Annotated in this window: 69 protein-coding genes (2 of these 69 running past the window's edge); 39 read left to right on the top strand and 30 right to left on the bottom strand. The window is 69.8% G+C overall.

Features of this window, described 5'->3' with window-relative positions; translation table 11 throughout:
- The 4 genes from FB600_RS01700 to FB600_RS01685 form a co-directional block, all read right to left on the bottom strand.
- Positions 1–296, bottom strand: partial view of an OmpA family protein gene (locus FB600_RS01700; RefSeq protein WP_145756138.1) — the beginning only. 391 nt of this gene lie to the left of the window's left edge; only the first 296 of its 687 coding nucleotides appear in the window; its start codon is at positions 294–296; its stop codon lies beyond the left edge, outside the window.
- Positions 293–3439, bottom strand: a complete 3147-nt coding sequence (locus FB600_RS01695; protein ID WP_145756137.1) for a DUF802 domain-containing protein — start codon at positions 3437–3439, stop codon at positions 293–295. The genes FB600_RS01700 and FB600_RS01695 overlap by 4 nt, the downstream gene beginning before the upstream one ends.
- 10 nt (positions 3440–3449) lie before the next feature.
- Entirely contained in the window at positions 3450–4403 is a 954-nt protein-coding gene (locus FB600_RS01690; RefSeq protein ID WP_145756136.1) for a DUF3348 domain-containing protein, read from the bottom strand.
- Between the two features lie 201 nt (positions 4404–4604).
- Positions 4605–5033 carry a GNAT family N-acetyltransferase gene (locus tag FB600_RS01685; RefSeq protein ID WP_013690499.1) on the bottom strand — a complete coding sequence of 143 codons (429 nt, stop codon included), beginning with the start codon at positions 5031–5033 and terminating at the stop codon, positions 4605–4607.
- A 341-nt stretch (positions 5034–5374) separates the two neighbouring features.
- Here FB600_RS01685 and FB600_RS01680 point away from each other — a divergent pair, with 341 nt between their 5' ends.
- Together FB600_RS01680 and FB600_RS01675 are read left to right on the top strand one after the other, a co-directional pair.
- Complete coding sequence (locus FB600_RS01680; protein ID WP_145756135.1) at positions 5375–5689, top strand: DUF4148 domain-containing protein; 315 nt, start codon at positions 5375–5377, stop codon at positions 5687–5689.
- Between the two features lie 197 nt (positions 5690–5886).
- On the top strand, positions 5887–6351 hold the full coding sequence (locus tag FB600_RS01675; RefSeq protein ID WP_096751296.1) for a MarR family winged helix-turn-helix transcriptional regulator: 465 nt from the start codon (positions 5887–5889) through the stop codon (positions 6349–6351).
- A gap of 297 nt (positions 6352–6648) precedes the next feature.
- Here FB600_RS01675 and FB600_RS01670 read toward each other — a convergent pair whose 3' ends face one another.
- The 3 genes from FB600_RS01670 to FB600_RS01660 all read right to left on the bottom strand — a co-directional run bounded on the left by FB600_RS01670 (position 6649) and on the right by FB600_RS01660 (position 8691).
- Positions 6649–7080: a DUF4148 domain-containing protein gene (locus FB600_RS01670; RefSeq protein WP_096751295.1), complete on the bottom strand. Its 432-nt coding sequence runs from the start codon at positions 7078–7080 to the stop codon at positions 6649–6651.
- A 121-nt stretch (positions 7081–7201) separates the two neighbouring features.
- Entirely contained in the window at positions 7202–7618 is a 417-nt protein-coding gene (locus FB600_RS01665) for an organic hydroperoxide resistance protein (protein WP_096752867.1), read from the bottom strand.
- 299 nt (positions 7619–7917) lie between these two features.
- Positions 7918–8691, bottom strand: a complete 774-nt coding sequence (locus FB600_RS01660) for an alpha/beta fold hydrolase (RefSeq protein WP_096751294.1) — start codon at positions 8689–8691, stop codon at positions 7918–7920.
- Positions 8692–8871: 180 nt separating this feature from the next.
- On the opposite strand from FB600_RS01660, the gene FB600_RS01655 reads away from it, so the two are divergent.
- Entirely contained in the window at positions 8872–10317 is a 1446-nt protein-coding gene (locus FB600_RS01655) for an HD domain-containing phosphohydrolase (RefSeq protein WP_098183037.1), read from the top strand.
- 123 nt (positions 10318–10440) lie between these two features.
- Here the strand turns inward: FB600_RS01655 and mctP are convergent, their stop codons facing one another.
- Both mctP and FB600_RS01645 read right to left on the bottom strand, forming a co-directional pair.
- Positions 10441–11928, bottom strand: coding sequence for a monocarboxylate uptake permease MctP (gene mctP / locus FB600_RS01650; protein WP_098183036.1), 1488 nt, complete (start codon positions 11926–11928; stop codon positions 10441–10443).
- Positions 11925–12137 (bottom strand): DUF3311 domain-containing protein, encoded by a 213-nt coding sequence (locus FB600_RS01645; RefSeq protein ID WP_013690491.1) that lies wholly within the window; start codon positions 12135–12137, stop codon positions 11925–11927. The genes mctP and FB600_RS01645 overlap by 4 nt, the downstream gene beginning before the upstream one ends.
- A gap of 485 nt (positions 12138–12622) precedes the next feature.
- On the opposite strand from FB600_RS01645, the gene FB600_RS01640 reads away from it, so the two are divergent.
- From FB600_RS01640 to FB600_RS01630, 3 genes are all read left to right on the top strand, one after another.
- Complete coding sequence (locus FB600_RS01640) at positions 12623–13666, top strand: alpha/beta fold hydrolase (RefSeq protein ID WP_036037767.1); 1044 nt, start codon at positions 12623–12625, stop codon at positions 13664–13666.
- Positions 13667–13683: 17 nt separating this feature from the next.
- On the top strand, positions 13684–14211 hold the full coding sequence (locus tag FB600_RS01635; RefSeq protein ID WP_017920613.1) for a cytochrome P460 family protein: 528 nt from the start codon (positions 13684–13686) through the stop codon (positions 14209–14211).
- Positions 14212–14440: 229 nt separating this feature from the next.
- Complete coding sequence (locus FB600_RS01630; RefSeq protein ID WP_017920612.1) at positions 14441–14671, top strand: glycine zipper 2TM domain protein; 231 nt, start codon at positions 14441–14443, stop codon at positions 14669–14671.
- A gap of 253 nt (positions 14672–14924) precedes the next feature.
- Here the strand turns inward: FB600_RS01630 and FB600_RS01625 are convergent, their stop codons facing one another.
- From FB600_RS01625 to FB600_RS37580, 4 genes are all read right to left on the bottom strand, one after another.
- Positions 14925–15512 carry a hypothetical protein gene (locus tag FB600_RS01625; RefSeq protein ID WP_145756134.1) on the bottom strand — a complete coding sequence of 196 codons (588 nt, stop codon included), beginning with the start codon at positions 15510–15512 and terminating at the stop codon, positions 14925–14927.
- Between the two features lie 57 nt (positions 15513–15569).
- On the bottom strand, positions 15570–16817 hold the full coding sequence (locus FB600_RS01620) for a hypothetical protein (protein WP_145756133.1): 1248 nt from the start codon (positions 16815–16817) through the stop codon (positions 15570–15572).
- A gap of 192 nt (positions 16818–17009) precedes the next feature.
- Complete coding sequence (locus FB600_RS01615) at positions 17010–17636, bottom strand: tyrosine-type recombinase/integrase (protein ID WP_145756132.1); 627 nt, start codon at positions 17634–17636, stop codon at positions 17010–17012.
- A gap of 275 nt (positions 17637–17911) precedes the next feature.
- Positions 17912–22273: a hypothetical protein gene (locus FB600_RS37580; protein WP_244123770.1), complete on the bottom strand. Its 4362-nt coding sequence runs from the start codon at positions 22271–22273 to the stop codon at positions 17912–17914.
- Positions 22274–22818: 545 nt separating this feature from the next.
- Here FB600_RS37580 and FB600_RS01605 point away from each other — a divergent pair.
- Positions 22819–23478, top strand: coding sequence for a hypothetical protein (locus FB600_RS01605; protein ID WP_145756131.1), 660 nt, complete (start codon positions 22819–22821; stop codon positions 23476–23478).
- A gap of 366 nt (positions 23479–23844) precedes the next feature.
- Here FB600_RS01605 and FB600_RS01600 read toward each other — a convergent pair whose 3' ends face one another.
- Entirely contained in the window at positions 23845–24420 is a 576-nt protein-coding gene (locus tag FB600_RS01600) for a hypothetical protein (RefSeq protein ID WP_127840933.1), read from the bottom strand.
- 143 nt (positions 24421–24563) lie between these two features.
- On the opposite strand from FB600_RS01600, the gene FB600_RS01595 reads away from it, so the two are divergent.
- Positions 24564–25226, top strand: a complete 663-nt coding sequence (locus FB600_RS01595) for a hypothetical protein (protein ID WP_025100254.1) — start codon at positions 24564–24566, stop codon at positions 25224–25226.
- A gap of 224 nt (positions 25227–25450) precedes the next feature.
- On the opposite strand, the gene FB600_RS01590 is transcribed toward FB600_RS01595, so the two are convergent.
- A complete protein-coding gene (locus tag FB600_RS01590; protein ID WP_145756130.1) occupies positions 25451–26830 on the bottom strand; it encodes a DEAD/DEAH box helicase in 1380 nt (459 codons plus the stop codon).
- A gap of 218 nt (positions 26831–27048) precedes the next feature.
- Positions 27049–27972, bottom strand: a complete 924-nt coding sequence (locus FB600_RS01580; RefSeq protein WP_013690481.1) for a LysR family transcriptional regulator — start codon at positions 27970–27972, stop codon at positions 27049–27051.
- A gap of 88 nt (positions 27973–28060) precedes the next feature.
- Here FB600_RS01580 and FB600_RS01575 point away from each other — a divergent pair, with 88 nt between their 5' ends.
- The 4 genes from FB600_RS01575 (at position 28061) to dctA (ending at position 32575) form a co-directional block, all read left to right on the top strand.
- Positions 28061–28939, top strand: a complete 879-nt coding sequence (locus FB600_RS01575) for an alpha/beta fold hydrolase (RefSeq protein ID WP_013690480.1) — start codon at positions 28061–28063, stop codon at positions 28937–28939.
- A 63-nt stretch (positions 28940–29002) separates the two neighbouring features.
- Positions 29003–30409 (top strand): 3-isopropylmalate dehydratase large subunit, encoded by a 1407-nt coding sequence (gene leuC / locus FB600_RS01570; protein ID WP_123037966.1) that lies wholly within the window; start codon positions 29003–29005, stop codon positions 30407–30409.
- Between the two features lies 1 nt (position 30410).
- On the top strand, positions 30411–31049 hold the full coding sequence (gene leuD, locus FB600_RS01565) for a 3-isopropylmalate dehydratase small subunit (protein ID WP_145756129.1): 639 nt from the start codon (positions 30411–30413) through the stop codon (positions 31047–31049).
- A gap of 146 nt (positions 31050–31195) precedes the next feature.
- Entirely contained in the window at positions 31196–32575 is a 1380-nt protein-coding gene (gene dctA / locus FB600_RS01560) for a C4-dicarboxylate transporter DctA (RefSeq protein WP_145756128.1), read from the top strand.
- Positions 32576–32692: 117 nt separating this feature from the next.
- Here dctA and FB600_RS01555 read toward each other — a convergent pair whose 3' ends face one another.
- Positions 32693–34093: a DHA2 family efflux MFS transporter permease subunit gene (locus FB600_RS01555; RefSeq protein ID WP_105820844.1), complete on the bottom strand. Its 1401-nt coding sequence runs from the start codon at positions 34091–34093 to the stop codon at positions 32693–32695.
- Positions 34094–34398: 305 nt separating this feature from the next.
- On the opposite strand from FB600_RS01555, the gene FB600_RS01550 reads away from it, so the two are divergent.
- Positions 34399–35373 carry a zinc-binding dehydrogenase gene (locus tag FB600_RS01550; protein ID WP_098152590.1) on the top strand — a complete coding sequence of 325 codons (975 nt, stop codon included), beginning with the start codon at positions 34399–34401 and terminating at the stop codon, positions 35371–35373.
- Between the two features lie 242 nt (positions 35374–35615).
- Complete coding sequence (locus FB600_RS01545) at positions 35616–36623, top strand: hypothetical protein (RefSeq protein ID WP_145756127.1); 1008 nt, start codon at positions 35616–35618, stop codon at positions 36621–36623.
- Between the two features lie 232 nt (positions 36624–36855).
- Here the strand turns inward: FB600_RS01545 and FB600_RS01540 are convergent, their stop codons facing one another.
- The gene (locus FB600_RS01540; protein WP_013690473.1) at positions 36856–37185 is read right to left on the bottom strand and encodes a DUF4148 domain-containing protein; all 330 of its coding nucleotides are present in this window, start codon (positions 37183–37185) and stop codon (positions 36856–36858) included.
- Positions 37186–37477: 292 nt separating this feature from the next.
- Between FB600_RS01540 and FB600_RS01535 the strand changes: the two genes are divergently transcribed.
- Positions 37478–38515, top strand: a complete 1038-nt coding sequence (locus FB600_RS01535; protein ID WP_145756126.1) for an aliphatic sulfonate ABC transporter substrate-binding protein — start codon at positions 37478–37480, stop codon at positions 38513–38515.
- A gap of 35 nt (positions 38516–38550) precedes the next feature.
- On the opposite strand, the gene cynS is transcribed toward FB600_RS01535, so the two are convergent.
- The gene (gene cynS, locus FB600_RS01530) at positions 38551–39021 is read right to left on the bottom strand and encodes a cyanase (RefSeq protein ID WP_025100266.1); all 471 of its coding nucleotides are present in this window, start codon (positions 39019–39021) and stop codon (positions 38551–38553) included.
- 65 nt (positions 39022–39086) lie between these two features.
- Complete coding sequence (locus tag FB600_RS01525; protein ID WP_036056045.1) at positions 39087–39746, bottom strand: carbonic anhydrase; 660 nt, start codon at positions 39744–39746, stop codon at positions 39087–39089.
- Positions 39747–39866: 120 nt separating this feature from the next.
- Between FB600_RS01525 and cynR the strand changes: the two genes are divergently transcribed.
- A complete protein-coding gene (gene cynR / locus FB600_RS01520) occupies positions 39867–40802 on the top strand; it encodes a transcriptional regulator CynR (RefSeq protein ID WP_145756125.1) in 936 nt (311 codons plus the stop codon).
- Between the two features lie 60 nt (positions 40803–40862).
- On the opposite strand, the gene FB600_RS01515 is transcribed toward cynR, so the two are convergent.
- Positions 40863–42449 (bottom strand): methyl-accepting chemotaxis protein, encoded by a 1587-nt coding sequence (locus FB600_RS01515; protein ID WP_098183024.1) that lies wholly within the window; start codon positions 42447–42449, stop codon positions 40863–40865.
- Positions 42450–42794: 345 nt separating this feature from the next.
- On the opposite strand from FB600_RS01515, the gene FB600_RS01510 reads away from it, so the two are divergent.
- Positions 42795–44951: a TonB-dependent receptor gene (locus tag FB600_RS01510; RefSeq protein WP_186068470.1), complete on the top strand. Its 2157-nt coding sequence runs from the start codon at positions 42795–42797 to the stop codon at positions 44949–44951.
- Positions 44952–45024: 73 nt separating this feature from the next.
- Here FB600_RS01510 and FB600_RS01505 read toward each other — a convergent pair whose 3' ends face one another.
- Both FB600_RS01505 and FB600_RS01500 read right to left on the bottom strand, forming a co-directional pair.
- Entirely contained in the window at positions 45025–45783 is a 759-nt protein-coding gene (locus tag FB600_RS01505; RefSeq protein ID WP_105820838.1) for a hypothetical protein, read from the bottom strand.
- A gap of 286 nt (positions 45784–46069) precedes the next feature.
- The gene (locus FB600_RS01500; protein WP_145756123.1) at positions 46070–46903 is read right to left on the bottom strand and encodes a 4'-phosphopantetheinyl transferase family protein; all 834 of its coding nucleotides are present in this window, start codon (positions 46901–46903) and stop codon (positions 46070–46072) included.
- Between the two features lie 531 nt (positions 46904–47434).
- Here FB600_RS01500 and FB600_RS01495 point away from each other — a divergent pair.
- The 14 genes from FB600_RS01495 (at position 47435) to FB600_RS01430 (ending at position 92753) form a co-directional block, all read left to right on the top strand.
- Positions 47435–47659, top strand: coding sequence for an MbtH family protein (locus FB600_RS01495; protein WP_013690465.1), 225 nt, complete (start codon positions 47435–47437; stop codon positions 47657–47659).
- A 12-nt stretch (positions 47660–47671) separates the two neighbouring features.
- The gene (locus FB600_RS01490) at positions 47672–48481 is read left to right on the top strand and encodes a thioesterase II family protein (protein WP_261383296.1); all 810 of its coding nucleotides are present in this window, start codon (positions 47672–47674) and stop codon (positions 48479–48481) included.
- Positions 48478–49467 carry a TauD/TfdA family dioxygenase gene (locus FB600_RS01485; RefSeq protein WP_244119413.1) on the top strand — a complete coding sequence of 330 codons (990 nt, stop codon included), beginning with the start codon at positions 48478–48480 and terminating at the stop codon, positions 49465–49467. Before FB600_RS01490 ends, FB600_RS01485 begins: the two co-directional genes overlap by 4 nt.
- Before the next feature lie 116 nt (positions 49468–49583).
- Positions 49584–60635, top strand: coding sequence for a non-ribosomal peptide synthetase (locus FB600_RS01480; RefSeq protein ID WP_145756120.1), 11052 nt, complete (start codon positions 49584–49586; stop codon positions 60633–60635).
- A gap of 128 nt (positions 60636–60763) precedes the next feature.
- Positions 60764–66364, top strand: a complete 5601-nt coding sequence (locus FB600_RS01475) for a non-ribosomal peptide synthetase (protein ID WP_261383293.1) — start codon at positions 60764–60766, stop codon at positions 66362–66364.
- Positions 66365–66428: 64 nt separating this feature from the next.
- On the top strand, positions 66429–67223 hold the full coding sequence (locus FB600_RS01470) for an ABC transporter ATP-binding protein (protein ID WP_017922115.1): 795 nt from the start codon (positions 66429–66431) through the stop codon (positions 67221–67223).
- Entirely contained in the window at positions 67220–68236 is a 1017-nt protein-coding gene (locus tag FB600_RS01465; RefSeq protein WP_145756119.1) for an ABC transporter substrate-binding protein, read from the top strand. The genes FB600_RS01470 and FB600_RS01465 overlap by 4 nt, the downstream gene beginning before the upstream one ends.
- On the top strand, positions 68226–70253 hold the full coding sequence (fhuB, locus tag FB600_RS01460) for a Fe(3+)-hydroxamate ABC transporter permease FhuB (RefSeq protein ID WP_244099412.1): 2028 nt from the start codon (positions 68226–68228) through the stop codon (positions 70251–70253). The genes FB600_RS01465 and fhuB overlap by 11 nt, the downstream gene beginning before the upstream one ends.
- Positions 70254–70859: 606 nt before the next feature.
- Entirely contained in the window at positions 70860–73028 is a 2169-nt protein-coding gene (locus FB600_RS01455; RefSeq protein WP_145756118.1) for a TonB-dependent siderophore receptor, read from the top strand.
- 306 nt (positions 73029–73334) lie between these two features.
- Positions 73335–73607: a hypothetical protein gene (locus FB600_RS01450; RefSeq protein ID WP_124076689.1), complete on the top strand. Its 273-nt coding sequence runs from the start codon at positions 73335–73337 to the stop codon at positions 73605–73607.
- Positions 73579–75021, top strand: coding sequence for a peptide synthetase (locus FB600_RS01445; protein ID WP_145756117.1), 1443 nt, complete (start codon positions 73579–73581; stop codon positions 75019–75021). Before FB600_RS01450 ends, FB600_RS01445 begins: the two co-directional genes overlap by 29 nt.
- A 93-nt stretch (positions 75022–75114) precedes the next feature.
- A complete protein-coding gene (locus FB600_RS01440; protein ID WP_145756116.1) occupies positions 75115–76185 on the top strand; it encodes a YqcI/YcgG family protein in 1071 nt (356 codons plus the stop codon).
- Between the two features lie 141 nt (positions 76186–76326).
- The gene (locus FB600_RS01435; protein WP_261383292.1) at positions 76327–84843 is read left to right on the top strand and encodes a non-ribosomal peptide synthetase; all 8517 of its coding nucleotides are present in this window, start codon (positions 76327–76329) and stop codon (positions 84841–84843) included.
- Positions 84844–84851: 8 nt separating this feature from the next.
- On the top strand, positions 84852–92753 hold the full coding sequence (locus FB600_RS01430) for a non-ribosomal peptide synthetase (RefSeq protein WP_145756114.1): 7902 nt from the start codon (positions 84852–84854) through the stop codon (positions 92751–92753).
- A 210-nt stretch (positions 92754–92963) separates the two neighbouring features.
- Here the strand turns inward: FB600_RS01430 and FB600_RS01425 are convergent, their stop codons facing one another.
- The 3 genes from FB600_RS01425 to cobA all read right to left on the bottom strand — a co-directional run bounded on the left by FB600_RS01425 (position 92964) and on the right by cobA (position 95503).
- Positions 92964–94019, bottom strand: a complete 1056-nt coding sequence (locus FB600_RS01425; RefSeq protein ID WP_105820599.1) for a CmpA/NrtA family ABC transporter substrate-binding protein — start codon at positions 94017–94019, stop codon at positions 92964–92966.
- The gene (locus tag FB600_RS01420) at positions 94016–94624 is read right to left on the bottom strand and encodes an ANTAR domain-containing response regulator (RefSeq protein WP_025099122.1); all 609 of its coding nucleotides are present in this window, start codon (positions 94622–94624) and stop codon (positions 94016–94018) included. The genes FB600_RS01425 and FB600_RS01420 overlap by 4 nt, the downstream gene beginning before the upstream one ends.
- A 96-nt stretch (positions 94625–94720) precedes the next feature.
- The gene (gene cobA / locus FB600_RS01415) at positions 94721–95503 is read right to left on the bottom strand and encodes a uroporphyrinogen-III C-methyltransferase (protein WP_145756113.1); all 783 of its coding nucleotides are present in this window, start codon (positions 95501–95503) and stop codon (positions 94721–94723) included.
- A 622-nt stretch (positions 95504–96125) separates the two neighbouring features.
- Here cobA and FB600_RS01410 point away from each other — a divergent pair.
- The 4 genes from FB600_RS01410 to FB600_RS01395 are packed head-to-tail and all read left to right on the top strand — an operon-like array spanning position 96126 to position 104679.
- The gene (locus FB600_RS01410) at positions 96126–97448 is read left to right on the top strand and encodes an MFS transporter (RefSeq protein WP_036029353.1); all 1323 of its coding nucleotides are present in this window, start codon (positions 96126–96128) and stop codon (positions 97446–97448) included.
- 25 nt (positions 97449–97473) lie between these two features.
- Positions 97474–100014, top strand: a complete 2541-nt coding sequence (gene nirB, locus FB600_RS01405) for a nitrite reductase large subunit NirB (RefSeq protein WP_145756112.1) — start codon at positions 97474–97476, stop codon at positions 100012–100014.
- Positions 100015–100050: 36 nt separating this feature from the next.
- A complete protein-coding gene (nirD, locus tag FB600_RS01400; RefSeq protein WP_145756111.1) occupies positions 100051–100425 on the top strand; it encodes a nitrite reductase small subunit NirD in 375 nt (124 codons plus the stop codon).
- Between the two features lie 60 nt (positions 100426–100485).
- A complete protein-coding gene (locus FB600_RS01395) occupies positions 100486–104679 on the top strand; it encodes a bifunctional nitrate reductase/sulfite reductase flavoprotein subunit alpha (RefSeq protein WP_145756110.1) in 4194 nt (1397 codons plus the stop codon).
- Between the two features lie 119 nt (positions 104680–104798).
- Here FB600_RS01395 and FB600_RS01390 read toward each other — a convergent pair whose 3' ends face one another.
- Entirely contained in the window at positions 104799–106793 is a 1995-nt protein-coding gene (locus FB600_RS01390; protein ID WP_145756109.1) for a gamma-glutamyltransferase family protein, read from the bottom strand.
- 426 nt (positions 106794–107219) lie between these two features.
- Between FB600_RS01390 and FB600_RS01385 the strand changes: the two genes are divergently transcribed.
- Entirely contained in the window at positions 107220–108734 is a 1515-nt protein-coding gene (locus tag FB600_RS01385) for an acetyl-CoA hydrolase/transferase family protein (protein WP_013690444.1), read from the top strand.
- Positions 108735–108884: 150 nt separating this feature from the next.
- On the opposite strand, the gene FB600_RS01380 is transcribed toward FB600_RS01385, so the two are convergent.
- Both FB600_RS01380 and FB600_RS01375 read right to left on the bottom strand, forming a co-directional pair.
- Positions 108885–109094 carry a hypothetical protein gene (locus FB600_RS01380; RefSeq protein ID WP_096751258.1) on the bottom strand — a complete coding sequence of 70 codons (210 nt, stop codon included), beginning with the start codon at positions 109092–109094 and terminating at the stop codon, positions 108885–108887.
- Entirely contained in the window at positions 109081–109350 is a 270-nt protein-coding gene (locus FB600_RS01375) for a hypothetical protein (RefSeq protein WP_036056077.1), read from the bottom strand. Before FB600_RS01375 ends, FB600_RS01380 begins: the two co-directional genes overlap by 14 nt.
- 457 nt (positions 109351–109807) lie before the next feature.
- Here FB600_RS01375 and FB600_RS01370 point away from each other — a divergent pair, with 457 nt between their 5' ends.
- Complete coding sequence (locus tag FB600_RS01370; protein ID WP_017919640.1) at positions 109808–111544, top strand: cyclic peptide export ABC transporter; 1737 nt, start codon at positions 109808–109810, stop codon at positions 111542–111544.
- A 57-nt stretch (positions 111545–111601) separates the two neighbouring features.
- Here FB600_RS01370 and FB600_RS01365 read toward each other — a convergent pair whose 3' ends face one another.
- Positions 111602–112222 carry a nitroreductase gene (locus FB600_RS01365; RefSeq protein WP_096751257.1) on the bottom strand — a complete coding sequence of 207 codons (621 nt, stop codon included), beginning with the start codon at positions 112220–112222 and terminating at the stop codon, positions 111602–111604.
- A gap of 247 nt (positions 112223–112469) precedes the next feature.
- Between FB600_RS01365 and FB600_RS01360 the strand changes: the two genes are divergently transcribed.
- A complete protein-coding gene (locus FB600_RS01360) occupies positions 112470–112961 on the top strand; it encodes a Fur family transcriptional regulator (protein WP_060002151.1) in 492 nt (163 codons plus the stop codon).
- A 308-nt stretch (positions 112962–113269) separates the two neighbouring features.
- Positions 113270–115343, top strand: partial view of a penicillin acylase family protein gene (locus FB600_RS01355; protein ID WP_145756108.1) — the 5' portion only. It continues 599 nt past the right edge of the window; only the first 2074 of its 2673 coding nucleotides appear in the window; its start codon is at positions 113270–113272; the stop codon falls past the right edge of the window.

Here is a 115343-nt window from a genome sequence, read left to right as displayed (position 1 = left end):
TGATCCGAGTTCACCGCGAACAGCACGTTGCCGGCGATGCCGATGCGCCCGTCCACCAGGGTCACGCGGCCGGCCGCGAGCGGGCCGGCCAGCGCCTGCTCGAGCGTCTTGCGCCGCTGGGTTTCGACTTGCCGCTGCCTGACCTCGTCGGCCAGGCGCGAGGAGGCCTCCAGCTGCATGCCGATCACGCCCACCAGGATCAGCACGAAGGCGCCGAGCAGGGCCGCCATCAGGTCGCTGAAGGCGGCCCAGACGGGCGCGGTCGGCTCCACGCCGCCGTCGATTTCCTCGTTCATGCCGGCTTCGCTCCGTCGAGGCGCTGCAGGTTCTCGACGATCTGCTTCTGCGACATCAGGCTCAGGTCGATCACGTCCTTGGCCTGCGCGACGTAGTAGGCGAGCTGTTCGTCACTGCGCGCGAGCGACTTGTCGAGCGAGGCCTCGATGCGCGCGAGCTGCGTCATCAGTTTCTGGTTCGAATCGCCGAAGTGCTGCACGGCCTGGCCGAACGCGTCGGCCAGGCTGGCCATTTCCACCGCGCTGCCGCCGACCTGCGCCGAGGCGCCTTCCAGCACCTGCGCGCCGACCTCGACCTGCTGGTCGAAGCGGGTGCCGACGCGCTCCAGCAGCTCGGCCGAGGTCGAGACCAGCGCGTCGATCGCCGTGCGCTGTTCGTTGCTGGCGTGGCTCACCGCGTCGAGCAGGGTGGCGACCGTCGACAGCAGGCGGCCGCGCTCCTCCAGCATCGCGGTGTCCTGCACCATGCTCTCGGAGAGCTTCTGGCGCAGTTCCGCGACCACGTCGGCGGCGGCGCGCGGCGCCGCCGAGGCCGCATCGACCAGGCGGCCGATCTCGGCGATGGTGCCGTTCGCGTGGTTTTCGGTTTGCGCGGCGATCGTGTCGGCGGTTTGGGCGAGCGCGTCGCAGATGCTTTGCTGGCGCTCGGCGGCTTGCCGAGCGGTATCGCGCCAGGCGGCGGCATTCGCTTCGGCGGCGCGTGCGATCTCGGCGATGGTGCCGCTGGCGTGGGCTTCGGTTTGCGCGGCGATCGTGTCGGCGGTTCGGGCGAGCGCGTCGCAGATGCTTTGCTGCCGCTCGGCGGCTTGCGTGCTGGCCGCCTGCCACGCGTCGGCGTGGGCCGCGGCCGCGCGCGCGATTTCCTCCAGCGTGCCCTTGGCCTGCGTTTCGCCGTGCGTGGCGATCTCGGCGGCGGTTTTTTCCAGGGCGTCGCAGATCCGCTGCTGGCGCTCGGCCGCTTGCGTCGCGGCGAGCTGCCATGCTGTTGCATTGGCTTCGGCGGCGCGGGCGATTTCGGCGATGGTGCCGCTGGCGTGAGCTTCGGTTTGCGCGGCCACGTCGTTGGCGGTCTTCGCGAGCGCGTCGCAGATCGCTTGCTGGCGCTCGGCCGCTTGCGTCGAGGCGAGCTGCCATGCCGTTGCGTTGGCTTCAGCAGCACGCGCGATTTCGGCGATGGTGCCGCTGGCGTGAGCTTCGGTTTGCGCGGCCACGTCGTTGGCGGTCTTCGCGAGCGCGTCGCAGATCGCCTGTTGACGCTCTGCCGCCTGCGTCGAAGCAAGCTGCCATGCTGTTGCATTGGCTTCAGCCGCTCGCGCGATCTCGGCGATCGTGCCGTTCGTGCGCAACTCGGTCTGCGCGGCCACGTCCTCGGCCATCCTGGCCAGCGCATCGCAGATCGCCTGCTGTCGTTCCGCCGCTTGCGTGCTGGCTGCCTGCCAGGCTTCCGACGACGTAGCGGCCAGGCGGGCCATCTCGGCCAGCGTCGTGTTCGCCTTGGTTTCGGCGCTCGCCGCCACCTCGCCGGCCGTCTTCGCCAGCGCCTCGACCACCGCCTGCTGGCGCTCGGCCGCCTGCGTGCTGGCGGCCTGCCAGGCCGAGGCAGCGGTTTCGGCCGCGCGCGTGATCTCGCCGAGCGCGCGATCGGCCTGCGTCCCGGCTTGCGCGGCGATCCTGCCGGCGGTCTGTTCGAGCGTCGCGCAGATGGCCTGCTGGTGCCGCGCGGCCTGCGCATTGGCCGACTGCCATTCCTCGCGCAGCGTCGTGCTCATCGCGGCCAGCGTGCCGGTCCAGGCTGCCAGGCGCGTCTCGTCGCGTTCGGCCAGGCCTGCCTGCAGCTCGCCTTGCGCGGCGCGCAATTCCCGCAGCAGCGCGCCGGCATGGGTCTCGAAGGTGGCGGCCGCGGCGCTGAGCGCCTGGCGGTTGTCGTCGGCGAGTTTCTCGCCGCTGGCCTCGTGACGCGCCAGCACGCTGTCCCAGGCCCGCGAGGCGCCTTCGGCGGCCAGCGCCTGGCGCTTCTCGACCTCGCGCAGCAACGCGGCCGAACGATTCTCGAAGCTGCTGTTGAAGCCTTCCAGCGCATCGCGCAGCTCGCCCGCGAGCGCTTCGCCCGAGCGGCGATGCTCGGCCAGCGCCTCGTTCCAGATGCCGGCCACGCGCGCGGTATTCGTCTCGAAGCCGGCCGTCAGGCCGTCGAGCTGCCGGTCGACGGCCTGCATCAGCGTGCCGTGCAGCTTGCCGCTTTCCTGCGCGAGGCCGGCCATCGCCGCCTCGACCACCGGCACGATGGCGGCGCCCGCGGCGCGCGCGCTGTCGGCCGCGCTGCGGGTCAGCGTCTCGCCGAGCATGGCGGCCAGGCGCGTGTGGCTGGCCTCGGCCTGCTCGATGAAGGCCTGCTGGCCGGCGAGCTGGCGTTCGCCGAGCGTGGCGCCCTGGCGCTCGATGGCGGCGATCATCGCCTCCAGCCGCTCGACCAGGGCCGGCATGGCCTCGGCCTGCCGCTGCATCAGCGCGAAACCCGCCTCGCGCTGATGCGCGTGCGAGAACGGCCGCAGCGTGGACGCCACCAGCGCGTCGAGCTTCTGCACCGTCTCGAGCCGTTCGCGACGGCACAGCGCGGAGAGCAGCCCGAGCATCGCCGAGCTCGCCACGCCGGCGATCGAGGTGCCGAACGCGAAGCCGAGCCCGCGGATCGGCGCGTAGAGCGCGGCGCGGATCGCGTCGAGCCCGGTGGCGCCGTCCAGCGCGGCGCTGGTGCCGCGCAGCGTGGCGACCATCCCGAGCAGGGTGCCGAGCATGCCCAGCAGCACCAGCAGGCCGACCAGGTAGGACGTGAGCGCTGGCGCGGGCAGGGCGGCGCGCTCGCCTTCGACGCGCGCGCGCACGGCGCTGCGCAGGCTCGGGTGCAGCGGCTGCAGCCAGGCATCGAGCGAGGCGGGCGCGGCGGCCGAGCCGAGCGCGCGCGCCAGGCTCGCGGTGGCCTGCCGGTAGCGATGCAGTTCGAGCGCGCCGCCCAGGTAGAAGGCGGCGATCAGCACGGTGACGGCCAGCGCGAGCGGATTGCCGCCGAGGTAGCCGGCGCCGATCCAGCCCACCACGGCAAGGCCGGCGAGGAAAACGAGGAGATCGATACGAAGTCGGGACATAGGCTTGGGATTAGCGGGCGCGGAGGGCCGCGAGCAGCCCTCCCACCGGTTGAAACCGAAGATCGAGTTCGGCGAGCAGGACGCTCTGCATGTCCTTGCGGAAGGTGTCGAGCCAACTGTCGGGCGCGCTGGCCTGGGCCAGGCGGGCACGCAGCGGCGGCGCGACTTCGGCGGCCCGGGGCAGCGGGGCAGCGGCCGGCGTCGCGGCAGGGCCGTTTGCATGGCCGCTTGCATGGCCGTTAGCCGGGCCGCTGCCACTGCCGCCATCGTTGCCACGGTGGTTGCCGTCGCCGCCCGCTTGCGCGGCTTCGCCGTTGCCATTGCCATCGGTGGCTTCGGCTTCGGCTTCGGCTTCGGCACGCGCTGCTTTCGCATCCGCGCGCAGTCGCTCGAAATAGGCGCCGAGCAGGCCCGGCACCGCGCCGAACAGGCTGCGCTCGCGCGCGGCGAGCGCGCGTTCCATGGTGGCGTCGAGCGCGGCCAGCTTGGCCAGCGCCGGCGATTGCGCGGCCAGTCGCGGCCGCAGGCGCGCGCGCAGGTCGCCGATCTCGCTCTCCATCTTCTGCTGCAGGCTGAGGCAGCACTGACGATAGAGCGCGAAATCGGCGTCCGTCTCCGCCGGTTCGGGCGGCCGCGCCAACTGGGCCGGCGCGAACGCGCCGCCGCGCCGGAGCTGGCGCGCGGGCGCGAGCAGCGCGTCGTTGGCGATCGCCTTCGACAGCGAGGAACGCAGGCTCAGGCCGCGCGCGGCCTCGTCCTCGCCGTTGCCGCGCAGGCCGGCCACCACCGGCGCCGGCGCGGCCAGCACCGAGGAGAGCGCGATCGCGTCGGTCCAGGCCACCCACTGGCTGAGCCGATCGGCGAGCGGCTGCGCCGTGCGTTGCACGTCGGTGCCGCCGAGGCGGGTCAGGATGCGGACGAGGGCCGGCGCGTGCAGGGAGCTGCGCTGCGGGAGTGACGACATGCTGCGAACGTGAAAAAAAGGCAGCAGTTTACACAAGGGCGCGGGCCGGGTTGCTTTTTTGGCGAGCGGGGGCCGGATCGCGCGCGGGCGCGCACGCGCCGGGGCGTGTGCCGCGATGGCCGGCCACTACGCCGAGGGCCCCGCCGGGCGGGGTTCCCGGCCCGGCGGCAGCCGGCCGTGGCGCCCGATTCGCGTGCCGGCTCAGAGCGGGCGCAGCGTCTTCTTCATGAACATTCGCGAGAAGCCCGGCGGATAGTCGGGCAGCTCGGCGAAGCATTGGTAGCCGAGCCGCTCGTAGAACGGCCGCGCCTGGAATTCGAAGGTATCGAGCCAGGCCGCGTGGCAGCCGCGCGCGAGTGCCTCCTGCTCCGCCATCCGCATCAGGCGCGTGCCGACGCCGCCGCCGCGCGCGCTTTCCGGCACCACCAGCAACTGGATGGCCAGCCAGCCGTAGGCGGTCGAGGCCCACAGGCCGCCCGTGACTTCGCCGGCCGCGTCGCGCAGGGCCACCACCAGCGGGCGATTGCCGCTCGGGCCGCCGTTGCGGTCGTTGTAGGCCACCAGCGGGGCGGCGATCTGCTTGCGGACGGTGTCGTCCGCGACATCGGTCAACGTGTAGGTATAGGTCATGGTGTGTCGTCCGAATGGAGAAAACGGCGGGCACGGCCCTCGGGCCCGCGTCGGCGAACCGGCATGTATAGCGAGGTTCCGCGATTCCCGCAATGGCGGCGCGGGTCGCTCGGGGTGGGGCATGGCGGCGGCGCCGTTCTCCCGGCACCCGGCAAGCACGGCGGCGCGGTTTTGTACCGCGACGTATCCAGCGCGCGTCGCGAAACATCGGCATGCAAAAGCGGCCGGGCGCGGAAACAGACGGGATACGTGGGCGCGGTCTACTGACGGTACGCGATCAGCATCCCTGCGTACCGAAACCCGCAACCGAATGCAGTCCCATCGAACCCAGGAGAAACACCATGAAGCTTGCCCACGTCCTCGCCCTTGCCGCCCTCGCCACCGCCCCGGTGCTGTCCTTCGCCCAGACCAGCCAGCAAGGTCTCACGCGCGCCCAGGTCCGCGCCGAGCTGGTCCAGCTCGAACAGGCCGGCTACAACCCGGCCAGCGACCACACGCAATACCCGGCCAACATCCAGGCGGCCCTGTCGCGCATCGACGGCGCGGCCGATGTCGAGGCCCGTGCCCGGACGAGCCCGGCCGCCGGCGATGTGATGCAGATGCCCTCGGCGCGGCGCGACCAGGCCGAGATCGACGCGATCTACGCGCATTCCTGATGCGGGGCGCGCGCCGCCGTGCCGCCCGGCACGCGCGGCACGGCCCGGCGCCATCGACCGGCGATGTCGACGCCGAGCCCGCCCGGCTCGGCTTTCGCCGTTCGCCGTCGTTCCGCTCGCCGAAAACTTCGTCACGCGACTATATCGCATCCGATATATAATTCGCGCTTCGACACCATGCATCGACAGGGGCGCCCATGACCCGCAAGGACAAGGCCGAGCCGGCCATTCCCAAGCTCGCCGATTTTCTCTGCTTCGCCGTCTACTCGGCGAACCTGGCGTTCGGCAAGGCCTACAAGCCGGTGCTGGACGAGCTGGGGCTCACCTACACGCAGTACATCACGCTGGTGGCGGCCTCCGAGCAGGACGAGCAGACCGTCAGCCAGCTCGGCGAGAAGCTGTTCCTCGAGTCGAACACGCTCACGCCGATCCTGAAGAAGCTCGAGGCGATGGGCTACCTGCAACGGCAGCGCGCCGCGCACGACGAGCGCCAGGTGCTGGTCAGCCTGACCCGCAAGGGCTGGCGGCTGCGCGAGGATCTCGCCAGCGTGAGCCTGGTGGATGCCTGCGGGCTCACGCCGGAGGCGTTCGACAAGACCCAGAAGGCGGTGGTCACGCTGCGCGACAACCTGGTGAAGTCGGTGCGCGAGGGCGCGCAGTGAGGGGAGGGGGCGGCGCGCGACGGCGCGGGCGCCGAGCCGGGCTCGATTGCCCGCCCGCGAGCCGGATCCTCGAATCGAATCCATGACGACGGCGCCGCGTGCGCCGTTTTTTCGTGATCCGCGCGTATCGCGCCGTTCCAGACGAAAGCGGCCCTGGCCTTGTGCCCACGACCCGGATCGGGAGCACAAGGCCAGGGCCGGCGAACATCGCGGGCACGAACGAGGTGGCGGCGCGACGGCGAGCCGGACAATCCAGCCCGGATGAACTCGCCGCCACGCGGCCGGCGCGCCACGCGCTCAATGCCCGTAGTACACCGAACGCTCCACCACGCGCGTGATCACCACGCGGCTGCCCGATTCGGCGATGGCCGGCATGTCGGCGCCGTAGCTGCTGGCGGCGGTGTCGTTCGAGGCCATCTTCATGTCCTGCACACGCTTGAGCGCGGCCTGCACGTTGTCCGGGTAGTAGGGATCGTTGGGGCGGCTCGGCGAATAACCGGCGGCGACGATCTGCGCGAGTTCGGCGCGCACCTGGGCGCGCGTGAGCGGGCCGGTGCTTGCCTGGCGGGTGGCGGCGGTGTCGCTGCCGGGGCTGGCGAGCGGGGCGGCGGAGGCGGTGGCGACGCTGTCGCCGAAGCTGCCGGTGACCTGGCCGGCGGCCATGGCGGGTGCCGCGAGCGCGGCGGCGAATGCGACGAACAAGGCGGAAGCGGCGATGCGCAGTTTCATGGTGGACCTCAAATGTCGGAGGTTTGGGTAGTCGAGTGATACGGGCAGGGCTGGGACTTGCCGGATTCACGCGCGGCGGCGGTGGGCGAGGGCGCCGTGCCCGCCGCCGCGCGTGAGTCGATCAGAGCAGGTTCAGCGTGACGTCGATGTTGTTGCGGGTGGCCTTCGAATACGGGCAGGCCTGGTGCGCCGCGTCGACCAGCGACTGCGCCACCTCGCGATCGAGGCCCGGCAGGCTGACGTTCAGGCGGGCCTGGATGAAGTACTGCTCGTCGCGGGTGCCGAGGTCGATCTCGGTATCGACCGACACGTCGGCCGGCACCTTGACGCCCTGGCTGCGCGCCACGGCCTGCATCGCGCCGATGAAGCAGGCCGACCAGCCGGCGGCCAGCAGTTGCTCCGGGTTGGTGCCGGCGCCGCTGCTGCCCGGGGGCGACAGGCGCACGTCCAGCCGGCCGTCATCGCTGCGCGAGGCACCGTCGCGGCCGCCGGTGGTGTGGGTCTTGCCGGTGTACAGAACCTTGTCGATCTTGCTCATGGTGTGCTCCTGGTGGTGTAGTTCAGTGGTGTCGCGCATCGCCGCCGATATCAATCGGATGCGATGCGATCGTGCGATCAGTAATTCATGCCTTGCTGGACTCGAATCGTGCGGCCTGGCTTTCCTGCCCTGTCGCGCGGCTTCCCGCGTCCCGTTCGGCATGACGAGATTGGAACATCGGCACTTGTCCGCTTTGTTTCGCGGCGGGCCCGAATTGCATGTGCATGTATCGTCGATCGAGCCGGATACAGTGCGATACAAGCCGGCTGCCGGCGCGGTGCGCTGTGCCTGGCGCGCGCTTACTCGACGGCGGCCACCGCCTGCTCGATCACGCGCGCCACGTCGGCCGGACGCGAGCGTTGCGGCACGTGGCTGGTCGGCAGCTCGGTGATCTTCGCGCCGATCGCCTTGGCCATCGAGCGTTCCAGCGAGGGCGGAATCATCCGGTCGTGCTGGCTGACGATGTAGTACGAGGGCTTGTCGTGCCAGGCGGCGCTCGAGACCGCCTCGCCGAACGCGCTGCCCTTGATCGGACCTTGGGTGGCGGCCATCACGCGCGCCTCGCGGGCCGGCACGTCCTGCGCGAAGTCCTCGGCCACCGCCTGCGCCGGCAGGCTCAGCCAGCCCTGGCTGTCGGCTTCCACGCGGGCGATGCCGGGCGACTTGGGCGCGTCCTTCGAGACGTCGGCCACCGATTGGCCCGCGTCGGGCGCGAAGGCCGCCACGTACACCAGGCTCGCCACCTTGTCGTCGCGGCCGGCCTCGGTGATTACCGTGCCGCCCCAGGAGTGGCCGACCAGCACCACCTTGCCCGGCTGCTTGTCGATCGCGCGCGTCGCGGCGGCCACGTCGCCGGCCAGCGAGTCGAGCGGGTTCTGCACCACGGTGACGTGGATGCCCTTGTCCTGCAGCAGCGGCACCACCTTGGCCCAGTCCGAGCCGTCGGCGAAGGCGCCGTGGACGATCACCACGGAGGCGGCGGGTTCGGCCGCGGCGGCGGCTGCCGAAAAGCCGGCCAGGCCAGTGGCAAGGCCGAAACCGGCGATCAGGGCTGCGATAGAATGGCGCTTCATGACGATCTCCTGGGTAAGTGGTGCGAGTCGCGATATCGGCTCGACTGGTAGCCAGTGTCGTGGTTGGCGCCTCGCGCCGGTATCGGTCGATCGACCGACCCGGTCGCCCGGGCCGCCGGGCCGTCCTCATGGCGCCGTTCGCGCCTCGATCCGAACCTTCCTCCCGCCATCCCGATCACGATGTCCGCAAGCACGGCAAGCCTCACCGACGCGATCCTCGCGCTGGCCTTCGTCGGCGACCTCAGCATGGGCCGCTCGACCGATCATTCGCGCCGCACCGCCTGCCTGGCCGGCTGGCTGGCCGCCGAGGCCGGCGCCGGCCCCGAGGCGCAGAACCATGCGCGCGCCGCCGCGATGCTGCGCTGGTCCGGCTGCACCGCCAACGCGAGCGGTTTCGCCGACCTGCTCGGCGACGACGTGGCCTCGCGCGAGGCGATGATGGCGCAGCGCCTGCCGCCGATGAGCGCGCAGATGCATTCGCTGATCGTGCCGCTGGCGCTGATCCACTGCGAGATCTCCGGCGACATCGCGGTCACGCTCGGCATGCCGGCCGGGGTGGTGCTGACGCTGAGGCGCATCTTCGAGCGCCACGACGGCAAGGGCATGCCCGAGGGACTCGACGGCGACGCGGTGCCGTCCACCGTCTATTTCGTCAATCTCGCCAGCGACCTGGAAATCCTCGCCCGCGCGCACGGCCGCGAAGCGGCGCTCGCCTATCTGCGCGCGCAGGGCGGCGCGAAGTATCCCGCCGCGCTGGCCGAGCTCTGCATCGCCCATGCCGAAGCCTGGCTCGACACGCTCGATGCCGGCGAACCCGACACCGCCGGCTGGCGCCTGGCCGACCAGCAGGACACGGCCGACGTGGCGCTGAGCCTGCTGGCCGACGTCACCGAGCTGAAGCTGCCCTGGCTGGCCGGGTATGCGCGCCGCGTGGCCAGCCTGGCCTCGCGCGCGGCGGCACGGCTCGGCCTCGATGCCGCGATCGGCGCCGAGCTGGAGGCGGCCGCGCTGCTGCACGGCATCGGCCGCGCGGCGCTGCCGAACCGGCTCTGGGATACGCCGGGGCGCCTGTCGAGCGACCAATGGGAGCAGGTGCGGCTGGTGCCGTACTGGAGCGCGCGCGCGGCGCAGCAGATCGGCGGCCTGCGCGGCGCGGCGGGGCTGGCCTCGCATGCCTACGAGCGGCTCGACGGCAGCGGCTATTTCCGCGGCCTGTCGGGCACGGCGCTGGACGTGCCGCAGCGCCTGCTGGCCGGCGCGGTGGCCTGCCAGGCGCTGCTCGACGCGCGGCCCTGGCGCGCCGCGCATTCGATCGACGCGGCGGCCGGCCTGCTGCAGGCCGAGGCTGCGGCCGGGCGCTTCGATCCCGAGGTGATCGCGGCCGTGGTGGAGACCGCGGGCGGCCCCGCGCCGGCACCCAGGCGGCCCGCCACGCCGCTGCTGTCGCCGCGCGAGATCGAGGTGCTGCGCCAGATCAGCGGTGGCCTGAGCAACAAGGAAGCGGCGCGCGTGCTGGCGTTGAGCCCGAGCACGGTGCGCACGCATGTCGAGAGCATCTTCCGCAAGCTCGACTGCTCGACGCGCGCGGCCGCCACCCTCAAGGCGCTGACCACCGGGCTGCTGTAAAGCCAAAGGCGCCCGCATCCGAGCTGACGGATGCGGGCGCCTTGGCGCGGACAACTTCGAAAAAGGCCGGGCCGCCGGCCGCCACGCACACGGGTTGCGCGGCGGCCGGCGGCCCGGCGCGCTTCAGGCGGCCGCCGCCTGGGCGCGCCTGGCCGGCGTCAGCGCCGACACCACCAGGGTCACGACGATGTTGATCGCCAGCGCGATCAGGCCGATGTAGAGCGTCCACGAGGCCGAGCCGAGGTGCAGCGTGTAGACCGGCTTCAGGCCCTGCGAGGCGGCCAGCGAGGTGCCGACCACGATCCCCGCCAGCCAGCCCAGCAGCAGGCCCGTCGTGCTCAGGCGGCGCGTGTAGAGCGAGAACACCACGGCCGGCAGGATCTGCAGGATCCACATCCCGCCCAGCAGTTGCAGGTCGATCGCGTACTGCGTGGGCAGCACCACGATGAAGATCAGCGCGCCGAACTTCACCAGCAGCGAGACCAGCTTGGCCGTCGAGGCCTCGCCGGCCGCCGACTGGTTCGGCGAGACCAGCGGGCGCCACAGATTGCGCGTGAACAGGTTGGCCGCGCCGATCGACATGATCGCGGCCGGCACCAGCGCGCTGATCGCGATCGCGGCGGCGGCGAAGCCGACGAACCACGACGGGAACAGCGTGTGGAACAGGGCCGGCACCACGTCGGTGGGCGAGCTCACGTGGATGTCGGCGGCGATCGCCATGTAGCCGAGCAGGGCGATCAGGCCGAGCAGCAGCGTGTAGGCCGGCAGGAAGATCGCGTTCTTCTTGACGGTGGCCGCCGAGCCCGAGGCCAGCACGCCCGTCATGGTGTGCGGATACATGAAGGCGGCCAGCGCCGAGCCCAGCGCGAGCGAGGCGTAGGCGGTGAACTGCGTCGGCTTGAGCAGGATGCCGGTGGGCCCGCCCTTGGCCGCGAAGTGCGCGTCGGCCAGTTCGAACACGTGCGCGTAGCCGCCGAGCTTCACCGGGATCAGGCAGACCGCCGCGATCACCACGATGTAGATCATGATGTCCTTCACGAAGGCGATCATCGCCGGCGCGCGCAGGCCGCTCGTATAGGTGTAGAGCGCGAGGATCAGGAAGGCGATCACCAGCGGCAGCTCGCCGCTCACGCCCAGGCCCTTGATCACCACCTGCATGCCCACCAGTTGCAGCGCGATGTAGGGCATGGTGGCGACGATGCCGGTGACGGCGACCGCGGCCGGCAGCAGCTTGCCGCCGAACTCGCCGTGCACGTAGTCGGCCGCCGTGATGTGGCCTTTCGCGTGCGCGATCTTCCAGAGCCGCGGCATCACCGCGAACACGAAGGGATAGACCACGATCGTGTAGGGCAGCGCGAAGAAGCCGTAGGCGCCCACCGCGTAGACCAGGGCCGGGACCGCGATCACCGTGTAGGCGGTATAGAAATCCCCGCCCACCAGGAACCAGGAGATCACGGTGCCGAACTGCCGGCCGCCGAGGCCCCATTCATGCAGCTGGGTGAGGTCGCCGCGCTTCCAGCGCGCGGCCACGAAGCCGAGCACCGTGACCAGCGCGAAGAATGCGATGAAGACGGTCATCGCGACCGGATCGATGGCGATGTTGCCGTTCATTTCTCACTCCGGTAGACGAGGTACAGCAGGACCGAGGTGACCGGCACCCACAGCAGTTGATACCAGTAGAACATCGGCAAGCCGGCGAAGGCGGGCTTGCCGTAGTTGTAGAACGGCAGCCACAGCAGGGCGGCATACGGAATCAGCAGCGCGACCCAGACCCATAGCGGTTTCCGTTTGCGTGCATCGTCTTGAGGGCTGTCAGCCATCGGTCTCTCCTCCAGGTGTGGTGGGCATTCGTCATCGATTTATTGCAACGCCGCCGTGCCTTTGGCAAGGCGCCCCGGGGCATGGCGCGCGGCGTGGCGGGCATGATTGTGAGCCATTCCGAAATAGCTTGCAGCAGGCAAACGATCCTCTTCGCCGTGATCCCTCGTCATCCTGACCAAATCCTTTCAATTTGCTTTTGATGCTTACGGCGGGCGCCGGATGCGGCCAGTGTAAGGGGCCCACGTGTATCCGGACGCGGCGATTTTGATTCGCTATGTGTCGTGTTCCGGCATGGACACACTGCGATACAAAGCGGCTTGCGGGCTCCGCTATAAATGCGGCCAGACGTTCGCTGCATCGCATCCGCCAAGGCGGAGCGGGCGGTCGGGCGGATCACTGGGGGGCGTGCCGCAAGGGGGCGCGACTCATTCTGCAAAGACGAAACTCGCGTCATTCGCGCGATTCGCATCAAGGAGAACGGAACATGTCGGACAACGTCAATCTGCGGCGCCGTCGCATTCTCGGTACCACGCTGGCCAGCGTCAGCTTGATCGATCTCAGCCTGAGCAGCCTGGCCCAGGCGCAGACGCCCGAGGCCGGCGCGGCCATGCGCGCCGGCAGCGGCAGCGCGGGCTTCTCCGATATCCAGCAGATCAAGGCCGGCGTGCTCGACGTCGGGTATGTCGATGTCGGCCCGAAGACGGGCCCGGTGGTGGTGCTGCTGCACGGCTGGCCCTACGACATCCATTCCTATGCCGAGGTGGCACCGCGCCTGGTGGCGGCCGGCTACCGCGTGATCGTGCCGTACCTGCGCGGCTACGGCTCGACCCGCATCGTGTCCGCCGATACGCCGCGCAACGGCCAGCAGGTCGTGACGGCCGTCGACACCATCGCGCTGCTCGACGCGCTGAAGATCGACAAGGCCGTGTTCGGCGGCTACGACTGGGGCGCGCGCACCGCCGACGTCATCGCGGCGCTGTGGCCCGAGCGCGTGGTCGCGCTGGTGTCGGTGAGCGGTTACCTGATCGGCAGCCAGGCGGCGAACAAGGCGCCGCTGCCGCCGCAAGCCGAGTTCCAGTGGTGGTACCAGTTCTACTTCGCGACCGAGCGCGGCGCGGCCGGCTACGCGGCCAACCGCGATGCCTTCAACAAGCTGATCTGGCAACTGGCCTCGCCCAAGTGGAACTTCGACGACGCCACCTATGCCCGCAGCGCCGCGTCCTTCCATAACGACGACCACGTCGCCGTGGTGATCTCGAACTACCGCTGGCGCCTCGGGCTCGAGCGCGGCGAGGCCAAGTACGACGCGCTGGAACAGCGCCTCGCGGCCGCCCCGTCCATCTCGGTGCCGACCATCACCATGGAAGGCGATGCCAATGGCGCGCCGCACCCGGCGCCGGCCGCCTACGCGAAGAAGTTCACTGGCAAGTATCGCCACCAGACGCTGAGCGGCGGCATCGGCCACAACCTGCCGCAGGAAGCGCCGCAGGCGTTCGCCGAGGCGATCCTGCAAGTGACCAAGCTCTGATGGACGGAGGTGTGTCCATGTCCTTCGCTCGACTGACTTCCAGGCTTGCTGTCGGCGCCTGCCTGCTGTCGGCCTTCGCCGCCCAGGCGGCGCATGCCGACGAGCCGGCGAAACCGGCGGCAGCCTCGGCCGCTTCGCCGATCTACGGCGTGACGATTCCGCCCGGCTACCGCAAGTGGGAAATGATCGCGCCGGCCGAGGAGCCCGCGCCGCTCGACGAGCTGCGCGTGGTGCTCGGCAACCCGATCGCGGTGGCCGCGCTGCAGAAGTCGACGCTGCCGTTCCCGGACGGCACGATCCTCGTCAAGCTGGCCTACAAGCGCAAGCAATCGGAGGAGTCGCCCACCGCGACGGTGGCCGGCAAGGCCACCACCGTGCAGGTGATGGTCAAGGATTCGAAGCGTTATGCCGCCACCGGCGGCTGGGGCTTCGGCCGCTTCATCAACGGCGTGCCGGTGGACGAGGCGCAGCACAAGACCTGCTTCGCCTGTCACCAGGCGCTGGTGAAGAACCACGACTACGTGTTCACGCGGCTCGCGCCCTGAAGGCCGGGCGCAGCGCCGAGTGAATTGAAAGCGCTCCGAAAGTGTTTCGGATTGCTTTCCGTGTTGCTGGGCGTGGTTCGCGTCCTTGCAAGGGCCGGATCTGTAACAGGTTTGTCGCTTCGGTAAGCAAGGGCATCGCCGGTGGACCGGCGCCGGGTCGACCCGCACAATGCGCTTTCCATCGCGACTTGCGTGTCGCGATTCACACGCTCGAATACGGAGTTCGACCATGAAACGTCTGTTGATCACCCTCTCGTGTATCGGCCTGCTCGCGGCAGGCGCCAACGCGAATGCTGCCGGCTGCCTGAAGGGCGCGGCGGTGGGCGGCGTGGCCGGGCATGTGGCCGGCCATCACGCGGTGCTGGGCGCGGCTGCCGGCTGCGCGATCGGCCATCACGAAGCCTCGAAGAAAGCCAAGCAGGAGAAGGCCGCGAGCGCGGCAGCCGCGTCGCATTCCTGATCGGGAAGCGGTTGCGGGATGGTTGCGGGGGCATCGGAATGCGGTTTGATGCCCCCGTGTTGTGTCTTGAGGGGGGCTGCTCCGCGGGGACATGGCTTGGCGTTGGCGGTTGTTCAACTGTGCTGGTTTTCTAAATGAGGCAGTGTCAATGGCGGCAATCGACCCTGAGCGGTCATATAGTTTTCACGTACGCGGCCACTAGTGGTTAAGTTCATCGACGCCCCGCCCGTAGGCGGCGTGTCGGTCCGAAAGACTAACCATTGGGACGGATACTTCCCCTGAACATATCGATTCTTCTCGATTCCTTTTTAGGTAGGAGGTCAGTCGCTTCCGAGGCAAATGGCTTTGGAAGATCGGCACCAGTAGTGATCCTGCTATCGATATACCAGTCCGCACGGTGATGGCCGAGGGCTTTTTCGATGAGAAAGCAGTTAGCCATCGCCCAACTTGAGGTCTTCAACACAACTGCACGTGGTTGCCAAGCAACTTGTCCATCGAAAACGGCCGGTGCAGTAATGTCGTTGGGAAACGCCAACCCCTTGACCGATATTGCGTAAATCGACGCGCCGCACGCTTGCTGAAGAAAGGACTTGAATTCGTTCAACTCGGCAAAGAATCCATTCTTCGACCAGTTCGGCTCGGTCATATAAGAAAGAAGGAGAACCGAATCATTCCAAATGTATCCATGACTGTGTAGCGGGAGGCCATGATTGATCTTTGCCACTGCGCGACTGTGCATCGTCATCATGGCCGATGACCCCTTGCCGGACGCGGCAAGGCTTCTTGTGCCGACGAGATCAAATGCGGTGACTATGCAGGGCGGCCAATTGTCAGAGTTCATGTTTCTTAATGGCTAGGTGGATAAATCGCGCATAATCTCGGGGACGGAAAAAGGAGATTAATTCGCTGGATCGGGAGGCATTGCACTCTCATCGCACGGCGTCGGCGCAAGCTGCAAGTACTTCTGCACGATCTCGATGCCGACTCGTGCTTGTTCGTTCACGAACCACGATAAGGATTGAAACTCAAGCGGGATTCGTAAAAACAGATGTTCGGAAATACGAGACATCTCGTTATCCGAAGCATCTGAGCGTCGCGACAAACCTAAAAACCATGTACCGTCGTTGATAACCGTGGCGCAAAGGCCATGAGCCGAAAATTGGTCCTGCAATTCCTTGAGATCGACGAGAACGACGATGTAAATCTCGCCCTTGATGAAGCGCAGGACATGCTCGGGGTCGATCGACAACGTGAACGGGCAATACGGTATCCAGGCGCATGCTGCCTTGGTCTGATTGAGCAAAAAGGCCACGCACGTTTTGGGAGGCGCCGGTGACAACTGTTCCGGGTCGAAGTCCCCGGAACATACTACATAGTACAGTCCCCGCTCCGGTGAGATCACCACAGCGCCCTCAGTGTACGACCGTTTTATGGCGGAGTTCAGCGCCTCAGTGTGGATAAGTTCGTCGCCGCCGTGAGCGACCCGCCGCACATTCTGAAAGCCGCGGAATTCGTCGGCATGGTCTTCGGCGAAGAATGTTCCAATCGCCTGCAAGTGGCGAAGTTGCCGATCTACCCTCTCGTTCCGATTTTTGCTCGACTTGACTTCGATCATGAACGGGTCGCTGCCAGTCATCAGACAGACGTCACCGTGACGTAGGACGTGTGTGATATCGCACAAGAGAGCGGGTTTGCCGCCAGCGATGGCCGCCCGGACTATTCGCCATTCCATCCGGAAGCCGTCCTTGCCGGTTAAAAAGCCTGCGTCCTCCTTAACGGAATAATCTTCGACGCTGTAGAAGGTGTGTTTTAACGCGAATTTATCGAAATAAATGTGTGCAATACCGTCGCCAAAGCACCGCCAAACGAAGAGAAGGTAGCGGTGTTCGTCGATGCGTTTGTTGGCGGCTTTGATCAGTTCCTTAATCGCCTTCGCCTGTTGCTTTGGTAGGCGGTCGCATGACAATGATTTCTTTCGCTGCGCAATGATCTGCTTCAATCGAAGGGCCGCACGCTCGGTTGCGGTGATCCGACGAACCAATAGACGGTGAAGGTCGAGCAATACCGAGACGTTCGCCGGATCGGCTTTAAGCGCGTGCAGCAGCACGGCGGCTTGTTCCACGTTCGCTTCCTGACGCTCGATCATTCGAAAGCTCCGCGAAATGATTGGAGGGGGCCCACGTTCGGTTCAACTGCTCGGCTTGGCGCTTACTCAAGGCTTGCGGACGACCGCTGCAAGCTGGGAGTTTGGTAGATATCGCCGATTGTCAACGATCCAGGATCTCATGTCGACTGTCCCTTCATGGCCGGCAAGCGACCGCTCGCCGGCCGAGGTACATCAAACCTCGGTTTGCTCCGCCATCTCAAGGGCATCATCGACCTCGATGCCGAGATAGCGAACCGTGCTTTCTAGTTTCGTATGCCCGAGCAGCAGTTGTACTGCCCGAAGATTCTTCGTTCGCCGGTAGATCAGTGAAGCTTTAGTGCGGCGCATAGTGTGGGTACCGTATGCGGTATCGTCGAGTCCAATCGACGCGACCCAGCGATGCACCATTCGGGCGTATTGCCGGGTCGACAGATGCGGTGACGTATGCAACCGGCTTGGAAACAGAAAATCCGCGGCCATCAGCCCTCGCGCTTCGATCCAAGCTTCGAGGCTATCACGGGTCTGTTCCGTGATCTCGAATTGGACCGGCCGCTGGGTCTTCTGCTGCATGACGGTGGCCCTCGCAGCCACGCGGCCTCCGTGACGGACGTCCCGCACCTGCAATCGCGTGAAATCACACGCTCGAAGCTTGCTGTCGATTGCGAGATTGAACATCGCGAGCTCACGGACGTTCGACGCCATCTGAAGCCTCGTCCGGATCGCCCAAATTTCTCGGAGCTTTAGCGGCGGTTTCTGTCCGGTGAGTTTGCCCTTGTTCCATGGCACACGATGGCTAACGGCGACACTTTCGGATTTCATAACAATCTCCTTTCAGGCAAAGGGAGATTGAGTGTGCGCCTACGGACGGTCCCTACCCGACCCTCTTCGGGCGTTGCGACGCGATGTGCCGAGCGACGGGTACGGTCAAAGAGCTGACATCGCGCGATTGCCTGACCAGAAGCGCAATATGACGAAGAATGGCCGGGAGCAGATCGGCGGATTTCGGCGCCCCTGCAGAAAGCAGAAATCGAGGTATGAGATTCGAATGCCAAATCGCTGCCGTGGCGGGCATGAAAATCTCCCGCGGGAACAAATCAATTGCTTTTCGAAGCGCCTCGTTTGGCGCGTGTCGCCCGCTTCTTCTCGCCCGGCGCGACTATCTGGGAGACGTCAAAGGTCTCGATGATCGGCTGCGAGCCCATCGCGGATTGCTCGCGGATTGTGCGAGCGAGCTGGCGCAGGCGCGTGAGGACCGTCTCATACGGGATGAGCGTCTTGCCGCCCTCGAGCAGCCAACCCTCTTTCCGCGCATGCTGATGGACGATAAGGAGGATACCGTGCCGCGCCCCGTCGTTCCGGAGATATTGGCCGCATAGTTGAGTCACCAGTGCCGCTTCAAGCTCCCTGATACTCATGCGGTCGGCCACCTTAATTTCGATTGGCAACTCGACGCCGCTGTGCCGGCTGATCAGGGTAATGTCCGGTTCCTTCTCGCCAGCATAATGCGTCTCGCGCTGGACGGTATAGGCTTCCTTCTGGCGCGCCTCTAGCTGCGTCGCGATCCAGCGCTGGACCGAATTCTCGTCAGGAAGGAGTTTCAGGGTATCGCCCTGCGCGAACTTGCCGTGGATGAGGTCGTGCTGGATAACTTGGATCCGCCGACGTGCGAGCAGCTGAAGATCGCTCGTGGTTGTCGGAGGACGATCGGAGGTGCGTTCAAACGTCATCACGTCCTCGGGTGCCCACGGCGGCAGGACGGCGTCGGCCTCGGCGCGGCGGAGCGCGTGGACGCGCATCCATTTCGGCCGGATCGGGAATTCAGGAATCTGCTCTAGCCGCTTCAAGGCGGCGTGGGTAGCTTCGCCGGGAATCTTGCACAGCCGGTCGAATATCATCTCGCGCGCGTCTTGCGCTTTGTCGCGAAGGTCCGGCGAATAGACAACCCCGTTGGCGCGTTCGACATCCTCGCTTGGCCGCACGCCTTCAAACGCCATGATGAGTAGCTGTTCGAGCCGGGCAACCGAGAGCGTCGTCGGGGAGGTGACCTCGGGATTGAACCGGCTCCCGACCAGACGGGGCAGCAAGGTGCAGCACAGCGCGGCCTTTCTGGGCGGATCGAGTCTAATCATCTTCGCGCGTAGCGCGTCGACAGCTGTGTCTCCCTCGAGCCCGAACAATATGAGCAGATAATAGCCGGCGGAAACGGGATCATGTGTGTCGGTCACGCGGCTGGCGATGGTCTTGTGAAACCCGTCTGCGGTGAACGGCATGGCGCGCAGGAGCACCGACGCGACCTTTTCCAGCATCACCGCGTCGATTTCAGGATTATCCGCAAGCTGATCGATAAGGTCGGGAACGATTAGCCGACCAAGCGACGGATCGGCATATTCGAGCCGGTCCAGCATCCCATGCGCTTGCGGATCGGCTGCGGCGAGCTGCGCTGTCACACCGCGGACTAACGCGGCACGGACCGCCGCAGGGTAAACCGCTGCCAGCGCGGTCAGATAGTCCGGAAAACCGTTGAGCTCGATTATCGCAAGTTGCGCCGCCTGCGCCGCCTGATCGGGACTGAGCGTCCCAACCCAGTTAGGCATGGTCGCGGCGGCGAGCGACAAGCCACCGAGCGCCATGATGTCGAAATTTGTCACGCGTCTCCGTTCGACCGCATCATTGGACAGTGCCACGGACAGCCGGTTATAGGCAAAGGCGATGAGCGCCTCGCCGAACCGCCGGGTCAGCTCGGGTCCAAAGATCGGCGCGACCATGTCGAGGTTGTCGATCGAATAGCAGTTGCGCGAATGCGTCCTCCAAGACAGGAACTTCCAAAGGTGGAACAGGCGGGAGTCGACGGACGCCTCGGTCTGTGGCGACAGATTGTCGAAGACAGTCGGGTCCGCGCGCAGCTCGGCGATGAGATCGACCCAGCTCTTGTCGCGCTCTTCCACCCTCGCCTCGGTGCGTTTTCGCGACTCCTCGAACTTAGCCATCTGCTCGACGTGCTCTGGCGGATCAGGCGGCGGGTTACGCCAAAGCACGAGCTGGGCGGCCATCGCGTCGTTGACAGCGGCAGCGCGCGTGATCTGCTCGGCAATATCGGGATCCTCGTCGAACTGGCGCCACAGGGTGTGAGCACTGCGCAGCGCCACCATCCGATCGCGCTGTTCGGTTCGGTCGCGGATATCCTCGATCAGCCAAGCTAGGTCGTCCTTGGCGAGCGTCACCGGCCAGCCGAGATGCTGGACAAACCAGATGTTGAGATTGTCGGCGTCGGTGACATACGGGTGCGTCCGCAGCAGCTCGATCGTGCGCCAGAAGGAAGTTCGCCGTCGTCCGAGCGACGCCTCAAACAACCTCCCAAGCGCGCGAAAATCACTATCGCCTCCCGAATAGCGGTTCGTTTCGTGCATCAGGAGAATAAGGTCGGTAACCTTGTCAGGAATATCTTCAGGGTGCCATTGCAAGAGCTTAATAGACGCGAGCGCTGCGATCCGGGAAAAAGCCTCGCGGAACGGATGGTCCTGGCCGTCACCCGTAAACTTGCCCGCTCGGGCGACGATCGCGTCGACAAAGGCCCCGACGAGTTCGGGCGTCGAGAGCCGGTCCACGATCTCGCCGTCGATCGGGAGGATCGCCTTCAGGCCGTCGTCCGCCTCGACGCCTACCTGATCGACGAGCATGAAGAATTCGGCGACGGTGATATGCGCTGGGAAGAGCTCAGATAGGCCCTCCAGCACGATGGATCGCGGGAGCGTCGCAACGTTGTCGGCGATGTACCGCGCCAGCCGCTCCTGGTCGCCTGTATCGCCGAGCGCGACGAGCGCCCGCACGCCGAGCAGCTGGGTGATGTCGTCTGTGCTGTCGTCGAAGGCGGCGGTGCGAGCGATTTCAAGCCCGCCCCGTTGCTTGCCATGCCAGATCAGCCGGAGGATGAGATGCCGCGCTTCATCATTTCCGACAGCCCGCTGCCACCAGTCTGGGAAATGCGGATCGAGCGCCGGGTCGGCAAATCGCTGGAGGCTGTCCTCAATAAACCACAACTTCTGGTTGTCGATCGTCTCGAGCTGCGCCAGCGCGGCCCCGAACGCGCGAATGCGCACCGGGATCGGGAGCGAACCGGGATCGCCGTGCCGGACGAGATTGAACGGCGCCCGCGCGATCAGCTCCTCGGCCACTGCGATGTTATCGCCGGCCAGCCAGGCCGAGCATTCGACCATGTCGGGGCGCACGAGGCGATAGCCATAAAGGTCGGCAAACAGGATATCGAAGACCGTTTGGAGCGGGCAATTATGCTGCAGGCGTAAATTGAGCCAGCGCGCCGCTAGATAGCAGCGCAAGGTCCCTTCATTGTCGTTATGCAGGCGTATGCGGCCGAGCGTTGCCGGATCGAACACCGGACGGCCAAGCAGCAGCAAGCGGTTAATGTCGGCCCAGTCTGGGAGGATCGCCTCGATCGGCATTGCGTTCTCCGCTGGCGCACGGTCGAGCCCGCTTGCCGGAACTCGGAGCGAGTCCTTGCCACAGAAGAGAAAGCTGGCCCCGACCCGGTCCAGCGCGTGACCGGCAGTCTTTGCGTCGATCGGGTCGCGCCGCCGACGCCTGGTATCAGGGTCGAGCAAACGCGCGTTTAGGCTTGCCTCGATCATCTGGCGGAGCGTGCCCAGCCGGCCGTGCGTACGCCAATAATCGACCATCCAGCCGAGATCGAGCGGCCGAGCCGCGAAGGTCCACAAATTGCCATGATCGACGGCGGCGAGGAAGGCATCAGCGCTGTCGATCCCGCTGCCGTCGGCGAAGCGCCTAACCTGGTCGCGCTCAAGCGGCTCTAGCACCAGCACGGCAATCGGGTCCGCCGGATCGACCGGCGCCGGTTTTTCCTTGTTGTGTAGTGTGTCGCGCACTTCCTGCTCGAAACCGGGTGCCAATGGCGGTGGCCGATCGGGCATCGCCAGCCACTTTTCCATCGATGCACCGTCGGCGGTCGAGTCCCAGTCGGTGAAGCGGCTGGAGATATAGATATGCGTGCGCTCTTCGTAGCCGGCGATGGAATCAGCGAGGGTGCGGGCGGCTGCGTCGAAATAGACACCTTGGTCGCGCGCTTCGTCGACGGAATCGATAAACAGCCAGCACTCAGCCGTCTCGTCCGCCTTCCACGCCGCAAGACGAGCACGGTCCCCGGGCACGAGTCCGCCCTCCAGTCCGACACGCGCGACGTCATGGACGCTTGCCGTGAAGGCGAATTTGTTGGCTGCTTTGAGCTCGGTACATTGAGTCTGGAACTCGGTCGATTTACCGCTACCCGCCTCGGCGAGGATAACCACGCGGCGCATCTCCAGTAGATCGCGCCAGGATACGTACAGCTTGAAGTCACTACCGAATAATCCGCGGAATGGCCGCTCGTCACTCTCGGTGGCACGTCGAAACCGGCGATTGAGGGAAACGGCGTCGTTGTTCTTCATTGTTGCTGTTCATAGTTCAGTCGACCCGGGCACCATAGACGTTAGCATAAGACAGAAGCAATCACCGACGCTGCTTGGGTTCTGCAAAGCTTGTAGCGAGCAAGTCCGTTGCAGCATTGTGACTGACTCAAAATCGGTGCTCAGCCGTCGTTGATTCTCGTAGTCGCTATGGCCGGTTTTGGCCGAACATGGCCGGCCGACGTTCTGCAATGTGCGGCCGTCGCAGATCGACCCGTTGCAGCCAGTCGACCCGGCGTGACAATTTGGGCAGCTTTCAAGGTACAACGGACGCTCGTTGGGTCGCAGTGGAAGACGGAGGTTCGGCCAGAGCGACTGCTCAGAACCCCAGCGACCGACAACTAAAATGAACCAAGAAGCAAACGTAGCCGGGCAAAGAGTGGGGAGTTCGATCTCATAGTCGGCTATCGACCGATTGCCGTCGGGCGCGTAGCGCTCGGATTCACAATCAATTACCGCTATTTCGAACAGGCTTTCACGATTGCCGCCCCTTGACCATAAACTATTGTTTTACGTGAGCTAAAAAAATGAGCGGAAACGAATCAGGAGTCATTGATGCCTTCAATGACTACATGCGGGAGACTGCCGCAGACAATGGAGTCACCTATCAACCGTTTGCCCTTGGATCAGCAGATAGGGATCTTGCAGATTACTTACTTTCTAGCGAGAGCCGATACGTACTCGTCGAGTTCAAAGACTCGGAAGATGACTTGAACTCCGAGAGAAAGAAGCCTAAACGACTAAAGCTCTGCAAGGCTCTAGAGCACGAACCTTCGATAGCAAAACTTCATGACAGATGTCATTTCATCTCGTGGGCGGGCCAACGAGACAATCGTCTATGGCTGAATATCTACAGACACGAAGTATGCAACTGCAAGCGAATGGGCAAAGAGTGCGGGTTGGCAAAGAAAGAACCGAATAAAGACGAGCGAATTGGCGCTGACACCTTCGCTCAAAGCTTCTTCGCCAAGATAAGCACCAGAGGTGTGGAATTTTCGACCCTTCGTAGTTATGTAGATTGGGTTATCAAACAGCAAGGCGGACAGGAAGACGTAAGTCTTGTCATGCGAGACAAGGGCGTCGCGACGATCAAGAGAGTTGGACTAGATGAGTTGCATCGTGCGCTTCAACAAACACCGCCGCCCAGTCCTCCGGTCGCGTCGAAGCGCCCAAATGCGAAGCATTGATCGACGAGGCGTCGGTTCCATGCTGTGTGGAGCAAGGGCTCGTCGGTTCGAGCATCGCTGTTGCGACTGGTAAGACTGACCATCCCCGTTCGCGCCAGAGCGCAAACGGGGACATAGCTTCGTGCAACTGCCGGACGAGCTTCCGATGCTGAACGACTTCAAAGGCCAATGATCAAGTGCTCGCATTGACATTCAGACGGCCGGTTACGAAGCGGAGCAGACGCCTGAGCGACTTGCCGGCAACGTATGTGACCAGCAGTTTTTGGCCGGAAGGCGCCCTACGTCTCCACGCCCGGGCTCGGCCGGCGGCAGCCGGCCCGAAAGAGATGATGAGGCTGCTCCAAACCAGACACCCATCGCACAACGTTAGTGATCGGTGCTGATTTGAGCAGATCCGCAGGCGATCGGTAGATAGGATGAATGAGATACGTCCCGACTCAACAAAGCATCATCAGGGAACCAGTTTTGCCCATCGATGCGCTTGACGACATGCCAGGCGAGCGAGCCGTTGCGGAGAGTAATCGTCGCGACACCGATTGCTCCAGTCCAGGCCCGGAACCGCACAGTCGCCACGTTGCCAGTGACGGTGCCGGCAATCGATGGACCTCTGCCGGTCAAGTCTCCTTCGTCGACTTTCTGTTGCCCGTACGAGGTAGCAATGTGATATCCGCAAATGCGATTTCCATCCTGAGTGAGCCTGTACAGGGAGAAGAAATCTCCTTCCCCCCGCAGGAACTGTTCTGCGTATGGACTGGTCGCGTTATCGCAGGAATACTTGAACGTCCAATCACCCTCAAATAAACCAGAAGCTTTCGCTGGACACATCGCTGCCAAAGCAAAAATAAGCAGCGTGGCACAAGGCAAAACGAAGAATCGTACTGAGCGGTTTTTACACATCGAGCGGGATTGATGTCGGATAAGATCACGCTGGAGCAGCCCCACGCGCTCCGCACAGCGGCAGCCTCCCCAACGGCTGTCGCACGCAAACATCCCGTCCCTCATCAAATTCATCCAACCCGGCGATTCACGCCCACCGCGCGCCCGCGTCCAACTCAACGCAGGCTCAATTCTTCCAGGAGAGATCGATGACGACGATTGACACCTCGGGCGGCGAGTTCGAGTTCGCCGTATATGCCCCCTACAATTCGAACCCGAACGAACCGCCGGGCGGGCGCATCAACGTGGGCGCCGATACGGCGCTCTGGTTTCGCGCCGAGCGGGACAGCGACAACGTGCGCTTGGTCCAGCTGATCCGGCCGCAGGGACAATGGATCAACGACCGCGAACGGGATCGCGCGGCGAACGGCTGGTCGCTCGACTCCAACAGCTTGTCGCCGTGGTACGGCTCGAATGACCAGGGCGTGCCGCGGCCGATCCGCGACCTGACGCCGAATACCACGCCGGAGTTGCGCGCCTGGATCAAGCAGAACAACATCCAGACCTTGTCCGGCGCGGGCTCGCGGCGCGGCAAGGGCTACCAGCGCGCATGGATCGTCGATACGCCCCGGCACATGGCGGCGCGCGTCGGTGAACTGGTGCAGGTGCGGCTCGTGACGATCGCGGTGGATGTGCAGCACAGCGCCTATCTGGGCGGCGTGGAGTGGGGCTTCAATCTGTCGGAGCCGGGCGTGGCCACGGTGTCGTCCGCGAAGCTCGCGTTCAAGGTGAATCCGGCGGGCGATTATCTGCAGGCGCTCGACAACTGGAACCAGCAGGCCGGCAATACGCCGATCGTGCTGCCGGCCTGAGCGGGATGGGATCCGAGTGCAAGGAAGAGGGGAGGCGGATGCTTGGTGCGGCAGGCATTCGTCCTCTTATCTGCGAGGGAGGTGTTGCTTTGCGAGGTTGCCGCGGGCGCCGGTCCGCCGAGGTTGCTGCCCGTCGATGCCGTAGTGATCGTTCTGCTGGGCGTCTACGCAATCTGGCTGCGTCGGACCCGAAGCCGCAATCCACGATAAGCCCACCCAATAAATCAAGCCTGGCGCTTGCCCCGCCCACCATCAGGCTTACCCGCCGGCTTGCGTGAACCACCCGCAGCCGGCTTCCCGCCAGCCTTCCCACGCGGCTTTTGCATGCTGAACGGGCTGCCGATGGTGTGAATCGTATCCATTCCCGTCACTTCAGCCCTTTGCCCCACCGCCTGCCCGAGCTTCGGCTTCTTCGGTTTTTTCGGCTTCTTGATGAGTTCGCCCGAAGCGCTGGTTTCCGGCACGCGATGCTCGGCTTCAAACCCCGGCTCTTCCTCCCGGCGCAGCGTTTGCCGGATCAGCGCCTCGATCGCCGCCAGTTGCGGCGCCTCGTCCGCGCACACCAGCGACACCGCCACACCGCTCGCACCCGCGCGTCCGGTCCGGCCGATACGATGCACATAGTCCTGCGCCACGATCGGCAGATCGACGTTGATCACCAGCGGCAGATCGTCGATGTCCAGCCCGCGCGCGGCCACGTCGGTGGCCACCAGCATCTGGATCTCGCGCGCCTTGAAGCGCTCCAGCGCACGCAGCCGCGCCGGTTGCGGCTTGTCGCCGTGAATGGTGTCCACCGCGTAACCCGCTTGCTCCAGCACGGCCGCCAGGTAATCCACGCCGTTGCGCGTCTTGGCGAACACCAGCGCATGCTCCCATTTGTTGCGCGCCACCAGATGCATGAACAACTCGGGCTTGTGCCGCTTGTCGACCGTCACCACCCATTGCTTGATCTTGCTGGCGGTCGCGTTGGGCGCGCTCACGCTGATATCGACCGGCTTGCGCAGGATGTTTGCCGCCATGGCGCGGATCTCGTCGCTGAAGGTGGCCGAGAACAGCAAGGTCTGGCGCCGCTCGGGCAGGGCGGCGAACACGGCATCGAGCTCGCGCGCGAAGCCCAGGTCCAGCATGCGATCGGCTTCGTCCAGCACCAGCGTCTGCACCTGGTCGAACTGCACGGCGTTCTGGCGGTTCAGGTCCAGCAGGCGGCCCGGCGTGGCGACCAGCACGTCCACGCCTTTGCGCAGCTTCATCATCTGCGGATTGATGCTCACGCCGCCATAGGCGGCCAGGAAGCGCAGATCGAGGCCCTTGCCGTAGTCGACGAAGCTCTGCAGCAGTTGCTCGGCCAGCTCGCGCGTGGGCACCAGCACCAGCACGCGCGCGCGATTGCTGGCCACTGCCGGGCCGTGTTGCACCAGCCGCTGCAACAGCGGCAAGGCGAAGCCCGCCGTCTTGCCGGTGCCGGTCTGCGCCGCAGCCATCACGTCCTTGCCGCCGAGCACGGCGGGGATCGCCTTGGCCTGCACCGGCGTGGGTGTCTGGTAGTTGAGTTCCTGCAGGTTGCGCAGCAACGGAGCGATCAGGCCGAGCGAGGCGAAGGACATGGACATATTCCGGACGAAAACGCTAATTCTAGCGGTTGCCGAGGTGATCGCGCCAAGCGGTTCGACCGGAGGATGGCGTCGTACTGCCTGGCGATGATCCGCAGGCGCGTCGGATCCCCGAGCGCGGCGAATACCGGTGCCGCGCCGGAAAGCTGCGCGGCGGCGGGCATCGACGCGCGCCTCTGCCGAACGCCGCTCGAGGTATTGCTCGACGGGGTTCACCCGCCGCGCCGGCGCTCCGCCGGCATGCCGAGCATCTGCGGCAGCCGCGTCCCGAGAAAATCGATGAAGGTGCGCAGCCGCGCCGAGAGCTGGTTGCGCTCCAGGTAGACCGCGTAGATATCGGCATTGGGCAGGCTCCAGTCGGCCAGCAGCGGCATCAGCGAACCCTCGCGCAGCAGCGCATCGATTTCCCATTGCGAGCGGATCGTCACGCCGTGCCCGTCGAGCGCCCATTTCAGTACCGCCGCGCCGTCGTTGCTGCTGAGCGGGCCGCGCACCTTCACGGTTTCCTCCTGGCTGCCGCGCGTGAAGTGCCAGCTTCCATAAGCGGAATCGTTCTCGCGCAGCACCAGGCAGGGATGCTGCGCCAGCTCGCGCGGCGTGCGCGGCGTGCCGTGTCGCGCCAGGTAGGCCGGCGCCGCGCAGACGATGCGCCGGTTGCGCAGCAGCCGCCTGGCGTTGATGCGCGCCTCGGGCACGTCGCCGAAGCGGATGCCGACGTCGAAAGCCTGTTCCTGCAGGCTCAGCGGCCGGTCGGTCAATTGCAGCTGGATCTCCATCGAGGGATGGCGGGCGACGAATTCGGAAATCGCCGCGGCCACCCAGGTGCGACCGAAACCGAACGAGGCGTTGACGCGCAGCAGCCCGGCCGGCGCCGCGCGGCTGCGGCTCACCAGTTGCTCGAGCTCGGCCAGCTCGGCGAGGATCCGCGAGCCGTTGTTCAGGTACAGCTCGCCCTCGGTGGTCACGCTGATCTGGCGCGTGGTGCGGTTGAGCAGGCGCACGCCCAGCCGCAGCTCGATCTGCTTGAGGCGCTTGCTGACCGAGGGCGGCGTCACGCCCAGCTCGCGCGCGGCCGCGCTGAGGCTGCCCTGACGCACCACCAGCTCGAACAGCGCGAGATCGGAGATCGCGTCCATTTGTTCCCTCAAGTTAATACCGGTTTGCTTTCGCCGATACCATGGCGTTCAAGGCAGCAATTAGACTACAAAAAACGCTGGAGGAACCATGTTCGACGACTTCGAATCCGTCTCGGTGGAGACCGACGGAACCCATATCCAGGCCTGGAAGGGCGGCACCGGCCCCGCGCTGTTGCTGCTGCACGGGCATCCGCAGACGCGCGCGATCTGGCATCGCGTCGCGCCGGTGCTGGCCCGGCACTTCACGGTGGTGGCCGCCGACCTGCGCGGCTACGGCGACAGCGGCAAGCCCGCCGGCCTGCCCGATCACGCGAACTATTCAAAACGGCGCATGGCGCAGGACCAGGTGGACCTGATGCGCGCGCTCGGTTTCGAGCGCTTCGACGTGCTGTCGCACGATCGCGGCGCGCGCGTGGCGGTGCGCCTGGCGCTGGACCATCCCGAGGCGGTGCGCCGGCTGGTGACGCTCGACATCGCGCCGACCCTGGCGATGTACGAGCAGACCTCGTTCGCCTTCGCGCGCGCCTACTGGCACTGGTTCTTCCTGGTGCGCCCGGCGCCGTTCCCGGAAACGCTGATCGAGGCCGACCCGGACCTCTACCTGAAGCAGACCATCGGCGCGCGCAGCGCGGGGCTCAAGCCCTTCACGCCGCAAGCCTATGCCGAATACCTGCGCTGCCTGTCCGCACCGGGCACCGCGCACGGCATCTGCGAGGACTACCGCGCCTCGATCACGATCGACCTCGAACACGACCGCGCCGACCTGGCCGCGGGCCGCAAGCTGGCCTGCCCGATGCTCGCGCTGTGGGGCGCCGAGGGCGTGATCGGCCAGTGCTTCGATCCGCTGGCCGAATGGCGTCGCTGGTCGGATGCGGTGACGGGGCACGCCTTGCCCTGCGGCCACTACATCCCCGAGGAAGCGCCCGAGGCGCTGCTCGACGCGGCCTTGCCGTTCCTGCGCGGCTGAACACGAAGCCGGCGCGGCCCACGCGCCGCGACCCATCACACCCACGATACGAAAGGAGCCGGGATGGCGATCCGGACGCTGTACCAGAAACTGGTCGATTCGCACACGGTCGAGCCGCTCGACGCGGACAACGTGCTGCTCTATGTCGACCTGCACCTGATGAACGAATACACCAGCCCGCAGGCCTTTGCCGGGCTCGACGCGAAGGGCCGCGCGGTGCGCCGGCCCAGGCAGCAGGTGGCGGTGGTCAGCCACATCATCCCGACCCACGCCGAGCGCCCGCGCGTGATCCTCGACGCGGATTCGGCCAATCAGGCCAGCAATCTCGCGCGCAACTGCGAGCGCGCCGGGATCCGCCTGTTCGGCACCAACGACCCCGACCAGGGCATCGAGCACGTGGTCGCGCCCGAGCATGGCTTGGTGCGGCCCGGCATGGTGATCCTGTGCGGCGACAGCCATACCACCACCTACGGCGCGCTGGGCGCGCTCGGTTTCGGCATCGGCACCTCCGAGGTCGAGCACGTGCTGGCGACGCAGACCCTGGTCTACCGGCTGGCGCGTACCATGCGCATCGTGATCGACGGCGAACTGCCCTTCGGCACCTCCTCGAAGGACCTGGTGATCTGGCTGGTGGCGCGCATCGGCGCGCAGGGCGCGCGCGGCTACGCGGTGGAATACGCGGGCACCACCATCGACGCGCTGTCGGCCGAGGCGCGCATGACGCTCTGCAACATGACCGTCGAGGCCGGCGCGCGCGCCGCACTGATCGCCCCCGACGCGACCACCTTCGACTACGTGCGCGCGCATACGCGCTTCGACGAGGCGCAATGGGCGGCCGCCCGCGCCGACTGGCAGGCGCTGGCCAGCGACGTGGGCGCCGTGTTCGATGCCGAGCACCGCTTCGACGCGGCCGAGGTGGCGCCCTTCGTGACCTGGGGCACCAGCCCCGATCAGGCGATCGCGATCGACGCGCTGCTGCCGGCCGCCGAGGAGCAGGCCACGCCGAGCGAGGCCGAATCGACACGCCGCGCGCTCGACTACATCGGCCTGGCGGCGCGCGAGCCGATTGCCGGCACGCCGATCGACCGCGTCTTCATCGGCTCCTGCACCAACGGCCGCATCGAGGACCTGCGCACGGTGGCCGGCATCGTGCGGGGCCGGCGCGTGGCGGCCGGCGTGCGCGCGATGGTGGTGCCGGGCTCGGGGCGCGTGCGCCGCCAGGCCGAGGCCGAGGGCATCGCGCGCGTGCTGATCGAGGCCGGCTTCGAATGGCGCGAGCCGGGCTGCTCGATGTGCCTGGCGATGAACGACGATTTCCTGGCCGACGGCGAGCGCTGCGCCTCGACCACCAACCGCAACTTCGAGGGGCGGCAGGGCCGTGGCGGCCGCACCCACCTGATGAGCCCCGCGATGGCGGCCGCCGCCGCGCTGACCGGCCGCATCACCGACATCCGCACCCTGGAGCGCTGAGATGAGCCTGCTGACCACCATCGAGGGCCGCGCCTTGCCGCTGCCGATCGAGAACCTCGACACCGACCAGATCATGCCCAAGCAGTTCCTGCGCGGCATCGACAAGGCCGGCCTCGCGCGCGGGCTGCTGTACGACCTGCGCTACGACGCGCAGGGCGTCGCGCGCCAGGATTCGGTGCTGAACGACGCGCGTTACGAAGGCGCCGCCGTGCTGCTGGGCGGCGCCAACTTCGGCTGCGGCTCGAGCCGCGAGCACGCGGTCTGGGGCCTGCTGCAATACGGCTTCGCGGCCGTGATCGCGCCGAGCTTCGCCGAGATCTTCTACTCGAACGCGATGAACAACCGTCTGCTGCTGGTGGCGCTGCCGCGCGAGCAGGTGGATGCGCTGACGGCCGACGCGCGGGCGAACCCGCAAGGCAGCCTGCGCATCGACCTGGAGGCGCAGACGGTGCACTCGGCCAGCGGGCGCAGCTATGCCTTTCCGCTTGGCGCGCGCCACAAGCGGATGGTGATCGACGGCCTCGACACCATCGACCTGACGTTGTCGATGCGGGACCGTATCGAGGCCTTCGAGCAGGCGCATCGCGCGGCGCGCCCCTGGGCGCTGATCGACGCCACCCAGGCAAGCGCCGCGGCCTGAGCGCCGCGGCATCCGTCGCTGCCCGCGCTACCGGGCAGCAGGCGGCTGCGCATCCAGCCGGCCGCCGGTTTTTCCGAAACCCGTCGCTTCGACCGCCCGTCAACAGGGCGGCGGGGACGACGCACGCCTACCTTCCGGAGGAGACAATGGCGACTCGCACGCAATCCGTGCCGCTCTGGCGGCATCTTTATCTGCAGGTCCTGGTGGCGATCGCGCTCGGTGTCGCGCTCGGACATTTCGCGCCCACGGCCGCGCAGGCGCTCAAGCCGCTCGGCGACCTGTTCGTGCGGCTGATCCGCATGGTGATCGCGCCGGTGGTGTTCTGCGCGGTGGTGACCGGCATCGCCAGCATGCGCGACATGAAGGCGGTGGGCCGCGCCGGCGGCAAGGCGCTGCTGTACTTCGAGCTGATCTCCACCGTCGCGCTCGGCTTCGGCCTGCTGATGGGCCATCTGCTGCAGCCGGGCGCCGGCTTCAACGTGTCGATCGCCTCGCTCGACGCCTCGGCCGTGTCGGGCTACGTCTCGCGCGCCGCGCACGGCGAGGGGCTGACCGGCTTCCTGATGCAGGTGGTGCCCGATACCTTCGTCGGCGCCTTCACGCACGAGGAGATCCTGCCGGTGCTGCTGCTCGCGCTGCTGTGCGGCTCGGCGCTGTCGGTGCTGGGCGAGCGCGTCAAGCCGGTGGTCGAGCTGGTGGACGGCGCCGCGGCGATGATGTTCCGCATCGTCGGCTTCATCACGCGCGTCGCGCCGATCGGCGCCTTCGGCGCGATCGCCTTCACGGTCGGCAAGTTCGGGGTGGGCTCGCTGCTGCCGATGTTCAGGCTGGTCGCCTGCTTCTACCTGAGCGCGCTGCTGTTCGTGTTCGTGGTGCTGGGCGCGGTGGCGCGGCTGGCCGGCTTCAGCATCCTGCGTTTCCTGGTGTTCATCCGCGAGGAGCTGCTGATCGTGCTCGGCACCTCGACCTCGGAGAGCGCGCTGCCGCAGCTGATGCTCAAGCTCGAGCAGCTCGGCTGCCGGCGCGGCGTGGTGGGGCTGGTGGTGCCGACCGGTTATTCCTTCAACCTCGACGGCACCAGCCTCTACATGACGCTGGCCGTGCTGTTCCTGGCCCAGGCCACCAACACGCCGCTCACGCTGACCCAGCAACTGATGCTGCTGGCCGTCACCATGCTGACCTCGAAGGGCTCGGCGGCGGTGGTCGGCGCCGGTTTCGTGACGCTCGCGGCCAGTCTCTCGGTGGTGCCCACCGTGCCGGTGGCGGCGATGGTGCTGGTGCTCGGCATCGATCGCTTCATGTCGGAATGCCGCTCGCTGACCAACCTGGTCGGCAACGGCGTGGCCGCCATCGTGGTCTGTGCCTGGGAGGGGGCGCTCGATCGCGAGCGCCTGCGCGCGGCGCTGCACGGCGAGTTGCAGCACGAGCATCGCTCGGCGGCGGATGGTGCGATGCCGGCCGCGGCCGGGCGTGAGGGCGAGGGTGTCGAGGGTTTGTCGGCCGAGGCCGCGCGGCCGGGGCGCTGAAGCCACGATGGAGATCGACCCGGCAAGCCGGCGCTGCCGATTCGCCGATTCTCCGAGTCAAGCGGCGCGGCGCCTCGGGACGGATGGCCCAGGCGAGCGCCCCCGAGGCGCTGCCGCTCAACGCCCCCGCGCGAGAATCTTCTCCCCCGCATCGCGCGGCAGCAGCAGGCTGTCGACGATCGCCAGCGCGGCCAGCACCCCGATCAGGTCGAAGGCGAGCTGGAAGTCGCCGGGCCCCGGGTTGCCCGGCGAGGAGCCGCCCATGATGCCGGCCACCGACAGCGCCAGCGCGCCGACCGCGATCCCCATCCCCGCGTTCATCTGCTGCAGCACCGAGAACAGCGTGGTGGCATGGCTCATCTGCGCCTGCGGCACGTCGGCGAAGCCGATCGTGTTGAGCGCGGTGAACTGCATCGAGCGCGTCATGCCGGTGGCGAACAGCAGCAGGCAGACCAGCCAGTGCGGCGTGTCGGCGCTCAGCATCGAGCAGGCCACGAAGCCGAGCGCGACCAGCACGCCGTTGCCGATCAGCACCCGGCGAAAGCCGAAGGCATGCATGATCCGCGTGGTGGCCGGCTTCATCGCCAGGTTGCCGGCGAACAGCCATAGCAGCAGGGTGCCGGCCTCCACGGCGCTGTAGCCGAAGGCGAGCTGGAACATCAGCGGCAGCAGGAAGGGCGCGGTGCCGATCGCGGTGCGAAACAGCGAGCCGCCCACGGCCGTGACGCGGAAGGTATCGATCGCGAGCGGCGCCAGGCCGAACAGCGGATGCTCGGCGCGCGCCAGGTAGCGCGCCGATATCACCAGCAGCGCGACGCCGGCCGCCAGCATCAGCAGCGCCAGCAGGCGCGAGACGTCGTCGCGGCTGGCCGCCTCCAGGCCCGCCATGAACAGCCCGAAACCGAGCCCGGTGAGCACGAAGCCCGTCAGGTCGAACGGCGCGCGCTTCGCCTCGCCGTTGCGCACCAGCAGCAGCGCGGCGGCCAGCGCGATCGCGCCCAGCGGCAGGTTGAGCAGGAAGATCCAGTGCCAGCTCCAGTGCGTGCTGATCCAGCCGCCCACCGGCGGCCCGAGGATCGGCGCCACCAGCGCGGGCCAGGTGAGGATCGCGATGGCGCGCACGATCTGCTCCTTCGGTGTGTTGCGCAACACCACCAGCCGGCCGACCGGCACCATCATCGCGCCGCCCAGGCCCTGCAGCGTGCGCGCCGCGGTGAAGGCCGGCAGGCTGCCGCTGGCCGCGCACAGCAGCGAGGACAGCGTGAACACGATGATCGCCGCGGCGAACACGCGGCGCGCGCCGAAGCGGTCGGCCATCCAGCCGCTGATCGGGATGAACACGGTGAGCGCCACCAGGTAGGCCGACACGCCGATCGACAGATGCGCGGCCGCGGTGCCGAAATCGCGCGCCATGGTGGGCAGCGCGGTGGCGATCACGGTCGCGTCGAGGTTTTCCATGAAGAACACGGCGGCGACCAGCAAGGCGGTCGCGGTACGACGATCGAGGGTGGCGCGCATGAGGGGATGAGCGGATCGGGCGACGCGACGGGGCGCGTCTGGCGGGCCGGCCGGCGAGGCCGGTGCGGGATCGAGCGGCAAGTATAGCGGCAGGACGTGAATCAACGTCGGCAGGCGGTCGTTCAAGTAACCTTTAAAAATTACTTTGACAGGTTACTTTGCGGTGTGTAACCTTCGATTCGTCGTTGATCGGGTTACTCGCGACAACGCGATCCCGGTCCGCACCCGGTCCCATCCCGCCCGCCATGCCGTGTCCTGTCGCGGTGAAGCGGGCGGGCTCTCATCCCCCTGCAAGGAAACCCATCATGCGCGCGATCGTCCTGGACAAATTCGGTGGCCTCGACAGCCTCGTCTACCGCGAGATCCCCGATCCCGAGCCGCTGGCCGGCCACGTGGTCATCGAGGTCAAGGCCTTCGGCATCAACCACGCCGAGATGCACATGCGGCGCGGCGAATGGGCCGAGGCCGCGCCGGTCAGCGGCATCGAATGCGTCGGCATCGTCAAATCCTGCCCGGGCGGCGAATTCCCGGTGGGCGCGAAGGTGGCCGCGCTGATGGGCGGGCTGGGGCGCACCATCAACGGCAGCTACGCGGAATTCACGCGCGCGCCGGTGTCGAACGTCGCGCTGATCGAGGCCGAGCTGCCCTGGGTCGAGCTGGCCGCGATTCCCGAAACCTACGCGAGCGCCTGGACCTGCCTGTTCCGCAACCTCGAACTCGCGGCGGGCGAGTTGCTGCTGATTCGCGGCGCGACCTCCTCGTTCGGGCAGGCGGCGCTGAAGCTGGCCGTCAATGCCGGCGCGCGCGTGATCGCCACCACCCGCAACCCCGAGCGCTTCGCGATGCTCGAACGGCTCGGCGCCGCGCGCTGCGAGATCGAGCGGCCCGACCTCGCGGCGCACCTGGCCGAGGCGCGGCAGGTGGACAAGGTGCTCGACCTGGTCGGCAATTCGGTGGTGCTCGATTCGCTCTCGCTGCTGCGCCGGGGCGGGCGCGCCTGCCTGGCCGGCTGGCTGGGCGGGCTCGATCCGATCCGCGATTTCAATCCGCTGCTGCAGATGGCCAGTGGGGTGTCCCTGAGCTTCTTCGGCAGCTTCGTGTTCGGCACGCCCGGTTTCCCGCTCTCGGACGTGCCGCTGCAGGCGATCGCGGCCGACGCGGCGGCGGGCCGGCTCGACGTGAAGCCCTCGCGCGTGTTCGGTTTCGACCAGATCCACGAAGCGCACCGCGTGATGGAGGCGAACCAGGCCGGCGGCAAGATGGTGGTGGTGCGCTGCTAGCCGGCGGTGCCGCGCTCGGCCGTGCCGCGCCTCGATCGCGGCGCGCTGGTCCGCATCTTGCTCGAACCGACGCGTTTTCCCCGCGCCTTCGTCGCGCCGCCCGCCAGCCGCCATCGCGGCGCGGGCGGCGCGGCGACGGCGTACCAGGACGACAATCCGGTGCGCGCGATTGTAGTTTTTACAGCAACCGCCCGGCGTGTCGATCCGCTTCGTCAGACATCGAGCATTTCACGGAGACCGGCATGTCGATCAATCGATGGTTCCTCGGGCGGGCGCTGCGCATCGCCTGCGAGCGGCAGGTGGGGCAGTCCGGCGGCCGCATGCAGGTGATCGCGCATCTGGCGGCGCGTGCCGGCCACGATCGTCATCTGCGGGTCACGGGCCTGGTCGGCGAGACCATCAGCGGCCGGGGCCTGGCCGCGGGCGGCGAGGCGCCGCCGCCGGTGGCGCTGACGCTGAGCGAGGCCGCCGCCGGCCGGGCGCGCTACGTGGTCTACCTGCGCCGCCACGAATTCCACGAACACGATTCCGCGCGCCTGGTGCTGCGGGTCTGGCTGCGCTGGTACTGGCTGGCGGCCTGGCTGGACGATTTCGCCTCGCGCGGTTTCCGGCGCGCCAACGTGATGCGCGTGGCGCGCATGGAGGTGGCCAAGCGGGTTGCCGCGCTGTCGGCCGAGCTGCAGCAGCCGGTGGCGCCCTCGGCGCTGCTGGCGCTGGCCGACGGGCCGCAACTGCCACACGACGCCACGCTCGAGGAGCGCCAGGGTTTCGTCGATCGCGTGCTGCGCACGCTGGTGACGGCCGGGCTGGTGCAGGCCAGGGGCGAGGGTTTCGAGATCGCGCCGCGCGCGGCCGTCGCGCTCGAAGCCTACGACGCCGATCTGCAGCGCTACCGCCAACTGGCGGCGATGCGGCGCGCGATCCACGCGCTGATCCTGGCCACCGGGATCGCCGCGCTGGAAGTGGGCGGCACGGTGGCACCGGCGCCGGCGCCTGACGAGGCGGACCTCTCGGCCGCGACCTGCCGCTCCGGTTGCGGCGCCTGCGATCCCGATTTCAGCGGCGGCCCGGCCGAGCTTGCACCGGCCGCGGCGCTCGACACGGCGGCGCGGCGCCCGGGCGTGTCGACCGGCGGCGCCGGGTTCGCCGGAGCGCGTGCCTCGCGGACCGGCGCGGCGGCACATGCCTCGGCGCCGATACGTGCGTTGACGGCGCGTCGTCTCGCGGCGGCGGGGCAAGGCCGGGCTTGATGCGCTGATGGAAGCCGGTCGGGCGGCAGGGCGCGACGGCGGCGCGAATTCGCCTGTTTCGCATCCCTGAAGAGCGATGCGTGCGGCGATCGCGACGTGAGTCGATCGACGCGTTCGTAGGCGGCGGAGGAGGGTGGGGAAGAGAAAGGACAGCGGAAAGGGAAAGGTCCGGCGGGGAACCAGCACCGGCGGCGCGTGCAGCCGGTGCTGTCGTGGCGGGATACCGCCTGGCTTACTGGCCCGAGGCGGCCTTGGCGGCCGCCGCGCGCTGCTGCGCCTTCTGCAGGTCGTCCGGATAGTTCGGATCGTTGGCCGAGGGCTTGTAGCCGTTCTTCTCGAGTTCCTTCAGCTCGGCGCTGTTCTTGGCACGCGCGGCCTTGCGTTCGGCCTTGTGCTTGGCACGGGCGGCCTTGCGTTTCTCGGCCTTGGTGGGCGTGCTGGCCGCGGCGGCTGCATCGGCGCCGGGGGCGGCGGCGTCGGTCTGGGCCAGGGCGATACCGGAAATACCGAGCGAGAGGGACAACGTCAGCGCGGCAAGAGACAGCTTGCGGGTCGTACGCATCTTGACTTTCTCCTGAAGATTGATGGTTTTGGTGGTACGCGCAACGACAGGGGCGAGACAGGCACGCGGCTCGCCTCTGTCTAACGCATCCGTGGGCCCGCGGGCCGGTGGATGGATGCAATGTAGCAGGACAAATCGAAAGCCGCAGCGATACCCCTGCAAGCCGCTCGCCAGCCGTTCGTATGGCGCGCCATGGCGCCGCGCGCGCTGCTAACGATATGCGATATCGATGGTTAGCCGCCCGGCCCGGCTTCGCTATAGTTTCCGGCTCACCCGCTCCGGAGTCCTGTTCATGTCGTCGTGGTCCATGCCATCGTTCGCCGGCCGGCGTCGCGCCGTGCTGCGCCTGCTCGGCCGTTCGCTGCTGGCGCTCGGCGTCGGCGCCGCCGTCGCCTCGTATTCGAGCGCCGCGCTCGCCCGCGATACGGTGTCGATCGGCTACCAGCGTTCCTCGACGCTGTTCATCCTGCTCAAGCGCAACGGCGAACTCGAGCGGCGGCTCGGCGCGCTCGGCTACGACGTGCGCTGGCACGAGTTCTCCAGCGGGCTGCTGGAGGCGATGAACAGCGGCAGCGTCGACCTCAACGCCGACGTGGCCGACGCGTTCGCGCTGTTCACCCAGGCGGCCCATGCGCCGCTCACCTACTATGCCGAGGAAACCTCGGCGCCCTCGGCGCAAGCGATCATCGTGCCGGCCAACTCACCGATCCACGGCGTCGCCGACCTGCGCGGCAAGCGCATGGCGGTGGCCAAGGGTTCGGGCTGCCACTACCTGCTGCTGGCCGCGCTCAAGCGTGCCGGGCTCGCGCCGGGCGACGTCGATATCCGCTACCTGGAAGCGTCCGACGCGCTGGCCGCGTTTCGCGGCGGCAATGTCGATGCCTGGGTGATCTGGGATCCGTTCCTGGCCGCCGAGCAGCGCGACGACCACGTTCGCGTGATCGCCGACGGGCGCGACGGCCTGGCCGAGTACAACCGCTTCTATACCGCCACCGATGCCTTCGTCGAACGGCACCCGGATGCGCTGCGCGCGGTGTTCGAGTTGCTGAACCAGACCGGCAAGTGGGTCAAGGCGCATCCCGACGAGGCGGCGAAAATTCTCGCGCCCGTGTGGGGCAACCTGCCCGAGGCGACCGTCACGCTCGCCAACAGCCGGCGCAGCTACGAGATCGTGCCGGTGCGTCGCGACCAGCTCGCCGAGCAGCAGCGCATCGCCGATACCTATCGCGCGGCCGGCATGATCCCGGTGGCCGTGAAGGCCACCGACATCCGCATCTGGACGCCGGGGCCGGCCGGCGCCGCCGCCGCCGTCAAGGCCAAGGCGCCCTGACGTGCCGCGGCGGGGCGCGCCCGGCCCGCGCCGCTTCAGAACGGCTTGGTCGGCAGGTACTTGCCGTCCAGCGTGATCACCGCGCGCGAGCCGCCTTCGGGATCGTCGACCTTCTTGATGTCGAGCCGGAAGTTGATCGCGCTGATGATGCCGTCGCCGAACTGCTCGTGGACCAGGGCCTTGAGCGTCGAGCCGTAGATCTGCACGATCTCGTAGAAGCGATAGATGGTCGGGTCGGTCGGCACGCCGCCGGGGATGCTGCCGCGCAGCGGGATGGTCTGCAACTGGCGCACCGCGTGCTCGTCGAGATCGAGTTTGGCGGCCACCGCGCGCGCGGCCGCCTCGGGCAGCGCGTGCTGGCCGAGCAGGGCCGCGGTGACGAAGGCCAGGCTCAGGCCGGTGCCTTCGTTGATCTGCTCGAAGCTCAGGTCCTTGCGGATCTTCGCGTCGAGGATCGTGTCGGTGAGGGCCTGGCGCGGCGCCTGGCTGGTTTGCGACTGGGGCATGCTTGACTCCTTTCTGGGTGAAGGCGACGGAAATCGTCGATGAACGATGAGGGGAAGGGCGTGGCTCAGGCGGCCGCGCCGAGTCGCGCCGGCGTGGCGCGTACATTCGGATGTCCGGCGAGCGACACGAAGCGGCCGGTGGCGCCGTCGAGCGCCTCGATCGAGCCCGTGCCGATCTCGTAGACCCAGCCGTGCAGGGCGAGCCGCCCCTGGTCCAGCGCGAGCCGCACCGAGGGATGCGTGCGCAGGTTGGCGAGCTGGGCGATCACGTTCTCGCGCACCATCGAATCGACGCGCGCGCGCTCGTCGGCATGCTCGCGCGCCTCGTTCACCACCTTCGCCGAATCGGCATAACGCAGCCAACTGCGCACCGCCGGCATGTGGTCGAGGCAGCGGCAGGTGGCGATCGCCGTCATCGCGCCGCAATCGGAATGGCCGCAGATCACCACGTCGCTCACGCCCAGCGCGGCCACCGCGTATTCCACCGAGGCACTCACGCCGCCAGGCTCGGGGCCGTAGGACGGCACGATATTGCCGGCGTTGCGGATCACGAACAGGTCGCCCGGCTCGCGCTGCGTGACCAGCTCCGGCACCAGCCGGCTGTCCGAGCAGGAGATGAACAGGGTGCGGGGATGCTGGCTGCCGGCCAGCTCGCGGAACAGCGCCGAGCGCTGCGGGAAGGCCTCGCGCTGGAACTTCAGGAAGCCGTCGATGATGTCCTGCATGGTCGCTCCTTCATGGTCCGGTGATGAACCGATGAGCGCAGCATGCGCCGCCGCTGCCATAGCGTCCAAGACCGGTTTATTATCATCGGCATTGGTAAAACCAATAGTTCAGGGACCTTCATGCTGCTGCGGCACATCCGGTATTTCCTCGCGGTGGCCGAACACCGCAACTTCACGCGCGCGGCCGAGGCGCTGCACGTCTCGCAGCCGACGCTGTCGCAACAGATCCGCCAGCTCGAGGACGCGCTGGGCGCGCCGCTGCTCGATCGCTCGGGCCGCGCGATCGGCCTGACCGACGCGGGCGTCGCCTATCTGCAGCATGCGCGGCGCGCGCTGCAGGACCTCGAGGCGGGGCGGCGCGCGATCCACGACGTGCGGGAGCTGAGCCGCGGCGCGCTGCGCATCGCGGTCACGCCGACCTTCACCGCCTACCTGGTGGGGCCGCTGTTCGACGGTTTTCATCGGCGTTATCCGGGCATCACGCTGGACCTGGTGGAGTCGACCCAGGATGCGATGGAGGCGATGCTCAACGAGGATGCGATCGATCTCGGCATCGCCTTCAGCCAGACGCAGTCGCCCGAGATCGAGGTGCGGCCGCTGTTCGTCGAGACGCTGGCGATGGTGGTGGGGGAGGCGCATGCGCGCGCGCGGCGGCGCACGGCGCTGCCGGCGCGGGAGCTGGCGGACGAGGCGCTGGTGCTGCTGCATGGCGAGTTCGCGACGCGCCATACCATCGACCGCTACCTGCGCGCGCAGGGCATCGCGGCGCGTATCGCGATGGAGGTCGATTCGATCGGCGCGAGCATCGAACTGGTGCGGCGCGGCACGCTGGCCACGCTGCTGCCGGCGGCGATCGCGCGCGAGCAGCCGGGGCTGCGCCTGGTCAGGCTGGAGCCGGCGCTGCCCGAGCGCACCGCCGCGCTGCTGCTGCGCAAGGGCGCCTATCGCAGCGTGGCGACCGAGGCCTTCGTCGAGATGGCGATCGCCGAGGGCGGCAAGTTGGCCGGGGATGGCGGCGGCAAGGTGCGCCGTCGGGACGCCGAGCCGGCCGAGTGAGCCGCTAGAGCCGCTAGAGCCGCGCGAATTTCGTGATTCGCGGCGGCGGCCTGCCCGGGCTCAGGCGCGGGCCGTCGCCGTGTCGATGCGGAACACCGCGATGCTGGCATTGAGCTGGCGCCCCTGGTCCTCCAGCGCCGTCGAGGCGGCCGCCGCTTCCTCGACCAGCGCCGCGTTCTGCTGCGTGACCTGATCCATCTGCGTGATCGCCTGGTTGACCTGCTCGATGCCGCGGCTCTGCTCGGCCGAGGCGGCGGCGATCTCGCCGACGATATCCGTCACCTGGCCGACCGCCTGGGTGACCGCCGTCATGGTGGCGCCGGCCTCGTCGGCGAGCCGGGCCGCATCGCCGATCTGCTGCACCGAGCCGCCGATCAGCTCCTTGATCTCGCGCGCGGCGCTCGACGAGCGCTGCGCGAGGCTGCGCACCTCGCCGGCCACCACCGCGAAGCCGCGCCCCTGGTCGCCGGCGCGCGCCGCTTCCACGGCCGCGTTCAACGCCAGGATATTGGTCTGGAAGGCAATGCCCTCGATGATGCCGGTGATGTCGGCGATTCGCGCGGACTTGCTGCTGATCTCGCCCATCGTCTCGACCACGCGGCCCACTACCGCGTTGCCGCGCGTGGCCACCTCGGAGGCGTTGGCCGACAACGTATTGGCCTGGCGCGCGTTGTCGGCGTTCTGCTTCACGGTGGCGGTGAGCTGTTCCATGCTCGAGGCGGTTTCCTGCAGCGAGGCGGCCTGCTGCTCGGTGCGCGAGGACAGATCGGTATTGCCGGCCGCGATCTGGCCGGAGCCGGAGGCGATGTTCTCGGCGGCCGAGCGTACCTGGGCCAGCAGCGTCACCAGGCTGCGCTGCATCTCGTCCATCGAGGCCAGCACGCTGCCGGCGGGCGCCTGCCCGGCGCCCGGCACCGGGCTCAGGTCGCCGGTAGCGACGCGCTGCGTGATGCTCGCCAGCTCGGCCGGCTCGGCGCCGAGCTGGCGCAGCAGGCGGCGCGTGATGAAGACGCCGGCCGCCACCGCGATGGCGATCGCGACCAGGCAGATCGCCACCAGCAGCGCGCGTTCCACCGCGTAACGCGCCTCGGCCTCGACGATCAGCTCGGCCGAGCGGCGGCTGGTGGCATCGGCATAGGTGTTCGAGGCCTGGATCAGCGCGGCCAGCAGCGGCCGGCACTTCTCGATGATCTCGGCGATCGCGGCGTCGTGCTGGCCTGCCAGCGCGAGGCGGTCGATGTCGAGCGCGACCGGCCGGTACAGCCCCTCGATGCGCGCGATCTCGGCGGCCTGCTGGCGCGACTCGTCCGACATGTCGCGCGCGTTCGCGACCATCCGGCCGAATTCCTCGAGATGGGTTTCGACGCGTTGCTCGGCCGCGAGCACGGCGGCTTTTTCCAGCTCCACGTCGGCCGGCGAGCTGACCAGCACGAGGTTGCGCACGGCCACCGCGCGATCGTCGACGGCGGCGCGGATCGCGCGGGCCATGTCGGCGCGTGCGTTGATGCCGTTGACGTAGCGATAGAAACGCTGGTTCGCGTCGCCGAGCGCCTTCAGGGAGAAGCCCGAGACGATCAGGACGACCAGGCTCAGCGCGCCGAACGTGAGCAAGAGGGAAGCCTTGGCAGAGAGATGCTTGAGACGCATGGGATGGTCCGTTCCTGGGCCGTGAAAAGAAGCATGGGGAATGCACGGGTCGGGCGAATCGATGAGGTGCCTATCGAATTCCGTGTCCGTGGCCTTGCTTATCGGCAGCGCAGCGGGCTGGCGCAGGGTGCGCGAGGCCCGTTTGCGCGCGCAAAGGTTTGCTTTTGTTTAAGGATTGTCAAATCGGGGCGCGGCGCGGCTGATCGCAAGCACGAAGGGCGCGTCGTGCCCAGCGGGATCGGCGCGAAAAACGGAAAGACAGTGTTTTCCGTTTTTCGATATATCTTTGGAAATATTGCGGTAAGAATGCGACGCTTCGCATTTCCGTTCGCAGGAACCCCCGCAATGAAAAGAAAGGACTGGCTGATCGGGCCCGCGGTGTTCGCGGTCTCGGCCGGTAGCTACGCCGCGTCCACGCCCGAGGCCGCCGCCTTGCCCGAGATCAGCGTCAGCGCGCCGGCGCCGCTCGGCGGGTTCGCCTCGGTGCCGCGGTACGACACCGAGCAGGTCCGGCTGGGGCCGTTCGGCACGGTGTCGCTGCGCGATACCGCGATGTCGGTCACGGTGGTGCCGCGGGACCTGATCGTCAACCAGCAGGCGCGTACCGTGAACGACACGCTGCGCTACCTGCCCTCGGTCGAGATCCGCAACCAGCAGGGTTACGAGGTGTCGCGCCCGCAGTCGCGCGGCTTCCAGGGCAGCATCGTGCAGAACACGCGCCTGAACGGCTTCAACGTGATCGGCACCACCGCGATCGCCGCCGAGAACCTGGACAGCGTGCAGGTGCTCAACGGCATGGCCGGTTCCTTGTACGGGCCCGCCACGCCCGCCGGCGTGTTCGACTACCAGACCAAGCGGCCGACCGACAAGCCCCTGCTGCGCTTCACCGAGGGCTACGATTCGGACAGCGAATTCACCGAGAGCCTCGATGCCGGCGGGCGCGTCGGGCCGGCCGGCGCGATCGGCTATCGTTTCAACCTGGTGCATGGCGAGGGCGGCAGCTGGGCGCCCGGCAGCAGCAGCAACCGCAGCTTGCTGAGCGCCGCCTTCGATTTCCACCTCGACAGCCGCACCGTCGTCGAGACTGATGTCAGCCATTACTCGACGCGCATCACCGGCTTGCCCGGCAGCATCACCTACGACAGCGGGCGCAGCACGCTGCTGCCGCCCGCCGTCGACCCGACACGGCTCGGCTACGGCCAGCCCGGCGCCGGCACCGACCTGACCACCCATACCGCCTCGATCAAGCTCCGGCACGCGTTCAACGACGACTGGAGCCTCGAGGTCGGCTTCCTCTACCAGAACGCCGAGCGTGGCCTGTACGGCATCACCAACAACCTGGTCGACGACAGCGGCGACTACAAGGTCACGCGGAACTTCAACGCGGTGCCGCATTTCTCGATCGCCAGCAACCTGCTGTCGCTGAACGGCCGTTTCAGCGTGCTCGGCATGGAGAACGACCTGACGCTGGGAACCAATGGCTTCGTCAACGGCCAGTATTCGTACCGCAATTCGATCGCCACGCCGCTGGGCAGCGCGAACCTGGCCAATCCCGCGGTGTTCGCCTTGCCGCCCGTGCCCGGCAACGGCGGGCAGTATCGCTCCGCGACGCTGACCGAGCAGACCATCGTGGTGGGCGACACGCTGCACCTGAACCGCCAATGGGCCGTGCAGGGCGTGCTCGGCACCTCGTTCATCGACCAGCGCAGCTACAACGCGGCCGGCAAGACCAGCAGCGCCGATTCACGCGATGCGCTGCTGAGCCCGACCGTGAGCCTGATCTACACGCCGCTGAATTCGCTGACCACCTACGCGAGCTGGTCCGACAGCGTGGAGGAGGGCGAGCAGGCGCCGGCCGGCACCGCCAACGCGAACCAGTTCATGTCGCCGTATCGCGATCACCAGATCGAGATCGGCGCCAAGTACGCGGTGTCCGACAGCCTGCTGCTGTCGCTGGCGGCGTTCCGCATGACGCGGCCGCTGGCCAGCACCGGCGCGGCGGACAATCTGTTCTCGGTGATCGGCTCGCAGCGCAATACCGGCGTCGAGCTGTTCGCGCAGGGCGATGCGCTACCGAGCCTGAGCGTGTTCGGCGGGGTGACCTACATCGACGCGAAGCTGCTCGATACCGGCGTGCCCTCGACCAACGACCAACTGGTGGTGGGCGTGCCGAAGCTGAAGGCGGATCTGGCGGCCGACTTCCACCCGGCCTTCGCGCACGGGCTGGCGCTGACCGGTGCGGTGCATGTCGAGTCGCGCCGCGCGGCCACCAATACCAATAATTCGTTCGCGGCCGGTTACGCCACCTTCGACCTCGGGCTGCGGTATTCGGATCGCTTCTGGGGGCACCACGACACGCTGCGCTTCCAGGTCGTGAACCTGACCAACAAGGATTACTACGCGTCGGTGGCCGATGGGAACATCGTCGGCAGCCCGGGGGCGAACACGGCGTATCTGGGGATGCCGCGGGTGTTCATGGCTTCGTTGGAGCTGGATTACTGAGCGGCGGGACGGAGGCGGGAGAAGTCGCGAGGCGGGCGCCGCATCGAACGCGCCGGCCTCGCGCAGCGGGCGTTCAGTTCACCGCCACCACCAGCCCCCGCGCGATGGCCGCCTTGTCCGGCTCGCCCAGCGCGGCGGCATTGCGATACAGCGTGCGCATCGCCCAGCAGGTATCGGCCGGCGTGGCGGTGGCCGGCTTGCTGGTGGCGTCGAGGAATTTCTGGCGGTCCGCCTGCGGCACCTGCTGCACGATCTTCTGCAGGGCGACCGTCACCGCCGCGCGATCGGGCTGCGCGATCGGCGTGTTGTCGAGCACGGCCTTGGCCGAGGCCAGCGAGAAATCGAACCAGGCCGTCGCGTCGGCTTCGTTGAAACGCGCGATCGCGTCGTCGAGCATGCGCTGCTTGTCGGCGGTGTTCACGGTGGGCCGCGACAGGGCCTGGCAATCGCCGTCGGGCATCCCGCCCACCACCTTCGACATCAGCACCAGACGCTGTTCGAGCTGCGCGTCGGTCAGGCGCGGCAGGCCATCCTGGGCGAGGCCGAAACCCTTCTCGCGGCCGCTGCCCTGCTTGTCGCCGGCCAGCAGCAGCTTGAACTTCGGATCGTCGCCGAGCTTCTCCATGAAGCTGTCGTAGGCGTCGTGGGCCGGCACGTTCTCGGCGAAGGGGTTGTCCTCCTCCTCGGCGCTGTCTTCCTGCTTGCCGTTCGCCGTGACGGGCGGTGTCGAGCCGTCGGGCTCGCCGCGGATGTGCTGCACCACGCGCACCGCGATCACGCCGAGCAGGGCGGCGAGCAGGTACACCAGGAAGCGATTCTTGCGTGACGTCATCGATCCACCGTCTGATTCGGATGAAGGGGCGCGAGACGGCCGGCCTGCCGCGAATCGCGTCCTCGGGCCTGCTGCGCGATGCGTCGTCGCGCGAGGCGTGGTGCGTAATATATCGACGCGCCCCGGGCGTGGCAACGTCGTCGCGGCCCGCGTGGCAGGCGCCGGACAGTAAGTTTGTGAACGATGGAAAGCGGCTTTCGATGCGAAGGCGTGAGCGGCGGATGCGCGGCGGCGCGCAGGATCGCGCATCGTCGCGCATCGTCGCGCATGGTTGCGCGACGGCGCTTCAGAAACCGCGCCCGCTGCCTGCCTCGACATCGCGCGCGTGCCGGGCGGCGCGCGTGTCCGATACCGCCGGCGCCGAAGGCGGCAGCTTCACCGACGTGTTCCAGCCGCTCGCCTGCACCTCGCGCATCTCGCGCGCGGCCAGCGCGGCCACGCATTGACGGCCCGGCATCGGCAGGTCGAGCACGCGCCAGCTGCCGGCATCGTGCGTATGCACGCGATGCGCATGTTCCTCCAGCGGCTGCGACAGATAACCGGCCGCCGACAGCGTGCCGGCGGCATGCGCGACGCTGGCCAGCCGGATGCGATGCTGCTCGTCCCGGTCGACCGCCTCGCCGACCGAGAACGCGGTGGCCAGGCCGAGCGGCTGCGTGCTCACGCCGATCAGGATCCAGATGCCGGCATAGGCGACGGCGATCTCCAGCGGCTCGGCCGTGGCGGGCGAGTCGAGCGTGACGCGCCCGCTTTCGTGGTCGGCCAGCTCCAGCGCCTGCGGCGCCACCCCGAGCATGCCGCCGAGGATGCCGCGCAGCACCGCGCGCCCGACCGCGAAACGCTTGCCGATGGCCGGCTGCGGAAAGCACTTGGCGCGCTTGCGCTCGAACGGCGAGAGCCGCGCGAAGGCATCCTCCTTCGACAGCAACTGCCATTCGGGGCGCAGCAGCCACAGGCGCAGCTCGCCGTCGCGCAGCGGCTGCGCGCAGAACGGCGGCTGCTCGGCGAGGGCATGGGCGCTGAAGGTGACATCGGCGGCGAGCTGGATGGCGCGCTCGGGCAGGGCGCCCTCGTCGGCCTTGCCCTCGTCGGCCGTGGCGGGCGGCAGGCGAGCGCTCATCCGCGCCGCTCCCGGGCCGGGTTGGCGCGCACGGCCCTCGGGACGGACACTGGCGCGGCGGCATGCGGTCGGATCTCGGCATGCATGGTGTTCGGCTCTCTCTGGTTCTGTCTTGAAGTGGCGCTATGTTCCGACAGTTTGAAAATTAATGCAAATGGTTCTCATTTGCAGATTGTAACCATCAACCTGCACGCAAGAATCTGCGCGGAACGCCTCCGGATCGGGCCGGGGATGCCTCGAACAGGATTCTGTTTCGAATCGATGAAAATCCGCCAAACGGCCGCCGGGCGGGCGAAAAGTCCCTCGCCAAAGCGCGAAGTCACTTGACAAGGCGGGGCGCGGCCGTCAGAGTACGCAACCAAATGCCAATGATTCTCATTTGCGGGACGAGAAGCTTCGCGGCGGCCCCAGGGGCCGGCGACGCCGCCTCGATTCGCTCGACGTAATGGGCCACGTCACACCGAGGTGTGTAAATGAGATTCGTTTATTCAATCTTTCACTGGCCGGCAAGCCGGTCGAACGGAGCAAGCGATGAGCTGGGGCGATGACGATACGACGTTTCATGTGGTCGTGAACGACGAGGAACAGTACTCGATCTGGCCGGAATACAAGGCGATTCCCGCCGGCTGGCGCGAGGCCGGCAAGTCGGGCAAGAAGGCCGAGTGCCTGGCCTGGATCGACGAGGTCTGGACCGACATGCGCCCGGCGAGCCTGCGTCGCGCGATGGACGACGACGCCAAGCGCGCGGCGAACTGATCGATGTCGGCGATGTCGGTCCACGCCGGCCTGCCGGCGGCCTTGCCGCCCGTGCAACTGTTCTGTTTCGCCCACGCGGGCGGCGCCGCCTCGCTGTACCGGCGCTGGCCGCAAGCGCTGCCGCGCGGCGTCGAGCTCATCGCGCTGGAGCTGCCCGGCCACGGCCTGCGCCGCGCGCTGCCGGTGCTGAGCGACTGGCCCAGCCTGCTCGACGTGCTGGGCGCCGAATTGCTGGCGCGCCGCGATCGCAGCCGGCCTTACGCCCTGTTCGGCCACAGCATGGGCTCGCTGGTCGCCCATGAGCTGATCCATGCGCTGCGCGAGCGCGGGGCCGAGCTGCCGCTCTGGCTCGGCGCTTCCGCCTCGGTCGCGCCGTCGCGGCGCAAGCACGAAACCCACTGGCTTACCTGCTCGCACGAGCAGATGGTCGACAAGCTGCGCGCGCTCGGCGGCACGCCCGAGACGCTGCTGCGCGATCGCGACTTCATCGAGCTGCTGTTGCCCACCTTGCGCGCCGATTTCCATCTGTGCGGCATCTATCCCGCCGCGTTCCCGGCCGATGCCGGCCGCGCGCCGCTCGACTGCCCGGTGACGGTGTTTACCGGCCGCGACGACAGCGCCACCGCGGACCCCGACAAAGTCGCGCGCTGGCGCGACACGACGCGCGGCGAATGCGGCTTCCACGCCTTCGCCGGCGGCCATTTCTATCTCGAAGCCGAGCTGCCGGCCCTGCTCGAGCGCGTCGCCGAATCGCTCGGCCGCGCGCTGGCGCGGCCGGCGGCGCCGGCTGCCTTGCCGACGGAGGCAGGATGGACGCAATGACGACGACGCGCCCGGCGCTGGCGCTCGATACCCGCGAACTCGAACAGAACGGCACGCGCGTGCTGGTGCTGAGCCCGGCCGAGGCCGGCGGCGAGGCGGCCGCGGCACCCGCGCTGGCGAGCGCCGCCGAGGCGCTGGCCGAGCTGGCCGCGCGCGAGAAGACGCGCTACGGCGGCGTGCTGGTGCGCGGCTTCGCGCCGGTCGGGCCGGCCGGCTTCGAGGCCTTCGCCGGCCGTTTCGGCGAACCGATCCACGAATACGAATTCGGCTCGACGCCGCGCAGCCGCGTCGACAAGGGCGTGTTCTCCTCGACCGAATATCCGGCCAGCCAGTGGATCGACCAGCACAACGAGCAGTCCTACACGCTCAAGTGGCCCGGCTCGATCGGCTTCTATTGCGAGATCGCGGCCGAGCAGGGCGGCGCCACGCCGGTGGCCGACAGCCGGCTGGTGTACCAGCGCATCGACCCGGCGCTGCGCCGCCGCTTCGCCGAGCACGGCGTGATGTACGTGCGCAACTACGGCAACGGCCTCGACCTGCCGTGGCAGCAGGTGTTCGGCACCGAGGATCGCGCCGAGGTGGAGCGCTACTGCGCGGCCAACCGGATCGCCTGGGAATGGCTCGACGACGGCGAGGCGTTGCGCACGCGCCAGGTCTGCCAGTCGGAGCTGGTCCATCCCGCCACCGGCGAGACGGTCTGGTTCAACCAGGCCCACCTGTTCCACGTGACCAACCTGCCGGAAGGCGTGCGCGAGGCCATGCTCGAAGTGGTCGAGCCCGAGCGCCTGCCGCGCAATACCTATTTCGGCGACGGCACGCCGATCGACGACGCGATCCTCGACGAGGTCCGCGCCGTCTATCGCGACACCATGCTGTCGTTCCCGTGGCAGGCGGGCGACATCCTGCTGCTCGACAACCTGCTGATGTCGCATGGCCGCGCGCCCTTCGCCGGCAAGCGCCGCGTGCTGGTGGCGATGACGCGCTGAAGCGAGCCCGCCCCGCGCCGCGCGCCGCCCGCGCGCGACGCGCCTCGGCCCGGCCGCCGGCAGCAGCTGCCAGGCGGCCGTCGGCCGTTCCGAAACCGAACCTGAAGAGTGAATCCGTGAGCGAAGTGTCGAACGATCTGCTGTCGATCTCGACGGCCTATGTCGCCCTGCCGCCCGAGAAGCGCGCCGTGTTCCGCGGCCGCCTGCGCGAGCGCGGCATCGACGCCGCGCGCCTGCCGATCGTGCCGTTCCCCGGCGCCGAGCGGCGTTTCCCGCTGTCGCATGCGCAGGAGCGGCTGTGGTTCCTGTGGCGCCTCGATCCGGCCAGCGCCGCCTACAACGTGACGGGCGCGGTGCGCCTGCGCGGCCGGCTCGAGATCGGCGCGCTGCGCGCCGCGCTGGCGCGCGTGGTGCAAGCGCACGAGAGCCTGCGCCAGCGCTTCGACGAAGTCGACGGCATCCCGTACCAGACCACCATGGCCGGCGAATTCGGCTGGGAAACCGTGACGGCCGAAGGCGAGGGCCCCGCGCTCGACCTGCTGCTGGCCAGCCGCTCGGCCGCGCCCTTCGATCTCGAGCGCGGGCCGTTGCTGCGCGTCACGCTGGTCTCGCTCGGCGCCGACGATCACGTGCTGCATGTCGCGCTTCATCACATCGTCTCGGACGGCTTGTCGATCGGCGTGTTCGTCGGCGAGATCGCGACGGCCTATGCGGCCTGCCTCGGCGAGGCGAGCGGCAAGGGCGACGGCGCGAATGCGGCGCCGTCTTCGACGGCCGGGATCCAGTACGGCGACTACGCGCTCTGGCAGCGCGAATGGCTCGACGACGGCGCGCTCGCGCGCCAGCTCGACTACTGGCGCGAGCGGCTCGGCCAGGACCATCCGGTGCTGGAGCTGCCCAAGGCACGCACCCGCGCCGGGCTGCGCAGCGGCGCCGGCGCGCGCATCGCGCGGGTGCTCGCGCCCGGGCTGCACGCGGCGCTGATGCGTGTCTCCACGGCCGCCGACGCGACCCCCTTCATGACCCTGCTGGCCGTCTACGAGCTGCTGCTGGCCCGCTACAGCGGCCAGCAGGACATCCGCGTCGGGGTGCCGGTGGCGGGCCGCGACCGGCCCGAGGTGGCGCGCACCATCGGTTTCTTCGTCAACACGCTGGTGATCCGCGCCGAGCTGGCGGGGGTGCCGAGCTTCGCGGCCCTGCTCGAGCAGGTGCGCGAGCGCGTGCTGGAAGCGCATGCGCATGCCGACCTGCCGTTCACCAAGCTGGTCGACGCGCTGCAGCCGCAGCGCAGCTTCGGCCATACGCCGCTGTTCCAGGCCATGTTCAACTACCTCGGCGAGGATGGTGGCCCGATCCGCCTGCCGGGGCTGGAGGTGTCGACCCACGAGATCGGCACCCAGACCGCGCGTTTCGACCTGGTGCTCGACGCCCGCGAGCGCGCCGGCGGTTTCGAGGTCGCGCTGACCTATGCCGAGGACGTGTTCGAGCGCGCCACCATGGAGGCCATGCTCGACCATTACGTGCTGCTGCTCGAGGCCGTGCTCGACGCGCCGGACCAGCCGCTCGGCGCGCTCGGCGCGGCCGCGCCCGAGCAGGCGCGCGTGCCGGCCAAGCCGTATCGCTCGGTGCCGGCGCGCTTCGCGGCCAGCGCCGCGCGGCACGCGGCGTCGCCGGCCGCGCATTGCGAGGGGCAGCACGCCACCTACGCGCAGCTCGACGGCCATGCCGCGCGCGTGGCGCGTGCGCTGGCCGCCGCCGGCGTGGGTCCCGATGAACGCGTCGGCATCTGCATGACGCGCTCGCTCGGCATGGTCGCGGCGCTGCTCGGCACGCTGCGCTCGCCGGGCGCCTTCGTGCCGCTCGACCCGGCCTATCCGGCCGAGCGCCTGGCGATGATGCTCGACGACGCGGGCGTGAAGGTGGTGCTGACCGATGCCGACGCGCAGGCGCGCTGCGGCGAGCTGTTCGCCGGGCGCGTGGCGATCGACGTCGGCGCGCTGGCTGCCGCCGAGGCCGAAAGCGATCACGCCGGTTCGACGCCTGCGGACCCGCATCCCGACCAGCTCGCCTACGTGATCTACACCTCCGGCTCGACCGGCCGCCCGAAGGGCGTGGCGATCTCGCACGGCGCCTTCGCCGCCCACCTCGACGACTTCATCGCCGCGCACGCGATCAGCGCGGCCGACACGCAGCTGCAGTCCTCCACCATCAATTTCGACGTCGCGCTGCACGAGATGCTGCCGGCCCTGCTGCAGGGCGGCCGGATCGAGATGCGCGGCCCCGAGGCCTGGGACATCGACACCACCAGCCGCCACCTGATCGACGCGCGCGTGACCTTCTCGCGCCTGCCGACCGCCTACTGGCAGCAGTGGCTGCGCACGCCGCCGCCGCCCGAGGCGCTGGCCGCGCTGCGGCAGATCACGGTGGGCGGCGAGGGCCTGCCCGGCGACGCGCTGGCGCAATGGCAGCGCGGCCCGCTGGGCCGCATCGGCCTGGCCAACCTGTATGGCCCGACCGAAACCACGGTGGCCTGCATGTACCGCGCCACCACGCCCGAGGATGCCTCGCAGGCGATCGTCTCGATCGGCGTGCCCTATGCCTCGCGCACCGCGCGCGTGCTGGACCGCGACGGCAACGAGGCGCCCATCGGCGCGCTCGGCGAGCTGTGCATCGGCGGCCACACGCTGGCGCGCGGTTATCTCGATCGCCCCTCGCTGACGGCCGACCGTTTCGTGCCCGATCCGCTCGGCGCGCCGGGCTCGCGCCTGTATCGCAGCGGCGACCTGTGCCGCCGCCGCGCCGACGGCGCGATCGATTTCCTCGGCCGCCTGGACCAGCAGATCAAGCTGCGCGGCTTCCGCATCGAGCCCGGCGAGATCGAGGCGGCGCTGCGGCGCCTGCCCGGCGTGGCCGAGGCGGTGGTGGTGCTGGCCAGCGAGCGCGGCGTGGCGCGCCTGGTCGCCTACGTGGTCGGCGCGGCGGGCGTCGCGCTCGACGGCCCCGAACTGCAGCGCGCGCTGGCCCGGCAACTGCCGGCCCACATGGTGCCGGCCGCGATCGCCGTGCTCGCGCGCATGCCCTTGATGCAGAACGGCAAGGTCGATCGCGCCGCGCTGCCGGCCGTCGAGATCGCGCCGGCCGAGGGCTCGCGCGCCGAGCCGCGCAACGAGGCCGAGCGCCTGCTGCTGAGCTGGTGGCAGGCCGTGCTCAAGCGCGAGGATCTCGGCATCGACGACGATTTCTTCGCGGTCGGCGGCGATTCGATCCTGAGCCTGCAACTGATCGCCAAGGCCCGCGCGCAAGGCTGGCTGCTGAGCCCGCGCCAGGTGTTCGAGCAGCCCAGCGTGGCGCGCCTGGCGGCCGTGATGCGGCCGCTCGACGGCGAGGCCGAGCAGGTCGAGATCCGCGAACCGCTGCCGCTCACTCCGATTCAAGCGTGGTTCCACGCGCGTTATCCGCAAGGCGAGGCGCACTGGAACCAATCGGTCCTGCTGCGCGTGCGCGGCGAACTGGACCTGCCGGCCTTCGAGCGCGCGCTGGCTGCCGTGATCGCGCGTCACGACGCGCTGCGGCTGCGCTTCGAGCGCGATGCCGACGGCCTTTGGCAGCAGCGTGTGCTGGCCGAGGCGCCGGCCGTGCCGCTGCAGTCGATCGACCTGCGCGCGGCCGGCGAACGCTGGGCCGCCGCGCTGGAACAGGCGGGCGAGGAAGCGCAGCGCTCGCTCGATCCTCTCGCGGGCCGGCTGGTCAAGGCGGTGGCGTTCCGCGCGCCCGAGCTCGCCGGCGGCGCGGTCGAAGGCCGCCTGCTGCTGGTGATCCATCACCTGGTGGTGGACGGCGTGTCCTGGCGCATCCTGCTGGCCGACCTGGCCGCCGCCTACGAGGCGGCCGTCGCCGGCCGCGCGATCGCGCTCGACGCGGCGCTGCCCTGGAGCGTGTGGGCCGCGGCCCAGCGCGAGGCGGCCACGCCGGCGCGCATCGCCGCCGCCTTGCCGGCCTGGCAGGCGGCGCTGGCCGACGCGGTGGCGCCGCTCGAGGCGCCGGCCGGCACGGCCGCCACCAGCGACCTGATCGACTGGAAGCTCGAACGCGAGGACACCGAGGCGCTGCGCCGCGCCGCGCCGCGCGCCTACCGGCTCGGTATCGACGAACTGCTGCTGGCCGCGCTGTCGCGCGCGGTGGCGGGCATCTTCGGCGGCGGCGGCGCGCTGGTCGCGCTCGAAGGCCATGGCCGCGACCTGTACCAGCACCTGGCCGGCCCGGCGCGCGAGGATCTCGATCCGAGCCGCACGGTCGGCTGGTTCACCACGCGCTTCCCGGCCTGGCTGCCGGCGCTCGCCGACGACGCGCAGACGCTGATCGGCGCCAAGGCGCGGCTGCGCGCGCTGCCCGACGGCGGCGCCTCCTGGGGCTGGCTGCGCAGCTATGGCGACGCCGCCGTGCACGACGCGCTGGCCGCGCTGCCGGCGCCGCGCATCAGCTTCAACTATCTCGGCCAGTTCGACGGCAGCCTCGCCGAGGACGGCCCGTTCGGCTTCGCGAGCGAGAAATCGGGCAGCCAGCAGCCGGCCGACGAAACCCTGGTCTATCCGGTCGAGCTGAACGGCCTGATCGTCGAGGGCCGCTTGTCCTTCACCTGGCGCTTCGATCCGGCGGTGGTCTCGCCCGAGCGCCAGCATGCCCTGGTGGCCGCCTTCGGCCGCGAGCTCGCGAGCCTGGTGGCGCATTGCGAGCAGGCCGCGCCGCGCGCCACCGCGGCCGATTTCCCGCGCGCCGCGCTCGACGAGGCCGGCTTCGAGGCACTGGGCCTGGCCGGCACCGCGCTCGACGATCTTTATCCCGCCACGCCGCTGCAACAGGGCCTGCTGTTCCACAGCCTGATGGAGGCGGGCGCGTACCTGAACCGCAAGCGCCTGACCCTGTCGGGCGCGGTCGACATCGAGGCGATGCGCGAGGCCTGGCGCACCGTGATCGAACGGCACCCGGTGCTGCGCACGCGCTTCGTGCGCGCGCACGGCGGCACCATGCTGCAGGCCGTGCAGGCCTCGGTGCCGCTGCCCTTCGAGGTGCACGACTGGCGCGAGCGCGCCGACTACGAGGAAGCCTTCGCGCGCTGGTTCGACGAGGAGGCGCCGCGGCGCATCGATCTCGACGCCGCGCCGCTGATGCACGTCGCGCTGTTCCGCCGTCCCGACGGCGCGCATGACCTGGCCTGGCTCAACCATCACGCGCTGTCCGACGGCTGGAGCCAGTCGCAACTGCTCGGCGAACTCACGCGCAGCTACGCGGCGGCCTGCCAGGGCAAGCCGCCCGAACTCGAACCGGTGGTGCCGTTCGGCGCCTATCTCGACTGGCTGGCGCGCCAGCCCGAGCCGGCCGACTGGTGGCGCGAGCGGCTCGCCCAGGTGGACCGGCCGGCGCTGCTGCTCGACGGCCTGCCCTCGCTCTCGACGGCCGAGGCGCAGGCGCATCTCGCGCAAGGCGGCCCGGGCTTCCGGCATCGCGACGCCCGGCTCGACGCGGACCTGTCGGCCGCGCTGGCCGAGACCGCGCGCCGTCGCGGCATCACGCTCAACACGCTGATCCAGGGCGCCTGGGCGATCGTGCTGGCGCGCCTCGCGGATCGCCGCCAGGCGGCCTTCGGCGTGACCGTGTCGGGCCGTCCCTCGGAGCTGCCCGGCGCCGCCGCGATCCAGGGCGTGTTCATCAACAGCCTGCCGATGTGGATCGAGGTGCCCGCCGACGCGCCGCTGCAGGATTGGCTTGCCGCCATCCAGTTGCGCAATGTCGAGCTGCGCCAGGTCGAGCACACGCCGCTGACCTCGGTGCGTCGATGGGCGGACGGCGGCGAGCTGTTCGATTCGCTGCTGGTGTTCGAGAACTACCCGATCGACCCGTCGCTGCGCGATGGATCGCTGGGCCTGACGGTGGATGCCTCGACCTCGTTCGAGCAGACCCACTATCCGCTCACGCTCGGCATCCTGCCCGGCGAGCGGATCGGCCTCGAATGGAGCTGGGACGCGACGCGCCTGGCCGAGGCCGGCATCGACGCCTTGGCCGAGGCTTATCAGGCGGTGCTGGCGCAACTGGCGCGGCCCGGGGTCGAGACGCTGGCCGCCTTGCGCATCGCGGGGCCGGCCGGCGAGGCCGGCAGCGCCGTGGCGGCTTCGCAGGGGACGAGCGAGGCGGGCGGGGCGCCTCCCTATCGAGGCGTGGTCGCGCGCTTCGAGGCCGCCGCGCTCGCGCGTCCCGATGCGCTGGCAGTGCGCTGCGGCGACGAGACCATCGACTACGCCGCGCTCAATCGCGCCGCCAACCGCATCGCGCACCGCCTGGCCGCGCTCGGCGTGGGCGCCGAGTCGCGCGTGGGCGTCTGCGTCGAGCGTTCGCCGGCCCTGGTGGCCGCCTTGCTCGGCGTGCTCAAGGCCGGCGGCGCCTATGTGCCGCTCGATCCCGACTATCCGCGCGAGCGGCTGCGCGAGCTGTGCGAGGACGTGGGCATCGCGATCGTGCTGGCCGACGCGCTTACCGCGCCGCGTCACGCCGACTGGCTGGCGCAGGCGGGCCGCACCGTGCTGCAAGTCGGGCCGCTGCTGGCGGCGCCCGAGCTGGCCGAGGGCAATCCGGCCGGCGAGGCGCATCCCGAGCAGCTCGCCTACGTGATCTCGACCTCGGGCTCCACCGGCCGACCGAAGGGCGTGGCGCTCACGCACGGCGCCCTGAGCCGCCATATCGACGATTTCCTCGCCGACCACGGCCTGCGCGTCGACGATCACGTGCTGCAGTTCTCGACCATCAATTTCGATGCCTCGGTCGAGCAACTGTTCCCGGCGCTGGCGATCGGCGCCTCGGTCGAGATGCGCGGGCCGTCGCTATGGAGCACCGAGGAATTCGACCGCGTGCTGGCCGAACGCGCCGTCACCTTCGCCGACCTGCCGACCGGCTACTGGAAGCAATGGGCGCGGCAGGCGCGGCCGCGGCCGGGCCTCGCGCTGCGCCGCATGACGATCGGCGGCGAGGCGCTGCCCGGCACGGCCGTCGCGCAATGGCGGGACGGCCCGCTCGGCGCGGTGCAACTGGTCAATACCTACGGGCCGACCGAAACCGCCGTGGTGTCCTCGGTGCTGCCGGTCGAGGATGCACATCGCGACAGCCTCGCGGTGCCGATCGGCCGGCCCTCGGCCTCGCGCCTGTACCGGATCCTCGATCGCGACGGCGAGCCGGTGCCGCCGCTCGGCGTGGGCGAGCTCTGCATCGGCGGCCACACGCTGGCGCGCGGCTACGTGGGCCGCCCGGGCCTGAGCGCCGAGCGCTTCGTGCCCGATCCGCTCGGCGCGCCGGGCTCGCGCCTGTACCGCACCGGCGATATATGCCGCTGGCTGCCCGATGGCGGCGTCGCCTATGTCGGCCGGCTCGACCAGCAGGTCAAGGTACGCGGCTTCCGGGTCGAACTCGGCGAGATCGAGGCCGCGCTGGTGGCGCTGCCCGAGGTGGCCGAGGCGCTGGCCCTGGTGCAGGGCGAGGACGAGGCGCGCCGCGTGGTGGCCTACGTGGTGCCCGCGCGCAATGGCGCGGCGCCCGATCCGGCGCGCTTGCGCGAGGCGCTGGCGCAGCGCCTGCCCGCGCATATGCTGCCCTCGGCGATCGGCGTGCTGGATGCGCTGCCGACCCTGCCCAACGGCAAGCTCGACCGCCGCGCGCTGCCGGCGCTCGACGCCGCGAGCGCCGGCTACGTGGCGCCCGCCACGCCGCTGGAGGCGACCGTCGCCGAGATCTGGCAGGCCGTGCTCGGCATCGAGCGGGTCGGCGCCCGCGACGATTTCTTCGCGCTCGGCGGCCATTCGCTGCTGGCGCTGCAGGTGGCCGCGCGGCTGCAACGCGCATTGGGCCGCGAGGTGCCGCTGCGCGCGCTGTTCGACCATGCCGAGCTGGCGGCGCTGGCCGCCTGGCTGGAAGCCGGCGCGGCACCGGGCGCGCGGGTGCTGCCGCCGGTGCGTCGCACCGGCCGCCGCGAGGCGCCGCCCACCCACGGCCAGACCCGGCTGTGGTTCCTCTGGCGCCTGGCGCCGGACAACCCGGCCTATCACCTGTCGCTGGCGGTGCGCATCGACGGCGCGCTCGACGCGCGCCTGCTGCGGGCCGCGCTCGACGCGGTGGTGGCGCGCCACGAGATGCTGCATGCGCGCTTCGACGAACGCCAGGGCGCGCCCTGGCTGGTGATCGACGACACGCTGCGCGCCGGCTGGGAGGAGGCGGGCTTCGCCTCGCCGGAAGCGCCGGCCTGCACGGCCTGGCTGCGCGAGGGCGGCGCCATGCCGTTCGACCTGCGGCATGGGCCCTTGCTGCGCGCGCGGCTGGCGCGCGTCGGCGGCGACTCGCATGTGTTCCAGCTCACGCTGCATCACATCGCCACCGACGGCTGGTCGATGAACCTGCTGGTCGACGAACTGAGCGCCGCCTACGAGGCCGCCATGCGCGGCGACGCCGGCGCCTATGCGCCCGCGCTGCCGGTGCAGTACACCGACTACGCGGTCTGGCAGCACGAATCGCTCGACGCGGGCGTGCTCGAGGCGCAGCTCGACTACTGGCGCGACACGCTCGGCGACGAGCAGCCGGTGCTGGAGCTGCCCGCCGACCGGCCGCGGCCGGCCCGGCGCGACGGCCTCGGAGGCCAGGTCGGCGCGGAGCTGGACCGGGCGCTGGCCGATGCCCTTCAGACTTATGCGCGCCATCATGACGCGACGCTGTTCATGACCCTGCTGGCGGCCTTCCACGCGCTGCTGCATCGTTACGGCGGGCAGCGCGACATCCGCGTCGGGATCCCGCTGGGCGGGCGCGAGCGGATCGAGATCGAGCCGCTGATCGGCTTCTTCGTCAACACGGCGGTGATTCGTGCCGAGCTGTCGGGCGCGCTGCCGTTCGAGGCGCTGCTGGCCCAGGTCCGGCAGCGCGTGCTCGACGCGCAGGCCAACCAGGACGTGCCGTTCGCGCGCATCGTCGACGCCCTGCAGCCGCAGCGCGTGGCGAGCCAGACGCCGCTGTTCCAGGCGATGTTCAACTACGACGTGCAGCAGGGCGCCACCGAGCGGCGCGTGGCCGACACGCTGCGCCTGAGCCCGTTCGGCAGCCAGCGCACCGCCGCGCAGTTCGACCTCACGCTGGGCGTGTCGGTGGGCGAGCGCATCGGGCTGTCCTTCGGCTACGCGACCGACCTGTTCGATCGGGAGACTGTCGAGCGCCTGCTCGACGACTACCGCGCGCTGCTGCGGCAGATCGTGGCCGGCAGCGTCGGCGGCGGCCCGCGCCTGCGCGAACTGGCGCTGGTGGCCCGGCCGGTGGCGAGCCGCGGCAGCTTCGAGGCGCAGCCCTTCGTGGCGGCGCACGAACGGATCGCAGCGCAGGCGCGCCGCTCGCCCGAGGCGATCGCGCTGCGCTGCGAGGGCGAGGCGCTGAGCTATCGCGAACTCGACGAGCGCGCCAGGCGCCTGGCGCTGAAGCTGCGCGCCGAGGGGATCGGCGCCGAGGCGCTGGTGGGCGTGTGCACCGCGCGTTCCGGCGCGATGCTGGTGGCCGTGCTCGCGGTGCTGAAGGCCGGCGCAGCCTATGTGCCGCTCGACCCGGCGTATCCCGATGCGCACCTGGCCGGCATGATCGAGGACGCCGCGCTGGCCTGCACCCTGGTGGACGCTGCCGGCCGCGAGCGGCTCGCCGCGCTCGGCACGGCGCATCGGCAAATCGAGATCGACGCGGCTGCCACGCAGTCGCCGGCCGACGCCGATCCGCAGGCCGCGCTCGACCTGCCGCCGCTCGATCCGGCCCGGCTCGCCTACGTGATCTACACCTCGGGCTCGACCGGCCGGCCGAAGGGCGTCGGCGTCTCGCACGGGGCGCTGGCGCGCTTCCTCGACAGCCTGCGCTCGCGCCTGGCGTTGAGCCCCGACGACGTCTGGCTGGCGGTCACCACGCTGTCCTTCGACATCGCTGCGCTGGAGCTGTACCTGCCGCTGGCCTGCGGCGCGCGCATCGAGCTGGCGACGCGCGAGACCGTGGTCGACGGCCCGAAGCTGGCGGCGCTGGCCGACACCTGCGGCGCCACCGTCATGCAGGCCACGCCGATGGGCTGGCGCGTGCTGCTCGACGGCGGCTGGCAGGGCCGGCGCGGGCGCTTCACGGCGCTGAGCGGCGGCGAGGCGCTGCCGCCCGACCTGGCCGAGGCGCTTCATGCGCGCGGCGTGACGCTGTGGAACCTGTACGGCCCGACCGAGACCACCATCTGGTCGAGCGCCGCGCGGCTCGAGGCCGGCGCGCCGATCACGCTGGGCGCGCCGCTGGAGCACACCACGCTGCAGGTGCTCGACGAGAGCGGCCAGCCGGTACCGGACAACGGCATCGGCGAGCTCTGCATCGGCGGCGCGAACCTCGCGCGCGGCTATCTCGGCCGCCCGGGCCTGAGCGCCGAGCGCTTCATCCCCGATCCGCACGGCGCGCCGGGCGCGCGCCTGTATCGCACCGGCGATCTGTGCCGGGTGCGCCGCGACGGCCGGCTCGAATACCTGGGCCGCGCCGACCAGCAGGTCAAGCTGCGCGGCTTTCGCATCGAGCTGGGCGCGACCGAGGCGGCGCTGCGCGGCATCGAGGGCGTGAGCGGCGCGGCCTGCCGGATCGTCGGCGAGGGCAGCGCGCGGCGGCTGGTGGCCTACGTGACCGGCGAGGCCGATGTCACTGGCCTGCGCGCGCAACTGGCCGAGCAACTGCCGATGCAGCAGGTGCCCGCGCAGATCGTGCGGCTCGAGGCGCTGCCGCTGACCTCGAACGGCAAGCTCAATCGCAACGCGCTGCCGGAGGTCGCCGCGCATGACGAGGATAGCTACGTGGCCCCCAGCACGCCGACCGAGGCGCTGGTCTGCGAGACCTGGGCCGAGGTGCTGGCGCTGCCGCGGGTCGGCATCGACGACGACTTCTTCGGGCTGGGGGGCCATTCGCTGGCGGCCGTGCGGGTCGCCGCGCGGCTGGGCGAGCGGCTCGGCCGGCAGGTCGAGCTGGCGCTGCTGTTCGCGCATCCGCGCGCGGCCGATCTGGCGGCGCGGCTCGATCGCGAGGGCGGCGCGGGCGATGCCGGCGGCGGCTCGGCGCTCGACGCGATGCAGGGGCTGCTCGATTCGCTGTAAGCACGTAAAGCCCGAACGAGGGCTAGCGATGCGCGGCGGCCGCCGGGACGACCCGGTCGGGCCGCCGCGCATCCCCGGTCCGGCGCCTCGCGAGCGGGGCGCCGGCCGACAGACTGGAAATCAATGACGTGACGGACAACACCTCTCCCGCCCGGCCCGACGCGCTGCGGCTCGCGACACAATACGCGGCGCTGCCCGAGGACAAGCGCGCGCTGTTCCGCGCCCGCGCCCGCGCGCAGGGCATCGACACCTCGGCGCTGCCGGCCGTGCCGCTCGCGCCGCGCCCGGCGCGCTTCCCGCTGCTGCCGGCCCAGGAACGGCTGTGGTTCCTGTGGTGCCTCGATCCGGCCCACGCCGGTTATCACCTGACCCAGACCTTGCGGCTGAGCGGTCCGCTCGACCTCGCGGCGCTGCATCGCGCGCTGCGCGCGCTGGTCGAGCGCCACGAGGCGCTGCGGCTGCGCTTCGAGGCCGGCGACGGCGTGCCGATGCAATACCCGGTCGAACTCGCGCCGGCCGGCCAGCAGGCGCCCGGGCGCGACTACGGCTTCGCGGCGCACGCGGTGGGCCGCGATCCCGAGGCGCTCGCCGCCGCCTTGCACGCCTTCGGCTGCGCGCCCTTCGACCTGACGGGCGGCGCGCCGATCCGCGTCGGCCTGTTCGAGATCGGCCCCGACGAATGCGTGCTGCAGTTCGTGGTCCATCACATCGTCGCCGATGCCTGGTCGATGGACCTGCTGTTCCGCGACCTGCTGGCCTTCTATCGCGGCGAGACGCCGGCGCCGCTGCCCGTGCAGTTCGCCGACGTGGCGATGTGGCGGCGCGAATGGCTGGCCGCCGACGAGCTCGACGCGCAGATCGCGCATTGGCGCGGCGTGCTCGGCGGCGCGCCGGGCGCGATCACGCTGCCGCGCGATCTGCCGCCGCGCCAGCAGCGCTCGCACGAGGGCGGCACGGTGCGCCGCGTGCTGGAGGCGCCGCTGGCCGAGCGGCTGCGCGCGATCGCGCGCGAGCAGCGCAGCACGCCGTTTACGCTGCTGCTGGCGGCCTGGGGCGTGGTGCTGGGCCGTTACGCGGCGCAGCGCACGGTGGTGGTGGGCGTGCCCTCGGCCGGGCGCGAGCGGCGCGAGACCGAGGCGCTGGTCGGCTTTTTCGTCAACACGCTGATCGTGCGCACCGACCTGGACGGCGCCCGGCCCTTCGTCGAGCTGCTGCGTGCCACGCATGAGCGCGTGCTCGATGCGCAGGCCCATCGCGACGTGCCGTTCGCGCGGCTGGTGGATGCGCTGGCGGTCGAGCGCGACCTGGACAGCTCGCCGCTGTTCCAGGTGATGTTCGACCTGGCCGTCGAGCGGGCCGGCGGAGCCGCCGCGCTGCCGGCCGGCCTGCGCGCCGAGCCGGTGGCCAATGCCGCGCCGACCGCGCGTTTCGATCTCGCCTTGAACGGCCAGGATCGCGGCGCGGGCGGCAGCTTCGAGCTGGCGCTGACCTATGCGAGCGACCGCTTCGTCGAGAACACGGTGGCGCGCCTGCTCGACGACTACGCGGCGCTGCTGGCGCAGATCGCGGCCGAGCCGTCGCGCCGCGTGGCCGATCTCGCCGCACCGCGCGAGCACGAGGCCGCGCGTGCCGACATCGCGCGCGGCCCGTTCGAGCCCGCGCATCGGCGCGTGACTGCGCGTGCCGCCTTGTGCCCCCAGCGCGTCGCGCTGCGCTGCGAGGGCGCGACGCTGCATTACGCCGAACTCGACGGCTGGGCCGCGCGCCTGGGCGCCGCGCTGCGCGCCGACGGCCTCGCCCCGGGCGAGCGCGTGGGCCTGCTGCTGACGCGCTCGCTGGCGCTGCCGGCCGCGCTGCTCGGCGTCTGGCACGGCGGCGGTGCCTTCGTGCCGCTCGACCCCGAATACCCGGAAGCGCGGTTGCGCGCGATGATCGCCGACGCCGGCGTGCAGCGCGTGATCGTCGACGAGGCCACGCGCGCGCAATGGGGCGAGCTGCTCGCGCCGCTGCGCGCGATCGACGCCTGGTCGTGGCGCGAGGCGCCGGCGGGCGAGGGCGCCGATCGATGCGAAACGGCCGCGCCGCCGACGCTGCATCCCGAATCGCTGGCCTATGTGATCTACACCTCGGGCTCGACCGGCACGCCGAAGGGCGTGGCGATCGCGCACGGCGCGCTGGCCCTGCACCTGGAGGACTTCCTGCACGACCACCGCATCGCCGAGACCGACACGGTGCTGCAATCCTCCACCATCAATTTCGACGTCGCGCTGCACGAGCTGCTGCCGGCGCTGATCGCGGGCGGGCGCGTGGTGATGCGCGGCCCGCGCGCCTGGGAACTGGACACGCTCAACCGCACGCTGATCGACGAGCGCGTCAGCTTCGCGCGGATCCCGACCGCGCTATGGCAGCAATGGCGCATCGCGCTGCCGGCCGCGCAGGACCTGTCGCTGCGGCAGATCACGGTGGGCGGCGAGGGCCTGCCCGGCGATGCACTCGCGAAGTGGCTCGACGGCCCGCTGGCGAGCGTGGCGATCGACAATCTCTACGGGCCCACCGAAACCACGGTGGCCGCGCTGCATCATCCGGTCGGTGTCGCGGACGCGTCCAGCGCGATCGTCGCGATCGGCCGCTGCTACCCGTCGCGCCATGCCTATGTGGCCGACCTGGACGGCAACCGCGCGCCCGACGGCGCGCTCGGCGAACTCTGCATCGGCGGGCCGACGCTCGCGCACGGCTACCTGGGCCGGCCCTCGCTGACGGCCGAGCGCTTCGTGCCCGATCCGACCGGCGCGCCCGGTTCGCGCGTCTATCGCAGCGGCGACCTGTGCCGCGCGCGGCCCGACGGCGTGATCGACTTCCTCGGCCGGCTCGACCAGCAGATCAAGCTGCGCGGCCATCGCATCGAGCTCGGCGAGATCGAGGCGGCGCTCAGGCGCGCGCCCGGCGTGCGCGAGGGCGTGGTCGAGCTGCGCGGCGCGGGCGAGCGCAAGCGGCTGGTGGCCTACTACACCGGCGAGGCCAGCCCGCAGGCGGTGCGCGAGGCGCTCGCGGCCGGCTTGCCGGCCTCGCACCTGCCGTCGGTCTGCGTCGCGCTGGCCGCGCTGCCGACGCTGCCCAACGGCAAGCTCGACCGGCGCGCGCTGCCCGAGCCCGACGATACCGTCGAGACCGGCGCGGTGCCGCCCGAAGGTCCGCTCGAAACCGCCTTGCTGGCGATCTGGCAGTCCGTGCTCGGGCGCGGCGATTTCGGCGTGACCGACAGCTTTTTCGCGCTGGGTGGCGATTCGATCTCCAGCCTGCGCGTGATCGCCCAGGCGCGCTCGGCGGGCTGGATCGTGACGGCGCGGCAGGTGTTCGAGCATTCGAGCGTGCGCGAGCTGGCGCGGGTCGCCGAGCGCGCCGAGGCGGGCGAGGGCGGTGCGGGTGGCGAGATCGACGATGCTGCCTCGGACGTGCCGCTGGCGGTGCCGCTCGTGCCGATGCAGCACTGGTTCTTCGAGCAGTTCCCCGATGCGCCTTCGCGCTGGAACCAGTCGGTGCTGCTGGCGAGCGCCGAGCCGCTCGATGCCGGTGCCCTGCGCGGCGCGCTGGCGTCGGTGCTGGCCACGCACGACGCGCTGCGCGCGCGTTTCACGCGCGAGGCGGCCGACCAGGCCTGGATGCAGACCATCGTGCCGGCTTCCGACGCGCTGGCCGAGGCGGCCTTCGAGACGATCGAGCTGGGCGAGGGCGCGGTGGCCGGGGCGGCCGACGACTGGCGCGCGGCCCTGGCCGCGCACGCCGATCGCCTGCACGGCAGTCTCGACCTGGCCGCGGGCCCCTTGCTGCGCGCGGCCGCGTTCGCCACGCCCGAGGGCGCGCGGCTGTTGATCGTGGTGCATCACATCGTGGTCGACGGCGTGTCCTGGCGGATCCTGCTCGACGACCTGCTGAGCGCCTACGACGCCCTGCGCGCCGGCCGCGCGCCGGCGCTGCCGAAGCCGTTGACGGGCTGGCGCGACTGGTCGCGGCGCCTGGCTGCCTATGCCGCGCAGCCGGAGCTGCTGGCCGAGCTCCCCTGGTGGCAGGCTCGGCTCGGCGCGGCCGAGGATGCCGCGCCGCGCGCCTTGGGCGGCCAGCGGCATCGGGCCTGGACGCTCGACGCCGAGGCGACCGCCCGGCTCACCCAGGCCGGCTGGCGCATCGACGAGGTGCTGCTGGCCGCGCTCGCGCATGCCTGCGCCGAGGTGCTGCCGGCCGTGCCGGTGGTGGTCGAGCTGGAAGGTCACGGTCGCGGCGACCAGGTGCCCGGCGTCGACCTGAGCCGCACGGTCGGCTGGTTCACCACGCAATATCCGCTGCGCGTGAGCGCGCACGAGGATGTCGATGCCACGCGCCGCGCCATCGGTGCCGCGCGCGCCGAGCTGCCGGCCGAGGGGCTGCACTACAACCTGCTGCGCTACGCCGGGCTGGCCTCGTCGCGCGCGGCGCTGGCCGCGCTGCCGGCCACCACGGTCGGCTTCAACTACCTGGGCCGCTTCGAGGAGCGGCTCGGCGCGGGCCGCTTCACGTTTGCCGCCGAGGACAGCGGCGACGGCACGCAGGGCCGCGTCGCGGCCGGCGCGCGCCACTGGCTCGACCTGAACGGCCTGATCGCCGAGGGCTGCCTGAAGGTGGACTGGAGCGCCGCCGATGGTTCGGTCGACGAAGCGATGCTGGCGCGCCTGGTGACGGTGTTCGACGCGCAGGTGCGTGCGCTCGCCGGCATGGCGCACGGCGCAGCCGATCCGACGCACGCGGCACCGCGCCGCTTCGGCGATCTGCCCGAGGGCGCGCCGGGCGAGAGCGTGACCGTGGGTGACGCCGCCGCCGCGGCGGCCTTCGCGGTCTGGCGCGAGCGTTTCCACGCCGAGGCGCGTCTCGCGCCGGCGCCCGACGCGAGGCTGCAGCCGCTCAACGCGGCACGCGCGCCGGTCACGCTGTTCTGCTGTTATCCCGGCTTCGGCCTGACCGGCGAATACCGCTACCTGGCGGCGGCGCTGCAGGGCGTGGCCTCGGTGGTGGCGCTGCGCGCACCCGGCTTCGCCCGGCCCGAATCGGTTCCCGCCGATTGGCCCGCGAGCTTCGAGGCGCTGGCCGAGGATTGCACGCGCGCCATCCTCGCGGCGCAGCCGGCCGGCCCGTATCGGCTGCTGGGCTGGTCGTTCGGCGGCCGCATCGCCTTCGCGGTGGCCGCGCGCCTGCGCGCGCTCGGGCACCGGGTCGATTTCCTCGGCCTGCTCGACACGGCGATCCGCACCGCCGATGCGCACGACGAGCCGGGCGCCGAGGCCGAGGTGGCCGGCGCCGACGCGCTCGCCGCGCTGCCGGCGTGGCTGGCCGCGCAGCCCGACGGCGCGGCCCTGGCGCCGCTGTTCGCGCGCGCCGCCGAGATCGACGGCCTGCATTACCGCTTGCGCGTCGCGCACGCGCTGCCGCGCATCGACGTGCCGCTGAGCTTCTGGCATGCCACGCGCGATGCCGTGGCGGGTCGCGAGCGCGATTGGCGGCCGCATACCAGCGCCGAGGTCGAGGTGATCGAGGCGGATGCGACGCACAGCGGGATCGTGCTGCATCCGGAGGTGCATGCCGGTGTCGCGCGCCGCCTGCGTGCGCTGGCGGCGGCCCCGACGGTTCCCGCTGCGCCGGCGGCCGGCGAATCGGCGGAAATCGGCGGCGACGACGCGCGGCACCGCGGAACTGTCGGATAATGACGCCCCGGCGGGCCTCGGCCCGCCGTTCCCGCCAGACCAAGCAGACGATGGAACCGAAGCCGTGACCACATCCGCCGGCGATACGCCGCTCTACCGACTTTCAGGTGTCGATTTCGCGATCGGCGACAAACTGCTGTTGCAGGACATCACGCTGGACATCCCGGCCGGGCAGGTGGTCGGCCTGATCGGCCACAACGGCTCCGGCAAGACCTCGTTGATGCGCCTGCTGGCGCGCCTGCACGCGCCCACGCGCGGCAGCATCGCGTTCGGCGGCGAACCGCTGGCGGGCTGGCCGCACCGGCGCTTCGCGCAGCAGGTCGCGCACCTGCCGCAATACACGCCGGCCACCGACGGCCTGCTGGTGCGCGAGCTGGTCGCCCTCGGTCGCTATCCCTGGCACGGCGCGCTGGGCCGCTTCACGCGCGAGGATCACGAGCACGTCGAGAACGCGATGGTCTCGACCGACGTCGCGCATTACGCCGAGCGTCCCGTCGACAGCCTCTCGGGCGGCGAGCGCCAGCGCGTCTGGCTGGCCATGCTGATCGCGCAGGACAGCCGCTGCGTGCTGCTCGACGAGCCCACCTCGGCGCTCGACATCGGCCACCAGCTCGAGGTGCTGCAACTGATCCGCACGCTCTGCGAGGCACGCGGCATGACCGCCGTGGTGGTGCTGCACGACGTCAACATGGCCACGCGCTTCTGCACCCAGCTGGTATCGCTGCGCCACGGTCGCGTGCTGATGCAGGCCAGCCCCGAGGAGATCATGCGCGAGGACAGCCTGGAGGCGATCTACGGCGTGCCGATGGGCGTGATGACCGATCCGGTCGGCGGCCACCGCATCGGTTATCCGCGATGAGCCGCGTTCGTCTTCACCCGGATGCGGGCCGGCGCCGCTGGCTCGCGCGCGGCGGGGCGCTCGGCCTGGCCGGCGCGGCCGCCGCGCTCGGCGCGCTGGCGCGGCCCGGCATGCTGCAAGCGGCACCGGCCGCCGTCGATCCTGCCTCCGGTGCCACCGAATCCACCGCGATCCCGACGCGCATCGTCACCATGAACTGGGAACTCACCGAGACGCTGCTCGCGCTCGGCGTGGTGCCGATCGGCGTGACGCTGCCCGACTGGTATCGCAGCGCGATCGTCGAGCCGCCGCTGCCGCCGGGCATCGCCGATGTCGGCCTGCTGTACCAGCCGAACTTCGAGGTGCTGCTCACGCTCAAGCCCGACCTGCTGGTGCTCACGCCGGGCCACGCGCCGGCGATCCGCATCCTGCAGCGGATCGCGCCGACCATCATCCTGAGCCAGTACATGACCAGCGAGACGCCGTATCGCGATCTGTGCGACGAGACCGGCAAGCTGGCCGCGCGCGTCGGCCGCCCGCGGCGCGCCGTCGAGCTGGTGGCCGAGGCCGCGCGCACCATCGAGACCGTGCGCGCCGGGCTCGCCGCCCGGCCGGCGCGGCTCGGCAAGCCGGTGATCGTGGCCGACCTGGTCGACGACCGGCACCTGCGCGTCTATGGCCGCGGCAGCCTGTTCGACGAGATGCTCGGCAAGATCGGCGTGCGCAATGCCGCGCATCCGCGCGACGGCGGCCCGGTCTGGCCGACCCAGGCCGGTTATTCGCTGGTGCCGCTGCAGCGGCTCGCCGAGGTGCCCGAGGCCAGCGTGCTGCTGGTCGGCCCGGTCAAGGCGCCGGCCCGTGCCGGCCTGGCCGGCAATGCGATCTGGCACGCGCTGCCGGCGGTGCGCGAGCGCCGCGTGGCCGAGCTGCCGGTGATCGCGCCGTATGGAGGATTGGTGTCGATGCAACGTTTCGCGCGGGCGATCGACGCCGCGCTGGGCACGATCGAGGCGGGAGGCGGCGGTGTTGCGTAACCTGATGAGCCTGCCGCGCCAGGCCGCGCCGCGCGACACGCGCTGGTGGGTGATCGGCGCGATGATCGCGGTCTCGCTGCTGCTGGCGATCCTCGGCATCCGCGCCGAACTCGACGGCGCCTCCTTCTGGCAGGCGCTGAGCTCCCCCGATCCGCACAACCTGCGCGAGATCCTGGTGCGCGACAGCATGCTGCCGCGCATCGCCATGACCCTGCTGTGCGGCGGCGCGCTGGCGCTGGCCGGCACCCTCGCGCAACAGGTGCTGCGCAATCCGCTGGCCGAGCCGATGACGCTCGGCGTGTTCCCGGGCGCCTATCTCGCGCTGATCATCGCCGATCTGTGGGGCCCGTCCTGGCTGGTGGCGGGGCGGCCCGTGATCGCCCTGGCGGGCGGCCTGCTGGCGATGCTGGCGGTATTCGCGCTGTCGGCGCGGCAGCGCATGGCGCCGCTCGCGGTGGTGCTCTCCGGCATGATCGTCAACCTCTATTGCGGCGCGATCAGCCTGGCGCTGTCGATGGCGCACTTCGAGCTGCTGCGCGGCCTGATGATCTGGGGCGGCGGGGCGCTCGACCAGACCGGCTGGCACGAGAGCCGCATGCTCGGCCTGGCGGTGCTCGGCTGCGCGATCGTGACCGTGCTGCTGCGCCGTCCGCTCGGCGTGTTCGATGCCGGCGACTCGACCGTGCGCAGCCTCGGCGTCGGCCTGCACCGCACGCGCGTGGTGGCGCTGCTGGTGGCGGTGGTGCTGACCGCCGCGGTGGTCTCGACGGTCGGCGTGATCGGCTTCGTCGGCCTGGCCGCGCCCACCCTGGCGCGCCTGGCCGGCGCGCGCCGGCTCGGCCAGCGCCTGGTGTGGGCGCCGCTGCTGGGCGCCGCGCTGCTGTGGCTGACCGACGAACTGGTGCGCGTGGTGTCGTCCGCCGAGCTGTTCTCCGCGCATCTGCTGCCGACCGGCACCGTCACCTCGCTGATCGGCGTGCCCCTGCTGCTGTTCCTGCTGCCGCGCCTGCGCGCCCAGCCGGACCTGCACGCGGCCGGCATCGCTGCGCCGGCGCCCGCGCGGCTCGCGCGCCGCCTGCCGTTGGCCTTGCTGGCGCTGGTGGTGGTGCTCGCGCTCAGCTTCGGCGTGACGCGCACGGTCGACGGCTGGCGCATTGGCGATCTCGAGCAGATCCGCGCCATCATGTTCTGGCGCCTGCCGCACACGGTGGCGGCGGCCGCGGCCGGCGTGCTGCTGGCGATCGGCGGCACCCTGATCCAGCGCATCACCGCCAATCCGATGGCCAGCCCGGACCTGCTCGGCGTCAGCTCGGGCGGCATGCTCGGCCTGGTGGTGGCGCTGTTCATGGGCGTGACGCCCGGGCCCGGCATGCTGTTCCTCAGCTGCCTGGTGGGCGTGGTGGTGACGCTGGCGGTGCTGATGTGGCTCGGCTCGCGCGTGGCCTTCGCGCCGGAGCGGCTGCTGCTGATCGGCGTGGCGATCAGCGCGCTGCTGCAGGCGGTGGTCAGCGCCATGATGTCGAGCGGCGATTCGCGGGTCGGGCTGCTGCTCAACTTCATCGTCGGCTCGACCTATTACGTGCAGGCGCCGATCGCCTATGCCGCCGCCGTGATCGCGCTGCTCGGCCTGGTCTGCGCGCCGCTGATGAGCCGCTGGATCGAGACGCTCGGCCTGGGCGCCGGCGTGGCGGGGGGGCTCGGCATCCCGGTCGGGCGCGCGCGCCTGCTGATCCTGCTGCTGGCCGCGGTGCTGACCGCCGCCTCGACCCTGCTGGTCGGCCCGCTGTCCTTCGTCGGCCTGATCGCGCCGCATATCGCGCGCTTCTCGGGCGCGCGCCGGCCCGCCTCGCAGATCCTGGTGGCGGCGATGATCGGCGCCTTGCTGATGACCTTCGCCGAATGGCTGGGCCGCCAGTTGGTATTTCCGGAGGAGGTGGCCTCGGGCCTGGTGGCCACCCTGATCGGCGGCCCTTACCTGATCGCGCTGATGCTGCGCAAGACGGCCACCTCGACCTGAGGCCGGGGCGGCTCGCGCATGCCCGTCGAGGCGTGCGCGTGCCGTGCCCGCGTCCGCGCCCCGGCTCGCGGCGATCGGTTCCGATCGTGCCGCGCCATTCCCCAGTCCCTATCACGATCGTGACGCGCCGGGCGGCTTGCCGCCGGCCGGCGCGTCGCTGCGTCGATTCATCGAATTGCCGCGCGTAATCGGCTTGACGCATCGTTACGCCATTCCATTCGATAAGTAACCCGTCGATGCGGGCCCGGGGCGGCAGGGCCGGTGAAATACGCCGGAAATGCCCGGCAAATGCACGCCGCCTCTCGCATCCTGCCGCCTCGCTCCGCTGCGGCGCCGATGCATTCGAACGATTGGAAACCAGGGTCCGCAAGGGCAATTTCATCGTGTTTGCGTTCGTAAATGAATTGCAAATGAGAATCGTTATCGGTAATATTCCGTCTCGCGTTCCGGCGTGGGGAAGGTGCGTAGGCCGACCGGACGCGATCAACCGTATCTCGAAATGTCATTGCCAGCATTTCGCTTGCATTCGGTGAATCTTACAAACGGCCGCCGGGTCGTTGTTCCGGGCGACGGCGGACGAAACCACACTTGGAGCGCAGTCAACAAATGGGAATCTCGATGGACGTGTGGCGACGCGGCAGACGCGTTTCGTATCGACAGGCAGGGGCGATCCGGCTGACGCCGATCGCGATCGCGTTGTGCGCGACCTGGGCCGGCGCGGCGCACGCGCAGCAGGCGGCCAGCGCGGCGCAGAGCAACGTGCTGCCCACGGTCTCCGTGTCGGCCACGGCCGATGCGACCACGGAGGACAGCGGCTCGTACGTGGCGCGCAATGCCACTGTCGGTGGCCGCACGCCGACCGCGATCAAGGAGATTCCCTATTCGGTCTCGGTGCTGACGCGCCAGCGCATGGACGACCAGAACCTGACCACCATCCAGGATGCGCTGCGCTATGTGACGGGCGTGACCTCGGTCAACTACGGTGACGGCACGGCCTACTTCCGCGCGCGAGGCACGCAGCTCGGCATCGAATTCGACGGCACCTCCATCGTGGGTGGCCTGCAATACCTGACGCAATTCGATCTCGGCATCTACGACCGCATCGAAATCCTGCGCGGCCCGTCGGGCACCTTCGACGGCGCGGGCGAGCCGGGCGGCACCGTCAATCTGGTGCGCAAGCGTCCGCAAAAGGAATTCCATATCGGCACCGAAACCCAGATCAGCTCGTTCGGCGGTGTGCGCCAGATGGTGGACGTGACCGGCTCGCTGAACAAGGACGGCACGCTGCGCGGCCGTGCCGTGATCGTCGGCGCCGACCAGCATCAGTCGATCGATCGCTCGCGCACCAAGGACGTGACGGCCTACGGCGCGCTCGACTGGGATATCACGCCGCGCACGACGCTGTCGCTGTCGGCCGGCTACCAGGTCTCGCCTGCCTCGGGCTTCGATTACGGCGCATCGGCCGCCTTCAACAACTCGCTGACGAGCATCGTCGGGCGCGTGCCGAGTTCGTACTCGCAGAACTTCGCGCCGGACTGGAACTACAGCTACACCTCGATTCAGGAAGTCAACGGCAACCTGGTCCACAAGTTCGAGAATGGCTGGAAGTCGCAGACCACGCTGTTTTATCGCCACATGCTGGCCAAGGGCGACTACGCGGATACCGGCCCCGGTGCGCTGGTGAATGGCACGACCCGGTTCAACGAGCGTACCCAGCGCAATACCTACGACTGGTTCGGTGCCGACACCAACGTGTCGGGCCCGGTGCAGCTGTTCGGCCGCACCCACACGCTGACCTTCGGCGCGAATTATTCGGTGATGTCTGAAACGGCCTATTCGGGCTTCGCGTCGTTGGGCATCGGCAACCTGTTCGATCCGAATGCGATGAACAAGGTGGTGGTGCCCACCACCTTCGGCCAGAACGTGCGGCAGGTGCAGTACGGCTTCTACACGCAGGCGCGCGTGAAGCTGCTCGATCCGCTCACGCTGGTGCTCGGCGGTCGCCTGGCGTTCTACCAGCAGCGCTCGCAGAGCCTGGTGCCTACCACCCAGGACTGGTCGACCGACGCCGACGTGAATCATCGCTTCCTGCCTTCGGTCGGGCTCGTCTACGACATCACGCCGACCACCACGGCCTATGTCAGCTACTCGCGTTTCCTCGCCGCGCAGACCGGCGCGGAGGCGGGCGGTGGCGCGATTGGTCCGCGTACCGGCGAGCAGTATGAGGTCGGCGTGAAGAACACCTTCCTCGGCGGTCGCCTGTCGACCACCGCGGCGCTGTTCCGCATCAACGACAACGGCCGTTCGATCACCGATCCCAACAACCCGACCTTCGTGGTGCCCGGCGGCAAGGCGCGCGACGAGGGCTTCGAGTTCGAGGTCACGGGCCAGCCGGTCGAGAACTGGAACATCTACGCCGGCTACACGTACCTGAACGAGTCGTTCGAGAACGATACGGCCAACCTGACCGACGGCACCGATCCGCGTCACCAGTTCAAGCTGTGGACCAACTACGAGTTCACGCGCGGCATGGTGCGCGGCCTGTCGATCGGCGGCGGCGTGCTGGCGCAGACCCAGATCACCCGTAACGTCTCGCAGGGCGCCTACGCGATCTTCAACGCGCAGGTCGGCTATCGCTTCAACAAGCATGTCCAGGCGACGCTCGCATTGAACAACATCTTCAATCGCGATTACTACATCCGTCCGCCCGGCAACTTCTACAGCGTGTTCGGCGATCGCCGCAACGTGATGCTGACGGTTCGCTCGGACTTCTGATCGAACCGACCCGGCGGCGGGCAGGTCCCGCCGCCATGCAACAAGCCCGGGCGCTCCGCCAGCCCGGGCGGTTTCACCCGGTTGCTCCGGGAGCGTGTACCGGCAGTGAGGGTATGCGTGACAGCGGCGGTCACGAAGTGGTCGTGAAATTGAAACATAGAATGCGAATCATTCCGATTTGCATTGTGAATTTTTATAACTTACCCGCGTACGACAGCTTCGGGCCGAAGCGAGGGTCGTGCAGTTGACTTGAGCGGCGGCGCCAACGATGCCTGGGCGCGACCGCGCACGGGCAATGGAGGGAACATGAATCTCGCTGACGTGTGCATGACGATGTCGATTGCAGTTCGTCCAGTCCACCCGGGCGCCTCGCGCCGGGTATTCGATTTCAGCGCGCCGCCGGCATCGCCGTCGCGCTGCTCACGCGATTCCGCCCGGCGCCGCTTCGCCGCGCGCGATGCCGCTCGCCGGCACTCCCGGCTTCTTTCCGCGCCCGTCGGCCGCCTGGCCGAGCGCGCGCTTCCGAGATCTCTTCACAGGAACCTTCGTCATGACGCAAGCCATGCCTTTGCTATTTGATTTTTCGCCGTTCGTCGGCCAGAGCGAACGCTATGTCGAGCTGATCAAGCAGTTCTCCGCCGCGCACGCGTTCCGCAGCGCGCATGTCAGCGAACTGCTGCTCGAGGACGACTTCCACCGCCGCCCGCTGCGGCCGGAGGATTTCGAGTTCCTGAAGTTCCAGAAGCCGGTGCGCATGCACAACGTCAGCCGCCTGCCGGCGCTGGCTTCGGGACGCACCCTGCTGTCGATCTACGAGCTGGGCGTGGCGCGCCTGCCGCGCAGCGCCGACGCCGAGGAATGGCAGCACTTCAGCGGCTTCTACGGCGACGACGTACAGGTGTTCGGCGCGCAGATCGTGCCCTTCCTCGAGGCCTATGCCTTCGAGTACCTGTCGCAGGAGCAGGCGCTGGAGGCCGAGCCGGCCGCCGCGGCCGCGCGCCTGAAGCGCATCGTCGACGACGAGACGGCATTCTGGGGCGAGAACTTCGCGCGCCTGATGCGCAACGACTACCTGCAGGAAGGCCTGCGCTTCATCACCGTGCAGCGCTGGGCGCTGGCGCCGTCCAGGCGCCGCGCGCTGGCCCGCGCCACCGCCAGCGGCTTCCTCGACATGCTGCCGGAATCCTTGCGCCCGCAACTGCAGGGCGACCTGCCGTCCGACACGCTGCTCGAGAAGGTGGCCGCCTCGGTGGGCGTGACGCGCCAGCAGCACGCCTACTGGCAGTTCTACCTGCCGACCAGCACCGCCAAGGCCAACCTGCTGTACGCGCTGGGCCGCCGCCCGGATCGCGCCTTCGGCCTGGTCGGCGCGGCCTTCGCGGCCGAGGCCGAGTGGCTGGCCTTCGGCGCCGCGCTCGAACGCGCCTGCGCGCACCTGGTGCCGGCCGGCCGCGAGCCGGGCGAATTCGCGCGCCGTGCCGACGAACTGGTGGCGCGCTTCGAGCAGGCGCTGCAGGCCATCGCCGCGCAGTTCGGCACGCCCGCCTACACGCAGGCGGTGCAGGGCGCGGCCGCGGCCGAGCGGCTCTGCGAGCGCGCCCGCTGGGACCTCGGCGAACAGTTGCTGTGGCTGTCGTCGATCCGCCACTACATCAAGTTCGCGCATCGCATCAGCGAGCGCATCGACGTCGAATGCCCCGGCATCGATCGCGAGACCTTCGTCGAACCCTTCGAGATGTGCTCGACCACCCATGTCCACAACGACCACCGCCTGGTGACCATCGAGGAAGGGCAGATGCTGTTCTGGGGCAACGTCGGCATGCAGTTGAAGATGAACGTCGGCGACAAGGTGCTGATCCCCGACGGCCGCCTGCACGGCTCGACCGTGCTCTCGGGCGAGTGCACCTACCACCAGCCGATCATCCCGAACGACTGGGTGCAGGCGCTGGTCGCCGAACTCGATGCAAACGCGAAGGCCGGCGCGTCCGCCTGAGGGCGGGCGCCGCCGTCCGCTCTTGACTGGTGGGCCGCGCATTCCGCGCGGCCCGGCACGTTCGCCCGCGCTGGCGACGAACAAGGATATGAAATGCGATCAACCGAGGATGAGGTCAACGTGATGCCGCAAACCGACGTGGCGACACCGGACGGCGAGGGCTTTGATCCGGGCGACTGGAAGAGCCGCATCATCGCGGGCCGCGCGCTGGGCGCCGCGGCGAACCCGCCGGCCTGGCTCGACGCGGCCTACGCGACGCTGCGCGAGCAGGTGATGCACCCGGAATACCCGTGCTTCTTCGGCACCATGGCCGAGAAGCGCGGCGAGATGTTCTACGGCTACGTGAACGGCAAGGACATCGCCGAGCTGCCCGCCACCATGCAGACCTTCTCGGAGCTGGTGTCGCGCCCGGAGTATCGCAAGAACAACATCGCGATCTTCTTCGAGCCCGACGCCGAACCGCTCTCGCACGAGACCTACCACCAGCACTTCTGGCGGATCCTGCAGCACCTGCACGACGTCGATCCCGATCCCAAGGCCGACCAGCAGCCGCCGCCCTCGGACGGCGCCTGGGAGTTCTCGTTCGCCGGCGTGGAGACCTTCGTGGTGTGCGCCTGCCCGTCGTTCCGCGCGCGCCACAGCCGCAACCTCGGCCCCGGCATGGTGCTGCTGTTCCAGCCGCGCAGCGTGTTCGTCGACACCATCACCAACAAGGTGATCGGCCGCGAGGCGCGCAATCAGGTGCGCAAGCGCCTGCAGAGCTGGGACGAGATCGGCGCGCATCCGGACCTCGGTTTCCACGGCGACCCCGGCAACCTGGAATGGAAGCAGTACTTCCTCGACGACGCGAACGTGCCGGCCGACGATCGCTGCCCGTTCCTGAAACGCCAGAAACAGGATGCCGAGGCCGCGCGCAACGCGTTCGGCGACGCGCCGCGCGAGGTGGTGATCGCCGCCGATTTCGCGCCCAAGCACCAGGCGGCCGAGCCGGTGGTGGTGCAGTCGAGGCCGGCCGCCGCCGACGAGGCCGGCGCGCGCCACTGGCAGCAGCACAAGATCGTCTCGCCCGACAGCCCGTATGCGCCGCATCCGGCCTGGCACGGCAAGGAGCATCGCCATCTGCCGCACGGCAGCCACGAGCATCACGAATACGGCGAGGAGTGACGGCTGCTTGTCCGATGCATCGGATTGGTCGGATTCGTCGGCCGTGACCAGACGAGGGCCGGGCGCGATGGCGCCCGGAAACGCCGCGCATGACGCGGCGGGGCAATGAAGGTAGGGCGAGGTACGGAAATGGCAGAGAACATGATCGAACGGCTGCGCGCGCTGGCCGGACAGCGCGCGGCGGACACCGCGCTGGTGACCGTCGACGCGCAGGGCGACACCCGTTACGACTACGCGGCGCTCGATCGCCGCGCCAGCGCGCTGGCCGCGCTGCTGCGCGAGCGCGGCGCCGGCGCGCAGGCGGCCCGCGTGCTGCTGGCGATGGACAGCGGCGTCGACTACGTGGCCGCGTTCTTCGGCTGTCTCTACGCCGGCGCGGTGGCCGTGCCCGTCTATCCGCCCGAATCGCTGCGCGGCCAGCACCTGGCGCGCCTGGCCGCGATCGCGGCCGATGCCGAGGCGGCCTTCGTGGTCACTACGCGCGCGCTGGCCGGCAAGCTCGGCGAGGCCTTCGCGAGCATCGCGCCCGGCGCCGCGCTGATCGAGATGGATGCGATCGAGCATGAGGGCATCGACGCCCGCGCCTTCGAACCCTATCGCGCCGCGGCTTCCGACATCGCCTTCCTGCAGTACACCTCGGGGTCGACCTCCACGCCCAAGGGCGTGATGGTCACCCACGGCAGCCTGTGGGCCAACGAGATCGCGATCCGCGAAGGGCTGGGCGTGACGGCCGAGGACGTGTTCGTCAGCTGGCTGCCGCTCTATCACGACATGGGCCTGATCGGCACGCTCTCGCAGCCGGTGTTCAGCGGCATTCCGCTGGTGCTGATGTCGCCGCAGTTCTTCCTGGAACGGCCGGTGCGTTGGCTCGAGGCGATTGCGCGCCATCGCGGCACTATCTCGGGCGGCCCCGATTTTTCCTATCGCCTGTGTGCCGACCGGATCGGCGACGAGGCGCGCGCCGCGCTCGACCTGTCGAGCTGGCGGCTCGCCTTCTCGGGCTCCGAGCCAGTGCGCAAGGCCACGCTGGACGCCTTCGTCGAGCGCTTCGTGGCGCAGCGCTTCGATCCGGCCGCGCTGTTCCCGTGCTACGGCCTGGCCGAGGCCACGCTCTACGTGAGCGGCGTGGGCCGCGGGCGCGGCGCGCATGCGCCGGGTTTCTCGGTCGAGGCGCTCGAAGCCGGGCGTGCCGAGGCGGACGCGAACGGCACCGAGCTGGTTTCCTGCGGGCGCGTGCCGAGCGAGCACGCGATCGAGATCGTCGACCGGGCCAGCGGCGCGGTGATGGCCGATGGCGCGATCGGCGAGATCCTGGTGCGCGGGCCGAGCGTGGCGGCCGGTTATTGGCGCCGAGCCGATGCCACCGCCGCCAGCTTCGTCGAGCGCGAGGGCGCCACCTGGCTGCGTACCGGCGACCTGGGTTTCATCCACCAAGGCGAGCTGTACGTGGCCGGGCGCATCAAGGATCTGCTGATCGTGCGCGGCCGCAACCTCTATCCCCAGGATCTCGAACTGGGCATCGAGCGCGAGGTGGAGCTGGTGCGACGCGGCCGCGTGGCCGCCTTCGCGGTGGAACTGAACGGGCAGGAAGGCATCGGCATCGCGGCCGAGGTCTCGCGCAACGTGCGCAAGCTGGCGACGCCCGAGGCGATCGCGGCCGCGTTGACGGAAGCGGTCGCGCTCGCCTGCGGGGAGCCGGCTGCCGTGGTGGTCCTGCTGAACCCGGGCGGCCTGCCGAAGACTTCGAGCGGCAAGGTGCAGCGCGCCGCCTGCGTGCGCGGCTGGCAGGATCGCTCGCTCGACGCCTATGCGTGGCTCGAGCACGGGCAGCGTGTCGATCGGCAAGGCGACGCGGCTTCGGCCCCGGTGGCGAATGAGATCGAGCCGCCGGTGCATCCCGACATCGAGGCCGCGCTGGCGGTGCTGTGGCACGAGGCCCTGCCTGCCTTGCCGGCTTCGCCGGCCGGCTCGGCGAGCTTCTTCGCCCATGGCGGCAATTCGTTGGCCGCGGTGCAACTCGCCTCGGCGGTGCAGGCGCGCTGGGCGATCGACTACACGGCGCGCGACGTGTTCACCGCGCCGAGCTTGCGCGCCTCGGCGGCGCGCGTCGCCGAGCGCCTCGCGCAAGGCAGCGTGGCTGCCGGCGCCGATTTCAGGCCGCTCGACGCGGCGGCGCGCCGGGTGGCCGTCGCCTCGGATGCGCAGCGCAGCCTGTGGCTCACCTGGCTGCACGATCCGGCCAGTGCCGCCTACAACATGAGCGGCGAGCTGCGCCTGGACGGCGCGCTCGACGTCGACGCGCTGCGGCTCGCGCTCGGTGACGTGGTGCGCGCGCACGAGGTGCTGCGCGCGCGTTTCGAACTGGGCGAGGAGGGCGAGGCGCTTCAAGTCATCGAAGACGAGCTGGCGATCGCGCTGCCCGTCACCACGTTCGACGGCTTGCCCGAAGCCTCGCGCGCGGCGGCGCTCGACAGCCTGACGCGTGAAGCCACGCAGGCGCCGTTCGATCTCGAAACCGGGCCGCTGCTGCGGGCGCACCTGCTGCGTGTCGCGCCCGATTCGCATCGCCTGCTGATCGTGCTGCATCACATCGTGGCCGACGGCTGGTCGGTCAACGTGCTGCTCGACGCGCTGTCGCGAGCCTACGCGGCACGCGCCGGCCGGGCGGCCGATGTCGATCCGGCGGCGCAACGCGACGCCTCGCTCGCGCCGGCCTGGCAATACACCGATTACGTCGCCTGGGAGCGCGCCGCGCTGGGCGAGGCAGCCCTCGCGCGACAGCTCGATTACTGGCGCGGCCAACTGGCCGCCGACGGCGATCCGTCCGCCGCGGCGCGCCTGTTCCCGCGCGAGGCCGGCGCGCGAGGGCGGCAGCGCGGGTTCGAATTCTCGCTGCCGGGCGGCACCGCCCAGGCGCTGCGGCGCTTCGCGGCCGAGCGCCATGCCACGCCGTTCATGGCGATGCTGGCGGTGCTCGACGCGGTGCTGCACGAGCTGAGCGGCCGCGACGACATCCGCGTCGGCGCGCCGGTCTCGCTGCGCAAGCGGCCCGAGGCGCAGGCGCTGATCGGCTATTTCATCAACGTGCAGGTGCTGCGCACGCGGATCGACGCGACACAGGGCTTTGCGGCGCTGGTCGATGCGGCGCGCGATACGGTGCTGGCCGCGCACGAGCACCAGGACGTGCCGTTCGACCGCCTGACGAGCGCCTTGCTGCCGAATCGCGCGAGCGGCGACGAAGCGCTGTTCCAGGTCAAGCTGACCGAGCAGCGGCCGTTCGAGACGCGCGGTTTCGCGCCGCTCGAGGCGCGCCTGCGCGTGCTGCTCAACGACGCGCCGCATTTCGATCTCGCACTCGACTTCACCGATCGCGGCGAGGCGATCGATTGCCTGCTCGCCTATGACGACGCGGTGTTCGATGCCGCCTTCATGGCGCGCTTCGCCGCGCGCTTCCAGGCATTCGCGGCGCGTCTGGTGATTGACGCAGAGGTACCGCTCGCGCACGCCATCGCCGATGCGGTGGCGATCGCCGAAGCCGCGCAGGCCAACGCGACTGACGATTCGGCGCATACCGACTTCCTGGCGATGTGGGATGCCAGCGTCGCGCGCGACGGCGCCGCGATCGCGCTGCGCGACGGCCTGGAAGGCGAGCGCGGCCTGAGCTATGCCGCGCTCGACGCGGCGGCCGATGCGCTGGCCGCGCAACTGCGCATGCAGGGCATCGCCGACGAATCGCGCGTGGCCGTGCTGGCCGAGCGCTCGATCGAGCACGTGCTGGCGATGCTGGCCGCGCTCAAGGCCGGCGCCACCTGGCTGCCGCTCGATCCGCGCGCGCCGGCCGCGCGCCTGGCGGCGCAACTGGCCGACAGCGGCGCGGCCGTGCTGCTGCACGCGGTGCCGCTGCCCGACGGCTTCGTGCTGGCGAACGCGGTGCCGATGGCCCTGCGCCTGGAGGTGCCGGCGGCGCCGGTGGCCCATATCGTGCCGCGCTCGCGCCATGCCGATCGCGCCGCCTACATGATCTACACCTCGGGCTCCACGGGCGAGCCGAAGGGCGTGATCGTCACGCATCGCGCGCTCGAGAACTATGTGCGCGGCATGCTGGCGACGCTCGATGCGCAGCCCGAATCCTCGTTCGCGATGGTGTCGACGCCGGCGGCGGACCTGGGTCACACCACCTTGTTCGGCGCGCTCGCCTCGGGGCGCACGCTGCACCTGATCGCGCCGGATCTCGTATTCCAGCCCGATGCCTTCGCGCGCTACATGGCGGCGCATCGCGTCGGCGTGCTGAAGATCGTGCCGAGCCATCTGGCCGCCTTGCTGTCGGCGGCGCAGCCGGAGCAGGTGCTGCCGGCCGACGCGCTGATCGTCGGCGGCGAACGCACGCCGGCCGCGCTGCTCGCGCGCGTTTCGGCCTTGGCGCCGGCCTGCCGCGTGTTCAATCACTATGGCCCGACCGAAACCACGGTCGGCGTGACCATGCACGGCTGGCAGGGCGGCGGCGCGGAGCGCGACCTGCCGCTCGGCCGCGCGCTGCCCGGCATGCGCCTGCACCTGCTCGATGCCGGCATGACGCCCGTGGCCGATGGCGAGGATGGCGAACTGTATGTCGGCGGCCCCGGCGTGGCGCGCGGTTACCACGGCCGCGCCGGGCTCAGCGCCGAGCGCTTCGTGCCCGATCCGTTCACGCCCGGCGAGCGGCTCTATCGCACCGGCGACCTGGCTCGGATCGGTGCCGACGGCCTGCTCGAATATCGCGGGCGTGCCGACGACCAGGTCAAGATCCGCGGTTATCGCGTCGAGCCGGCCGAGGTCGAGCGCGGGCTCGCGAAGCTGGATGGCGTGCGCGCGGCGGCCGTGCTGGCCTATGAGACGCCGGCCGGAACGCGGCTGGCCGCCTTCGTGGTGGGCGGCGCGGCGGGCAAGGCGCTGCTGGATGCGGCGGCGGGCGTGTTGCCCGACTACATGGTGCCGGCCGAGGCGATCGCGCTGGACGCGCTGCCGCTCAACGCCAATGGCAAGCTCGATCGCGCCGCGTTGCGGGCTGGCCTGGACGATCATCTGGCGCAAGCGGCGAATGCGCCGACGCAAGCCGAAGCCGCTGCCGGCGAGGCGGCCGATGCGGCGCCCGGCGCCGACGACGCTCCGCGCGGCGAGACAGAGCAAGCGATCGCGACGATCTGGGCCGAGGTGATCGAGATCGATCGCGCCCGAATCGGCCGCAGCCGGAATTTCTTCGAGGTCGGCGGCGATTCGCTGCTGGGGCTCAAGGTGGTGGCGCGTGCACGCAAGCTCGGCATCACGATCACGCCGAAGCAATTGTTCCAGCGCCTGACGCTGGCCGAACTGGCCGAGAAATCGGCGGCGGCCAAACCGGCGGCGAGCAAGCCGGTATCGTCTTCGGCCGGGGTACAGCCGGCGCTCGCGCCGATCCAGGCGGCGCCCGCCGCGCCGCAGGAATCCGCTGCCGAGCTGTCGGCGATTCCGCGCCTGCCGGAGGCGACGCGCCAACGCGCGCCGGCATCGTTCGCGCAGCAGCGTCAATGGTTCCTCTGGCAACTGGCGCCGGTGAGCCGCGCGTATCACGTCTCGGGCGGCCTGTGGCTGACGGGCGAGGTCGACGCGGCGGCGCTGCGCGAGGCCTTCGCGGCGATCGTGGCGCGCCACGCGGTGCTGCGCACGCGCTTCGTCGCGAACCAGGCCGGCGAGGTCGAGGCGATCATCGACGATGCCGTGTCGCTCGACTGGCGCGCCGAGACGGTGCCCGCCGATGCGCTCGAAGCGTCGGCCCGCTCGCTGGCCGACGCGCCTTTCGATCTCGCCGCGGGGCCGCTGTTGCGCGCGGCGCTGTACCGGGGCGAGGGCGGCCGTCATCTGCTGGCGGTGTCGATGCATCACATCGTCTCGGATGGATGGTCGGTGCAGGTGCTGCTCGACGAACTGGTCACGCATTACCGCGCCCGCGTGACGGGCGAGACCCGGGTGCTTGCCGAACTGCCGATCCAGTACGCCGACTACGCCGCCTGGCAGCGCGACTGGCTTGCTGCGGGCGAGCGCGAGCGTCAGCTCGACTACTGGAAGGCCGCGCTCGGCGATACGCATCCGGTGCTGGCCCTGCCGATGGATGGCGCACGCAGCGCCCAGGGCGGCTACACGGCGGGTCGTCATGCGCTGAGCCTGCCGCCCTCGCTCGCGCAGGCCGTGAAGGCCCGCGCGCAGCAGCAGTCGGCCACGCCCTTCATGTTGTTGCTGGCGGCGTTCCAGGCGCTGCTGCATCGCTACACGGGGCAGGACGATATCCGCGTCGGCGTGCCGGTGGCGAACCGTCATCGCGTGGAGACCGCCGGGTTGATCGGTTTCTTCGTCAACACCCAGGTGATGCGTGCGCGCTTCGACGGCGACGAGACGCTCGCCACGCTGCTCGATCGCCTGCGCGAAGCCACGGCCGGCGCGCAGGCGAACCAGGATCTGCCGTTCGACGTGCTGGTCGAGGCGCTGCGTCCCGAGCGCAGCCTCAGCCACAGCCCGCTGTTCCAGGTGATGTTCAATCACCAGCGACGCGACTGGCGGGTGCTGGACGGGCTGCCTGGCCTGGCGATCGAGCCTTGCCGCCTGCCGGCGCCGATGGCGCAGTTCGAGCTGATGCTCGATACGCGCGAGGACGTCGACGGCACGCTGAGCTTCGAGTTCAGCTATGCGCGCGAGTTGTTCTCCGAGGCGACGATTGCCCGGTTCGCCGCGCATTACCAGCGCTGCGTCGAGGCGATGGTCGGCGCCGATGGGCGGGTTGCCGATATTGCGCTGACCGATGACGCCGAGCGCGCGATGCTGGACGGCTGGAGCCGCAATCGCACGCGTTACGACGAGATCGAGCCGGTATTCCGTGCCTTCGAGCGTCATGCCGCTGCGCATCCCGAGGATGACGCGCTGGTGTTTGGCGAAACCCGGCTCAGTTATGCCGAGTTGAATGCGCGCGCGAATCGCCTTGCGCATTGGCTGCGTTCGCGTGGGATCGGCGTGGAGTCGCGGGTTGGTGTTGCTGCCGAGCGCTCGCTGGAACTGGTGATCGCCTTGTACGCGATCATGAAGGCCGGCGCGGCCTATGTGCCGCTCGATCCTTCGTATCCGGCCGGTCGGATCGCCGCGATGATCGACGATAGTGGGATTGGTTTGCTGCTTGCACAGGGCGGCCTCGACCTGCCGTCGCGAGAGGGCGTCGAGCGCGTCGATCTCGGCACGCTGGACACGTCGTCATTCCCGGCCACCAATCCCGATGTCGAATTGCATGGCGCGAACCTCGCCTATGTGATCTTCACCTCAGGCTCGACGGGGCGCCCGAAGGGCGTGGGCAACCGCCACGATGGCCTGTCGAACCGCCTGATCTGGATGCAGCGCGAATACGGGCTGCAACGCGGCGAGACGGTGTTGCAGAAAACGCCGTTCAGCTTCGACGTCTCGGTCTGGGAATTCTTCTGGCCGTTGATGGTGGGCGCGCGGCTGGCGATCGCGGCGCCGGGCGCGCATCGCGATCCGGCCGAACTGGCGCAGACGATCGTGGCGCATGACGTCAGCACGCTGCACTTCGTGCCGTCGATGCTGCAGGCCTTCGTGGCGATGCCCGACGCGGCCGCCTCTTGCGGCAAGACGCTCAAGCGCATCGTCTGTAGCGGCGAGGCCTTGCCGGCGGATCTGCGTGAGCGCGTGGCGGCGGTGCTGCCGGGCGTGGAGTTGCACAACCTGTATGGGCCGACCGAGGCGGCGATCGACGTGACGGCCTGGGCTTGCGTGGACGAGGCCGGCCGCGCGGTGCCGATCGGCCGCCCGATCGCGGCCACGCAGACCTGGGTGCTCGACGCGAGGCTGAATCCGGTGCCGCCTGGCGTGCCGGGCGAGCTGTACCTGGGCGGAGCGGGGCTGGCGCGTGGTTATCTGGGCCGCCCCGACCTGACGGCGGAGCGCTTCGTGCCGGATCCGTTCGCGGACGAACCGGGCGCGCGGCTCTATCGCACGGGCGATCTGGCGCGGTGGCGTGCCGATGGCGCGATCGACTATCTGGGCCGGATCGATCATCAAGTGAAGATTCGCGGCCTGCGGATCGAGCTGGGCGAGATCGAATCGGCGCTGACGGCGGATGCTTCGGTACGCGAGGCCGTGGTGATCGCGCATGAAGGCAGGCTGGTGGGCTACGTGACAGGCACCGCGCCCGATGTCGCCGCACTGCGAACCTCGCTGGCGGCTCGGCTGCCGGACTATATGGTGCCGTGGCGCATCGTGGCACTGGACACGCTGCCTTTGAATCCGAACGGCAAGGTGGATCGCCGCGCGTTGCCGCTGCCCGCCGCCGAAGCCGATCCGGGCGCGCATTACGAAGCCCCTCATGAAGGCATCGAAACCGAACTCGCGACGCTCTGGACCGGTTTGCTCGACATCGAGCGCATCGGCCGCCATGACGATTTCTTCGACCTGGGCGGGCATTCGCTGCTGGTCGTTCGCCTGAACGCCCGGATCGGGCTCGAACTGAACGCGAGCCTGCCGCTCGCCACGCTGTTCGAGGCCCGCACGCTGGCCGCGCAGGCCGAGGCCATCGCGCAGGCGCGAGGCAGCCAGCCCGGCGACGACGCGTTGCGCAGCCTCGATCTCTTTATGGACACGCTTTGAACGCATTCATGGACAAGACCACGGCCGCCCGCATCGCCGCCCGCTTCATCGAGCTGGCACCGGAAAAACGACGCCTGTTCTGGGAAAAGATGCAGGCTGACGGCGTGAGTTCGGCGCAGTTCCCGATCGTGCCGCGCACGCGCGCGGCCGGGCAGCCGGTGGAGGTGTCGTACGCGCAGCGCCGCCAATGGGTGCTCGCGCAACTGTCGCCGGACAATCGCGCGTACCACGTCTCGGGCGGCCTGTGGCTGACGGGCGAGGTCGATGCGGCGGCGCTGCGCGAGGCCTTCGCGGCGATCGTGGCGCGCCATGCGGTGCTGCGCACGCGCTTCGTCGCGAACCAGGCCGGCGAGGTCGAGGCCTTCGTCGATGAAGTCATCTCGCTCGATTGGCGTGAGGAGACGGTGGCCGCCGATGCGCTCGAAGCGGCGGCCCGCTCGCTGGCCGACGAAGCCTTCGATCTGGCGGCGGGGCCGTTGTTGCGCGCGGCGCTGTACCGGGGCGAGGGCGGCCGTCATCTGCTGGCCTTGTCGATGCATCACATCGTCTCCGATGGATGGTCGGTGCAGGTGCTACTGGAAGAACTGGTCGCGAATTACCGCGCCCGCGTGACGGGCGAGACCCGGGCGCTCGAGGAACTGCCGATCCAGTATGCCGACTACGCCGCCTGGCAGCGCGACTGGCTCGAAGTCGGCGAGCGCGAGCGCCAGCTCGACTACTGGAAGGCCGTGCTCGGCGATTCGCATCCGGTGCTGGCCCTGCCGATGGATGGCCTGCGCAGCGCGCATGGCGACTACACGGCCGGCCGCTACGCCCTGGGCGTGCCCGCCGAACTGGCGCAAGCCGTGAAGGCTCGCGCGCAGCAGCAATCGGCCACGCCTTTCATGCTGCTGCTGGCGGCATTCCAGGCGCTGCTGCATCGCTACACGGGACAGGACGATATCCGCGTCGGCGTGCCGGTGGCGAACCGGAACCGCGTCGAGACGGAGCGCCTGATCGGCTTCTTCGTCAACACCCAGGTGATGCGCGCCAGCTTCGACGGCGACGAGACGCTCGGCATGCTGCTCGATAGGCTGCGCACGGCCACGGTTGGCGCGCAGGCGCATCAGGACCTGCCGTTCGATGCGCTGGTCGAGGCGCTGCGTCCCGAGCGCAGCCTCAGCCACAGCCCGCTGTTCCAGGCGATGTTCAACCACCAGCGGCGCGACTGGCGGGTGCTGGAAGGCTTGCCGGGCCTGGGCATCGAGCCGCATCCCCTGCCGAGCGCGATGGCGCAGGTCGAGTTGATGCTGACTACGCAGGAGGATGGGCAGGGCGGGCTTGGCTTCGAATTCAGCTACGCGCGCGAATTGTTTTCGGAAGCGACGATCGCGCGCTTGGCCGCGCATTATCGGCGCTGTGTCGAGGCGATCGCGCAGGGCGACCTGTCGATGCGTATCGCCGATGTCGTGCTGACGGACGCGGACGAGCGCGCGACGCTGGACGGCTGGAGCCGCAATCGCACGCGTTACGACGAGATCGAGCCGGTGTTTCATGCTTTCGAGCGTCATGCCGCTGCGCATCCCGAGGATGACGCGCTGGTGTTTGGCGAAACCCGGCTCAGTTATGCCGAGTTGAATGCGCGCGCGAATCGCCTTGCGCATTGGCTGGGTTCGCGTGGGATCGGCGTGGAGTCGCGGGTTGGTGTTGCTGCCGAGCGCTCGCTGGAACTGGTGATCGCCTTGTACGCGATCATGAAGGCCGGCGCGGCTTATGTGCCGCTCGATCCTTCGTATCCGGCCGATCGGATCGCCGCGATGATCGACGATAGTGGGATTGGTTTGCTGCTTGCACAGAGTGGGCTCGATCTGCCGTCGCGAGAGGGTGTCGAGCGTGTCGATCTCGGCACGCTGGACACGTCGTCATTCCCGGCCACCAATCCCGATGTTCAATTGCACGGCGCGAACCTCGCCTATGTGATCTTCACCTCAGGCTCGACGGGGCGCCCGAAGGGCGTGGGCAACCGCCACGATGGCCTGTCGAACCGCCTGATCTGGATGCAGCGCGAATACGGGCTGCAACGCGGCGAGACGGTGTTGCAGAAAACGCCGTTCAGCTTCGATGTATCGGTCTGGGAATTCTTCTGGCCGTTGATGGTGGGCGCGCGGCTGGCGATCGCGGCGCCGGGCGCGCATCGCGATCCGGCCGAACTGGCGCAGACGATCGTGGCGCATGACGTCAGCACGCTGCACTTCGTGCCGTCGATGCTGCAGGCCTTCGTGGCGATGCCCGACGCGGCCGCCTCTTGCGGCAAGACGCTCAAGCGCATCGTCTGTAGCGGCGAGGCCTTGCCGGCGGATCTGCGTGAGCGCGTGGCGGCGGTGCTGCCGGGCGTGGAGTTGCACAACCTGTATGGGCCGACCGAGGCGGCGATCGACGTGACGGCCTGGGCTTGCGTGGACGAAGCCGGCCGCGCGGTGCCGATCGGCCGCCCGATCGCGGCCACGCAGACCTGGGTGCTCGACGCGAGGCTGAATCCGGTGCCGCCTGGCGTGCCGGGCGAGCTGTACCTGGGCGGAGCGGGGCTGGCGCGTGGTTATCTGGGCCGCCCCGACCTGACGGCGGAGCGCTTCGTGCCGGATCCGTTCGCGGACGAACCGGGCGCGCGGCTCTATCGCACGGGCGATCTCGCGCGTTGGCGTGCCGATGGCGCGATCGACTATCTGGGTCGCATCGATCATCAAGTGAAGATTCGCGGCCTGCGGATCGAGCTGGGTGAAATCGAATCGGCGCTGACGGCGGATGCTTCGGTGCGCGAGGCCGTGGTGATCGCGCATGAAGGCAAGCTGGTGGGCTACGTGACAGGCACCGCGCCCGATGTCGCCGCACTGCGAACCTCGCTGGCGGCTCGGCTGCCGGACTATATGGTGCCGTGGCGCATCGTGGTGCTGGACACGCTCCCGCTCAATCCGAATGGCAAGGTGGACCGCCGCGCGCTGCCGTTGCCCGCCGCTGAAACCGAGCAGGGCGCGAACTACCAAGCACCACATGAAGGCATCGAAGCCGAGTTTGCGTCGATCTGGTCGACGCTGCTGCGCGGCGCGCGCATCGGCCGTCACGACGATTTCTTCGAACTCGGTGGCGACTCGATCCTGGCCTTGCAGATCGTCGCGCGCGCCCGGCAAGCCGGCTACCGCCTGACTGCCCGGCAGATTTTCGAGCAGCCGACCGTCGCGGAACTGGCCGCCGTGGCCGAACCGCTGTACCAGGGCAGCGCGAATCCGCGGCCGATGGCCGCCGAGGAAGCCGACGCGACGGCAGACGGCGCGTGCGTGCCGCTGATGCCGGTGCAAGCCTGGTTCCTGTCGAAGGCGTTCGCGCAGCCGAATCACTGGAACCAGTCGGTGCTGCTGGCCACGGAAACCGCCCCCGACGCAGCGCGCCTGGAGCAGGCCCTGCGTGCCGTGATGACGGCGCATCCGGCCTTGCGCTTGCGCTTTTCCTCGACGCCCGAAGGCTGGCGGCAGTACCTCGCGGCGCCGGATGCGGCACCGCTGGTCGCGACGCTGAGCGGCATCGAACCCGCCGCGATCGATGCGGCTTGCGACACGATCCAGTCGGCGCTCGACATCGAGCGCGGCCCGCTGCTGCGCGCGCTCGTGATCGGCGTGAGCGACGGTAGCTGGCGTATCGCGATCGCGATCCATCATCTGGCGGTCGATACCGTTTCCTGGCGCATCCTGCTCGACGACCTGCATCGTGCCTACGGCCAGCTGGATGCCGGCGAGACGGTCACGCTACCGGCGCCGACACTGTCCTATCCCGGCTTCGCACGGCGCCTGCACGAGGCGGCGCAAGCCGACGAGGTGGCTGGCAGCCTCGACTACTGGCGCACGCTCGGCGGGATCGACGCGTCGCTGCCGGAGTGTGCCGGCACGCCGGCCGGCGCCTGCAGCGCCACCGTCACGCTGGAGCGCGCCGCCACGCAAACCCTGCAACAAACCGCCAACGCGGCCTACCGAACCCAGCTTGCCGATCTGCTGCTGGTGGCCACGGGCCGGGTGCTGTGTCGCTTCGCCGGCCGCGAGGTGCTGCGCATCGACGTCGAAGGCCATGGCCGCGACGCGCCGCTCGGCGAGCTGGATGTCAGCCGCACGGTGGGCTGGTTCACCAGCCTTCATCCGCTGCCGCTGGCGGCGAGCGGCGAGCTCGGCTCGGCCATCAAGCGCGTCAAGGAGGCACGGCGCGCGGTGCCGCATGGCGGCAACAGCTTCGGGATGCTGCGATATGCCGGCAGTGCCGCCGCACAGGCAGCGCTCGCCGACATCCGCGATGCCGACGTGCTGTTCAACTACCTGGGCCAGCTCGACGGCTCGCTGGGCGCGGGTGCCTGGCGCCTGGCGGCAGAACGCGGCGGCCGCGGCGTCGGCGCCGAGAACCGGCCGACCCACGCGCTCGACATCGCCGCGCAGATCCGCGACGGCGAGCTGTCGATCGCGTTGCGCCACCCGGGCGGTGATCGCTACGACGCGGCCACGCTCGACGCGCTGGCGGTGGAGCTGCGTGCCGAGCTGACCGTCGTGCTCGAACACTGCACCAGCGGCGCGGCCGGCCTCACGCCGTCCGACGTGCCGCTCGCGGCGATCGACCAGGCGCGTCTCGACGCGCTGCCGGTGCCGGCCGCCGAGCTGGCCGATCTCTATGCACTGGCGCCGATGCAGGCCGGCATCGTGTTCCACAGCCTGCTCGGCGCCCAGCAGCATGCCTATGTGAACCAGTTGCGCGTCGACGTCGAGGGGCTCGACGTGACACGTTTCGAGGCCGCCTGGATGGCGGTCGCCAAGCGTCACGACGTGCTGCGCACCGGCGTGCTGAGCTTCGACGATCAACCGCGGCAGTGGGTGGCGCGCGAGGTGACGACGCCGTTCTCGCTGGAGGATTGGCGCGACGGCCCGGCCCCGCTCGCCGAGCGGCTCGACCGCTTCTCGGCCGACGATCTGGCGCGCGGTTTCGACCTGGCGCGCCCGCCGCTGTGGCGCGTCACGCTGCTGCGCACGGGCGAGGCGCGGCATCACGTGGTCTGGACCTTCCATCATGTGCTGCTCGACGGCTGGAGCGCGGCGCAACTGCTGGCCGAGGTGCTGTCGATCTATGGCGGCGCCGTGCCGACCGAGGCGCCGGCCCGTTATCGCCGCTTCATCGGCTGGCTGGCCGAGCAGCCGCGCGAGGCCAGCGATGCCTGGTGGCGCGCGCGGACCGCGCGTCTCGACGGCCCGACCTTGCTGACCCAGGCCCTGCCGGCGCCGGGCGCCGAGGCCGCCCACGCGGCGCGCCATGGCGTGCTGAACCTGCGCTGCGACGCGGCTCGCACCGCGCGCCTGGCCGCCTTCGCGAAATCGCAGCGCGCCACCTTGAGCGCACTGGTGCAGGCCGCCTGGCTGGTGCTGCTGCAGCGCTACACGGGGCAGGCCACCGTGAGCTTCGGCGCGACCGTGGCAGGCCGGCCCGATGCGCTGCCGGGCGCCGATCGCATGCTCGGCCTGTTCATCAACACGATTCCGGTGATCGGCACGCCGTCGCCCTCGATGCGCGTGGGCGAGTGGCTGGCGGCGGTGCAGCGCGACGGCGTGGCCGCGCGCGAGCACGAGCACCTGCCGCTGGTGGAGATCCAGCGTGGCGCCGGCATCGACGGCGGCCAGCCGATGTTCGACACCTTGCTGGTGTTCGAGAACTACCCGGTCGACGCGATCCTCGACGATGCCTCGCCGCACGGCCTGGGTTTCTCGGGGCTGCGCAACGAGGACCGCACCAGCTTCCCGCTGACGCTGTCGGTCACGCAGGCTCGCGCGGCGCATGCCGCGACGCCCGGCGAGAGCCCGGCGGGCCGGCTCGACATCGAGTTCGCCTATGCGGGCGACCTGTTCACGGCGGCGCAGATCGCGCGCCTGGCCGGCCAGCTCGGCACGCTGCTCGACGCCTTCGCGGCCGACCCCGAGGCGCGGCTCGGCGCGCTCGATCCGCTGCCGTCGGAAGAGCGCGCCACGCTGGCCGGCTGGGGGCGCGGTGCCGAAGTCGCGCCCTTGCCGCCGGTCCATCGGCGGATCGCCGAGCAGGCGGCGCGTCGGCCCTCGGCCGTCGCGCTGGTGCATGACGGCGAGACGATCGACTACGGCACGCTGGACGCGCGCGCGAACCGCATTGCTCACGCCCTGCGCGCGGCCGGCGTCGGCCCCGACGTGCGCGTCGGGATCGCGATCGAGCGCTCGGCCGGCATGATCGTGGCGATCCTCGGCGTGCTGAAGGCGGGCGGCGCCTACGTGCCGCTCGATCCGTCCTATCCGGCCGAGCGGCTGGCGATGATGATCGAGGACAGCGGCATCGCGCTGGCGCTGACCGAAGGCGCGGGCGCCGACGATCGCGGCCGCATGCCGGTACCGACGCTCGATATCGCCGAGCTGGCGGCCGCGACGAGCGGCCATCCGTCCAGCGCGCCCGTGTGCGCCGTGCAGGGCGACCACCTGGCCTACCTGATCTACACCTCCGGCTCGACCGGGCGCCCCAAGGGCGTCGGCATCACGCACGATGCGCTGGCGCGCCATGCCGAGGTGTCGATCGGCATGTTCGGCATCGGCGAGCAGGATCGCGTGCTGCAGATCTCGACCTTCAATTTCGATGGCTTCGTCGAGCAGGTCTTCCCGACCCTGGCTTCGGGCGCGGCCCTGATCGTGCGCGGCCCCGAGCTGTGGAGCACCGGACGTTTCGCCGAGGAGGTCCAGCGCGAGCGGATCACCGTGGCCGACCTGACCACCGCCTACTGGAACGCGCTGGCGCAGGATTTCGCCGCGCGGCCCGAAGCGCGCGCCGCGCTCGCGACGCTGCGCTGCGTGCATGCCGGCGGCGAGGCGATGCCGGCCGACGGCGTGCGCGCCTGGCGCGCGGCCGGGCTCACGGCGCTCACGCTGGCCAATACCTATGGGCCCAGCGAGGCGACCGTCACGGCGACCTACTTCGATTGCAGCGCGATGCTGAAGGACGCGGCGGCCGAGGTGCCGGCCCAGGTCCCGCTCGGCGGCCCGCTGCCCGGCCGCAGGCTGGCGGTGCTCGACATGCAGGGCAACCCGGTGCCGCTCGGCGCGGCGGGCGAACTCTGCATCGGCGGGCCGTTGCTGGCGCGCGGCTATCACGATCGCGCGGGCCTGACGGCCGAGCGCTTCGTGGCCGACCCGTTCGCCGCCGTGCCGGGCGCGCGGCTCTATCGCACGGGCGACATCGTGCGCTGGAGCGAGGACGGCACGCTGGCCTATCTGGGCCGCGCCGATCATCAGGTGAAGATCCGCGGTTTCCGGATCGAGCTCGGCGAGATCGAATCGGTGCTGCTGCAGGACGCGCGCGTGCGCGAGGCGGCCGTGATCACCCGCGAGGGCCCGAGCGGGCTGCGCGTGCTGGCCTATGTCGCGCCGGCCGCCGGCGCGGCGGTGGAGGGCGCGGCCTTGCGTGCGGCGCTGGCCGAACGCCTGCCCGACTACATGGTGCCGTCGGCGGTGATGGTGCTGGAGGCGCTGCCGCTCAACCCGAACGGCAAGATCGACCGGCGCGCCTTGCCGGAGCCGGCCGCGCAGGCCGGCGAGGAGACGGGAGCGCTGCCGCGGGGCGAGACCGAGCTGGCCCTGGCCGGCATCTGGTCGGCCGTGCTCGGCGTGGAGCCGGTGCGGCGCGGCGATCGCTTCTTCGAGCTGGGCGGGCATTCGCTGGCGGCGATGCAGGTGCAGACGGCGGTGCGCGCCAGGCTCGGTGCCGATATCGCGCTGGTGGAACTGATGCGCAACCCGCCGCTCGCGGCGCTGGCCGAGGCGATCGATGCATTGCGCGCGCCCGCGACGAGCGATGCGGCCATCGCGGCCGAGCTGAACGACATCCTGGCTGGCTTGTAGCCCGGCCGGCGCGCTGGTCGCGCTGGTCGATGCCGTCGAAAAAATGCCGCCCGATCTGGTTCACAGGTCGAGCGGCATTTTGCATCGAGAGCCAGGCATGCCGTGACGGCGGCTCGATGGCGAACTGCCGTCGCGGCGGCTTGGCTCATATCCACGGGATGCGTGGCGCCAATTTCCACGTGGAGATCGGCGCGAACCGGCCTCGGCTGCCTACCGTCCCGGCTCGTCCCCCAGCGGCACATACCCCGCCACCGCTTCCTCATACAAGGCCGTCTGCGTCACCGCCGCCGCGATCGCCGCGTCGTCGTGCTCGGCCGTCAACATGCCCCAGCGCCGATACTGCGAGACGAACCACAATCCATCCGACGCGCGCGGCCGGTTGACCTCGCCACCATCGTGGAAGCGCACCGGCGCCGGCGGCTTCGCGAACGCGCCGTCGCCGTAATCGCCGAGCAGGCGCGGCAGGATCCGCGCGGCCGGCACGTCGAGCGCCTCGGGCGAGGCCAGCCACTCGGCTGCCCGCGCGCGATTGCCGGGCAGGTCGAGCCAGGCGCCGGCATCGAGCAGGGTGCGGATCAGCGCGCGTGTGGTGTTCGGATAGAGCGCCGCGAACTCGCGGCGGCAGGCCAGCGCCTTCTCGGGATGGTCGTGCCAGACCTCGCTCGAAGCGGCCACCGTGCGCCCGGCGCCTTGTGCCTCGGCCACCGCGTTCCAGGGCTCGCCGACGCAGAAGCCGTCGAGCTCGCCGCTGGCCAGCGCCTCGGCCATGCCCGGCGGCGGGATCACGATGCTGCGCACCTCGCGCAGCGGATCGACGCCGTGCGCGGCGAGCCAGGCATAGAGCCACATCGCATGGGTGCCGGTGGGGAAGGTCTGCGCGAACACCGGCTTGCGGCCCAGCGTGGCGAGCGCCGCGCGCAGCTCGCCCGATTCGCGCCAGGCATCGGCCAGGCGGTTCGAGAACGTGATCGCCTGGCCGTTGCGGTTCAGCACCGACAGCACGGCCAGGTCGGCGCGCGGCCCGCCGATGCCGTACTGCACGCCATAGACGAGCCCGTAGAGCGCATGCGCGGCGTCGATCTGGCCGGTCAGCAACTGGTCGCGCAGGCTGGCCCAGGAAGGCTGGCGCGCCAGCGTCAGCGACAGGCCGTGCCGTTCGCCGAGCCCCAGGCGTTGCGCGACCACCAGCGGCGCGGCGTCGCTCAGGGCGACGAAGCCGAGCCGCAGCTCGCGGCGTTCGGGCGGCGGGAAAGTCGGTTTCATCATGCTTCACCATCGGGAATTCGGGCTGCGAGGAGGATCTGCCGCGCGGCTTCGACGATGCGGATGCCCTGGTCCATGGCGCGGCGGCGCAGCGTGGCATAGGCATCCTGCTCGCCGAGCCGGCGCGTCTCCATCAGCAGGCGTTTGGCGCGATCGATCAGCTTGCGGTCGGCCAGCTCGTTCTCGACCTCGGCCAGGCGACGGCGCAGCGCCTCGTCGTGCGAGAAGCGCGCGAGCGCCACCTCGATGATCGGCGCGAGCCGCTCGGGCGAGAGGCCCTCCACCAGATAGGCGCTCACGCCCGCGCCCACCGCCGCGCGGATCAGCTGCTGGTCCGCATCGGGGCTGAACATCAGCACCGGGCGCGGCGCGCGCGCGTGCATCACCGCCAGTTGCTCGAGCGTGTCGCGCGAGGGCGATTCGGTATCGATGATCACCACGTCCGGGCGCTCCTTCTCGACCACGGCCGGCAGGCGCGCCGGGGTGGCCACCTCGTCGAGCATCTCGTAGTGGAGCCGCGCGAGCGCGTCGCGCAGGGCGCCGATCGGCTTGTCCGTATCGGTGACCAGCAGCACGCGCAGCGGGCGCGGGGCGTCGTGCGCGTCCATCATGCCAGCGGCCCCGGGCAGGTGCATGCCAGCCCGCGCGACCGGCAGGGTGCCATCGGACGAAGGCGAGGGGCGCGCGGGGCGCGGCGATCAGGCTCAAGCCGCATCGGACAGGCGCTCCGCGTCGATGGCCGGCTGGCCGGGTTGCGGCGGCAGCATGGCGAGCGCCTCGCCGATCGCCATGCCGACCAGGATCACCGCCGGGCTGCCGAGGCCGGCGGCGGCCGGATCGGCGGCGAGCGCGCCCAGCGCGCCGTGCCAGGCACGCGCACGCGCGGTGCCGGCCCACTGCACCACGGCGGCCGGCGTGGCGGCCGGGAGCGTGTCGAGCAGGCCGGCGGCGACGCGCTCGATCCGGTTCATGCCCATGTAGATCACCAGGGTGGTGCCGCCGGCCGCGAGCGCGGCCCAGTCGGGCTCGCCGTGGTCCTGCAGGTGCGCGGTGACGAAGGTCACGCCCTGGCAGTGACGGCGATGCGTGAGCGAGACGCCCAGTTCGGCGGCCGCCGCGAAACCGGAGGAGATGCCGTTGACGATCTCGACTTGCACGCCTGCCGCGTGCAGGGCGGCCAGTTCCTCGCCGGCGCGGCCGAACAGCAGCGCGTCGCCGCCCTTGACGCGTACCACGTGCAGCCCGCGCAGCGCGTAGCGGCGCATCAGCTTCTCGATGAAGGCTTGCGGGGTGGAGCGGCAGCCGCCGCGCTTGCCGACGCGCACGATGCGCGCCCGCGGCGCGAGTTCGGCCACGGCGGGGTCGACCAGGTCATCGAGCAGCACCACGTCGGCCGCGGCCAGGCGCCGGGCGGCGCGGATCGTCAGCAGCTCGGGATCGCCTGGGCCGGCGCCGAGCAGGGTGACCTTGCCAGTGGGGTTCGTCATTCTCGTCAGTTCCAGTGTGGCGCACGAGGCGGCGCGCGCCGCCGGAACCGCACGACGCCGCGCGCCGGCCATGCGGCCGGGCGTTCGGGACGCCGTTGTCCGGATGGGCCGCCGCGATACGTCGCGCGGCCCGGTTCGTCTGTCTTGCGTGCGCCGACATCGTTGCCGGCGCGTTTCCTTTATTGCAATAAGCGCGCCAGCTTCATTGCGGCGCGGCACGACGACGCTGGAGGGCCGGCGCGACGCGGCAGGCGGGCGCGCGGCCGATGGGGCCGAGCGGCCGGCGGCGGCCGGCAGGTCCCGGGGCGGCACCCGCTCGCGGTGCACGACGATCGCACGTCGGCAGTGCTGCGCCGCACCACAACTGTGCGGGCTTGCGTCATCGCGTGACGCGCCGGGCCGGTGCAAGCACCCGCGAAATCGCCGGAAAGCCAGGCCGGACGAGGAAAACCCTCGTCTGGCACGACGCTTGCGAAGCATCGACCGGGCGCGTCAACGGCGACGTGCCCGGCAGCAACGAATACTGAGCGGCCCGGCGACGGGCTTTCTGGACAACGGCGTCCTGTGCATCCGGTCTCTCGACCGGATTCGCAGGACGCCGTTTCGTTTTGGTAGACCCCACATGTCAAACAAGGCCACCCGCATCGATCTGTTCAGCTTCGGCACCGCGCCGATGCGTGCCTTCCACCTCACCTGGATGGCGTTCTTCGTCTGCTTCTTCGCGTGGTTCGCCTGCGCGCCGCTGATGCCGCTGATCGCCAGGCAGTTCCAGCTCAGCGCGGGCCAGGTGGCCGACATCAATATCGCCGCGGTGGCCGCCACCATCCTGGTGCGCCTGCTGGTGGGCCCGCTCTGCGACCGCTTCGGCCCGCGCCGCGTCTATACCGGCCTGCTGGTGCTCGGCGCGATCCCCGTGATCGCGATCGCCTTCGCGCACGACTACTGGAGCCTGATGCTCTGCCGGCTCGGCATCGGCGCGGTCGGCGCCAGCTTCGTGATCACCCAGTACCACACCTCGGTGATGTTCGCGCCCAACGTGGTGGGCACCGCGAACGCGACCACCGCCGGCTGGGGCAATGCCGGCGCGGGCGCGGCCCAGGCGCTGATTCCGCTGTTCGTGTCGGCCGCGCTGCTACTGGGCCTGGGCGACGGCTCGGCCTGGCGCGTCGCGCTGGTGGTGCCCGGCATCGCCATGCTGCTGATGGCCGTGGCTTACTGGCGCGGCACGCAGGACAGCCCGCGCGGCGATTTCGTGACGCTGCGCGCACGCGGCGAAACAGTCGAGAGCGGCAAGAAGGGCGGCTGGGCGAGCTTCATCGCCGCGTCCCGGAACTACCGCGTCTGGATGCTGGCCATCACCTACGGCGCCTGCTTCGGGGTCGAGGTGTTCATCCACAACATCGCCTCGCTCTACTACGTGAACCACTTCCAGTTGTCGCTGCGCGACGCGGGCCTCGCGGCCGGCATCTTCGGCCTGCTGGCGCTGTTCGCGCGGGCGCTCGGCGGCTGGCTGTCGGATCGCATCGCCGCGCGCCGTGGTCTCGCGGTGCGCTCGATGCTGCTGGCGGTGCTGATCGCCGGCGAAGGGCTCGGCCTGCTGGCGTTCTCGCATGCGGGGCAGGTCGGCGTGGCGGTGCTGGCGATGGTCGCCTTCGGCCTGTTCACCCACATGGCCTGCGGCGCGACCTACGCGCTGGTGCCCTTCGTCGATCGCAACGCGCTGGGCGGGGTGGCCGGCATCGTCGGCGCGGGCGGCAACGTGGGGGCGGTGGCCGCCGGTTTCCTGATGAAGGGCGTGGGCGACGTGCAGGCCACGCTCACCCTGCTCGGCGGCGTGGTGCTGGTCACCTCGCTGTGCGCGATCGCGGTGCGCTTCAGCGCCGAGCACATGGCCCGCGAGGCCGCGCTGCGCGCCAGCGCGCTCGCCGCGAACGTCGTCAACTGATACCCGGCACACGGAGAAACGCACCATGAACCCTATCGTCGTCATCGGTCACGGGATGGTCGGCCACAAGCTGCTCGAATCGCTCGCCGCCATGCCGGGGCAAGCCTGGCGCGTCATCGTGCTGTGCGAGGAACCGCGTCCCGCCTACGATCGCGTCCATCTTTCCGAATTCTTCGCCGGCAAGTCGGCCGAGGATCTCTCGCTGGTCGCGCCGGGCTTCTTCGAGGCGCATCCGCAATTCGAGCTGCGCCTGGGCACCGCCGCCGCCGCGATCGACCGCGCCGCGCGCACCGTCACGCTCGCCGACGGCGAGACCATCGCCTACCACAAGCTGGTGTTCGCCACCGGCTCCTCGCCCTTCGTGCCGCCCGTGCCGGGCCGCGATCGCGAGGATTGCTTCGTCTACCGCACCATCGAGGACCTGGTCGCGATGCAGGCCTGCGGGGCGCGCGCCAGCTCGGGCGTGGTGGTGGGCGGCGGGCTGCTCGGCCTCGAATGCGCCAAGGCGCTGCGCGACATGGGCCTCGACACGCACGTGGTGGAGTTCGCGCCGCGCCTGATGGCGGTGCAGGTCGACGAGGGCGGCGGCAGCATGCTGCGCGGCCGGATCGAGGCGCTCGGCGTGCAGGTGCATACCGGCCGGAACACGCTGGAGATCGTCGACGGCGAGGCGGGCACGCATCGCATGCGCTTCGCCGACGGCAGCCATCTGGACACCGACATGATCGTGTTCTCGGCCGGCATCCGCCCGCGCGACCAGCTCGCGCGCGACTGCGGCCTGGAGATCGGCCCGCGCGGCGGGATCGCGATCGACAGCGCCTGCCGCACCAGCGATGCCGACATCTACGCGATCGGCGAATGCGCGGCCTGGAACGGCCAGACCTTCGGCCTGGTGGCGCCGGGCTACGACATGGCGCGGGTGGTCGCGCAGCAGTTGGCGGGCGGCGACGCCGTGTTCGCCGGCGCCGACCTGAGCACCAAGCTCAAGCTGATGGGCGTGGACGTGGCCAGCATCGGCGACGCGCACGCGAAGACCGCGGGCTGCCGCGTGGTGCAGTACGCGGACGGGCGCCGCGAGGTCTACAAGAAGCTGGTCACCTCGGCCGACGGCAAGCAACTGCTCGGCGCGGTGCTGGTGGGCGACGCGGCCGAATACGGCACGCTGCTGCAGATGATGCTGAACCGCATCGAGCTGCCGGCCGAGCCCGAGGCGCTGATCCTGCCGCAATCGGACGGCGCCGCCAAGCCGGGCCTGGGCGTCGACGCGCTGCCGGACACGGCGCAGATCTGCTCCTGCAACAACGTCTCGAAGGGCCGGCTCTGTGAGGCGGTGGCCAACGGCGCGACCTCGGTCGGCGCGCTGAAGTCCTGCACCGGCGCCGGCACCTCCTGCGGCGGCTGCGTGCCGCTGGTCACCCAGGTGATGAAGGCCGAGATGAAGAAGCAGGGCCTGGCCGTCAACAATCACCTCTGCGAGCACTTCGCCTATTCGCGCCAGGAGCTCTACCACCTGGTGCGCGTGGAGGGCATCCGCAGCTTCGGCGAGCTGCTGGCGAAGTACGGCAAGGGGCTCGGCTGCGATATCTGCAAGCCCACCGCGGCCTCGATCCTGGCCTCCTGCTGGAACGAGTTCGTGCTCAAGCGCGAGCACGCGAGCCTGCAGGATTCGAACGACTACTACCTGGCCAACATCCAGCGCGACGGCACCTATTCGGTGGTGCCGCGCATGCCGGGCGGCGAGGTCACGCCCGAAGGCCTGATCGCGGTGGGCCAGGTGGCGAAGAAGTACGGCCTCTATACCAAGATCACCGGCGGCCAGCGCGTCGACCTGTTCGGCGCGCGCGTCGAGCAACTGCCGCTGATCTGGGAGGAGCTGATCGCGGCCGGTTTCGAGTCGGGCCATGCCTACGGCAAGTCGCTGCGCACCGTGAAGTCCTGCGTGGGCTCGACCTGGTGCCGCTACGGCGTGGGCGATTCGGTCGGCCTCGCGATCGACCTGGAGAACCGCTACAAGGGCCTGCGCGCGCCGCACAAGATCAAGTTCGGCGTGTCGGGCTGCACCCGCGAATGCGCCGAGGCGCAGGGCAAGGACGTCGGCGTGATCGCCACCGAGAAGGGCTGGAACCTCTATGTCTGCGGCAACGGCGGGATGAAGCCGCGCCACGCCGAGCTGCTGGCTTCCGACCTCGATCGCGAGACCCTGATCCGCTACGTCGACCGCTTCCTGATGTTCTACATCCGCACCGCGGATCGCCTGCAGCGCACCAGCACCTGGCGCGACAACCTCGAGGGCGGGCTCGACTACCTGATCGACGTGGTGGTCAACGACCGGCTCGGCCTCGCCGAGGAACTCGAGGCGCAGATGGCGCACGTGGTCGAGACCTACGAGTGCGAGTGGAAGAAGGCCGTGAGCGACCCGGCCACGCGCCGCCGCTTCCGCCATTTCGTCAACAGCGAGGCGGCCGACACCACCATAGCCTTCGTCGAGGAACGCGGCCAGATCCGGCCGGCGACGCCCGAGGAACGCGCCGAGGCGCCGGCCGCCGCCGAAGCCGTGACGGCCTGAGGGCCGCCCACTCATCACGAATTCCGGAGAACCCTGATGCAAGCACCATCGACCGCTTCGTCCACCTCGTCCGCCTCGAGCTGGACACCCGTCTGCCAACTGAACGACATCGTGCCTAACACGGGCGTCTGCGCGCTCGTCAACGGCGGCCAGGTCGCCGTGTTCCGCGTCGAGGCCGGCGACGGCGCCGTGGACATCTACGCGATCGACAACATCGACCCGCATTCGCGCGCCGCGGTGCTCTCGCGCGGCCTGGTCGGCAGCCTCGGCGAGCGCGTGGTGGTGGCCTCGCCGCTGTTCAAGCAGCACTTCGACCTGCGCACCGGCGAGTGCGTGGAGGCGCCCGAGAAATCGGTCGGCGTCTATGCCTCGCGCATCGAGGACGGGCTGGTCTGGGTCGGCACGGCCTGAGCGCGGCGGCACGGGACAGAACGGATCGGCGGGGAACAGGCGGGCGAACACGGAGCAGGCATGGCGAGCACGAGCGTGAAGACGGTGTGTCCTTACTGCGGCGTCGGCTGCGGGATGGTGCTGCATGTCGAGGACGGCGAGGTGGTCAAGGTATCGGGCGATACCGAGCACCCGTCGAACTTCGGCCGGCTCTGCACCAAGGGCTCGTCGGCGCACGTCGCGCTGCGTCATGCCGGGCGGCTGGAAACGGCCTACCTGCGCGACGCGCGCGAACGCGATCCGGTGCCGCTGGCGGTGGACGAGGCGATCGTCGAGACCGCGCGGCGGCTGCGCGAGGTGCTCGACACGCACGGACCCGATGCGCTGTCCTTCTACGTGTCGGGGCAGATGTCGATCGAGGCGCAATACCTCGTCAACAAGCTCGCCAAGGGCTACATCCGCACCTCGCACGTCGAGTCGAACTCGCGGCTCTGCATGGCCAGCGCCGGCAGCGGCTACAAGCTCTCGCTGGGCGCCGACGGCCCGCCCGGCTCGTACCAGGATTTCGACCGCGCCGGGCTGTTCTTCGTGATCGGCGCGAACATGGCCGATTGCCACCCGATCCTGTTCCTGCGCATGATGGATCGCGTCAAGGCGGGCGCCAGGCTGATCGTGGTGGACCCGCGCCGCAACACCACCGCCGACAAGGCCTCGCTGTTCCTGCAGATCAAGCCCGGCACCGACCTCGCCCTGCTCAACGGTCTGCTGCATCTGCTGCATGCCGAAGGCCATGCCGACGCGGCCTTCATCGAGGCGCATACCGAAGGCTGGGAGGCGATGCCGGCCTTCCTGGCCGACTACACGCCCGACAAGGTGGCCGCCATCACCGGCCTGGCCGAGGCCGACATCCGCCGCGCCGCGAGCATGATCGGCGAGGCGCGCGACTGGATGAGCTGCTGGACCATGGGCCTGAACCAGAGCACGCGCGGCACCTGGCAGACCAATGCGATCTGCAACCTGCACCTGGCCACCGGCGCGATCTGCCGGCCCGGCAGCGGGCCGTTCTCGCTGACCGGGCAGCCCAACGCGATGGGCGGGCGCGAGATGGGCTACATGGGCCCGGGCCTGCCGGGCCAGCGCAGCCTGCTCGACGACGAGGACCGCCGCTTCGTGGAGGAGGTCTGGCGCCTGCCGGCCGGCACGCTGCGTCGCGACGGCGGCGGAGGCGGCACCATCGACATGTTCGAGAAGATGGCCGCGGGCGAGATCAAGGCCTGCTGGATCATCTGCACCAACCCGGTGGCGACCGTGGCCAACCGCGCCAAGGCGATCGCCGGCTTGCAGGCGGCCGAGCTGGTGATCGCGCAGGATGCCTTCCTCGATACCGAGACCAACCGTTACGCCGACATCCTGCTGCCGGGCGCGCTGTGGGCCGAGGCCGAGGGCGTGATGATCAACTCGGAGCGCAACCTGACGCTGACGCGGCAGGCCATCGAGCCGCCCGGCGAGGCGCGCGCCGACTGGGCGATGGTGGCGGCGGTGGCGCGCGAGATGGGGTTTCGCGAGGCCTTCGACTACGACTCGGCCGAGCAGGTGTTCGACGAGATCGTGCGCTTCTCGAACCCGAGGACGGGCTACGACCTGCGCGGCGCGAGCCACCGCGCCCTGCGCGCGACGCCGCTGCAATGGCCCTGTCCGCCCGACGATGCGAACGACCGCCACCCGCTGCGCTACCTCAACGACGGCGTGAGCCAGCCGCTGCGCGTGGCCGGGGACGGCAGCGTGCCGGCCCTGGTGTTCCCGACGCCTTCCGGCCGCGCGCGTTTTCTCGCGCGCCCTCATGCCGAGGCGACGGACCTGCCCAGCGCCGAATTCCCGATCGTGCTCAACACCGGGCGCCTGCAGCACCAGTGGCACACCATGACCAAGACCGGCAAGGTGGCGATGCTCAACAAGCTGAACCCCAAGCCCTTCGTCGAGGTGCATCCCGAGGACGCGGCGGCGCTGGGCATCGCCGCCAACGACAGCGTCGAGCTGCGTTCGCGGCGCGGTCGCGCGGTGCTGCCGGCGGTGGTGACCGACCGCGTGCTGCCGGGCGCGGCCTTCGCGCCGATGCACTGGAACGACGTGTATGGCGACGATCTCTGCGTCAACGCCCTGACCAGCGACGCCGTCGATCCGATCTCGCTGCAACCCGAACTGAAATTCTGCGCGGTGTCGCTGACGCGGGTTGCGTCCGCGGCCGCCGTCGCGCCGGCGCAAGCCGCCGGCGCGGCCCCTGAATCGAACCCGCAGGCCGCCGCTCCGATCGCGGCGGCCGCGCACCAGGAATCGACCATGTCCGCAGCTCTCGACACCTTCGCGGCCGCGCTCGGCCTGCAGGATCTCGCCGCGCCGCGCCTGAGCGATGCCGAACGCGTCTATCTCGCCGGCTTTCTCAACGGCCTGCGCGCCGCGCCCGCCGATGGCGTGCCGGTGCTGCCGGGTAACGCGCCTTGCGCGCCGGCCACGCGCCTGTGGCTCGACGGCATGCTGGCCGGGCTCTACAGCCGCGCGCCGCGCGCCGAGTTGCCGGCCGTGCCCGGGGCCGGTTTGCCCATCCCGGGCGCGGGCGGCGCGATCGAGGCGCAGGATGCCGCGGCCGGCGTGCGGATCGTCCATGCGCGGCCGAAGGTGGTGCTGCTCTGGGCCTCGCAGACCGGCAACATCGAATCGCTGACCGAGCTGTACGCCACGCTGCTGATGAACTCGGGGTTCGAGATTCGCGTGGCCTGCATGGCCGATGCCACGCCCGCCGTGTTCGCGAACGCGCAATACGCGCTGCTGATGACGAGCACCTTCGGCGACGGCGACGCGCCCGACAACGGCGCCGCGTTCTGGGACGCGCTCGCGGCAGAGGACGCGGCGCGCGTCGAGGGCCTGCGCTACGCGGTGCTGGCCTTCGGCGACCGCAACTACGACGCGTTCTGCGGCCACGGCCGCCGGCTCGACGCGCGGCTGGCCGAGCTGGGCGGCGAGCGCCTGGGCGAGCGCGTCGATTGCGACGTCGAGTTCCAGCCCGCCGCCGATAGCTGGCTGGAGCGCGTGATCGCGCGCATCAAGGCGGTCGACGCGGCGCTGCACGCCGTGCCCGACGGCGGTGCGATTCCCTCGCTGCTGCCCACCAAGGCGCGGCCGGCGACCTCGAAGCTGGTGGCCAACCTGAAGCTGAACCAGCCCGGCGCGGCCAAGGACACGCGCTACCTGTCGCTGTCGACCGAGGGCACCGCGCTCGAATACGAGGCGGGCGACGCGCTCGGCATCTGGCCGACCAACTGCCCCTCGGTGGTCGACGAGCTGCTGGGCCTGACCAGGCTCTCGGGGGATACACCCGTGACGGTGAGCGGCGTCGGCGACGTGCGGCTGGCCGATGCGCTGGGCCGGCATCTCGACATCACCCGCCCGCATCCCGATGCGCTCGCCTTGATCGCCGAGCGCAGCAGCAACGGCGCGCTGAAGTCGCTGCTGTCGGACGAGCGCAAGGGCGATCTCAAGAACTGGTTGTGGGGGCAACAACTGGCCGACGTGCTGCACGAATTCCCGGTCGATCTGTCGGCGGCCGAGCTGGTCGGCATGCTCAAGCGGATGCAGCCGCGCCTGTATTCGATCGCGTCGAGCCCGGCCGCGCATCGCGACGAGGTGCACCTGACCGTCTCGGCGGTGCGCTACAGCAATGGGCGGCGCGAGCGCAAGGGCGTGGCCTCGACCTTCCTGGCCGATCGTGCCGGCGACGGCGGTGTGCCGGTGTTCGTGCAGAAGTCCGCGCACTTCCGGCCGCCCGCGAGCGGCGAGGTGCCGATCGTGATGGTCGGGCCCGGCACCGGCATCGCGCCGTTCCGCGGCTTCCTGCACGAGCGGCGCGCGCGCGGCGCGAGCGGGCGGAACTGGCTGTTCTTCGGCGAGCAGCACGCGGCCACCGATTTCTACTACCGGGACGAACTGGCCGCGATGCGCGAGGACGGCCTGCTCACGCACCTGGACCTGGCCTTCTCGCGCGATCAGGAAAGCAAGGTCTACGTGCAGGACCGCATGCGCGAGCGCGGCGCCGAGCTGTGGTCCTGGCTGGAGGCCGGTGCGCATTTCTACGTCTGCGGGGATGCCTCGCGGATGGCCAAGGATGTCGATCTGGCGCTGAAGGACGTGATCGCCGCGCATGGCGGCATGGACGAGGCGAGGGCGGGGGAGTATGTGGCGCGGATGTCGAAGGAGCGGCGCTATCTGCGCGATGTGTATTGAGATGAGCAGGCCGGCGCGATGCCGGCCGGTTCGGCGCGCCGCTGTCACGCGGCGTTGAATGCCAAGGCGGTTCGCCGCGATGCCGGTCGGGCAGCGCGGCGAACCGCATCGTCACGCGGTCAGGGCGTGATGGTATCCCCCAGCACCACCCCCTCGCGACGCGGATCGGTGCCGCCTTGCAGCAGGTTCATGCCGTTGCGCTGGATGCGCAGCACGGTGTTCACGCCGCTGGCCTGCGCCGAGGTCGAGACGGTGTGGCCGAGCGCCTTGAGCCCCGCGATCAGCGGATCGTTCGCGCCGCCGTTGCTGGTGTCGACGTTCGGATGCTCGCCGCCGATCGTGGTGGTCGGGCTGTTGCTGGCGCCGAAGTCGATCAGCCCGGCCGACTGCTGCGCGTCGAGCCCCCAGTCGAGCGTGCCGACCAGCGTCTTCAGCACGTATTGCGGGATCGTGCCGCCGCCGGGCGAGCCGGTCGCCATCACGAAATCACCCTTCGAGCCGTCCGCCGCGACCTTGAACACGATGGTCGGCGCCATCGAGCTGCGCGGCCGCTTGCCCGGCTGTACGCGATTCGCGACCAGCGCGCCGTTGCTGTCGGTGGGCGAGGCGGAGAAGTCGGTCAACTGGTTGTTGAGCAGGAAGCCGTGCGTCATGTGGAACGAACCCATGCTCGATTCCACCGTGGTGGTCGCGCTCAGCACGTTGCCGTCGCCGTCGACGATGGTGAACTGGTTGGTGCCGTGCTCGATCAGGGTGGTATCGACGCCGAGCGGAATCGCGCCGAGATCGCCGGGCTGCGCCGTGCCCATGCTCCTGGTGGTGCTGATCAGGGCCGCCCGCTGCTTCAGGTAGGGCTTGTTCAGCATGGTGTCGGCGCTGCCGCCGGGCAGCGGGATGAAGTCCGTGTCGGCCACGTACTTGTCGCGGTCGGCATAGGCCAGGCGCTCGGCCTCGGTGATCAGGTGCACGCCCTGCACGCTCGGCTTGCCGCCTTCGAGGTCGATCGCCGCCGGACCCATCGACTTCAGGTCGAAGTTCTCCAGGATGCCGAGCGCCGAGGCCACCGCGATCCCGCCCGACGACGGCGGCGGCATCCCGCAGACCCAGTAGCTGCCGCGATAGGTGGTGCAGATCGCGTCGCGGCGCTTGGCCTGGTAGGCCGCGAGGTCGGCCAGGGTGGTCTTGCCCGGGGTGATCTTCGAGCCGTCGGCGCCCGTGGTGGTGGCGATCTTGGCGACGATGTCCTGTGCGATCGCACCCGAGTAGAGCGCATTCGCGCCGTTCTGTGCCATCTGCGTCAGCGCATCGGCATAGGCGGGGTTCTTCAGCACGGTGCCGAGCGCCTTCGGTGAGCCGTCCGCATTGAGGAAGTAGGCGGCGGCCTCGGCGTCGCGCTTCAGGCTCGCGGCGTTCGAGGAGATCGCGGCCGCCAGCCGGCCGCCGATCGGGAAGCCGTTGCTGGCCAGCGAGATCGCGTCGCCGAACAGGTCGCGCCATTGCAGCTTGCCGTGGTCGCGCTGCAGCAACTCGATCAGGCGCGGCACGCCGATGGTGCCGATCGAGCGGCCGCTCGCGCGCGCGCTCGGCACCGGCGCGGACTGGTCGCTGGTGTCGTCGACATAGCGCAGGTAGTTCTCGGTGGCGGCGGCCGGTGCCGTCTCGCGGCCGTCGTAGGCCTGCAGCGTCTTGTTGCGCGCATCGAAGTAGAGCAGCACGCCGCCCGAGCCGAGGCCGGTCGCCTCGGGCACGGTCAGGCCGAGCACGGCCTGCACGGCCACCGCCGCGTCGGCGGCGGTGCCGCCCTTGCGCAGCACCGCGCAACCGGCCGCGCTCGCGTAGGCGTTCGAGGTGGCCACCAGGTAGCTTTTCGCGGTGATCGGCTTGAGGCCCTTGCGATAGCCGGAAGCGGGCTCGGGCAGGGACGGGTCGCCGGGCTGGCTCGAGCCGACCACGGCGGTCGAGCCGCTGCTGTCGATCGCCAGGCAGGTGGAGTCGGTGGTGGCGGGCGGGGTGGAGGCGGTGGGGGCGGATGTTTCGGTGTCGCCACCGCATGCACCCATCAACGTGGCCGCGAGCACCGCGGAAACGTAGGGCAGAAGTCTGGGCTTGTTCATCGGATCGCGAGAGGGATTTGTTTTGTGAATTGGCGCCGCGCGTCGTCTCGTGCGGCAAAACGCGCTGGTCGATAGTTGCCGAAAATATTTCAATTGGCAATCTAAAGTATTTCCAGTCCACAACGATGGCTTACGGCGGAGACACAATTCGGGCGGGGCTCGGCGCGGCATGGAAGCATTCGGAAGCAGCGCGGAAGCAACCCGTTTCGCGCCGCGTTGCATGCCGTTGGCGCCCGGATACCGAGCGAATCCGGCAATGCAGTTTTGCAGCACGGCGCCTCTATGCCGGCGGCGGCCTGGGCGATACTGCGCGCCGTGTCCTGCCCTCGGCCTGCCGCCGCAAGCCGCCAGGCCACGCGCCGCTTCCGAGACACCCCGCCGCGGCGCCGCTCGACGCGATACCAACAGACCCGTTCGATTTCCGCCATGCCCACATCCCGAATCCTTGCCGAATCCCTGCGCTCCCTGATCCGCACCGCCGACGAAGCCGCCGCGCTGATCGCGCCGAACATGACGGTCGCGATGAGCGGCTTCACCGGCTCCGGCTACCCGAAGGCCGTGCCCGCCGCGCTGGCGACGCGCATCTCGGCCGCGCATGCGCGCGGCGAGGACTTCCGGATCAACGTGCTGACCGGCGCCTCGACGGCACCCGAACTCGATGGCGCGCTGGCCAAGGCGGACGGCATCTCGATGCGCCTGCCGTATCAATCGGATCCGATCCTGCGCGAGAAGATCAATGCCGGCGAACTCGACTACCAGGACATCCACCTGAGCCATGTCGCGCAATACGCCTGGTTCGGGCTGTTCGGCGACCTGGACGTGGCCGTGGTGGAAGTGGCAGGCATTCGCGAGGACGGGCTGCTGATTCCCTCGGCTTCGGTCGGCAACAACAAGACCTGGCTCGACCAGGCCAAGAAGGTGATCCTCGAGGTGAATACGCGGCAGCCGCTCGGCCTCGACGGCATGCACGACATCTACTACGGCACCGCGCTGCCGCCGCATCGCAAGCCGATCCCGCTGGTGGCCGCCGACGACCGGATCGGCGAACCGTACCTGCGTTGCCCGGCCGAGAAGATCATCGCGATCGTCGAGACCGACGCGCCCGATCGCAGCAATGCCTTCAACGCGCCGGACGCCACCTCCAAGCAGATCGCGGCCCACCTGATCGACTTCCTGCGCCACGAGATCGGCCGCGGCCGCCTGCCGGCGAACCTGCTGCCGCTGCAATCGGGCGTGGGCAACATCACCAACGCGGTGCTGGCGGGGCTCGGCGAGGGCGGTTTCACGAACCTGAGCGCCTACACGGAAGTGATCCAGGACGGCATGCTCGACCTGCTCGCCAACGGCACGCTGAGCTTCGCCTCGGCCACCGCGCTGTCGCTGAGCCCCGAGGCGGTGAAGCGCTTCGCCGACGACATCGCGCTGTTCCGCTCGAAGATCCTGCTGCGCCCGCAGGAGATCAGCAATCACCCGGAACTGGTGCGCCGGCTAGGCTGCATCGCGATGAACGGCATGATCGAGGCCGACATCTACGGCAACGTGAACTCGACGCACGTGATGGGCACGAAGATCCAGAACGGCATCGGCGGCTCGGGCGACTTCGCGCGCAACGGTTACCTGTCCTGCTTCATGTCGGCGAGTACCGCGAAGGGCGGCACGATTTCGCGGATCGTGCCGATGGCCAGCCATGTCGATCACACCGAGCACGACGTGGGCGTGGTGGTGACCGAACAGGGCCTGGCGGACTTGCGCGGGCTGTCGCCGCGCCAGCGTGCGCGCAAGATCATTGATACCTGTGCGCATCCGGACTTCCGCCCGATGCTGGCCGACTACTTCGAACGCGCGAGCCGCGAGAGCTTCGGCAAGCAGACGCCGCATCTGCTGGGCGAGGCGTTGTCCTGGCACGAGCGCTTCGTGCGCACGGGCAGCATGAAGCCCTGAGCCCCTGAAACGCGGTAGACATGGCGAGCGGTGCAAGGCCGCTCGCCCGATTCAGGCATGGTCTCGCGAGCGGCGCCGCAAGCCCCGGCCGCCGCGCGAAGCGCGAAACCGGCGTATCCATTCATGCCGGCCTTTCCCCGCCATTCATTCTCAGGCCGCGCCGGCGAGCGGCTCCGCCAGATCCACCTCGGCCCCGATGCGCGGGGCGTCGCGATAGTCGCGATAGGACGTTGCGTGCCGCGCATGACGCTGCGGTGCGCCGAGCGTGAAGGCACGGCGGCGCGACGCCTCGCCCGAACGGGAGGCCAGCGTGGTGGCAATGGAGACGCGCCAGCCGGCGCAAGGCTCAGCGGGCCGCATGACTGGCGAGGTGCTGACGGATCAGCGCGAGGTAGTGATCGCCGACGGAGTGGTCGGCGGCGGCGCGGCGTACCGGACGCTGGATCGTGAGCGGCGGACGCAGCCCGAGATAGCGGCACAGCGCCGAGACATAGGGCTTGCGCGTGCGCCCGAGCTGATGCAGCGCCCGCGCGACGCGGATATCACCGGCCTGGCTGCGCAGCCAGGCGAAGACCTGACGGTCGGTGTCGTTGACAAGTCGTACGCGATGTTCCATGGCTCACCTCGATACTGGTTATCAATACAGTGCTGTAAATATATCCAGTATTTTGGGTGCGCACAATCGAAACAAACGGGGCCGGACAGTTCCGGCCGAACGGCCTGTCCAGGGCCCGCCACGGGCTGCCCCGAAGACGCCGAAAGCCGCGCCGGCCGGCGCGGAAACCCGCTTGCGGCGCGTCGGCGCGGTTGCCATTTCGGTGCCCAGCTAATATCATTCGCGAGTTGCAAATAAGAATCATTATCGCGGCAGTGCGCCCGGGCCGGGCATTCCACGAGCGGATTCGGCCGGCAGTCGAGCGCGCTTCCCGATCCGGCCGGCGCCAGGAAGGGCAGCCCGGCGGTTCGCGCGGTCGCGGGATCGCGTTACGCTACGCGCCATGGCACTCGCCCGAGCCGGGCCCCGACCCACGCAAGGCATCACCAGAACACACCATGAACTCGAGGAAACACGGATGACTCGCGACCAGCGCGACACCCAGCGCGCGAACTACGGCGGCACGCTGATCCAACTGCTGCGGCCGTTCCTGCCGATCACGCTGATCGCGACCCTGCTCGGCATCGTGGGCGGCCTCTGCACCGCCTGGCTGCTGTCGGTGATCAATACCAGCCTGCATGCGCCCGAGGGCATCGGCACGAAGACGGCCGTCACCTTCGTCGCGCTCTGCCTCGTCACGCTGTTCTGCAGCGCCGTCGCCGGGATCGGCAACAGCGTCACGGGCCAGCGCATCATCGCCGCGCTGCGCAAGGACATCTCCGCGCGCATCGTGTGCGCCCCGGTGGCCGCGCTCGAGCGCTACAAGACGCACCGCCTGCTCTCGACACTGAACAGCGACGTCGAGACCGTCAGCGCCTTCACCTTCAGCTTCCCGAACTTCGCCGTCGCGGCGGCCGTCGCGGCCGGCTGCGTGGCCTACATGCTGGTGCTCTCGCCGGTGCTGTTCCTGATCGCGCTGGTGGCGATCATCGTCGGCGCGCTGATCAACCAGTACGCGAGCCTCAAGTGGGGGCAGTACTACCGCGGCGTGCGCGGCGCGCAGGACGACCTGCAGAAGCAGTACCGGGCGATCACCGAAGGCGCCAAGGAGCTGCGCATCAACCGCGACCGGCGCCAGCGCGTGTTCGGCGTGCGCCTGGCGGGCGCGGCCGACCAGGTGGCCGACCTGAAGATCAAGGCGATGCGCCTCTATTACGGCGCGAGCGCCTCGGTCACCACGCTGTTCTTCATCGTGATCGGCGTGCTGCTCCTGCTGCAGCAGCGCCTGGGCGTGTCGCCGGAGGTGGTCAGCGGCTTCGTGATCGTGCTGCTGTACGTGCGCGGCCCGGTCGAGACCATCGCCAGCAGCCTGCCGGCGCTGAGCCAGGCGCGCATCTCGTTCCAGCGGATCGCCGAGCTGACCGAGCAGTTCACCAACCGCGAGGCGCGCCTGCTCGACGGCGAGGCGCCGGCGCCGCTGGCCGAACTGCGCGAGATCGAGCTGCGCCGCGCGTGCTGGGAATTCCCGGCGGTGGGCGAGCAGCCGCCGTTCCGCCTCGGCCCGATCGACCTGCGCATCGAGCGCGGCGAGATGCTGTTCGTGATCGGCGAGAACGGCAGCGGCAAGACCACCCTGATCAAGCTGCTGCTCGGGCTCTACGAGGCCGGGCACGGCGAGTTGCTGTTCAACGGCGAGCCGGTGCCGGCCGAGCGCATGGACGCCTACCGGCAGCTCTATTCGGCGGTGTTCGCCGACTACCACCTGTTCGAGGACCTGGTGGTGCACGATCCGGCGCTGGTCGCGCGCGCGCAGGCCTATCTGGAGCAACTGGAGATCGCGCACAAGGTGAAGATCGAGGACGGCGTGTTCTCGACCATCGACCTGTCCACCGGGCAGCGCAAGCGCCTGGCCCTGGTGCACGCGATGCTCGAGCAGCGCCCGATCATGATGTTCGACGAATGGGCCGCCGACCAGGATCCGACCTTCCGCCGTGTGTTCTACACCGTGTTCCTGCCGGAGCTGAAGCGCCAGGGCAAGACCCTGATCGTGGTCTCGCACGACGATCGCTACTTCCACGTGGCCGATCGCGTGATCCGCATCGAGCGCGGCCAGATCATCCAGACCGCGCGCGGCGATGCCTTCACCTACGAGGATCGCGGCAGCACGCGCCTGGAGGACCTGGCCGCCACGCACGACGGCGCCCGCACGCATTGACGCCGGGCGCGATGCCCGGGCCGCCGGGCGGCCCGGGTTCATTCAGACGGATCGACCTCAGATTGACGAACGACCGAGCCACTCGCGCACGTGATCGGCGCGCGAGGGACGCGGCGGCGGCGCATCCTGCGACACCGGCGTGCCGACCAGCAGGAAGCCGAGCAGGCGATCGCCGGGCTCGAAATCGAGCGCGGCGGGCAGTTTGGGATCGTAGCTGTCGTCACCGGTGATCCAGAACGCGCCGTAGCCGAGCGCATGGATCGTGTTCAGCATGTTCATCGTCGCGGCGCCCGTCGAGAGCAGTTGCTCGACCTCGGGGATGCCGCCGTCCTCGCGGATCGCCGCCGCCACGGCGATGATCAGCGGCGTCGAGCGGGCCGTGTCGCCGCGCGATTCGAGTTCGTCGCGCGTGAGTTGCGGCTCGCGCGCGGCGGCCAGCTCGACCAGCACCTCGGCCAGCTCGGCGCGTGCCTCGTCGCGGATCAGCGCGAAGCGCCAGGGGCGCAGTTGCGCATGGTCGGGCGCGCGCATCGCGGCGTCGAAGATCAGCTCGATCTCCTCGTCGCGCGGCGCCGGCTCGGCGAGCTGGAAATGCGATTGTCGCGACAGCAGGATGTCGACGAGCGCGCGGCCGGCCGGGGTGGCATGGGCGAGGGTGGCGGGACTGGCTTGCGTCATGGTCGGAGTGCTCCGTTGTTCGAGGTCGCAATATGATGCGCAACTGTCGCGATTTGTGCAAATGATTCTCATTTGCATTTTTGTCGGTTATCGTAACACCCATGCGCGGTGGGGCTTGCCGTGCAGCCGTGCCGGTGTGGTGCCTTCGGGCCGCGCCGGATTTTCCCGGACCACGGATTTCGCCGAAGCCGCCGCGCCGATGCGCGCGGCGGCTGGCCCGGCAAGTCCGCTCTTCGACGATTCATCCATGCCGATGCCGGTACTCGAACAATTGCAGGGAGCGGGGCTGCGGGCGACCTTGCCGCGCGTGAAGGTGCTGGAGTTCTTCGCGGCGGCGGGCCCGCGCCACGTCAGCGCCGAGGATGTGTTTCGCCACCTGATGGCCGAGAAGATCGACATCGGCCTCGCCACGGTGTATCGCGTGCTGTCGCAATTCGTCGAGGCGGGCATCCTGACCAGCGGCACGCTCGACGGCAACCGGCACGTCTTCGAGCTCAACGACGGCAAGCGCCACGATCACATCATCTGCCTGAGCTGCGGCAAGGTGGACGAGTTCTCGGACCCGCTGATCGACGGCCGCGAGAAGGCCGCGGCCGATGCGCTGGGCTACCTGCTGACCGGTCACCATCTCGTGCTGCACGGCTACTGCGCCGATTGCCGGCCGAAGCAGCGGCCGGCGCCCGGCGAGGCCGCGCTGGCCGGGGCGGCCGGGCACGAGGACCGGCAGGGCGCGGGCTGAACGGTCGGCTCGCGGCCTGCCGGAACTGGGAGGATGATCCTGCGGGAGTCGGGCGGATCATTCCGGAATCGAGGATGATCGTTGTGCCTGCAACGATATATCATGCGAGTCGATTCATCGCGTGGCGGGATTCGCGGCAGCCGCCACCGATGTTCAATCGCGTCATCGCACGCGTCTCATAACAACAAATCAATAGTCCGACTGGGGATAGGGCGAAGCCTGCCTGCCAAGCGCGGGCGCTTCGCATTCGACATCACCGGCCGCGCGCGAGGGCTCGCTCGCGGCATGGCATTACGGATTGAATCAGCATGTTCCTATCAGTTTCAACGAAGCGGCGCGGCGCGATTGGCCGATCCGGCCGGCTGCTTCGTCATGGCCTGGCCGCGCTATCGCTGTTGGCGGGGCTCGCGGGCGTGGCCGCGATTGCCGGCTGCGCCGGCTCGGCACCGGCGGCCGGCATGGCCCGGATCGAGACCGGCGGCGACACGGTGCTGATCCGGCGCACCGCCGACGGCATCCCGCACATCGAGGCCGGAGATTGGGAGGCGCTCGGTTATGGCTACGGCTATGCGCAGGCCAGCGACAACCTCTGCACCATGGCCGAGGCCTTCGTCACCTACCGCGGCGAGCGTTCGCGTTATTTCGGCGCCCAGGGCAAGCCCGTGGCACGCTCGACGCTGGGCGAGCCGACCAACCTGGATTCCGATTTCTTCTTCCGCCTGGCCGATTCGGCGGGCAGCATCGAGCGCTATCGCGACAGCCAGCCCGAGCGATTCCGCCAGCTCGTGCGCGGTTTCGCGGCCGGCTACGACCGTTACCTCGGCGAGCTTCGCGCGGGCGGCGCGCCGGGGCGCCACCTGGCCTGCCGCGCGGCGCCCTGGCTGGCGGACATCACCGATGCGGATATCTACCGGCGCCTGAACGCGGCCAACCTGGCCGGCGGCGAGGCGCGCTTCGTCGAGGCGATCGCCAACGCGCATCCGCCGGCGGCCGCCCAGGCGGCGCAGCCGAGCGCGCGGCCGCCTGCCTTTCGACCGGTCCCGCAGCCCGTTTCACCGGCCGCCTCGCAGCCTGCTCTGCAACCCGCCCCGCATGCCGCCCGCGATACCGCCGCGCTCGCGCTGGCCGGGCTCGACCCCGACCAGCTGCATGTCGGCGGCCATTACGGCATCGGCAGCAACGGCATGGCCTTCGGCCGCGACGCGACGGGCGGCGAGCCGATCCTGTTCGGCAATCCGCACTGGTTCTGGAGCGGCCCGGACCGCTTCTACCAGGCACAACTGACGATTCCGGGCCAGCTCGATGTCAGCGGCGCGTCCTTCCTGGGCGTGCCCGTGATCATGATCGGCTTCAACGACGAGGTGGCCTGGACCCACACGGTATCGGGCGCGCGTCGCTTCGGCGTGTTCCAACTCAGGCTCGCCGACGACGATCCCACCCAGTACCTGATCGACGGCCGGCGCATCGCGATGCGGCCCATCACGCTGACGGTGCCGGTGCGGCAGCCCGACGGCACGCTGGGCGGCGTGACGCGCACGCTCTACACCACCGAATACGGGCCGGTGGTCGACCTGTCGTCGTGGTCGCCGGCGCTGGGCTGGACGCGTGGGCAGGCCTTCGCGCTGCGCGACGTGAACCGCGACAACCACCGGATCTTCCAGACCTTCCTCGATTTCGGGCGCGCGGGCTCGCTGGATGCCTTCGTCGCCACCTTGAAGACCTCGGCCGCGATGCCCTGGGTCAATACGCTGGTGGTCGGGCGCCGGCAGCCCGAGGTCTGGTACGCCGACGTCGGCAACGTGCCGGACGTGCCCGATCAACTGGCCGATCGCTGCACCACGCCGCTGGGCAAGGTGGTCGACGCGAAGCTGCCGGGCGTGCCGTTCCTCGACGGCTCGCGCGCGGCCTGCGCCTGGCGCGGCGACGCCGCCGCGGTCCAGCGCGGCTCGATGCCGGCCGCGGCGATGCCCATGCTGGCCCGGCGCGACTTCGTGGCCAACATGAACAACAGCTATTGGCTCGCCAACCCGGCGGCGCCCTTGACCGGTTTTCCGCGCGTGATGGGGATCGGCGTCGCGCCGCTCGACCTGCGCGCGCGGCTCGGCCTGCAGCTTGCCGGCCAGGCCGCCGCGCCGGACGCAGCGCCGGAGCAGGGCGCCGCGCGCGAGCCGCTGACGGCCGCCGAGGTGCGCCGCTTCACGCTAGAGGGCGACACGCTGGCCGCCGCGCTGTTCAAGCGGCCGGTGCTCGACCAGGTCTGCGCGACGGCACGGATCACGGTCGCGCGCGATCCGCTGCGCGGCGCGAGCTTCACGCCGCCGCGCACGGTCGAGACCGCCGATGCGTGTCGGATCCTGCGAGCCTGGAACGGCGCGGCCGAAC

It is taken from the genome of Burkholderia sp. SJZ089 (assembly GCF_007828315.1).
Lineage (GTDB): Bacteria > Pseudomonadota > Gammaproteobacteria > Burkholderiales > Burkholderiaceae > Burkholderia > Burkholderia gladioli.
The sequence above is the reverse complement of the archived record's forward strand: the minus strand, read 5'-3'. Positions and strand labels throughout refer to the sequence as shown.

Bases quoted from the DNA above. Each gene is read 5' to 3' on its own strand.
- FB600_RS01695 (WP_145756137.1), bottom strand. From the start codon at position 3,439: ATGTCCCGACTTCGTATCGATCTCCTCGTTTTCCTCGCCGGCCTTGCC.
- FB600_RS01690 (WP_145756136.1), bottom strand. From the start codon at position 4,403: ATGTCGTCACTCCCGCAGCGCAGCTCCCTGCACGCGCCGGCCCTCGTC.
- FB600_RS01685 (WP_013690499.1), bottom strand. From the start codon at position 5,033: ATGACCTATACCTACACGTTGACCGATGTCGCGGACGACACCGTCCGC.
- FB600_RS01680 (WP_145756135.1), top strand. From the start codon at position 5,375: ATGAAGCTTGCCCACGTCCTCGCCCTTGCCGCCCTCGCCACCGCCCCG.
- FB600_RS01675 (WP_096751296.1), top strand. From the start codon at position 5,887: ATGACCCGCAAGGACAAGGCCGAGCCGGCCATTCCCAAGCTCGCCGAT.
- FB600_RS01670 (WP_096751295.1), bottom strand. From the start codon at position 7,080: ATGAAACTGCGCATCGCCGCTTCCGCCTTGTTCGTCGCATTCGCCGCC.
- FB600_RS01665 (WP_096752867.1), bottom strand. From the start codon at position 7,618: ATGAGCAAGATCGACAAGGTTCTGTACACCGGCAAGACCCACACCACC.
- FB600_RS01660 (WP_096751294.1), bottom strand. From the start codon at position 8,691: ATGAAGCGCCATTCTATCGCAGCCCTGATCGCCGGTTTCGGCCTTGCC.
- FB600_RS01655 (WP_098183037.1), top strand. From the start codon at position 8,872: ATGTCCGCAAGCACGGCAAGCCTCACCGACGCGATCCTCGCGCTGGCC.
- mctP (WP_098183036.1), bottom strand. From the start codon at position 11,928: ATGAACGGCAACATCGCCATCGATCCGGTCGCGATGACCGTCTTCATC.
- FB600_RS01645 (WP_013690491.1), bottom strand. From the start codon at position 12,137: ATGGCTGACAGCCCTCAAGACGATGCACGCAAACGGAAACCGCTATGG.
- FB600_RS01640 (WP_036037767.1), top strand. From the start codon at position 12,623: ATGTCGGACAACGTCAATCTGCGGCGCCGTCGCATTCTCGGTACCACG.
- FB600_RS01635 (WP_017920613.1), top strand. From the start codon at position 13,684: ATGTCCTTCGCTCGACTGACTTCCAGGCTTGCTGTCGGCGCCTGCCTG.
- FB600_RS01630 (WP_017920612.1), top strand. From the start codon at position 14,441: ATGAAACGTCTGTTGATCACCCTCTCGTGTATCGGCCTGCTCGCGGCA.
- FB600_RS01625 (WP_145756134.1), bottom strand. From the start codon at position 15,512: ATGAACTCTGACAATTGGCCGCCCTGCATAGTCACCGCATTTGATCTC.
- FB600_RS01620 (WP_145756133.1), bottom strand. From the start codon at position 16,817: ATGATCGAGCGTCAGGAAGCGAACGTGGAACAAGCCGCCGTGCTGCTG.
- FB600_RS01615 (WP_145756132.1), bottom strand. From the start codon at position 17,636: ATGAAATCCGAAAGTGTCGCCGTTAGCCATCGTGTGCCATGGAACAAG.
- FB600_RS37580 (WP_244123770.1), bottom strand. From the start codon at position 22,273: ATGAAGAACAACGACGCCGTTTCCCTCAATCGCCGGTTTCGACGTGCC.
- FB600_RS01605 (WP_145756131.1), top strand. From the start codon at position 22,819: ATGAGCGGAAACGAATCAGGAGTCATTGATGCCTTCAATGACTACATG.
- FB600_RS01595 (WP_025100254.1), top strand. From the start codon at position 24,564: ATGACGACGATTGACACCTCGGGCGGCGAGTTCGAGTTCGCCGTATAT.
- FB600_RS01590 (WP_145756130.1), bottom strand. From the start codon at position 26,830: ATGTCCTTCGCCTCGCTCGGCCTGATCGCTCCGTTGCTGCGCAACCTG.
- FB600_RS01580 (WP_013690481.1), bottom strand. From the start codon at position 27,972: ATGGACGCGATCTCCGATCTCGCGCTGTTCGAGCTGGTGGTGCGTCAG.
- FB600_RS01575 (WP_013690480.1), top strand. From the start codon at position 28,061: ATGTTCGACGACTTCGAATCCGTCTCGGTGGAGACCGACGGAACCCAT.
- leuC (WP_123037966.1), top strand. From the start codon at position 29,003: ATGGCGATCCGGACGCTGTACCAGAAACTGGTCGATTCGCACACGGTC.
- leuD (WP_145756129.1), top strand. From the start codon at position 30,411: ATGAGCCTGCTGACCACCATCGAGGGCCGCGCCTTGCCGCTGCCGATC.
- dctA (WP_145756128.1), top strand. From the start codon at position 31,196: ATGGCGACTCGCACGCAATCCGTGCCGCTCTGGCGGCATCTTTATCTG.
- FB600_RS01555 (WP_105820844.1), bottom strand. From the start codon at position 34,093: ATGCGCGCCACCCTCGATCGTCGTACCGCGACCGCCTTGCTGGTCGCC.
- FB600_RS01550 (WP_098152590.1), top strand. From the start codon at position 34,399: ATGCGCGCGATCGTCCTGGACAAATTCGGTGGCCTCGACAGCCTCGTC.
- FB600_RS01545 (WP_145756127.1), top strand. From the start codon at position 35,616: ATGTCGATCAATCGATGGTTCCTCGGGCGGGCGCTGCGCATCGCCTGC.
- FB600_RS01540 (WP_013690473.1), bottom strand. From the start codon at position 37,185: ATGCGTACGACCCGCAAGCTGTCTCTTGCCGCGCTGACGTTGTCCCTC.
- FB600_RS01535 (WP_145756126.1), top strand. From the start codon at position 37,478: ATGTCGTCGTGGTCCATGCCATCGTTCGCCGGCCGGCGTCGCGCCGTG.
- cynS (WP_025100266.1), bottom strand. From the start codon at position 39,021: ATGCCCCAGTCGCAAACCAGCCAGGCGCCGCGCCAGGCCCTCACCGAC.
- FB600_RS01525 (WP_036056045.1), bottom strand. From the start codon at position 39,746: ATGCAGGACATCATCGACGGCTTCCTGAAGTTCCAGCGCGAGGCCTTC.
- cynR (WP_145756125.1), top strand. From the start codon at position 39,867: ATGCTGCTGCGGCACATCCGGTATTTCCTCGCGGTGGCCGAACACCGC.
- FB600_RS01515 (WP_098183024.1), bottom strand. From the start codon at position 42,449: ATGCGTCTCAAGCATCTCTCTGCCAAGGCTTCCCTCTTGCTCACGTTC.
- FB600_RS01510 (WP_186068470.1), top strand. From the start codon at position 42,795: ATGAAAAGAAAGGACTGGCTGATCGGGCCCGCGGTGTTCGCGGTCTCG.
- FB600_RS01505 (WP_105820838.1), bottom strand. From the start codon at position 45,783: ATGACGTCACGCAAGAATCGCTTCCTGGTGTACCTGCTCGCCGCCCTG.
- FB600_RS01500 (WP_145756123.1), bottom strand. From the start codon at position 46,903: ATGAGCGCTCGCCTGCCGCCCGCCACGGCCGACGAGGGCAAGGCCGAC.
- FB600_RS01495 (WP_013690465.1), top strand. From the start codon at position 47,435: ATGAGCTGGGGCGATGACGATACGACGTTTCATGTGGTCGTGAACGAC.
- FB600_RS01490 (WP_261383296.1), top strand. From the start codon at position 47,672: ATGTCGGTCCACGCCGGCCTGCCGGCGGCCTTGCCGCCCGTGCAACTG.
- FB600_RS01485 (WP_244119413.1), top strand. From the start codon at position 48,478: ATGACGACGACGCGCCCGGCGCTGGCGCTCGATACCCGCGAACTCGAA.
- FB600_RS01465 (WP_145756119.1), top strand. From the start codon at position 67,220: ATGAGCCGCGTTCGTCTTCACCCGGATGCGGGCCGGCGCCGCTGGCTC.
- FB600_RS01455 (WP_145756118.1), top strand. From the start codon at position 70,860: ATGGGAATCTCGATGGACGTGTGGCGACGCGGCAGACGCGTTTCGTAT.
- FB600_RS01450 (WP_124076689.1), top strand. From the start codon at position 73,335: ATGAATCTCGCTGACGTGTGCATGACGATGTCGATTGCAGTTCGTCCA.
- FB600_RS01445 (WP_145756117.1), top strand. From the start codon at position 73,579: ATGACGCAAGCCATGCCTTTGCTATTTGATTTTTCGCCGTTCGTCGGC.
- FB600_RS01440 (WP_145756116.1), top strand. From the start codon at position 75,115: ATGCGATCAACCGAGGATGAGGTCAACGTGATGCCGCAAACCGACGTG.
- FB600_RS01435 (WP_261383292.1), top strand. From the start codon at position 76,327: ATGATCGAACGGCTGCGCGCGCTGGCCGGACAGCGCGCGGCGGACACC.
- FB600_RS01430 (WP_145756114.1), top strand. From the start codon at position 84,852: ATGGACAAGACCACGGCCGCCCGCATCGCCGCCCGCTTCATCGAGCTG.
- FB600_RS01425 (WP_105820599.1), bottom strand. From the start codon at position 94,019: ATGATGAAACCGACTTTCCCGCCGCCCGAACGCCGCGAGCTGCGGCTC.
- FB600_RS01420 (WP_025099122.1), bottom strand. From the start codon at position 94,624: ATGGACGCGCACGACGCCCCGCGCCCGCTGCGCGTGCTGCTGGTCACC.
- cobA (WP_145756113.1), bottom strand. From the start codon at position 95,503: ATGACGAACCCCACTGGCAAGGTCACCCTGCTCGGCGCCGGCCCAGGC.
- FB600_RS01410 (WP_036029353.1), top strand. From the start codon at position 96,126: ATGTCAAACAAGGCCACCCGCATCGATCTGTTCAGCTTCGGCACCGCG.
- nirB (WP_145756112.1), top strand. From the start codon at position 97,474: ATGAACCCTATCGTCGTCATCGGTCACGGGATGGTCGGCCACAAGCTG.
- nirD (WP_145756111.1), top strand. From the start codon at position 100,051: ATGCAAGCACCATCGACCGCTTCGTCCACCTCGTCCGCCTCGAGCTGG.
- FB600_RS01395 (WP_145756110.1), top strand. From the start codon at position 100,486: ATGGCGAGCACGAGCGTGAAGACGGTGTGTCCTTACTGCGGCGTCGGC.
- FB600_RS01390 (WP_145756109.1), bottom strand. From the start codon at position 106,793: ATGAACAAGCCCAGACTTCTGCCCTACGTTTCCGCGGTGCTCGCGGCC.
- FB600_RS01385 (WP_013690444.1), top strand. From the start codon at position 107,220: ATGCCCACATCCCGAATCCTTGCCGAATCCCTGCGCTCCCTGATCCGC.
- FB600_RS01380 (WP_096751258.1), bottom strand. From the start codon at position 109,094: ATGCGGCCCGCTGAGCCTTGCGCCGGCTGGCGCGTCTCCATTGCCACC.
- FB600_RS01375 (WP_036056077.1), bottom strand. From the start codon at position 109,350: ATGGAACATCGCGTACGACTTGTCAACGACACCGACCGTCAGGTCTTC.
- FB600_RS01370 (WP_017919640.1), top strand. From the start codon at position 109,808: ATGACTCGCGACCAGCGCGACACCCAGCGCGCGAACTACGGCGGCACG.
- FB600_RS01365 (WP_096751257.1), bottom strand. From the start codon at position 112,222: ATGACGCAAGCCAGTCCCGCCACCCTCGCCCATGCCACCCCGGCCGGC.
- FB600_RS01360 (WP_060002151.1), top strand. From the start codon at position 112,470: ATGCCGATGCCGGTACTCGAACAATTGCAGGGAGCGGGGCTGCGGGCG.